We start from the raw sequence: 115,343 nt of genomic DNA on the forward strand, positions 1-115,343 counted from the left end.
GCCGGAATGCTGCTCGCGTTCGTCATTAGTTTCGGCGAGTTCACGGCGACCCAGTTCTGGGTCCAGCCCCAGACAACGACGGCTCCGATCGAGATCTACACCATGGTCCGAACGAGCCTGACGCCGATGATCAACGCGATGGCGACCGTCCTCATCCTGATTACGGTCGTCGTCCCGCTGATACTCGACGCCGTTCTCGGGAAGAACCTGATCATCAAATCGGCGTGACCGTTCCCCACGTCGTGACTTCGAACGCAGTGGATTGGAACCCGTCTAAAAATCCACCCGCTTTTCGAAGGCTGTAACAAGCTATATAGTCGTCCTCTCCCCGTGTTCGAGTATGGTAGAACTCAATCTTGACGAGAACGACCTCGAGATTCTGCGCTGGCTGGACCGAGAGGGAGAGATCGACGTCGACCAGTTGAGCGAGGAACTCGGAATCAGCACCTCGACGATCTACTATCGTCTGGATAACTACCGCGAGAAGGGAATTCTCCAGGGGAACGTGGCGGATATCGACCACCAGAAACTCGGCTTCGAACTCACTGCGATCACGGAGATCAAAAGCGAGTACGGGCCCGGATACGACGACATCGGCGACCGACTCACGGAACTGTCCGGCGTCCAGTCGGTGTACTTCATGCTCGGGGAGATGTCGTTCACCCTGGTCTCGCGCCTTCGCGATCACGAACACCTCCAGGCGCTGATCGACGATATCATTCATACAGACGGCGTCGAACACTCCTCGACGCACATCGTTCTCAAGACGTTCAAGGACGAGTCCCGACTCCTGGTCAACTACGACGACGACGACCTCGAGAAACTGCTGGACGACGGAACGCTCGAGAAGTAAGCCGACTACCGGGGCACACCGCGTAGCGGACTTGAAAGAGGATTTTCCGTTATTTGTTTTCGACGAGCACAGCGACGGGCGTCGATGAACCCGGCCCGGGTAGTAATTATTACAATCATTATCTTTATATCTGACTCCGAATATAGAAATTATGGACAATAACTAATACGAGCCGGATGAGATTGGTGGACATGGCTCAGCACACGAATACCGGATCGAAAGAATCCACCCGTTCGGTCGAGACGAGCGGCTGGTTCTACCTCGATCCAGTGTCGAAAGTCATGGCTGTATCGTGCATAATCGGAATCCTCGTGGTCTACCTGCCGGTTCTGTACTCGCCGGAGTTGACCGTCGGTGGACTCTCGTGGATGTTCGTCTCTAAACCGATCGTTGGCCTCGTTCTCAGCGGGAGCTTCGTTGCCACGACCTACTACGTCGACTTCGTCCTCGAGGGGGGTGAGTGACGATGGTACGCGTCGGTGAAACCGCCATCGTCCTCTGTTATTTCATCCTCGTCCTCGCGATCGGCCTCTACTTCCGAAACCGTCGGTCGGCCGACGAGTACTGGTCGGCAAACGGATCGATCGGAACGTTCGTCAACTCGATGGCGATCTTCGCCGCTTTCGCGAGCGGCGGGACATTTCTGGGAGCGATCGGAATCGTCTACGACCTCGGTGTCCCACTGTGGTGGTCAGCAGCGGTCGGTTCAGTCGCCGGATTCCTCATCGCCGCAATCTTCGTGGCGAAACCGTTGCGTCGCCTCGAGATGCACACGCTCCCGGACATTTTCGACTACCTGTACACCGACTCGCGGATTAACGTGCTCGCTCCGGTGATCATCCTCGTTGGCTACTTCATGTATATGGTTGCCCAGCTTCGAGCCGGCGGACTCGTCTCCGATTACTTGCTGGGGGTCGGTTATATCCCGGCAGTGACGGCAATCGGGATCGTCTTCATCGCCTACGTCGCTCTCGGTGGAATGTGGGCGATCACCGTGACCGACTTTCTGCAGGGCGTCCTGATGTGGGGCCTTCTCGCGGTAATCTGGGCTATCAGCTTCGGCTACTTCGGCTACTCGATGTCTGCACCGATCTCCGAGACGCCTCGAGTCACTGGAACGGGAGCGCTCGAGATCCAGACGTACATTGGATTCGCACTAATCTGGGCGTTCGCTATCGCTGTGTTGCCCCACATCGCGATGCGGGCCTTCTCCGCGAAGAGCCCAGAGTCAGCGAAGCGAGCGTACGCGTGGGTCGCGTTGATGTACATTATCGTGACGCTCCCGTTCGTCCACATCGCGGGTGCGGCCATCGCGATCGACCCCGAACTCGCCGAAGCCGACTACGCACTGCTGCTCGTCATGGAATCGATCCTGCCTGAGCTCGTCGCCGGCTTCGCCGCGGCGACGATTCTCGCGGCGGTAATGTCGTCGACGGACGCACTGCTGCTCGCGATGGCAGCTGCCCTCTCGAACGACCTGTACGGAAACGCAGTCAGCGACGTCTCCGAGGAGCGAATCGTCAATCTAGGCACGGTCTCAGTCGTCGTGATCGGCCTCCTTGGGATCGTCGCCGCGTGGAGTCCGCCGGCGTACCTCGTCGAACTCTACACAGACGGCACCGGACTGATGGCGGCCGCCTTCTTCTTCCCGTTACTTCTCGGCATCTGGTGGAAGCCGATGAACCACTACGGGGCGATGGCCGGAATGCTCGGGGGTTCCCTTGCGTACGCCATCGCGTACTTCTACACACCGATGTTCGGCGCAATCATCTACGCGGTTCCGGTGTCGCTGCTGTGCTGTCTCGTCGCCACGTGGGTGACTGACTCCCGGAGCGCCGAACAGATCGAAAAACTGTCCGAGGAACTCGGGCACGGTCGCCTCGGCTGGTAAGCCGCTACTCACCGAATTCACCACATTCACAGTTCCACACCAATGATACCCCGTTCCATACTCGGACGACTGATCGGACGCACCTGGCGGACGTTCGTGGGCACCTCCCACGACGAACTCAGCGATACTGTCGAGCGGACGCTCACCGACCTCGGCTGGGCGTACGATCGCGAGTCGACGGAGCCCGCCAGCGGCGAGCGATCGATCTTCGGTGCCGAAGATGCGACTCGCTTCGAACTCGCTGACGAAGAGTGGGCCTTGACGGTCACGTCGGTCTCGTACGATCCACTCTTGCGCGGGTTGCTCTCGCTCAGCGCCTCGGGAGACACGAAATCGAAGTACACGACTACCGCGTGTCTAATCGACGTCCGTCCCCTCTCGAAAGGGGCCGAACCACGCGTCGAGGTACTTCTCCAGGAAATCGCGGCGGCCCTCGAGACGGACCCGTGGTCCATCGATCATCCGCGATTTAACTACTCGCCGCTGCTTCGGTACAAAGTCAAGCTGCTGTGGCAGTACTGGTTATCGCCGGCTGACCGAGCGAACGGACGCTAGCGGCCGGCGCGTCTCGCAGTTCGGTTTCGCGGGAAGGAGACGCGGTATAGTAACAACTTGAACAGTTTACACACCGATGGCATAGTCGTCCTCCGATCGGGTGTGCACTGATTTCCAGTGGCTACGATAGTACGTTCAGTCCCGAACCGACTTACCGGCCGATAGTCCCCTGACGGGTGACCGGTGCGTCGGGATCGACGAGAAACGCGACGAGTGTCGTCTCGGTTTCCGCGGTAACCGTCATCCCACCACCGTCGACGAGCAGACCGCTCTCCGTCTCGTCGAATTGCATGCCGTCAGCCGTGACTGCCCCCTCGAACACGTAGAAGTAGGCGTCCCAGCCGGTCTTCGTTGGCAGGTCGACGCTGACACCCTCCTCGAGGCGAACGTCGTAGAAATGGACGTCGTTGCGCACGGACAGCGGCGCGTCAGAGCCCTCGGGACCGAAGAGGTGGCGCCACTCGTTGGCAACCGGATCAGCAATCGGTTCGTGCTGGATGGTCGGTGGGAGATCCAGGCTGTGCGGGCGGACGAAAATCTGCAGCATTCGCAGCGGTGGATCGTCCGCAAGCGTGCGCTCTTCGTGCCAGAAGCCGCTGCCGGCGTTCATCACCAGCAGGTGGTCAGAATCGGTGACCAGCTCGTTTCCCTGTCGGTCGTCGTGGCGCATCACGCCCGACGGAACCCACGAGATGATCTCCTCGTTCTGGTGGGGATGCATCGAGATCAGCGTCTCGGGGTCCATGAACGACTCGACGACGGTCGCGAGCGGGCCGTAGCCGTGATCGTCGTGCTCCGGGTGATTGTGCCCGGGGAAGTTGAAGTGAATTCGAAACCGTCCCTGATTCTGGGAGATGTCCGTCCGCGGAGCTTTGTAGAGTTTCGTCGTGGACTCGGGATTCATCGTACCGAATCGTCGGGGCCGGAGCCCCATATGCGCGCGGTGACAACTATGTAACCGGGTCTACGCGTCTACGCACCTGAAATTACTCTTTCGCGAACTCGTTCCGGATCCGTGATCAGTCGCCGGAAGAACTGAGAGTCCGAATCCTGTGACGGTCGACGATCAGGATCTGTGAGCGCGTCGACTCGAGCCCGTATAGATCAGGCCGTAGACAAAAGACGGCGGGGAGCAACAGTCGATCCCGATGGATCTGTCGAAACTGAACCGTCGGACCTACCTCCGCGCTACAACGGCAGCGGTGGGTCTTACAGGCCATACCGCCGCTGCAAACGGTCCGTCGGAGTCGGAGGTCGAGGACGGAGCGAACGACTCGAGCGACCATCCGGACGCTACGGGAACCGACGACGATTTCGAGGAACTGGATCGCTGGGATGTCTCCGGCGGAACGCTGACGGCCGACGAGGATCGGTCAGTCGTCGGCTCGCAGAGCGCTCGGCTCGAGACCGACGAGGAACCGGCCACGCTCGCGAAATCGTTCTCGGAGTCGCGCGAACTGACGGACGTCGTTCCCGGCGTCGCGGTCGCGTCGGAGGAGATGGTGATTCCGTGGCTACGGTTGATCGACAGCGACGGCGAGACGATCGAGTACCGTCGCACCGTGACCGGCGACCTGCCGCTCGAGCGATACAACTTCGGCGTGACCGACGTCGACGACGGCTTCGACGCGACGAGCGTCGATGAGGTACACCTACGGATCCCCGGAGGGGACGACGAGGAACGGACGATCTGGTTCGACGACTTCCACTTCACCCCTCGCCCGGAGACGGGAAAGGTGATGATCCAATTCGACGACACCCACGTCACAGATTACACGGAGGCGCTGCCGCTACTCGAAGAGTACGACTATCCCGCGGTGACGTTCGTCAACCCCGACTACGTCGACGGCGGCGACGTTGGCGGTGACCCGCGAATGACGATCGATCAGTTGCACGAACTCCACGACGCCGGCTGGTGTATCGCGAACCACACCGCAAGCCATCCGGAACTCCCGGAACTCGACGCCGAGGAGCAGGAGGCCGAGATCCGCGAGGGCAAGGAATGGCTCGAGGGCCACGGCTTCGAGGAGGGAGCCCGATACTTCGCCTACCCGTTCGGCGAGTACGACGAGACGACGCTCGAACTCGTCGACGAGTACCACGCGATCGGCTTCGGCGGCGGCCAACCGGTACAGGGGTACACCACGAATACGCGGCTGGCCTCCCGAATCGCCGAACCGGACGCCGAGCGCATCGAGACGGAACTCGAGCGAACGGCCGAGATTCGCGGGATCACGTCGATGTTTTATCATCGCCTCGAGGACGACGACCTCGAGGCGTTCGAAACACTGGTCGAAACGATTCGCGAGTACGAATTGCGGGGCGAACTCGAGGTGATTCTGCCGCAGGATCTCGAGCGGGAGTTCCTCTTTTGAGACGGAAGCGGGTGTATTCAGGACGCTATTTGTGAATTGTCACTGATGGTCGATAGCCGGACCGGGAGCCATTTCTCTCTGACTGAACGGTACCTACAGATGCGTACTTTCTGTGAGTTTCAAAACGATCGCTGAATACAATCGCAAGTAGTTTGTAACAGCCATGAAATAACTTTACCATGGTGTCAGACGGGCAACTAAACTCTGTGCAACTAGGCCTCACTGATTTCATTGGCGTCGTTACGAAGCGTCAGACCTACCGAAATCTCCTCTATCTCTTCGTTACGAGCTTCGTCGGCGGCCTCTATTTCGTCGGTATATTTTTCGGGTTCTTCGTTGCGCTTGTTCTCACCCTCGCTCTCGTTGGCATACCCCTCTTTCTCGTTCTGCTCGCTGGAACTCGCGGTGCAGCAGAGCTTGAACGGCGATTGACGAATCGCTTACTCGGAACGGATATCCACTCACCCCCGTCTGGAGTGAATCCGTTCACGTACGGCTGGGTCTCCGCACTTCGGGAGCTTGTCGTCTCTGACACGACGTGGAAAGGAATCGGATTTCTTGCCATCAAAGGTGTAATAGCCTTTTTGCTCCCGCTGTTTGTGTTACTCGCTGGCGTCACCTCGCTTGCGCTGATTCTCTCGCCATTCGGCGAAACTGTCGTCTGGGAACTCTGGACGATTGACACGTGGATCGAGTCGCTGATCGCCGTTCCACTTGGGGTACTGACAGGCCTCGCGACGCTCCACGCTCTTAACGGACTTGCTCGTGTTACTGGATCCATCGCGGAAAGCCTTCTCTGAGACAGAGGCTCTGTTGAAATCTTCGAAGAGATATATTCGTCCTGTAAATTGATGGGGGAATCCCGAGCTGAGGCTACCCTTCAAGGTCCGTGTCAACCAAGAATCGTCAATGTCAGACCACGAGATCACCCTCACCATCGACGGAGATCAAGAGCGGTTGGCGAGTGAGGGACGAACGCGGCTCATCCACATGCTTCAGGAGGAACTCGGCGTTACCGCCCCAAAAGTCGACTGTGAGACCAGCAAGTGTGTGGCCTGTACGGCCGAATTCGACGAAGCGGCCACTGTAGCTGCGGACGGCGTGGATACCGTGAGTGCTGACGAATTTGTACCGGAGGGAGAGAACTGATGTACCAGCCACCGTTCGATTATCGTCACGCCTCAAACGGGTATCGTGTGAGCGTCCTTTCGACCGACACCGAACAGGCAGTTCTGGCGGCCGTCGACGACGCGACGGACGACTCTACTGCCGACAGCTTGGTCGGCCACCGATTTACCGGTCGAAGAGGTACGCACCGATGAGCGACGCGGAATCTTCGGATGCAGAGCAGGGAGTCAAACTGGACGCTGACGACGCCGATGGTGACACAGGTGAGACGTACACAGGGTCTCGAGAAATGCGCCGGGAGGACGCCGCGTTGCTGACCGGCCGTGCCGAGTACACCGACGATCACGAGCCGCCGGGAACGGTCTCCCTCGCGTTCGTCCGGAGCGAGTACGGCCACGCCGACCTGAAAGAAATCGACACGTCCGCCGCCGAGGCGATTGACGGCGTGCTCGGAGCGTACACGTGGAACGATATCGAGGCGTCGCCGTCGCCGGGCCGACTTCCGCTTTCGGGACTCGAAGAGGATATCCCGGCCCATCCGGTGCTCGCGACGGATCGTGTACGGTACCACGGCCAGCCCGTCGCCGCCGTCGTCGCCGAAGACCGGTATCGCGCACGCGACGGTGTCGCGGCAGTCGACATCGAATACAAACCGCTCGAGGCGGTGGTCGACCCACAGGAAGCGGCGACCGATCCGAACGCGCCCCAACTATTCGCGGAAGCGCCGGACAACGTCGCGACAGCCGCCGAGTTGGGTGACGCTGATGCGACCGACGAGGCGTTCGCCGCAGCCGATCGGACCGTGGAGATCGAGCTGACGAACAACCGACTGATCCCCTCTGCGCTCGAGCCACGGGCGGCCGTCGCGGAGTTCGACTCCGACGAGGGATTCACCGTCACGATGACCAGCCAGTCGCCACACGGCCACCGCCGGAAGCTAGCCCACTCGCTCGGCGTTCGCGAAGGAGAGATTCGGGTCGTCTCGCCCCACGTCGGTGGCGGGTTCGGTCACAAGGGACACCACCATCCCGGCGAGGCGATGGCGGCGTGGTGTGCCCGCGAACTCGAGCGGCCGGTCAAGTGGACCGCAACGCGGAGCGAAAACTATCTCGAGGGTGCACACGGGCGCGATCACCGCACCACCGCGACGCTGGCGATCGACGACGACGGAACAATTCGCGGGCTCAGCGCGGAGACGTACGCCAACGTCGGTGGCTACGGGCTCGGCAGCGGCGCAGCGATGCCCGCCAGGTACGGACGACTGCTGTCCAGTCAGTACGCGATCAATGCCATCCACTGTGAGACTCACACCGTCTTCACCAACACGGCGCCGATCCACTCCTACCGCGGTGCCGGCCGTCCCGAGGCGATATACGTCATCGAGCGGCTGGTCGACGTCGCCGCAGACGAACTGGGGATGGATCCCGCCGAACTCCGCCGACGGAACCTCATCCCGTCCGGAGCGTTCCCCTACGAGACGCCTGTCGGGGCGACGTACGACTCGGGCGACTACGAGCCCGCGATGGCGAAAGCACTCGACGCGATCGGGTATGACGACCTTCGCGATCGGTTTGGGACAAATTGGAATCGCTCGAGCGAAGCGATCGAGAACGGAGAGATGGACGACGGCCGGCTTCGCGGCGTCGGGATCGCCAACTACGTCGAGTCCACCGGCGGCGGCTTCGAGAGCGGGCTCGTCCGCGTCCTCCCTGACGGCGACGTGAACGTCTACGCGGGGACTCACTCGCACGGACAGGGCCACGAGACGACCTACGCCCAGCTCGTCGCGGACGCGCTCTCCCTCCCGCTCGATCGGATCCACGTCTCCGAGGGCGACACGGACGCGATCCCCACCGGGACGGGCACCTTCGGGAGCCGGTCGACTATCGTCGGCGGCAACGCGGTCGTCACGAGCGCCGAGACGGTGCTCTCGAAGGCGCGTCGGATCGCCGCCGCCGAACTTGAGGCCGATCCGGAGCGAGTCGCGTACGACGACGGAACGTTTACCGTGTCCGGAACAGACGGTCCCGGAGCGGGCGAATCCGGCGCACGCGGTGACGAAACGGTTTCGTTCGCGGCCGTCGCCGGGACGGCGTACAGTAGGGGGCTTCCCAACGGCCTCGAGCCGGGGCTGGAAGCGACGACGTTCTACGAACTGGACGGAACGGCGTACACCTTCGGCACGCACGCCTGCATCGTCGCCGTCGATCCCGCCACCGGCGACGTGGAACTCGAGCGCTATCTCGCCGTCGACGACTGCGGCGAACGGGTCAACCCGACCATCGTCGAAGGCCAGGTACACGGCGGTGTCGCACAAGGGATCGCACAGGCGCGCTACGAGCAGGTCGCCTACGACGAGGACGGCACGCTCCTGACCGACGCGATGGACAGCTACGGCGTCCCGCGCGCCGCCGACCTTCCGCCAATCGAGACCGACGCGACGGTAACGCCAAGCCCCCTGAACGCACTCGGAGTCAAAGGAATCGGCGAGGCCGGCACCATCGCAGCGCCACCGGCCGTCGTAAACGCCGTGTGTGACGCGCTCGACGTCGTTCACATCGACATGCCGCTTACTGAAGAGCGCGTCTGGCAGGCTGTTTCGGACGAGCGAGGCGATGTGATTGAATAGATGAATGTTGGGAGCGTAAGCGGACGGTGACGCCCGTCAGGGCGTTCGCTGTCCGTCCCCACTCGACCGGTTATTCTCTTCGAGAGAGACAAGTGATACTTCGCTTAATCGGTGTGTACCCTCTCATAAAGCGATTTAGACTAGGTACATCGGCTAGCTGATAGCGTTCCAGATCCGCCGATGGCTTCGCCGTCGCGGTCCACTATTGATGAAATTCTGTTACGATTAACGGCGACTAATCTTGGGCATAGATTGCAAGATATCTATACTCAAAACTACTTCTCGATGTCGCAGTGTTCGGACATCGAGGCACGAATCCAGCTGCTGCGTTTCTGCACCGACTGACCGAGAAACACGTCTATCCAAAACCGATTTTCTCGCTGACAGCTATGTATATCTAACTGCCCTCTTTTGATTAGGATTGAGCGATCAACTCGGCTACGTTGATCGAAACCTGATCGAAAAGTGGTTTCACACCTCGAACGTGAGAGCAGACCGCTCCCATAACTCTTGGTGGACAGCTACGCGAGCGTCAGATAATGCATTGACCATTTTGTACACTGCTATAATACGCCATGACCGAACCAGTCACTCATCTGATAGAAGCCAGCGGAGGTGCTAAATTAGAGAGTGGCCGAAGCGGGCCATCTCCATGAAAGCTAACGATTGGTAGTTATTGTATCAATTCCGAGAGTCGTTCACGAGGGATGGTGGAGAGCGATAGTAACCGTTAGAATTTTTTACTCAGGAGTTGTCGATGACACAGTGGACCATCTCGACGAAATCTCTGTCGAGGAATTACAAGATGCCCTCGACAACGTGGAGGGAAAGAAGCCGACACAACGGCTATTAGCTGCAATAGCGTACAAAAATGGCCTCACACAGACTGAACTAGCCGAATGGTACGGCGTTCAGCGACGGACGATCTATAGCTGGCTCAAGCGACTTGACACCGATGAGTCGCTCGAACTGGCTGTTACTGATGCTCACCGGTCTGGGAGAAAGCGGAAAATCTCAGAAAGCGAGCAAAAAGAATTCGAAGAAGCTGTCCACGAATCTCCTGTGAAAGTTGGATTTGACGCGCAGGCGTGGACGCCGGCGCTCGTCCAGCAGTATCTTAACGAGACATACGAAGTCGACTACTCAATCCCAAGTTGCCGGCGGTTGCTCAAAGAAGCGGGATTGAATTATCAAAAACCACGCCATACAGCCGCTGAGTCCAATTCTGGCGAGCAAGAAACGTTCCGCGATGAACTCAAAAAAAGTGGCGGAAAATGGACGTCACAGTAGTCTGTATCGATCAAACGAAGGAATCTGTCCACGTCAAGCCGCGTGTCGCATGGTTTCGGCGCGGTATGCGGCAGGCTGTTGAACTCTCTGGACAACGCGACTGGACGTGTCTGCTGGGCGATAACGGTAATCGCTATTTCTCTCGAACTAAATCCGGTCGAGGAGTGCTGGCGACAGCTGCAAACGTCTCTCATCAATCGGCTCTTTGATTCACTGAATGAGTTACCAACGGTGCTCGATACCCCTCTTGGTAAACTCTCTGTACCAAAAGTGAGTAACTATTTCTAATTCTGTTATAGCGAAGATAGCCCTCCCGACCGGCGAACCACGTCGGGTTCGATTCCAGTCTCCTCGAGGGGGTCGCAAACAGTCATAACCGAATCCAGAGATGGATCGGGATCGTAGAGTTCGTCCGACGAGATCTTGCTTCCTTCGTCGACGGCTCAAAATTCCTCGAAAACGTTGAGAACGGTGACACCAAGGTCCTTCGGGCCCGCGACGGGGTCCTTGTGAGCAGCGATTTGATGAACTCGACGACCTGCATTCCCTGCTCCTGTTGGGTGTCGGCTGGGACGACGATTCGGTATATGATCGATATAGGGCGTGGAATTTACCTAATTCTACATTCTCTGACTTAGCGGAGCCACCACGGCAGTTTCCGCCGACTCGCTCACCACTAAGCACCCAGTCCGGTATCGGAACCGCTTTTCCAACCCCCGAGAAACGGTACTCTAGTGAACTGGTCGTACAGAAATACGGTCCTCATCCTGTGTACGTCCGCCTTCTTTGCGACGGTTACCGCCCGGCTAGTGATCAGTCCAGTTGTCCCAGATATTGTCGACAGCTTCGGCGTAAGTACGGGGGCCGTGGGTCTCGCGCTGTCGGGGATGTGGGCTGCCTACGCCCTTTCACAGTTTCCCAGCGGCCTGCTTGGGGATCGATACGGCGAACGACGGATCATCGTAACAGCAATCGGGGGCACGGCCGTCGCCAGCGCGTTGCTGGCCCTCTCGCCGACCTACTTCAGCTTTCTGTTGTTTGCTGTCGTCCTGGGTGCGGCAGCCGGTCTCCACTACAGCGTCGCGACGACGCTGCTGACCGGACTGTACGATCGGACCGGACGCGCAATCGGGATTCACGTCACTGGCGCACCGCTGGCCGGGCTCCTTGCTCCGATACTTGCTGCCCTCGCTGCGAGTCGGTACGGCTGGCGCGCAGCGGTGGCCGTCGGCGTTGCTGTCGCGGTCCCCATCGTGATCGTCCTCGTATGGCGTATTCGCCCGACAGAACCTCGACATCCGGATCGACGGATGCGCGATCAGATCGATCCCGGGCTGCTCGCCGAACTGCTCTCCCGCCCCGCCGTCGCGTACACGACCGTTCTCAGTGCGCTGGGTGCTTTCACCTGGCAGGCGACGGCCTCGTTTCTCCCCGCATTTCTTGAGGTTGGCTACGGGCTCTCCCGGACGGACGCAGGGCTCCTGTTTTCATGGTACTTCCTCGTCAACGGTGGCGTCCAGCCGGTAATAGGCGCGCTGTCGGACCGGTACTCGCGAGATGCCGCGGCGGGACTAACGATGACGGCGGGCCTGATCGGCTTCGGCGTGTTGGTCACGGGTAACGGACTGCCGGCGGCGATCGGCGGCGTCACCTGTGTCGGGGTCGCGATGACCTGGGGCGCGCCGCTGCAGTCACGGTTCATGGATGCACTTGATTCGTCGGAGCGCGGACTCGGATTCGGACTCGTCCGGACCGTCTACATGACCCTCGGTGCGACCGGCAGTGTCGCTATTGGTGCCACCGCGGACGTCTTCGGCTGGATGGTCGCGTTTAGCCTCCTCTCGGCGGTAATGGGAGTCGCACTGGTGACGATCGCCGCGAACACCGTTCTCTCGCTGGGGTACTGACCCACATCCAAGGAATCTCGGGCCCGGTTCACCGATATCCGCTACTCGCTCATCCAGTCGCTGGTCTGTGGCTCGCCCTGGTCGGTCGGTGCCTCGAGCAACACCAGTTCGTCGGCGACGATGCCGACGGCCGGCTCGTATCCGGTGCCGAGGTCGTCGTCGAGTATGACGTGGACAAGTGTCTCCGGAATGTCGACCAACCAGGCGCGGATGGCGATGGCGTCGAAGTCGGTCCCGATCGCCAGTGCAGCGTCGGCGTCGGAAAGCAAGTCGGCGGCCGCCGCGACGATTTCGTCCGGAACGCTCGAGACGTAGTCCGATCGTCGTCACCGGCCGACGCGAGCGGGACGTCCATCCCGAAGAAGTTCTTCGAGATACCGACACGGACGGGCCCCTTCGGCGGCGTCTTCGCGACCGCTTCCTCGAGGACTGCGGCGGTGCCCGTTAGCTGCTCGACGAGCAGGTTCGCCTTGACAATGCTGTCATAGGCATCGGATGGCGTCCCATGGATGGCATCGCCGCCGCGGAGTTCTGGCTCGGTCTCGACAGCGAGGTGGATCAGTACCGTACAATCGTGGCGCGCATTCTTCTGGCCGTCCATCGCGTTCATATCGCCCAGGTCAGGAACGACAGCTGTCGCCGCGAGGGAGCCGCTGATTTTTGTATACCCCCACGCCTAATGAGTAACGGCAGTCTCGTGGCGGGCCACAACCAACTGGATGGTCGTTTCGGATAGTGAAACGGTGGTGGTGGAGAGTAGCAACTGTAGTGCCAGACAAACCGCCATCCAATTTCAGTTATACCGGTCAATAACCTCGTTTGGGCCCATATGTTGGTTTACTCCGTTTTGTAAACCGCAATTCTGTGGAAATCCGTTGTCGGATCTGGCAACGCAAAAATTGCTACAGGCACCTACTCGTTTCACCCTCCGAAACACCGGAGTTTTTTGTTGGGTGTCAATAAAGAAAAAAGAGATTGTGTTGACCGAGCACCTCTGAGTCCGGCGTGGCGTCATTTAATTACAAGGGTACGCTTGTAAAGCACTGGTCGGATCTACTCGCCGAGAGTCTTGCTACGGACCGTATTTCTCCGTCTTACCGGCATTCACCGGCCTTTCAACACGAAACGGGCGTCTATTTGATCGTGTGTATTTTGTCGGTCTACAGGTCGCGCTTCAATCAGCTACCGTTGCGATTGAATACGGTAGCACCCACAATGAAGGTTAGCCATTCACACGGTTTCGAGTCGAATTGGCGAAATTGCTGCCGTTCGAGCCACAGTAATTTCTCTCTATGAAACGATCTTAGATATACGTTCCTAAGACGAAACAGACATTTCGAGTTGCAGTATCGGAGTCGATGCCTGGCTACGCCGGGACCGTGTTACTCACCAGTTGACCAGACGGTCGGCGAGTTGGCAGACGGCGAGTCAGTTCTCGGTCCTTTTGAGCGGGCGGCGATCAGATGACTTCGTCGTCCTCGAGGCTCTCGATTTCGTCGTCGGAGTAGCCCAGTTCCCCGAGGACCTCCGCGGAGTGTTGGCCGAGATTCGGCGGTGCGCGTTCGTGGGTGGTCTCGAGGGAGGAGAAGTTCACCGGGTTCGCCGGGGATTTGAGTGTCCCATGTTCGGGGTGTTCCATCTCCGCGATCATGTCCCGCCCCTGGATGTGTGGATCGTTGACCACGTCCTCAACGTCGTTGACGGGCGAACAGGGGACGTCGAACTCGCGAAGGTGGTCGATCCACTCGTCGGTGGTGAGTTCGGCGAAGATCGTATCGAGTCGAGCGTCGAGTTCCTCGCGGTGTTCGATCCGGTCTTTGAACGTCGCGAATCGGTCGTCATCGATCCACTCCTCGTGGTCGAGGGCCCGACAGAGGTTCGGCCAGATGCCTTCGCTGATGACGCCGACGATAATGTAGGAGTCGGCCGTCTCGACCGCCTGATACGGGGTGAGACTAGGGTGTTTCGTTCCCATCCGTTCGGGGACTTCGCCAGAGACGAAGTAGTTGGTGACGTGATAGAGCAGCCACTGAAAGCTGGTGTCGTACAGGGAGAGTTCGATGTGCTGGCCCTCGCCGGTCTGTTCGCGGTGGTACAGCGAGGTCAGAATGGCGTACGTCGCGGTCATCGCGCCGGAGACATCACAGATCGAGACGCCGACTCGAGCTGGCTGATCGCTACTCCCCGTGATACTCATCATCCCGGACTGACCCTGCAGGACGATGTCAAAGGACTTGCGGTCGCTGTAGGGGCTGTCCGAGCCGTAGCCGGAGACATCACAGTAGATGAGGTCATCGTTCAGCGCCGAGAGCGTCTCGTGATCCGCATCGAACTCCTCGGCCTTGCCGGGGCTAAAGTTCTGCATAAAGATGTCGGCCTCCTCGATCAGTTCGTGGAGAACCTCCTGTCCCTCCTCGCTGGTTAGATCCAGAGAGAGACTCCGTTTGTTCCGGTTCAGGCTGACGAAGTACGCCGAGAGTCCCTTGTCGTACTCCGGCTGATACGTCCGGGTCAGATCCCCGTAACCGGGTCGCTCGATCTTGATCACGTCGGCACCGAGGTCACCGAAGGTCTGGGTCGCCATCGGACCGACCAGCGCCTGCGTCGCATCGATAACGGTAATGTCCGCTAACGGTTGCATACATCAATCCTCTGTCCCACCCGAGTATATACGCACCGATACTGTTTCCATGTCGCTACTATCCGAACCGACGGGTTCGTCATACTGCTGGACAGAACGACGTGAAAGTGGTCACATTCCCGGCCCGTCTCTGCGGGCGACGGCCGTAAAACGTGTGCGCTCTGTTGGGCATCCAACCCACTTGATTGCCTAACAGCCGCGGATTCGCGACCGGCGTCGTACTATACTATCCACTGAACGTCAATACACACCTAATCGCACGACTGCTGTACGATTAGTGTGTGAGTCGTTTCAGTTGTTGCGATAATTGATACCTGCCGGTAGCAGTCTCGACCGATCTTTTGCCAACTGGGGACCGATTACCGACACGATCGGCGGTGACACCGGCGACAGACGAGTCATGCGGTCTACCGTTCGTCGGTACCGGCATATCTGGGACCCGGTCGGTGTGCTGGTGCAGAGTTACAACAGTCCGTATCACTGCAGTCAGCATCGACAGGTTCCCGACCGGCGAATAATGTAACCAGTCTAAGGCATGCCAATTGCCGATAATAGTAATATTTATCTATTGGATTCTCCCACCATGTGGTATGACGCCAAGTCAGATCGATAGACGTAGCTTTCTGAAAGTATCGGGCGGTGCCGGTATCGCCGCACTGGCAGGCTGTCTCGGCGGAGATGTCGAGGCGGTTTCGATCGGGATTCCGGGTGGGTCGTCCACGACGGGTCAGTCCGCACAGGCCCTGCAGTCGGTCGTTCAGGATCAGTCCGATAGCATCCGGTTCGACACCGAAGATTCTGGGGGCGACCCGGCGAGCATTCGACTCTTCAATGATGACGAACTCGACGGCTACACGGCTAGCAACTTCATTTCGACAGCCGCGATGAACGACGACGAGCCGTTCGCCGAGGACCCTGTCGACGGAATTGCCTACCAAGGCTTCCAGATCGGCGTCCTCGAACTGCACTGGGTCGCACTCGACGGTTCGGGCGTCGAAACGACCGACGACCTGCTTGACGACGACATCACCGTCTGGATGCTCCCGCCAGGATGGGGACTGCGCCAACTCAGCGATACCGTTCACGAGAGTATCGGCATCCTCGATGAACTCGAGGAGAACGAGGTCGACGCCGACACGAGCGACATCGCCGGCCGCGTCGACGAGGGCGATGTCGACGCACTAATCTCCTACGGGGCGAACGGCGTCAACCTCCCCGGGTGGGCGACCGAGGTCGACGCCCGGGCGGATCTCTACGCAGTCGAACACACTGAAGAGTTCCAGGAGGGCGCGGCAGCTACCGAGGGTGTCAACACCGACACGATCGAAATCTACGGCTACGACCAGGACATGGGCGCCGACGAGGTCTTTACCTGGCAGGAGACGTTCCAGTTCTTCTTCGCAGAGGAAATGTCCGACGATGTTGCCTACGAGGTCGCCGAAATCAGCCACAACCACTGGGAGAGCGCACGCGAAGCACAGGAGGCCTACCTCGACCATTCCGACTTCGCGAACATGGTCGGTGGCTACATGGACGGCGTTCCCATCCACCCCGGCGTCGCCGACTTCCTCGAGGACGAGGGCGAGTGGGACGACTCCTGGGAACGCGGCGAATAACTGACCCAATACCAATCATTACTATTTGACCAGTTATGGACCTGAAACCATCACGACTGGCGGTGACGCTCATGGCGGTCGTCCTGTGGGTTTGGGTGATCTCGTACGCGTGGTTCTCGTGGCTACCGCGTGCGCAGTACACGGTCGCCTTTGTTGGGTTGTCCGTGTTCGTCTACCTGTTCCACGAATATCTCGAACTCGGAGACGACGATAATCGGCTGCTACAGAGCGCAGTTCTCGGAGCGAGCGGCCTCATCACAGCCGTCGCGACCGTCTACATCTACGTGAACTACAGCACCCTCGTCACGACTCGGGTCGGCTACGCCCTGCAACACGAGATCTGGTTGGCCGCCGTCTTTACGGGAGCCATGATCTACCTGACCTACCGGGCGTTCGGGCTTGCGTTCGTCGGCGTGCTCCTCTTTGCCATCTTCTACGGCTACTTCGGGGAGTACTTCCCAGGCGTGTTGGTTCACTCCGGGTTCTCGGGGACCCGTATCCTCAACATCATGGTCCTCGAGGCGAACGGCTTCTTTGGCAACCTCTCACAGATCGTTGCTGCGTGGGTCGCCCTGTTCCTGTTGTATGCAGGACTGCTGAAGTCCTACGGGGCGTTCGATCTTGTCATCCGCGTCGCGTTCAGGGCGGCGACGGTCGTCCGATCGGGTGTCGCTCAGTCGGCAGTCGTCGCGAGTCTCGTCATCGGGTCGATCAACGGCTCGCAGACGGCAAACGCCGCGATGACCGGTTCGTTCACCATCCCGCTAATGAAAAACAGCGGCCTGAAGTCCGAGACGGCTGGCGGCGTCGAATCGGTCGCTTCGACTGGCGGCCAGATCATGCCGCCGGTCATGGGCGCGGCGGCGTTCGTCATGGCCTCGTTGCTCGGGATCCAATACATCGATGTCGTGATCGCCGGACTCATTCCGGCCGCGATCTTTTTCCTGTCGGTTGCCGCAGGTGTCCACTACACGTGGATCGCACAGAGCGGAAAGGCGGAACTCGACGTCAACGACCACATCGACGAGGTCAAGTCGAAACAGCAGCTGATAATCGAAGGCGTGACGTTCGCCGTTCCGCTCGTAATCTTGATCTTCCTGCTCGGTATCCTGCAGTGGACCGTCATGACGTCTGCACTCTATACCGTCATCTCGATGGTCCTGCTCGGCATCGGCGTCCCCGTCACCCAGTCGATCCTGAAACAGGACGAACTGCCGGGGACCGTGTTGAAAACGAAGTTGCTCGAGACGATCGACGGCTTCCGTGAGGGTGCGGTCATCCTTGCACCGATCGTGATCATCATCGCCGCGGTCAACGGGATCGTCGACGTACTGGTCTCGACGGGGGTTCCCGGGATCCTCTCGCTGATCCTCATCGATCTCTCGGGTGGCTCTATGCTGCTGGCCGTCATCATCGCGATGGCCATCTGTATCCTGCTCGGCCTCGGGATGCCAACCGTGGCGGCCTACTCCCTGGTCGCGTTGCTGATCGCACCGGCGCTGATCAACGACTTCGCGATCCCCGAACTCGCAGCCCACTACTTCGTGCTGTACGCGGCGATACTCTCGGGGATCACGCCGCCGATCGCGATAGCAGTCGTGGTGGCTGCCGGAATCGCGGAGGCCAACTTCTGGCGGACGTGCCTCGAGTCGGTGAAACTGGCGGCGCCGCTGTACGTGCTGCCGTTCGCGTTCGTCTACAACCCAGAGATTATCATCGGTGGGTTCACCACGATGACGTTCGTCTCGGGCGGCCTGGCGCTGCTCGGTGCGATCGCTATCATCCACGGCCTGAACTTCTATGAGCGGCCGTTCGGCGCCGGACGCGCGGCCAACGTCGGTATCCGGAGCATCTACTTCGTTCTCGGTGTGGCCATCATGGCCGCGCCGTCGCTGACGATTCGTATCGGCGCGCTCGTTGTCGCGATCGGGCTGTACGCACTGCAGTTGCGTAACCCGCTCGAGGCCGCACCATCCGCGTCCGCCCAGGAAAACTAAGCGGCATCTTCAATCTCGTTTTCCGATTACTCTGCTGTGCGTCTCGTCGGGTCGAGATCCCCCTCACGACCACCAACGGCCGGATGTGATCGGTACGCGACGTTCGACGAGTCGATCGGCGTCCCCTGTCGGACTCGCGGCGGTGGCCAAAAAATAGGTCCAGAGACACGTTCAATCCGATCACGAGGCTTACTCGAGGTAGACGCCGTCGGGGCCGAGTTCCTCATCGGTCGGTGCGCGCGTCTCGGCGACCTCGTCGGCAAACTGCACGTCCCAGCCGGTCGCCTCGCGGATATCGTCCACGATGACATCGGGATGGAGACTCTCAACGATCATCTCGCCGTCGTCGAACGGGCTCTCAGCCGTTCATCGACACCGACGGGTTGATCACCATGTGAAACGAACGCGGTTTCCGTTTCCCTTGCGGGAACCTTTTTATTCGAGCGACCCAATATCAACTCAGTATGCCTCGCAACAATCCCGGGGACGGCAATCGCAAACCTGGTTCTCCGACGATCAAAAGCGTCGAGACCTCGCTCGAAATTGTCGACGAGTTGCAACGGCGTGAGAACGCCCAGGTTACAGAATTGGCCAACGCGACCGGGAAATCCAAGGGTACTGTCCACAAACATCTGATCACGCTCCTGAAACACGATTACGTCGTCAAAGACGGCAACACCTACCGGATCGGGCTTCGATTCCTCGACATCGGCGGCTACGCACTTCACCAGATCGACGGTCTCCAATACATCGAACCGAAAATCGACGAGCTAGCCGAGGTCACCGGCGAAACGGTGCAATTCTCAGTCGAACAGCGAGGCCGTTCCGTCGTTCTCGATCGAAAAGCGGGCAAAAAGGGCGTGTTTAGCCGGGCGCGCATCGGTAAGCGGTTTTATATGCACCAGATCGCCGGCGGCAAAGCCGTTCTGGCGAACCTCCCGGACGAGCGAGTCCGCGATATCATCGACCGACACGGACTGCCCCCTACGACTGACGAGACGATCACCTCTGAAGCTGCTCTGTTCGAGGAACTTAAGGAAGTTCGCGAACGAGGGTACGCGTTCAACATCGACGAGAGTACGCAGGGACTCCGCGCGGTCGGCGTTCCCCTGATGGGTCCGAGCGGAACGGTAATCGGTGCCTTTGCCGTGGCCGGACCGAGCCACCGGATGCGCGGCGAACGCTTCGAGTCCGAAATCCCTGATGTGATCAGGAGCGTTATCAACGAACTCGAGTTGAACCTCGCTCACTCCTGACGGCCGGTGATGATCCCCGTCCCCAGGGAATAGACAGAATAGTGTTAATACCCGGGAAGATTTATATATAAATTTTTATTTTTCTAACCAACAACAGGATATACCGTTTTGAGGCCCCATCCTGGTCAATGGTTGCCGATGAATGAGATGTCTGAGAATCAAGAGCAATTTCGTGATCACAATTCAGAACAGTTGGTAGACACACCGCTTCAGACGCTGAAAGTCGAATAGCTGTTGTCGACCTGAATTCGAGTGCTATCGGTGTACTTCTGACAATATTTGAGTATAATGCCAGAGTTGTCTGAGTTATAACAATAGGACCGTCCCGAGCCGCCGAGCTGATGGACGACGATCACCGGTCTACCCGACTGACGACGAGCCGCTGGGACCAGTGTCAACGTTCGGTCTCAACGGTGTCAACGTTCGGTCTCAACGGTGTCAACGTTCGGTCTCAACGGTGTCAACGTTCGGTCTCAACGAGCCGATCGTCTTCGGCGGTGCCAATACAACCGTATCTGGAGGATGTTTTCATTTCTGGAGTGACCGTCTGGTTCGAGGGAAGCGGAACTCGTACCTACGATTGTCAAACTGAGAATTGTGACAGTCCAAAATATGATAAGTACAGCAACTATGCCGGATTACGCCAACTGCCTCGAGGTCAAGCCCCGTGACATTCGCCTTGAGAACCCTGCAAATCCGCAGCAATTTAGATTCAAGCAGCATCATGCCGTGTCCATATATTGGGATGGCTACTTGTCACCTCCATCAGAATTCTGGCAGTAATCGAACCGTTCGCCGATGTGCCATTCAGCATCGCGTTCCTGTAGTCGCTGAAGCGTGGTCGACATCTCTTTTCGGAAGTGTTTCGCACGCTTGCCACTCCAGAGAATGGGTCTTGTCGGTGTACCGTGCTTAAGACCACAGGTCGTGATCAGCGCAGTCTCACCGATACGTTCTGCGTTTTCCTCGGTGAGGATGGTCGCACGGCACTTCGTGACGGTCACAAAGTGATGTTGAATCGCCTAGACCGTGTGCGACTGACGTAGAGTATTCAGTGGACTGTAGCTCGCAGTTAGTGTAGTCGACCGACGCGATCCACGCCCGTTGAGCAACCCGAAGGTCTGCGATGCATATCAGAACGCAAAACGTTCTAAGGACGTCCCCAGAAGCCGTCAGCTTCTGGTGTGCGAATGAGACGCATATTCCTCTCATCAACGCGGTAAACGGCGGGATTCTCTCGCTGCTTCAAAATAGCGGTGGCATCGATGAAGGTGGGAGCCCCTGCGTTCACGCTGGACGAAAATATCATTCGGCGGTAATTTGGGGTGAGAGAATCGAGAAGAATTGGAGCTGAAAGCATTCAGTCTACGCGGAAAATTTGAACAAGCTACTCTGCGATCGGGTGTGGGTAATCTGCGATCGGTGTGTAAACAGTTTCAGTTGTTACTATGGTACATCCCTGCCTGACTTAAGTCCCCATGAGTACGACATCGCCGTTTCGCATCGGCCTTTTGGAGCTTCGGTGAGATACCAGGAACTGTTTTCTCGAGTTCACTGATACGGATTGCTGTAACGATTTGCCGGCGCAACCGCCGCACGGGTCGCAGTTGCGCCGGAAATGACTTACAGTAAATCGTATGAATCGGAGCGACCGTGATTCCAGAAGAGCGATTAGTACAACCGGATCCCATTTGTTCGAGACCAATGAGAGCGCATCGAGAGCAGCCCGATTGTTTGGTGGTACGATAACGTCATCTTTGCCCATACACCCTACATGGTAGCAATACGATATTCTTGCAACGACTGATTCACAGAAATACAAGGTCGAAGTTGACGACTTCAGTCGTGGATCACTGACACCGGCGAAAGCGTCGGTCGTACTGGTCCACTTTCACTCCGGTTGGATCACCTATATACAGAAAGCCGTAGAATCAACCTACTAACGTAGTGGATACCGGAGTCCACCCTCGCAATACGGACAATCACCTCAATCACCTCGTGGAAAGATCTGTTGCCACATCACCGATCGATACAAGACTACCGCTCTGTTACCGAATCCTCTCCCTCCACATGTCATTCACCCAATATTCTGTGGCATTGTACACCTGCATCTCACACCGCACTCTAAATCCACGGCCAGTGAACACAACTTCTGAACGGGTATCTCGCCATGATTAAACTGAGACAAATATTCGCGCGCAATTCGGAACAGGTCCTGTTCGAATGCCGGCGATGCGGGACGAATGTAGAGCCGGACACCGAGAGATGCCCCGAATGCGATTCGACCGACATTACACGGTACGAACTATGATACGGCGATACGAACTGTGTCGAGGATACCAAAACGGACTATTCGGAGTGACGTGGCGCTAACGAACGGAGAACCGCGGCCTGTCGGGTACATCGGATAGTTCGGGAGTAGCTGCTCGTGTTGTATTCAAGCTACTCGAGTATCCTCTCGAGAGCGTCTCGAAAACTAAAATAAGGCGAGAAGCTATCATACTGCAACGCGAACTGCGGAGTAATGAGTACGGCTGTCGACATCACCCAACAGTACTCGTTTCCGTCACCAATCGACGTGACAGCAGTGCTGGAGCGACTGGGAATCCAGTTCCTGGACGTCAACGAACGTCGCGCGATCGTGATCTTCGACCGCGCCATTCTCAATCTCGAGGCACGGAACGGGAGACTGACTGCTCTCGAGCGGGTAGCGATTACGGTCTACGATATCCCGCTGGACGATGACCGGGAGATCGAAAGCGAAAGCGAGGCCGCAATCGAACTGGTCGAAGACTTCCGTGAGCAATTATCGAGTACCGTGGGCACGAGTACGGAGAACCTCGCGTGAGGAGCGCTGGTGTTGTGAGTATCGCGAACATGCCGAAAAGATATAGTTAGGGATCAAGAACGAACGTAGAGGTCAAGAAAGAACGGCGAGAACGAAGACACCCACACCCCACGTTTCCGTCGTATTGTTGTGAGAGGTGGGGGGGCCGTTTTCTCAGGAGTGGATGGGGCACCCCCCACGTTTCCGTCGTTTCTCCAGGAAAGTGCGGAGGAAAGCACGGTTAGAAAGACGTCAGAAGGACGCTGACGTGCGGTTAGAGTTTATAGACGAATATGGACCCAACGTCAAAGGGCCGTACAGTTAGCGTTGTATAGCTAGATATAGATACTAACACCTCATAGACACTAACACCTAGATTGAAGTGCCTAGGCTGAGAATAGTTCACTAACTTAACTTCGTTAGTTGATACAAGAAGTGTAACTTCGTTGTATCGGTCGAAACAAGGGTGCTACCTCGATATCTACTTCAGTCGGTGATCCGCGGTTGACCGGCGTTCTATTAGGTATCCACCTCTCCGACCCTCGCTTCATCACCCCTCCCCCCTTCTTCGCCGAGTTACGACGGAAACGTGGGGTGTGGGGGTAGGAAAAACAATCCCCCAACACTCCGCTTTAGACTTCTTCTCGGCATACGTCGGAAACTCGGTTGTACTATCAATTCTCTTATCCGACCGCTAGATCCCCTCACTAGCCTATATTATCGATAATTACGTCGGAAATGTGGGGTGGGGCCGTCCGCTAGTTTTATACACCTCCCGCGCACACCGTGTGATACCGAATGACATCAGACTCCTCGTCCAACTCCGTGGACGATCCGCTGTTCGAATCGGGGCATCGGATTTTCTCGAACAAGGATCTCCTGAAAATCGGCCACGTGCCGGAGGCCGACCGGATCGTCGGTCGCGACGAAGAGATCTCGAAATTAGCGAAGCGACTGAACGGGGCCGTTCACGGCTACTCCCCGGAGAACGTGATGATCTACGGAAAGACGGGGACGGGAAAGTCCTTGGTCTCGATGCACGTCTCTCAACGCGCCCGAAACGCCGCACAGGACGGAGTCGCGATCGGAACCGCGTACATCGATTGTGCAGAAGACAACACGGAAACGCAGGCGATCTCTTCTCTAGCCGCGAAGTTGAACGACGAATCAGTCACCGGTATCACCGTTCCACACACCGGTCTGAGCACGTCGAAATATTACAAACTCCTCTGGCAGACGCTCGACGCACAGTTCGACTCCGTCATCATCATCCTCGACGAGATCGATCTGATGAACGACGATAGTCTGTTGATGAAGCTCTCTCGAGCCGAGGAAGCGGGGAAGATCGACTGTAGCATCGGCATCATCGCGATCAGTAACAAGATCCAGTACGTCGATAATACGAACGAACGCGTGAAGAGTAGCTTCCAGCACAAGGAGCTGTTCTTCAAGCCCTACGACGCGAATCAGCTCCGAGAAATCATGCTCAACCGGGCAGACGCATTCCAGGACGGTGTTCTTTCCGACGACGTCGTTCCGCTCTCTGCGGCGTTCGCCGCGCAAGAACACGGTGACGCCCGAAAGGCGATCGATATCCTCCGTCACGCCGGCGAGGTCGCGTATGAGGAGGGCGCCGAGAAAGTTCGGGAAGAACACGTACGACAGGCCCAACAGCACGCCGAAAAGGATCGGTTTCGAGAACTCGTCAACGGTGCACCCACGCAGGCGAAAGCTGCCCTCCTCGCGTTGACCGAACTCAGCGTCAACTCCGACGACGACGCGTTCCTCACCAGCCGCGTCTACGATCAGTACGAACAGATCTGCGAGTATCTTGACATGGATATTCTCTCGGTCCGCCGATTCCGGGACATCTTGAAAGAACAGGCGTTTCTCGGCGTCGTCGAGATCGAGAAGATCAATAAAGGGAGCGCAGGCGGAATCCATCTGCAGAATCGACTTATCGAGGACCCGCAGGTCGTTCGCGAGACCATCCTGGAGGATTCTCGGATGCAGAACTGGAATGCCGAGTAAGGAATTTGATATTTATGCGGGATTCCACGACAGAAGTCCCGGATGAGGCGTAAAGAACCGACAGAAGTTTGATGTGGGTCATGCGGAAACGACGGAAACCTGGGGAGGGGTGTACGGAAACGACGGAAACGAGGGGTGTCGAAGTGAACGACGGAACTGAGGGGTCCGATGACGGTATCGGCAAACCGGTGCCCATTCGTATCCGTGGATACCCGTACGTCGGAAACGAGGGGTGCGTCCAAACTATCGTGAAGTCAACGTACGTCAGAAACGACGGAAATGCGGGGTGGGGCGTGCGGAAACGACGGAAACGAGGGGGGTCAAAACGTCGACGGGAACACGGGGGTCACAGCTGGTGGACTATAGCTATCGCTCGACTCTTTTCAAAAAAATGTTGTGCTCGAGATTCGTGCCATCTCCGTCGACGATGGCGTTGTCTATTCCTGACTACCGTTGTGTTAGTCGAGATCGACGTACTGACTCTCCCAATCTCGGCGGGCTTCGAGCTCTCGCGTTCCGCGACGGGTAACCGAGTAGACGTTGGTCCGTCGGTCCTTGGTGCCCTTCTCGACGAGACCCTTGTCGACGAGCGTATCTAGATTCGGGTAGAGACGGCCGTGATGGATCTCTTTCTCGTAGTAATCCTCGAGTTCTTCTTTGATCGCCAGTCCGTGTGGATCATCCTGTCCGGCAATGACGTACAACAGGTCTCGCTGAAACCCTGTAAGATCGTACATATGGTATCATGCTCGCTCCTATTATATAAAATACCAGTTACGTTCACGTCGCGGAAAACCGACAAGAATATTTCACATCGGCTTTCAGGCACGCTCGGACAGATTCGAACGGGTCGGAATCAGCCACGACAGTGGTGTGCAGTCCGATCTCGTTACAACGTTTCGCCTACGGCATCGGTTCACGCATCGATCCGATGTCCGCAGATCTCGTCCGCAGAACCGCTGACAGGAAACGAGTTCTTCGCCTGTCGAAGACGTTACAAACCTCACGCCACCCGCTCACGTAGTTCCGCCTTCGAGAGCGGATCGATCGCTACGCGCTCGTCATCCGCAGTGTAGAAGATCGAGATCGTTACCTCTCGATTGCTGAACCACTCCTCGAGAACGTGGTAGTAGACGCTGAGCTGGACGCGATACTCCGATTCGGCGCGACGGCTACGATCCGTTTTGAAGTCGATGATCTCGGCCGTCTCGTCGGTCAGATGCACCAGATCGACGATCCCCGACAGCGTGACTCGTTCGCCGCCGACCTCGAGCGGCAGATACGCTCGTTCTTCGACCGTAAGCTCTCCCGACAGCCCATCGAGAAACGATGCGACGTGTCTCTCGTCGTCACTGTCGGGTGTCACGTTCCTCCCGAGGACGTAGTCCTCGGCAAACTCGTGAACTCGGGAACCGAAGTCCATCCCTCTCCCCCCTCCACCGCCACCCGATTCGTAGACGCTGTCGTCCATGAGCGAGTGCGGCGAATACCCCGTTGGTCCGTCGGGCTGTGGGATATCGACGCTGAGTCGCGTTTGGCTCGTCTCGACTCCGTCCACCGTCGAGACGGCCGGTTCGAGCGATTCGATCTCGACCGGTAACGCCTCGAGGAACGAGTTCGGTTCTGTTCCCGCGCCGAACAGGAGGTGATCCTTCGCTCGAGTCATCGCGACGTAGAGAAGTCGGCGCTCCTCGTCGTACTCCGTCGGCTGGCAGTTCCGCAGAACGTCGGTGCGCCAGTTGTCGTAGACGTGTGGCTTACCGTGCGCGTCGGCATAGCATTTCTTCTGACGAATTCCGGTGATCTCCGAGTAGGTGATCGACCCGCCACGGCCGCCGGAGGGCGGGAACGCACCGCTGTTCATGTTTCCGAGAATCACGATGGGATGCTCGAGGCCCTTGACGGAGTGAATCGTCTGGACGGTGACCGCGTCGATACCAGCCGGGGCCTGTACCTCTTGGGTGTAGCCGTTCTCGATTCCGCGTTCGACGATCCGGATCAGATCTCCCCGCGTCATCGTGGTCGTGCTGTGGATCGACTGGATCGTCGTGAGGACCACGTCGGCCGTCGCTCCATCGTAGCCGTAGCGGTCAAACACGCGCCGACCGACTGCGGTGTGGGTCTCGAGTGCCGATAGTTCGGATCGGAACGACTCCATCTCCTCGGGATACGCCTCGTGCTCGAGGATGTGATCGATCTCGTCGAGCGTGTAGCCAGCACGCTCCAGCACGACCGCCCACCCCCGCTCGGCCGTCGAGCCGTCCTCGAGAATTCGCAACCAGGCCAGCAGTAGTTTCGCCTGGTCGGTTCGGAAGAGTTCGATCCCCCCTTCGTAGGCTATCGGGAACTCGTACGCCTCCGCAGTGGCCAACAGTTCGCGACCGAAATCACGGGTTCGCGTGAGCACGGCGATGTCGTCGTACGTGGGAGTTCGAAGTTCGCCCTCGTCCTCGACGGCGTACTCGTCGTTGCCGACGACGTCCTGTATCTTCGTGAGGATCGCCTCGTGTTCCTCGGCATGGTGAAACGCCTCGATTCGCGAGTGATCGCGGTCGGTGTTCGAGAACAGTGAGACGACTCGCTCCAGAATCGCCTCTCGGTCGATCGACTCGCGACTGGTTCCGGGTGCCACGAGCGCGTGCTCGGAGAAGTCGAGAATCGACTGCGTCGACCGATAGTTCCGCTCGAGTTCGATCGTCGTGACGGGTTCGAGTGGGAACGACACCCGCTCGGCGTCGTCGTTCAGTTCCGCGGCGAAACGTTCGAGCCGCGACTCGAACTCGGTGATGTTCTCGATCTCGGCGTCCTGGAACGAGTAGATGCTCTGTTTCCAGTCGCCGACGACGCAGAGATTGCCCGTCCCCGAGAGGAGCAGGGCGAGCTTGAACTGGATCTCGCTCGAGTCCTGGAACTCGTCGATCATCACGTACTCGGACGCCAGCGACTCCCGGAGCGCGCCGTCCTCACAGCACAGCACGAACGCAAACAGCTGCAGGAACGAGAAGTTTAGATAGTTTCGCGAGAGTGCGAACTCGAGGTAGCCGAAGTAGACATCGTGGACGAACTCGATGAGGTGGTCGCGGTCCTCGACGAAGGCCCGTTCGGCGACGTCCTCGGGGACGGTCTTCGAGCCGTACTCGCCTCGCAGTTCGTTCCGGTCGGGTGCCTCCGGAAGATAGCACTTGTTCGATCCGTATCGGCCGAGACTCGAACGGAGTTTCGACTGCTTCGACCCGTCGTTTCGCGGCTGATTCAGTTCGTCGAACGCCGCCTCGAACGCGTCGAAGTCCCCCTCGAGGTCATCTTTGGAGTCGCGATACCACCCGTCGGCCGTCGGAAAGATCCCCTTCGACGCGAGGGTGTTGACGAGATCGAGTAGCTCCGTCGGCTCGGAAAGACAGCGAAGCAGGTTGGCGTACTCGTCGTGGTCGTCGCTGAACCGATCGACGAACTCGCGGAAGTGCTCTCGTTCGATGGTCTCGTTCTCGAGGACCCGCGTTGAGCCGGTGATCGAATCGTCGATACCGAGATAGGTGGGTGCGTGGAAGCCGTGCTGATCCAGAATGTCGTTACACAGGCTGTGAAACGTTTGAATCGGAGCGTCGTGTAGCGCCCGCATGTCGTAGTCGCAGTTGGCGACGATGCGATCTTTCATCTCCGTCGCCGCATTGCGCGTGAACGTGATCAGCAACACGTCGTCGGGTTCGACGTCGTCCTGGGCGACGATGTTCGCGTACCGTCGGGTCACCGTGAACGTCTTCCCGGTCCCGGCGCCGGCGTCGACGAGGCAGAGGCCGTCCGTCCGATCGATGAGTTCTTGTTGGCTCTCGTTCGGCGATGTCATCGACTCACCTCCGCACCCTCGTTTCCTTCAGACGGTTCGGTTCGTTCGGGATCTTCGGTTTCAAGAGCCTCTTCGGTGACTACCGGCGGCGAATCCTCTCTCGAGCGGTCTCGAGCCGACCGCGGCTCGGTCAACAGCAGATCGCGGTTGTCCACGTAGCGGTAGTTCGGCTCGCCCGCACGGCCGTCGATCGGGAATCGGCTCTCGCCGCGTCGATAGCGGTTCAACGCCGCGAGTTGGTCGTCGACGAAGCGTTCGAACTCGTCGAGGTCTGCCACGAAGTAGCCCTCCGTTCGGTAGCCACACAGGTGTCTGAATGCCTGCAGACACCCGTTTTTGACGTATTTGTAGTCGCCGACGTCGTCGACCATCCGTTCAACGAGCGCCTCGCCGAACGGTGAATCTGCCATCTCGTCTGCATCCCGTGTTCGGGGAACGTCGTGGGCGTCGAACGCCGTCAGATACGCTTCGTAGCTGCTCTTCGAGAACGTCTTGTTGCAGTCGTTTGCGGCGTCTTCTCGGAGTTCGTCGAAGACGGCGCGGGATTGCACGAACTCGTCGAACGCGACGGGGTTGTACGTCACCGTCGTCAGGCAGTCCTCGAGGGAGGCGTCTCCGGCGACGACGTCGTCGATCGTCTCGAGGAAGTGAAAGAACGTGAACTCGAGGCGCTCGTCGGGCCGCTGGCGTCGCCAGTAGGCGAGATAACACAGCGCCTGAAAATTCGGCTTGTCGCTCGGCTCGTCGATCGAGGCGTGTTTCGTCACCCGCGAGGCGGAGTTCTTGTTCCCGCTCTTGAAATCGACCAGTGTCGTCGGCGACTGGATCATGTCGATCTTCCCCTTGAGTCGGATCTCCTCGTCCTCGAACCAGCGTTCGGTCACCGGCGAGTCAACCGCTCGATCGAAGTACTCGGCGAAGAAGTTCGTTCCCCGGCCGCTCGAGGGAGTCAGGAACGTCGGCTCCGACGGGGGGTTTTCCTCGAGATACTCGCGAATCGTCTCGAGACCGATTCGGTATCGCGTTCGCCGCGTTGGGAGGTCGACGCGCCGGTGGAACGCGCGGGTTTCCTCGATCATGACGTCGACGACCTCCGAAATGCGCTCGTCGTCGACGAATTCCGGATGGTTGACGACGAACTCGGCGAAGTCGTGGAAGAGATTCCCTTCGGCGAAGTAGTCCCTGTCCGCAGTCTCGACGAGTCGCCCGAAGAAGTAGTCTCGCGGGGAGTTTGCGTACGCGTTAAGACTGGACTGGCTGATCGTCCCGACATGTTCGGGTTCGACCGCATCGCTCAGCGGCTCCGTCCCGAACCCGTCACCGGTCGTCCGCCTCGCCCGCGTATGGCGGATCGACTCGAGATCGCTGAATCGCTCGAACTCGTCCTCGAGCAGCGCTTCGAAGTACAGACACGGCGTGACAGGCGAGCCACCGGCGGTATCCTGCACGAGATAATACTGCTCGACGCCGCTCTGCAGGAGCGACTGAAAACCGTCGATGTTTCGGTCGTACTCCTCGTCGCGGTCGACCCACGGCCGCTTCGGCGAGTCGTGCGTCCAGCTTTCGTCGAGCCCCAGATAGAAGACGACCGGTCGGTCGACGAACGAGGCCGATTTCGCGTCGGCCAGCAGGACGCCCTCGTTCTCCCGGTCGATCGGCACCTCGTAGGTCTCGAGATAGAAGGCGAGCCGATCGGTCGCCGCTGCAGTGATCGGCTCCTCGAGGAGACCCAACGCCTGGAGTTCATCGCGGAACGCCTCGAGCGTCCGTCCCGTCCGGTCTTCGTACGCGCACAGCGCGTCCGCGAACGTGAGCGAGTCCGCTCGAGCGATAAACTCGCGGAGCCAGTCGGTTTCGGGATCGTCGATCTCGGCGAGACGCTTCTCGTCGTGTTCGACGGGTACCGTCGCCCCGAGACACGACAGTAACGGTTTCACGGACCGAACACGAGTGTCGGAGCCGGCGGTCGTACAGCGAAGCAGTTGCACGAACGCCCGATGATCCCGGTCGTCCGTGAAGCCCGGACCGCCGTAGTACGGAATATCGGCAGCTTCGAGGGCTGATTCGACGAGCGGCGAGTACTCGCTGCTCCCGTCGAGAACGATCCCGATCTCCTCGGCGTTGTCGTGCGTAACGGTGTCGAGAACGGCGTCGACGATCGCCGCGGACGACTCGAAGATTCGAAACGGCGATATCTCGAAGGCGTCCCCGGTGAACCGGTCGATCGAGTCGTACTCGTCGGGGAGAATCGATCGCTCGAGGTTCGTCAGTTGGCGTTCGCCGACGACCGCGACCGACTCGGCTGTCCGGTCGTCGATCCGGTACTCCGTCAGGAGACGCGAGGACGTTTGCAGCGAGTCGACGATTTCGACGACGGCTCTGGTCGCCGGCGTCTCGAACGTCTCGTACTCGAGGATCGCGTCGGCGCTTCCCCGATACTCCCAGCACTGAAGCACGTTCCCGACCGTATAGGAGGTTTCCTTCCAGCGCAGATCTGTTTCGTCGATCACCTCGAGAAATGCGGTCCGGTCCTCTGCGGTCTCCCGCCGTCGTGTCGCGAGTCGTCGCGGCGTGATCGCAAACGGGCCGAAGTGTGGTCGCTCGAGACGACGATTGAGCGCGTCCGCGAGCGGCGAATCGGGGACGACCACGAGGTCGTATGCGGCGACCTCGCGATACAGTCGATCGATAGATTTCGACTGTGTGACTGTCATACGAACTTGCTCGGATCCAATGACAAGAAGATTGTGTATCAACCCGTCTGGTAGATTCGCAGTCCGCTCGGCGAACAGGTCGTTACTCGCCTCCGGTGGTTTCGTCGTCCTCGAGCGGTCGCAGCGCCTGGCGGATCGCAGCAACCCGCTCGTCTCGCCGTCCCGTGATCTCGTCTGGATCGTGATCGTACTCGAAGAACCCGGCACCGGCTTCGATCCCCGTCCGCCCCTCGTCGATCCGCCGATCGTACAGCGGATTCGCCTCGTCCCGATCCGTGAGGTCCGGATAGATGTCGTTCGCACTCGTCTGAAACAGCTCTAATCCGGCAATGTCGACGGTCTCGAGCGGTCCGATTGCGGCGGTCCGGGTCGCGTATCCATCACGAATCGCGCGGTTGACGTCCTCGGCGGACGCGATGCCCTCTTCGACGATGTGGAGACACTCTCGGATGACGGCGTGTTGGACTCGGTTCCAGACGAATCCCGGAACGTCGCGGTCGACGGTGACTGGATCGCGGTCGACGGTTTCGAGAAACGCTCGGAGCCGGTCGACCGTTCGATCGCTCGTCTCTGCGCCGGCGATGACCTCGACCGGACGAAGGAGATACGGCGGATACCACCAGTGACAGCCGATGATGCGGTCCGCTGCCTCCGGGGCCCCGGCGGCGATTTTCGTGATCGGCAATCCGGACGTGTTCGAGGCCAGCACTGCGTTCGAATCGGCCTCATCAGCGAGCGCCCCGAATAGCTCCTGTTTGGCCTCCAGATCCTCCGAAATCGTCTCGAGAACGATATCGACGTCTTCGACTGCGGCCGCACGGTCGGTCGTATAGGTCACGTCCGTCTCGACCGCCGCCGGATCGATCTCCGCGAGATCTCGTTCGGCGAGGAAGGCTGCGGCGGACTGGGCTCGGTCTTGTGCTCGCTCGAGATTCGAGTCGCGGTGGTCGACGAGGGTGACGTGGTGCCCGGATCGGAGAAACTGGACGACGAAGCCGGTTCCCATCGAACCGGCACCGATGATCGTGACCGTTTTGGGGGGTTCCATGGCTGTCACTCTGTCCCAATCAATAAAAGTTCACGGTGGGACATGCGGCAGTGTTTGACGTGAGGTGGTGGGTAGTAACGGTATCTGACTCGTAATGGAGTTTCGGCTCATATTCAGCTTGAAATCTCCCTCAGGGTGTTGAAAATATACACTTAATATACTGTATATCTATCTGAAGTATTCCTCTCCAAACGGACCCGATCAGCGGAACGCCCACTACTATACTCAACTTTGTTCGAATAACTGCCATTCTCACTGGATCAAGTCCGATCAATCATCGAATAATTCGTCTGCTGTGCTCTGACTTAGTAATCGTTATCACGGTGGGTGCCAGTTTGTAAATCATATATGAGTACGGAGCAGTCAACTGGACTGAACGACAACGACAAATCTATCACGGGGTTCGTGATGATCTCGCACGCTGTCGTCCACACGTACGAGCTCTCGATTCCGATCTTGATGGTCATTTGGCTCGCTGATTTCGGTCTGAGTACGGCGATTCTCGGGACGGCCGTCGCGGTCGGGTACGGGTTGTACGGTATCGGTGCCCTCCCGGCCGGGGTGCTCGTCGACAAGTTCGGGTCTCGAGAACTGGTCTTGGTCTGTCTCGCTGGTATGGGCGGCTCGTTCCTCCTCTTGAGCGCGGCTCAGGGAATCGTCACGATCACGATTGCTATCTGCGTCTGGGGAATCGCAGCGAGCGTCTACCATCCGGCGGGACTGTCCCTGATCTCGACGGGCGTCGAACAGCGCGGCACCGGCTTCGCCTATCACGGGATGGCTGGGAACTTCGGCATCGCGTTCGGTCCGCTGCTAACCGCAGTGCTACTGTTGTTCTTCGACTGGCGTTACGTCACCGCCCTCCTAGTCGTTCCGGCCGTCATCGCTATCCTCTACGCGATGTCTGCTAGCTTCGACGAAACGGCCGCCGTACAGACGAAAACTGACGGCGGCGAGCCGACGGACGACGAGTCGATGTCGTTGTCGAAGTTCGTCACGGACAGTCGAGCGCTGTTTACGCTCGGGTTCAGTATCGCAATCGTCGTCGTCATGATGAACGGGCTCTTCTATCGAGGGACGCTGACGTTCCTTCCGGACGTCCTGAGCGACTTCGTTCCGAACGTCGCCGACCAACTCCAACTGTTCGATCCGGACAGTCCGATGGCCGAAGAGTTCAATCCGGCGTCCTACCTCTACGCCGGATTGCTGATGATCGGGATGGGCGGCCAGTACGTCGGCGGCAAGCTGACCGACCGAATCCGCACCGAAACCGGTCTCGCGGTCATCTTCGGCTCACTGGCCGTCGTCGCAGTCCTGTTCGTTCCGGCGGCCCAGGCCGGCGTCGTGCCGCTGCTCATCATCAGCGCACTGCTCGGATTTCTCCTGTTCTCGCTACAGCCGATGTATCAGGCGACGATCGCCGAGTACAGTCCTCCTGGCGATCGCGGGCTCTCGTACGGCTACACCTACCTCGGCGTCTTCGGCGTCGGTGCCACCGGTGCGGCCATCGCCGGCTACCTCCTCTCGGTCGTTACCGTCGGAATGACGTTCGTCGCGCTCGCAGTGTTCCCCGCGACGGGTGCCGTGCTGGCGATTCTGCTCTCGCGAACCGGCGATCGACGAGCGTAATCTGCCGAATAATTTTCTCAGATCTCCGAGGTCGAAACGTACTCGAAGGACGTGTCGATGCGCTCAAACCGGTCCGCGGCGAACGGCTCGATCGGAAATCCTGCGTCTGTACCGGTCAGTCGCTGGCGCACCGTTGGCCCCACTACGGGCGATGTCATGATCCCCAGCCCGTTGAATCCGGTCGCCACGAGTACCCCCGTCGGCGCGTTCTCGGGTGCATCGACGATCGGGCGCGTGTCCGGTGACGCGGCGTCGATCCCCGCCCAGCCGTTGACGAACCCGGCATCGCCGAAGCCGTCGATGAATTCGGGGACGGAATCCGCGATCTCGAGCCGAAACGACTCGTCCGCGTCTTTCGAGGCCGAAGCCGGAGTCTCGAGCGGGTGATGCCCGCCGCCGACCAACAAATCACCGTTGTGTTCCGGGCGGAAGTAGAGATGTTCGCTCTTGATACGGCCGAGTGGGAACTGCTCTGTGAGCGGTTCGTCGGGTTCGAGGACGATGACCTGCGTCCGATACGGCCGAATCGGAACGTCGACGCCGTCCGGCAACAGGTCCCGGGTACGCCAGCCGGCGGCGATCACGACGGCGTCCGCGTCGACGCGACCCATATCTGTTTCGACACTGACGACCGTTCCGTTCTCGACGTCGATATCCGTCACCTCGCTATCGAGTCGGAACTCGGCGCCGCGATCCTCCGCTGCCGACTGCAGAGCAGTTGCATAGGTGTACGGATCGACCCATCCGGTGTCCTCGTACAGAACCGCACCAGCGAACTCGTCGAAGTCGAACTCGGAATATCGCTCGGTCACCTCCTCAGTCCCGAGGAAGCTGACCGGGAACCCTTCGTCGGCGAGCCGTTGGGCGAGGGCTCGAGCGTCCGCGACTTCGTCGTCCGTCATAACGTCGATCCGATCACGCCTCGTAAATTCGAATCCGTGGGTGCCGTCGAACTCCCGAAAAAACGCGTTCGCGTGGCGTGCGATGTCCGGAACGTCGCTGTAGAACAGTGTTGGCGCGACGATCCCAGCGGAAAGGCCGGTCGCCTCAGCAGCCACCCCGGTCCGGTCGATAACTGTCACCTCGTGGTCTGCGGCGAGATTTCTGGCAGTGTGGCAGCCAGCGATGCCAGCGCCGACGATTACGACGTGCTCGAGTTCCCCGTCAGTCGTGCTCATGGAACATGATTATTCGAACGGCTACATACGCGTTTCGTCGGTCGAAAAGTATCGTCTCACGACCATTTGTCCGTCCTCCCGACGCTCCCACTGCCACCTTCGCTATCGGGAACACGACTGCCTACCGGTCGCCCTGACCTGCCCAACGGTCACCCACCGAACCGACGGTCCGACCATTTATCGGGGTGTGTGCGGTTATCGCTAGCATGTATTCCCGGACAGCAGTGACTGCTACGGGCCGGATGAACGCCTCGCCCCGAATCATCGACGCATTCGCGATCGAATCGAACCGCAGCCGTGGGACCCCAATCTCGCACGGGGAATCGTGACGATGGCGAAACGAGTCGGCATCGTCGGCGGCGGTGTGTACGGACTCTCGATCGCGTACTACTTGAGCGAGTTCGGCGACGACGATCTCGAGATCACGGCCTTCGAACGCGGTGCCCTCGCGAGCGAGACGACCGGCTACTCGGCCGGGATCGTTCGTCACCACTATACGAATCGGGTGCAGATCGAGACGGCGATTCGCGGCCGGGAACTGCTCGAGGGGTTCGAATCGGTCGCCGGCGGCGACGGCGGCTTCCGACAGAATGGCTATCTCGTCCTTACCGACGCCGATGGCGTAGACGAGTTCCGAGCGCTGGTCGACCGACAGCGACGCGCCGGCCTCGAGGTCGACCTCGTGGAGGCGACCGACCTCGAGTCGTTTCTCCCCGGAATCGATCCGGCGGGTGTCGCACTCGGCGCGTACGAGCCCCAGGCAGGCTTCGCCGACCCATATCTCGTCGCAACCGACTACGCGACTGGCGCTCGCGAGAACGGGGTCGAAATCCGCACCGCGACTCCGGTTACGGATCTTGTTACGGATGGAACGGCGGTAACAGCGGTCGAGACGTCCGAGGGGCGTGAGCCCGTCGACATCGTGGTCAACGCCGCGGGACCGTGGGGCCGGGAGATCGCGTCGATGGCCGGCGTCGACGTGCCGCTCGAGTGGTACGAGTCGAAAGTCGCCGTCCTGCGCGGCGACGAACCGTACGGCGTCGAAACCCCGACGCTCTCCGATCACTCGGAGTCGCCGGATATGTATCTCAAGCCCGAACCCGGCGGCGACGTCCTCGTCGGGGGGATCGATCGCCCGCCCGTCGATCGAGCGGCGGGTCTCCAGGGCGTCGACGAGTCGTTCCTCCGGGCGGTCGGCGACCGACTCGACTCTCGCCTTCCGACGTTCGCCGACGCGGCGGTCGTCGACTCCTGGTCAGGCGTGATCTCAGTGACGCCGGACTCTCACCAGATCGTCGGCGTTCCAACCGGCGTCGACAACCTCTACAACGCGCTCGGCGGCAGCGGCCACGGGTTCAAGGAGGCGCCGGCGTTCGGCGAGTCGATCGCGCTGTCAATTCTGGGTGAGGACCCGCGAATCGACCTCGAGGCGTACCGTCTCGAGCGCTTCGCGGACGGGGACGCGCTCTCGGGTGTGAGCGAGAAGTCCTATGGGGGCGACGAGTAGCCTCGTACACGGATTCCACTACATTCTTGACCCTCTCGCGTGAGTCGCAACTGAGACTGCCGGACTCGAGTGCCCCATCGACCGTGGCGTCGAGTCCGAGGGTCACCTCACCCGAACGATGATTCGCTGGCGCTACCGAGACACCGTCCTCGCACTCTGTACCCTCGCCTTTTTCGTGACCATGTTCGGCCGGCTGGCGATCAGCCCGGTCGTCCCGGCGATCACCGACGAGTTCGGCGTCTCGAACGCGGTCATCGGAGCGTCCCTGACGGGAATGTGGCTCGCGTACGGACTGGCGCAGTTCCCGAGCGGTGTGCTCGGTGATCGATACGGCGAACGGGGTATCATCCTCGTCGCACTCGGCGGGACTGCGGTCGCGTGTCTGCTCATCGCCGTCGCACCGCTGTTCTCGCTGTTCGTCCTCGCGACGGTGGTACTCGGCGCCGTCGCGGGGTTACACTACAGCGTCGCGACGACGCTGCTGTCGCGAATCCACGACAACGTCGGGATCGCGATCGGCATCCACAACTCCGGAGCGACCGTCGCGGGACTGATCGCCCCCGTCGCCGTCGCCTGGGTCGGCGTCACGTACGGCTGGCGGCCGGCCGTCGCCGTCACCGCCGCCGTCGGGATCCCGGCGTTCGTCCTCTTCGCCCTGTCGGTTCGACCGACCGAACCCCGCCGATCCGATCTGCCGCTGCGCGAACGCTTCAAACTCCGGTCGCTGCTCGAACTCCTCTCGCGTCCGGTGATCGCGTTCACCCTGTTCGTCGCCATCGTCGGCGAGTTCGTCTGGCAGGGGTCGGCCTCGTTCCTGCCGGTCTTTCTCATTGAGCACCGTGGCTACTCGACGACGGTCGCGGCGACGGGGTTCTCCGCGTACTTCGTCGCGCAGGGGATCGCACAGGTCGGCGTCGGTGCGGCCTCCGATCGGTTCGGCCGCGACCGAGCGACGGCCAGCTGTCTGCTCGTCGGTGCCGTCGGCCTCGTCGTACTCGTTTCCGGTCCCGGACTCGTCGGTGCCGCACTCGGCGTGATCCTCCTCGGAATCGGGATGAGCTTCGAGGCCGCGCTGTTACCGCGGTTCCTCGAGGAGTTAGGCGCCGCCGAGCGCGGTGCCGGGTTCGGACTCGTCCGGACCGTCTACGTCATTACGGCGTCGCTCGGCTCGGTCGTCGTTGGACTCGTCGCTGACCTCTTCGGTTGGGGCGTCTCGTTTGCCTTCCTCGCGGGGCTGTTGACCCTCGCGGTCGCCGCGTTCGTTGTGAACTGGACGCTGGGACTCGATCTGTAACTGTGGAACTCGGTCCTGATTCGCCGAGGCCCACTCGGTTCCGCCCGTTCTCGAGTGGAACTCCCTCGCAAACACCTAGACGTATTACGGACCGGACTGTACGGTGCGTTACCATATGACAGCAGCTCGCAAAGCAGCCGTAGCGGGAGTCGGACTGCTCCCGAACGGAACGTACTCGCTCACGGAACGGGAACTGGCGGTGGACGTCATCCACGAGGCGCTCGAGGACGCCGCCGTGTCGCTGGCGGACGTCGACGGGCTCTACATGCCCTCGCCGCGACCGTGGACGGAACAGAAGTTCTTCTCGACGAATCTGTTACACCTGCTCGGGCTCGAGGTCGATCGGACGATCGAGGTCTCGACCGGCGGAACCAGCGGCGGGAAAGCGTTTCAGACGGCCGTTTCGGACGTCCGAAGCGGCGCGGTTGACACCGCTCTCGTGTTCGCGGTCGAACGTAACTCGACGATCGACACGACCGGTCCGTACTTCGATTACATTCTCAGCACCTTCGATGCCGAGTTCGAGTCACCGATCGGAATGTCGATCCCGGGTGTCTACGCCCAGAGCATGCAGCGGTACTGCCACGAGTACGACGTCGACCGCGAGGACCTCGCCGAAATCGTCGTCAAGAATCGCGACAACGCGGCGGCCGATCCCGACACGCTCTTCGACGACTCCGTGACCCGGGAGGCGGTCCTCGGCTCGCGTCCGATCGCCGACCCCATCAGGATGTACGAGTGTCCGGCTCCCTGTGATGGCGGCGCGGCGTTGGTCGTGACGAGCGCAGACGCCAGCGGAGACGGCGACGGAGACGATGCCAGCGAGACGAGTAGCGAAACTGAGGAAACGGTCGAAGTAGCCGGATTGGGGAGCCACCACGCCGCAAGCCACCAGCTGATGACCCGCGATGAGTCGATCACCGAACTCCCGGCCGTCCGAAAGGCGGCGCGGGAGGCGAGCCAGGACGCGGGTCATGCTCCCGACGAGATCGACGTCTACGAGCCGTATGCCCCATTCCCTCACATCGAGGCGATCATCACCGAAGAGTTGGGACTGGTCGACCGAGGTGCGGGCCTCGAGGCCTGCCTCGACGGGCGAACTGCGGCCGATGGCGAGTTTCCGATCAGTCCGTCGGGCGGCTGTCTCGGTCGCGGCCATCCGCCGATGGTGACGCCACTGTACAACTACGTGGAAGCGGTTCGACAGCTCAGGGGAACCGCATCGACGCCGGTTTCGAACGCGGACCACGTCCTGACGACCTCGGAGCACGGCCACGTCAACGGAGCGACCGCGACGGTCTTCGCGAGGGGTGAGTGACGATGCGCGAGACGCCTTACACCGAGCGATTCTGGGAGGCGCTCTCCGACGGCCGGTTCCTGATCCACGCCTGCGAGGACTGCGAGGAGCGGTTCTTCCCGCCAGCACCGGTCTGTCCGAGCTGTCACTCACGGTCCGTCGAGTGGGTCGAGTCGAACGGGACCGGAGAACTCTACTCGTTCACCCGACAGCACGCGACGGCCGACGGCTTTCCCGACGAGATCGTCGCGGGCGTCGTCGAACTCGACGAGGGGCCGCGGCTACTGACCGCGATCGACGAGGCGTACGCGGATCTTGCACTCGGCGATCGCGTACGCGTCGAACCGTGCGAGTACACACACGACTACGATCGGGGTCGCCACGCTGAGCAGCCGTTCTTCGCGGCGACGACGATCGATGGCGACGAGTGACGCCCGTCGCCGTTGCAGGTCCGCTGAATCTCACTGTCTGCCCTTCTCCACTGGGCAGCCGAACGGAATCCTCGCGAATCGCCGTCGTCACCTGCAGTAAAGCTTTGTCCTCGGCGGGGAAACCACGCCTCTATGTCACACGAAACGAGCCGACAGTCAGACGAGGTGCACCGATCGTGAGCGAGCCGGACCCCGAAACTGCCCTCAAGCGCCACGACGAGACGTTTTTCGCGGATCTCGAGGCGCTGCTGGCCCAGCCCTCGATCAGCGCGACCGGCGACGGGATAGCCGAGTGTTCGTCGATGGTCAAGGACCTGTGTCTCGAGTACGGCTGCGACGAGGCGGAGATCGTCGAGACTCCGGGTCGGCCGGCCGTCGTCGCACACGCGAGAGCGGACCGTGGTGATGAATCCGACGGGACCACCGCCAACGGCGAGAGCAGGCCGACCGTTCTGCTCTACGGCCACTACGATGTCCAGCCGGCGACGCCGTCGGAGTGGACCTCGCCGCCGTTCGATCCAACCGTCCGGGACGGTCCCGACGGCGAGCAACGACTCTACGCCCGCGGCGCGGGCGACAACAAGGGCCAGTGGTTCGCACACCTCTGTGCGATTCGGGCGCTGCGCGAGACGACCGGGCTACCGGCCGACGTCGTCCTCCTGATCGAAGGGGAAGAGGAGAGCGGGAGCGAGAATCTCGAGTGGCTCGTCCGCGAGCACAGCGACGAGTTCGACTCGGACGTCGCCATCGTCGCCGACGGACCGATCGACTCGTCGGGTCGGCCGCACGTCCTCCTCGGCGCGCGCGGATTGCTGTACGTCGACATCGAGGCTCGAGGGGCGAATCGAGACCTGCACTCCGGGAATTTCGGCGGTCCCGTACCCAACCCGGCGACTGCGATCGCAACCCTCTTGGCGTCACTGACGGACGAGGACGGACGCAGTACGCTCGCGGGGTTCTACGACGACGTCCGACCCCTGACCGAGCGAGACCGGGAGGTCCTCGACGCGATCCCGGTCGACGAGGAAGACATCCTGTCGGACCTCGGTCTTGACGCCCTCGCGACCGATCCCGACGAGGGATACGTCGAGCGGTTGCTCACCCGCCCGAACCTGAACGTGGCGGGACTCGACGCGGGGTATCACGGCGAGGGAATGAAGACCGTTCTCCCGTCTCGAGCGCGCGCGAAAATCGACTACCGACTGGTCGCAGATCAGGATCCCGACGCCGTCTACGACGCGCTCGAGCGACACGCCCGGGAGCACGCGCCGGCGGGAATCGATGTCGAACTCAGCCGCGTCGCGGCGATGGCGCCACAGCGGACGTCGGCGGACAGCCCGGTCGTCGAGCCGGCGATGCGGGCGGTCCGCAACGGCTGGGACACTGACCCGATCCTGAAACCCGCACTGGGCGGCTCGGTGCCGACGTACGTCTTCGCCGACGCCCTCGACGTTCCGTGTCTCGTGATTCCGTACGCAAACGAAGACGAGAACAACCACGCACCGGACGAAAACATCAAGCTCTCCTGCGTTCGCGCCGGGGCGCGAACGACGGTAGCACTCCTCTCGGAACTCGCCGACGCGGACCTCGAGTCGGTATCGACGCACTCCTGAGACGGGAGAACTCGGTTCGTCAACGGTGGCGAATTTTTGGACTCCGTTCCATACTATTCTTGAATTTTCGGACAATAATGTTTTTGCCCCCGTCTATCCACACCCTTCGTATGGACGGACAGCAATCGCCAGATCTCGATCAGTTCACTTCGCGCCGATCGACCGTGTACGCACCGAACGGAATCGTCGCGACTAGCCAACCGCTCGCCGCCGAAGCCGGAGCGGCGATCCTTCGCGAAGGCGGTAACGCGTTCGACGCAGCGGTATCGACCGCTGCAGCCCTGAACGTCGTCGAACCGACCAGCACCGGGCTCGGCGGCGACGTCTTCGCGCTCTACAAGACCGCCGACGGCGAGGTTGGCGCGCTTCGAAGCTGCGGCGGCGCGCCTGGCAATGCGACGCTCGAGCGCGTTCGCGACCGGATCGCCGCCGATCAGGGCGTCGAACCCGACGCGGCGGAGATGCCAACCTACGGTCCGTACACAATCACCGTTCCGGGAACCGCTCGCGGCTGGGAACGCACCGTCGAGGATCTCGGCACGCTCTCTCTCGAGCGAGTGCTCGAGCCGGCGATCGAGTACGCGACCGAGGGGTTCCCAGTCTCGGAGATCATCGCCAATCAGTGGGCGGAGGCGTCGTCGGTGCTCCGAGACGACAACGCTCGCGACGCGTATCTGCCGGACGGTCGCGCACCCGAGGTCGGCGAACACGTCCGTCTCCCGGCGCTCGGCGAGACGATGCGACGGATCGCCGAGGACGGGGCCGACGTCTTCTACGAGGGCGAGATCGCCGAGGAGATCGTGTCGGCGGTCCAATCGCGCGACGGCTTCCTGACGCTCGAGGATCTGGCGTCGTTCGAACCGGAGTACGTCGACCCGATCAGTACGACCTACGGCGGCGCCGAAATATTCCAGTTGCCGCCGAACAACCAGGGAATCGTCGCGCTCGAGGCCCTGAACATCGCCGAGGCGCTCGGCGCGGGCGATCACCCGCCTGACTCGCCGGAACGAATCCACCTCGCGGTCGAAGCAGCGAAACGCGCGCTGACCGACGGGCTCTTTCACGTCACCGATTCCGACTTCGAGGACGTCCCGGAGCTCGGCTCCAAGGCGTACGCGGCCGAGCGAGCCGATGAAATCGGGGCCGAAGCGACGCAGGATGTCGATATCGGACACCCGAGCGCAAACGGGAGCGCCGAGGACGCCGACACCGTGCTCCTGACCGTCGCCGACGAGGAGGGGAACGTCGTCTCGTACATCAACTCCCGCTTCAAGGACTTCGGCAGCGGCGTCGTCGCGGGCGATACCGGCGTCGCCCTGCAGAACCGCGGCAGTTCGTTCTCGCTGGACCCGGATCATCCGAATCGGATCGAGCCCGGGAAGCGACCGTTCCACACCCTCATCCCCGGACTGGCGCGGTTCGACGACTCCGACTGGGCCGCATTCGGCGTCATGGGTGGCTACATGCAACCGCAGGGGCATCTTCAGGTTCTCCTGAACCTTCTCGAGGATGGGATGTCGCTGCAGGAGGCGATGGATTACCCTCGATGGCGCTATCAGGTCGACGGCCAGCTCGCCGTCGAAGGACGCTACGACGGGACCGTGCTGACGAAACTCGCCCGACGCGGTCACGAGGTGCGGGTCCGACCGCCGGGACACTTCGGCGGCAGTCAGATCGCCCGCAACGACGACGGGACGCTCTCGGGTGCCACCGATCCGCGTAAAGACGGCTCAGTCGTCGGATTCTGACTGCCCTATCGGCAAAACGGCGGGAGCGCAGTTTACCGCGTCACCCGGTCTGTGGGTCTCGAGACGAATTTTGCAGTACCTATCGCTCCCGTCGCTCGAGGTGGTGACGACCGATTCAAGTCTACTCCGACCAGTTTTCCTCGATCTCGTCGTACGGCGGCGACGGCGGCCACTCGTCGGCGACCCAGGCGTAGTCGATGGTCAGTTCGTCCCCGATCAGAAACACCGCCGGACGGGGCTCCGACACTCCCGACATCCCGTCGAGATCGTGAACGACGCCGTAGCGTTCCGCGACGCCGTTTCCGGGATCGGAGTAGAGCGAGTGCTCGAGACCCCGGTGCTCGATGAACCGCTGGTGGTCGAACGGTTGTGAGATCCCGACGCCGACGACCGTCAGCTTGTCTCCCCATCCTCGTTCCTGAATCTCTTTCCACCAGTACACCGACTTTCCACCCCAGTTCAGCGGATAGAACACCAGCAACACGCATCCATCTCTCGCAATCAGATCGGATAACGACGTATCCTCCCAGTACTCCTCGGACACGAGCGGACGGATGAAATCCGGCGCTTCATCTCCTTCAGTCGGATGATCTGACGGAGCAAACTCGACCAGATCGAACCCGTCCGAAGTCGATTCCTCGTCCGTGACTCCGTTGCCGTACGTCCGATCGAGGTACTCGAGGATGTGGCCGCTCTCGGGCATCGTCACCCCGTGTTCGTGATCCACCACGACGGGCACCGATCGCGTCCCCGACGCGCGCGCGACCGCGTCTCGGCGACTGTGTTCACCCGCGACGAATCGGGAGCGATACGGAACGTCGTATCGCTCGAGCCGCCGGACGACGAGTTCGCAGTAGGGACAGCCGTGGAGTCGGTACAGCGTCATCGTCGCGTCGTCACCGTGTGGATTGATGTCTGTGGACATTCGGAGCTACGGTTCGTTCGGGTCGGGTCGTCTAAAACGTCACTGCCGAAATGAACCGCAATCAGGCGTGCTGATCGGTCGGACTCTCCGAAAGCGGACCCGTTAGCTAATAAGCGTGGGTATAGATACCACAGAACGAGTATGGCAATTGAGCAAATAGATGATGAACTCGAGACCGCGGCGAAAACGATCCCCCACTGGTACTCGGCGGACGACGACGTTCCGACGCTCGTCGACGGTGACGGTGTCGAGGTGTTCGACGCCGACGGAACGGCCTATCTGGACTTTCAATCCCAGCTGTACTGCGTCAACGCGGGCCACAGCAACCAACGGATTATCGATGCGATCGCGGACCAACTGGCCCGAATTCCGTACGTCTCCTCCGGAAAGCACAACGACACCCGAAACGAGCTCGTCACGCGACTGCTCGAGGTCGCGCCGGAATCGATGTCGCAGACGCTCTTTTCGATTTCGGGAAGCGAAGCGAACGAAGCGGCGGTGATGCTCGCACGGGAGTACGCCGACGCGCCGAAGGTACTCACCAGGTGGCGGTCCTACCACGGGTCGACCTACGGAACGGCCAGTCTGACGGGCGACACCGATACGCGTGCCTTCGTCGAATCGCGCGCTGCGATGACGGGAAGCGAGAAGTTCCTGCCGCCGATTCCAGCGGCGTTCGATGCGGAATCGCCCGAAGAACTCGCCGAACAGGCGGCAAACCACCTCGAGTTCGTCATCCGCAACGAGGGACCCGACTCGATCGCCGCGATCCTTACCGAAATCGTCGCGGGGTCGAGCGGCGGCTTCACCGCGCCGCCGGGCTATTTCGACCGCGTCCGCGAACTCTGCGACGAGTACGATATCCTGATGATCGCGGACGAAGTGATCACCGGCTTCGGTCGAACCGGCGAGTGGTTCGGTGCCCAGAGCGAGGGCGTACAACCCGACCTGATGACGTTCGCGAAGGGGGTCACGAGTTCGTACGTCCCGCTGGCGGGCGTGATGATGAACGAGGAAATCGCCGACTACGTCGTGGAAGAGGGGTTCGATATCGGCCAGACGTTCGCTGGTCATCCGGTCGGGTGTGCTGCTGGACTGGCCGCGATGGACGTCTACGAGGACGAACTGATCGAGAACACGCGATCGGTTTCGCCCCACCTCGAGTCCCGACTCGGCGCACTGGAGGACCGATTCGATGTCGTCTCGTCGGTTCACGGCCGCGGCCTCCTCTGGGGCGTCGAGTTCGCCGATTCCGAGACGGGCGAGCCGTTCGTGGATCCGCGGGTGAGCGACGCCGACAATCCGGTCAAAACGGTACTTTCGGCGGCCGGCGAAAACGGTGCGATATTCGGCATGGGTCGCCCCGGTATCCAGCTCCTCGTCTCACCGCCGCTCTGTGTGACCGAAACCGAGATCGACGAGGCGGTCGACATCCTCGAGAACGCGATCGAAACCGCGTTCTAGACCCCCGAATCAATCGCTTCGACCTACTGCTGAGGGCGCACGACGAGCTTTCCGACCATCTCCCGAGATTGCATGTCGGCCATCATCCGTGCCGTGTTTGAAAGCGGGTACTCCCTGGCGATGACCGGGTCCAATCGCCCACGTTCGACGAAGTCGACGAGTTTCTCGAGATCGACCTGCGTTCCGAGCGTGCTTCCGAAGAGACGCTTGTGACCGAAGTACAGATTTCGAGCGTCGAATTCGGGGAACTGACCCGCTGTCCGTCCGCAGACGACCATCGCCCCGTTCGTTCGCAACACCTCGAGTCCGACGCGGGTAAACGGTCCGCCGAGGTGGTTGATCGTCACGTCGACGTCACCGATCGCGGCGACCGCTGTGCGCATCTCGTCGGGGTCGCCGGTGTGAATCGGGTGATCGAGGCCGAGCGACTCGACCGTGCGGAGTTTCGCTTCGTCGGTCGACGTCCCGATGGTTTCGGCACCCAGAATCGTCGCAAGCTGAATCGCTGCCACGCCGACGCCGCCGGTCGCACCCGGAACGAAGACGAGATCCCCGGCCGTCGTTCCGGCGCGCTCGAGCATCCTGAACGCGGTTACGTACGCGATCGGAAGCGCCGCAGCGTCGACGATGTCGACGGATTCAGGGAGTTCGACGAGTCTGTTCGCGTCGACGACTGCTAGTTCGGCGAACGCGCCGTCGTAGCTGCTGTAGTTCTCGCACATGTTCTCGGGACCCTCGCGACAGAACCGGCAGGTCCCGCAGGTCTCGAGCGGACAGAGGACGACGCGGTCTCCCTCAGAGACGCCCGAAACGTCGGCGGCCGTCTCCTCGACGATACCCGCCAGATCGCCGCCGGGTACGAACGGGAGGTCATCGGCGGTGAGCCGGTCATCGTCCTCGAGTTTCCAGAGGTCGCGGTGGTTGAGTGCGGCGGCTTCGACGCGAACGATCGCTTCGCCGGGACCCGGGCTCGGCGTTGACCGGTCCTGGATTTCGACTTCGGGGGGCGTCTCGTGACTGGTGAGTGCGGCGACGCGCATAGTGTAGACTGAGACCACACCTCGTACCATCTTACCTCCTGCGTTCTCACCAAATGATCACAGCGTTGCAGTCGTCTCGAGAGCAGTACGGACGTCTCAATCGAGCCCTCTCGTCCTCACGCGAGTTTCTTACTCACGTCTTCCGTAGCTGATTACCGAACCGGTGGACGCCGATCGGATTGTCGGTGTCGCCGTCGGTCGCAAAATCCGCCAGCACCTCACCGACGACGCTGGCGAATTTGAACCCGTGGCCGGTGAATCCCGCGGCGATCGAGACGTGGGGATACTCCGGGTGCGTATCGAGATAGAAGTGGCCGTCGAGCGAGCGAGTCACGATGCAGGTTGTGAGGCGCAGCGTCGGCCCAGACGCGGCGGGAAAGTGGTTTTCGGGGAGCCGTCTGAGTCGTTTTTCGTCCTCGAGCGTCGCCTCGTCGTTCCAGTCGTCCGGATCGATGGAGTCGGCTCCGGAGGGCGTGTAGCCGAACTTGAACCCGGGCCGTTCGGCCACCGGAAAGCCGTAGAACTCTCCCTCGGGAACGTCGACGTTGAATACCGGAAACGTATCCGGCGTGAACTTCGCGGGCTCCGTCGGCTGAAGCCAGGCCATTACCCGTCGCTGCGGCGAGAGCGCGTTCTCGAGCAGCGGCATGTGTTTGCCCGCCCACGCGCCGGCGGTAACGACGAGGCGGTCCGCCTCGTACGTCTCGCGATTCGTCCGAACCTCGACGCCCCGTTCTCGAGGCGTCCACCCGAGCACCCGCTCGCGAGCGTGGACGGTTCCGCCGTGTTCGTGAGCGAGATTCACGTGCGTCGAGATGGCCCGCTCACAGGCGAGAAAGCCGCCGTTCGGCTGATAGACGCATCTGTGGTCGTCGGGAAGCTCGTAGCCCGGAAATCGCTCCCGAAGCTCCTCTCCTGACAGTACCTCGTGCGGTAGGTCGTTCGACGCACAGGATTCGATCGCGGCCGAAACGTGCGCTGCGTCGGCAGGGCCGGCGCGGATCGATCCCGTTTCCGTGAGGAGACGCTCGCCCGATTCGGCCTCGAGGTCGCGCCAAAGCGTCCGCGCTCGCTCGGCGAGCGGAACGTACGACGGATGTTCGGGCTGTGTCAGCCGGAAGATTCGGGTATCTCCGTGGGAGGATCCCCGTCCGTGCGGAACGTCGTACTGCTCGATTCCCAGCACATCGACGCCTCGCTTGGCCAGGTGGTAGACGGCCGAACTCCCCATCCCACCGACGCCGAGGACGATTACGTCGTACGAATCTCGCGTCATCGATACGACCATTGGTGTGTGGTAGCAAAGCCTTTGATCTTCCGTCGCCGAAATCGGCCGCTGAGTGTCAGCCGTTTTTGGTTGCGTCGTGAATCGTCGCGTGTAGTCACTGAGACCAGGAAAAACGGCGGTGAGTGAGTGACAAATGAGACGATCAGTCCTCGCGATGTCTGCGGTGGACATCGATCGGCTATCTCGTTGTGACGGTACTTCGCGTGAGACAGGGGGAACCGCGGCCCGATTCAGTCGTCGAGTGTCTCGAGTCGATTTTCGACCGACCCTCGAGTTTAGCTTTAAGATGATGGGCCCGGTAGGTCCGGTATGGAACAACGGGAGCTTGCGAGTCTTGCCATCCTCGGTATCTTGGCCGAGAAAGAGCGTGCAACAGTCAAAACTGTCCACGAGAAACTTCGCCACAATTTCGGTCGCTACTGGGGTGCGAGCACCGGAATACTCGTTCCGACGGTCAACCAGCTCAACGACGACGGGTACGTCAAAACGACCGATAGCACCACACAAGCCGCGACGTACAAAATCACCGACGAAGGTCGTAACCACCTACAATCGTTGCTCACGAAGCCGATCGAAGACGTCTCTCACCCCTCTTTCCGGGCCCACCTGATGATGAAACTGGGCTTTCTCCACCATCTCTCGATCGACGGCCAACAGGCGGAAATTCGGGCCCTGAAAGATCAACTGAAGACCGCTCGTGAGGAACTGCGGACGATCGACGCCGCTCACGAGTCGGAAGTCGACGACCGAGAGCGAGTCGGGTACCGACAGGAACTCATCGACCTCCGGGTCCGAATCCTCGATACGTTCCTCGAGTGGCTCGACGCTATCGAACCATCACAGCCGCTCGAGCAGTGAGGTGACGATGTCGTGGTCGGCCGATGATCTCGACACCCGAGCGCTAACACTGGAGAGCCCCGTCAGGCGTAGTATTCGTTCACGTATTCTGTGCTGTCCTCGCTCTCGCAAATCGACTCGCCGCGTGCGGTATCGACCAGGGAGGAACCTAATCCGCTCCACCGAACTCGAGCAATTCGGCGAACACCTGTGCGTACCGCTGGCCGAGGACGTCAGTAACCGAGATCCAGGAGCCAGTTGACGGCCAGCGCGACGGCGACGAGGAGCAAGAGGGCCATGAGCATCCCGAACGACGCCGCCCAGCCGAAAACGTCCGCAAACAGCCCGACTGCGACGGAGCCAAAGGAGCCGACGATGAGGTACACCGTCCGGACGAGTCCGAAGCCGGCGCCTCGCTCTTCGTCGGTCATGTTGTCCATGAACCGCGGCTCCACGGCGACGGCCCAGCTCAATCCGTTACCGATCAGTATGAGGCCGCCGGCGACACCGAGGACCCCGGGGACCGCGACGAACAGCCCTAACCCCGCTGCACTGGTGACCATGCAACCGAAGGTCGTCACGTCGCGACCGAAGCGGTCCGAAATCGCACCGATGCCGGGCTTGACGATCGACTGGATGACGAAGTACGCGGAGAAGACGATGCCGGCGAGCGTCGCCGACTGACCGCGATGCTCGACGAGGAACGTCGGGAGGAACGATGCCGTCCCTTGCCAGACGAACGCGCCGACCGACGCGATAGCGACGGTGAACACGATCTCCGGCTTGCTGAGGATGTTCGTGACCTCCTCGAATTGAAACCGCTGTCGGAGCGGTTGCTTGGGCCGATGGGGTTCGACGGGGTGAATTCGCCAGACGAACAGCGCGAATATCGGGGCGGCGACGATCGCTCCGAACGCGACGGCCGGCCGCCAGCCGTACTGGATGCTGATCCAGGCCGCGGCGATCGGAGCAACCAGTCCCGCCGCCGACGAGCCGATCGTGTGGACGCCGATTGCGAACCCCAGATTATCGTACGTCCGATCGAGAAGCGTCGTCGCTGCGCTGTAGTGGAGTCCGGCGACTGCGCCGAGCACGACCATGGAGAGCACGAACACGGCGTAAACCGGGGAGAGTGCCAGCAGCAGGCTCATCACGGTCGTACCTCCTATCGACACCAGAATAATCGATCGCTCTCCGTACCGATCGGCGAGAATCCCACTCGGAAACTGCATGATCGCGTAGGACAACCACATCCCGGTCAGTGCGATCCCGATGACGGTGTTTCCGATCTGAAAATCGTCGGTGATGGCGGGCACGACGGGGCTGATCGCGAGGCGTGCGACCATCGTCGCAAAGAACGCGAGTGTACACAGCGTGAGTACCGTGTATTTGTACTGCCATCTCATCGTTCCTCACGCATCGACGCGGTCATGAACGGCTACTCACAACGGGCCCCAATCAGTGTGAATTTTCCGGCAAACGACACCGTTCTCGGCGACGACCGAGCGCCACGGCCTCAGTAGGATTTCGGGAGCCCGAGGACGTGTTCGGCGATGTAGTTTTTGACCATCTCGTTCGATATCGGTGCGATGACGTTGATCATCGTCTCGCGCCAGTAGCGCTCGACGTCGTACTCGCTCGCGTAGCCCATCCCGCCGTGTGCGCGGATCGCGCGTTCGCAGGCTTCGAGCGAATCCTCGCTGGCCCGGAGTTTGACGGCGTTTGCCTCAGCCCCACAGTCGCGGTCGGTGTCGTAGAGCCACGCCGCTTTCCGGATCATGAGTTCGTCCTGCTCGAGCTTCGCCCACGAATCCGCGAGCGGATGCTGGACCGCTTGATACGAGCCGATGGGGTTGCCGAAGACGACTCGCTCCCCGGCGTACGCGGCTGCTTTTTCGATCGCGGCTTGCCCGACGCCGACCGCGTTCGAGGCGATCGCGATCCGTTCGGTGTTGGCGAACCGAAGGAGATACCGGAACCCGCTCCCCTCCTCACCGATCCGGTCGGCGGCGGGGATGCGAACGTCGTTGAACCAGACCTCGTTCGAGTCCGATGCACCCCGTCCCGCTTTCGGGATTTCAGAGACTTCGACGCCGTCCATGTCCCGGCTAAACTCGGTGAAAAAGAGCGTGAGCCCGCCGAAGCGGTCGGATTCCGCTCGAGGTTCGGTCCGAGTAAGCAGCATGATCACGTCCGCCTCCTGGGCCTTCGAGGTCCAGATTTTCTGTCCGTTGATCACGTACTCGTCGCCCTCGCGCTCGGCGACCGTCTCGATTCGAGAGGTGTCCGTCCCGGCGTTCGGTTCGGTCACGCCCGTACAGACCTGTACCGACCCGTCGGCGATATCCGGCAGGTAGCGTTCCTTGTGCTCCTCGTCGGCGAACGCGACGAGCGGTTCGGTGCTGAATGTGTGGTGGGCGGTGATCGACGTGCCCGCCATTCCGGCACCCGATCGGGCGATCTCCTGCTGGACCAGTGACGCCTCCTGAACGCCGTAACCCTGCCCGCCGTAGGACTCGGGGATCGTAATTCCGCACCAGCCGCCATCGGCGAACGCCTCGAAGAACGCGGTCGGATACTCGTGTTTCAGGTCTTTCTCGCGCCAGTACTCGTCGCCGAACTCGTCGCAGAGATCGCGTACCTGTGATCGGATCAGCCGCTGTTCGTCGGACAGCTCGAAGTCCATGACCGGTATTTCCCCCATGCTGGCTAAACAGTTTCCCCCGTGCCGGACGCCCAGCCTCGGGACTCGTCGACCGCTCTCGGACTCAGACGACCCGGTTGGTGAGGTCTTCGCCCCGTCTGCTCCGTTCGACGTTCTCGCGGACGATACCGCCCACGTCGCGGACGTAATCGCGGGTGTATGCCGCCGCGTGCGGGGTGACGATGACCTCGTCCAGCTCCCACAGCGGGGACGTCTCGGGTAATGGCTCGGTCTCGAACACGTCGAGTGCTGCGCCCGCAAGGTCGCCGGCCTCGAGGGCGTCGATCAACGCTCGTTCGTCGACGACTGCGCCGCGGGCGACGTTGACGAAGTACGCGTCCGATCGCATGGCGTCGAACTCCGAGGCGGCGAACAGGCCGCGGGTGGCCTCGGTCAACGGCACGGTGACGATAACGAAGTCGGCCGTTGCGATGGGTTCGTGGAGGGCTTCGATGGCGTACATCTCGTCGAACTCGGGGAGGGGGTCGTCGGACCGCCGGACGCCAACCGTTTCGACGCCGAGCGAGCCGAGGACGTCGGCGACGCCGCGGCCGAGCGTCCCCGTGCCGACGACGCAGGCGGTGGTACCCGGCAGCGTGAACGCCTCGTCCCACGCCGGTCGCTCCCAGCGCCGCTCCGTCGCGCTCGCGATCTGGTCGTGGAGCCGACGAGCGAACGCGAGCAGGTAGCCCGCGACGGTTTCGCCGACCGTTCGCCCGTGGATTCCGGTGCTGTTGGTGAGTGCGACGCCCTCCTCGGCGAGCGCCTCGAGCGGGAATCGATCGACGCCCGCCTGCGTCGAGTGGATCCAGTCGACCTCGAACAGCGCGTCGAAGTGGTTTCGCGTGACGACCGCGTCACAGTCGGCGATTCCCGCCTCGTCGACTACGGAGACGTCGACCGGGAGGTCGGAGAGGAATGCCGCGAGTTCCGACGGCGGAAAGATGGCTTCGACGGATTCCTGAACGCCGAGTCGCTCGAGTTTGCCAGTCATACTCCCCCGGAGGTGTAGTCGTCGTATCAATCTTCGCACGGAGTAGTGGTACAGGGGACAGTGTAGAAGATTCTCCCGCGGCGGTCGACGCGCAACCGGGTGGGTGTGTCGTCAGTTGTCCGTCACCATTCGTGCGGCCGCTTGGAATCGGGAAGACACTCAGTCCGGTTTCGTTCGTATTGGTTCGACGTAGCTCGGATCTCGCCGCACCTCGTTCAGCCGTAGCAGAATATTTATCATTAGTACCAGAGTACCACTCTCCTGTGGGAAACAACCCTTTCGAGAGCCTCTCCGACCTCAGGAACGGAGTGGCCGACCTCTGGAGCGGCGGCCGCGGGAGGATACTCACCGCAGTCGCCGCCGGTTGGTTTCTCTCCATCGGCGTTCGGATGATCTATCCCGTAATGCTGCCCTATCTCAGGACCGCTTACGGGCTCGACCTGACGACCGCCGGCCTCCTGCTAACGGTGTTGTTCCTCGCCTACGCGCTGGGCCAGTTTCCGGGCGGGGTGCTCGCGGACCGGTTCGGAGAGCGGTTCACGCTCACGGCGAGCGCGGTGATCTCCGCGGTAACGTTGACGCTCGTTGTCACCGCCAACTCCTCGATTGTTCTCTTCGCCGCTACGGCGCTGTTCGGGTTCGGAACGGCGCTGTACGCGGTCGGGCGATACACCGTCCTGCCGCGACTGTACACGGACCGCCTCGGCGCTGCGAACGGCGTGACGGCCGCCTCGCAGGACGCCGGACAGTCGCTTCTGCCGCCGGTCGGCAGCGTGATCGCGGCGACGTTTCTGTGGCAGCTCGGATTCGGTTTCGCGATTCCGTTGTTCCTGCTCGCAGCCGTCGCCCTTTGGGCCGTCGTTCCGCCCCGTTCGTCGAGCGCTTCGGACGGCGACTCCGGGTTTAGCCGCGACGATTTTCACGTTCTCACGTCGGTGTTCCGCCAGCCGTCGGTCGTGTACGCGACGGCGGTGTTGATCCTCGGACTCTTCGTCTGGCAGGCGTTTACGAGCTTCTATCCGACGTACCTGGTCGAAATAAAGGGACTCTCGACGACGGTCGCCAGCTTTCTCTTCGGGATCTTCTTTGCACTCGGCATTCTTATCAAACCACTTGCAGGCGGCGCGTACGATCGATTCGGCATCCGCCGCTCGCTCACGATCGTCGCGAGCGGACCGACGATCGGCCTCGTCGCGCTCCCGTACGTCGACGCCCTCTGGATCCTTATCGTGGTCACCGCTCTCGTGAGCACCCTGCTCGGCTTCGCGACGGTCGTCGAACCGTCGTTGCTCCACTCTCTCCCCGAGGAAATCCGCGGGACGGGGTTCGGAATCCTTCGATCCGTCGGCTTCACGATCGGTGCGACCAGTCCGGTGCTGTTCGGTGCCGCGGCCGATCGAGGATTTTTCGACGAGATGTTTATTGCTCTGGCCGTGTTCGCCGCCGGCATGATTCTCCTGGCGTTTCGGATCCCCGAGAACTAACGGTCGGGGAGTCGGTGAGATGCTACGAACTTGAGAAGACCGCGTCGCGTTCGTGAAACCGCTCGATTTCGTCGTCGGAGTACGACAGGGCCTCGAGAATGTGATCGGTGTGTTCGCCCTTCTTCGGCGGTCGCGAGGAGAACTGCCCGTCGTGAATGTTCGAACTGAAGCGGAACGGAAGTGATGCTGCCAGGACCTGTTCGTCGACCTCCGGATTGTAGCTGTCGACGATCATCGACCGAGCCTCGACGTGCTCGTCGTTCTCCACGAGATCTCGGACCGTCTGGACGGCCCCCGCCGGGACCCCCGCATCGAGTAGTTTTCGCTCGAGCTCCGCGGACGTGAATTCCGTGAACTCCGGAATGAGTTCGTCCCGGAGCGCTTCCCGGTGGTCCATGCGGTCGTCGATCGTCTGGAACCGGTCCTCCTCGAGCAGATCGCCTCGGTCGAGAACCGTACAGAGCCGCTCGTACATCGCCTCCGAGAGCGCCGCGACGTAGATGTGTCCATCGGCCGTCGGGAAGACCCCGTTCGGCGCGCTGCCGATTCCCTTGCCGCCTGCGCGTTCGGGGAGCGATCCCGACTGGTCGTAGTTCGTGATCCAGTAGGACATCCAGGAGATCGCGACGTCGAACAGCGAGATGTCGATGTGAGTCCCGTCCCCCCCGCGGTCGCGGTGGCGCACGGCGGCGAGAATCGCGAACGCGGCGTTCGCACCCGTCCCGCAGTCGATGAGGCTCGCCCGGATTCGGACCGGCGGCCGATCGCTGTAACCGGTGGTCGCCATGAGCCCCGAGACGGCCTGAATGCAGGGATCGTAGCCGGGATACGACTGATACGGGCCGGTTCGGCCGAAGCCCGACAACGAACAGTAGATGACGTCCTCGTTTCTCGTCGTGACCGACTCGTAGTCGAGATCGTACTTCTCTAAGACGCCGGGCCGAAAGCTCTCCACGATCACGTCGGCTTCGTCGACGAGTTCCGTGACGATCGAGAGCCCTCCGTCGGTTTTCATATCGACACACAGGCTCTGCTTGCCGTGGTTGAACGGGGTGAACATATTTCCGTTCATCAGGTTCCGAAACGAGTCCCCCGACGGCGGTTCGACCTTCAGAACGGTCGCCCCCATCTCTGCGAGCAACTGCGTGCAGACCGGGCCCGCTATCGATTGTGTCAAATCAACGACGGTAAGGTCGTCTAACGGCTTCATACTACCTTCGATATCACCGTCGGAGAAAGTTCTTTGGAATGAGTTAACACACATATGCACACGGAACGGCCCCCACACCTCTCGATGTCTGCCGCCGTCGGGAAGAGCCGTCCCTGAAACCGCGCGTGTCACTCCAACCCACAGGCTTTTGCTACTCGCATCGAAATCGAGGGCACGATGACAACTGACGCGGACGGAGAGCGCTTCGTGTCTCGATTTACCGACGGCAACGTTCTCGGGACGTGGGTTTCGATTGGCCACCCGGCCATAGTCGAAGCGGCCGCGAGAGCGGGATTCGACTTCGTTCTCATCGACACGGAACACACCACGATGAGTCTCGAGACCGTCGCCGAACTCGCCCGTGCGGCCGCTGCGTCGCCCGGAGAACTCGGGGTAATCGTCCGCCCCGCCTGGAACGACCCGGTCCGAATCAAACGGATCCTCGACATCGGGGTCGACGGGATTATGGTTCCGATGGTCGACACGCCGGACGCTGCCACCGAACTCGTCCGGGCGACGCGGTATCCGCCCGACGGTGATCGCGGAATCGCGTCGGGTCGGGCGGCCGGCTACGGCCAGAATTTCGTCGACTACGTCGCGGAGGAGCACCGATCGTTGCTCACGATCGCACAGATCGAAACGCCCACCGGCGTCGAACACGCCAGCGACATCGCGGCGGTAGACGGGATCGACGCGCTCTTCGTCGGACCCGCCGACCTCTCGGCGTCGCTCGGCGTCTTCGCCGAGTGGGACGGACCCGAACTCACTGACGCGATGGCGCGCACTATCGAAGCCGGAGCGAGCGCTGGGACGCCCGTCGGCACGCTCACAGTTCGCGAAGCCGACGTCGAGGACCGCGTCGAACGAGGGTTCGACTTCCAAATCGCGGGAAAAGACATGACGACGCTCATCGAAACCGGCGAACGAATCCGCGAAACGTACGAGGAGAGCGTCTCCCGACGCGAGTAAACCAGCACAGATCCCACCGACGGTACGGAAAGCCCCGGCGTCGTCGGGCGTAGCCCGACTGCTCGAGGGAGCAAAGCTCCCTCTCTGTTCACGCCGGGGAGGATGTCACACTGTTCTCTTACTCGTTCATCCAGACGCCGGACTGCGGCTCGTAGGGGTCAGTCGGAATCTCGACGAGCGTCGGACCGTCGCTCGCGATGGCATCGGCGACGGTCGCTTCGATTTCGTCCGGCGTCTCCGCCCGTTCGACGTCGATTCCGAGTCCGTCGGCGACGGTCGTGTACGAGACCGGATTCTCTTCCCAGCCGTACTCGCCCTCGTCCATCCGGTAGCTCCGCCCGGCTTCCTCGCTGATGATGGCGTAGTCGCTGTTGTTGAGGACGACGACGGTGACGTCGATCTCCTCGTCGGCCAGCGTGTGTAGTTCGTGAAGACACATCAGGAGTCCCCCGTCCCCGGTGAGCGCCACGACGTCCTGCTCCGGGTTGGCGACCTTCGCCCCGATCGCGGAGGGAACTCCCGACCCCATCGTCGCCCACGAGCCCGGATTGACGTAATCCCGGGGCTCGTACGTCGGGAACATCACGAGCGTCCACAGTCGAAACCCGCCCGCGTCGACGGCGACGACCGCATCGCGGGGCGTTCCTTCACGGATCGCGTCCAGCGCCTTGACCGACGTAAGCGGCGCGTCCGACACCGCTCGTAACTCCTCGAGACGCTCGTCGATCGCGTCTCTGGTCGCCTGCGCGCGCTCCGCCCCGTTTGCGCCGGAAATCGATCGTTCCGAAAGCGCGCCGTCGAGTTCGTCGAGCGTTCTGGCGGCGTCGGCGACGATTCCGACCGCTGGCTCGTAGCCGGTTCCGATGTCGTCGGCGCCGAGCGTCACGTGGACCAGTTCGTCCGGGACTTCGATCGACCAGTTCTGCATGGTAACCGCGTCGAAGTCCGTCCCCACGCCGAGCGCTGCGTCCGAGTCGGCGATAAGTTCCTTCACGGCGGTTCCCGTCCCACCGCACAGCACCCCGCCCATGAGTTCGTGCTCGTCGGGAAAGACCGCTTTCCCCTTATACGTGAGCACGACCGGCGCTTCAAGGCGTTCGGCGACCGCTCTCAATTCGTCGCTCGCGTCGGCCGCTCTCGTTCCGCCACCGGCGATGATGACCGGACTCGAGGCTTCCGCGAGGAGGTCCGCCGCAGCGTCGACCTTCGCGTCGGGAACGCCGCTGAACGACTGACGTTCGACCTCGCCCCGTTCGGCGAGCGGGACATCCATCTTGAGGAAGTTTTTCGGGATGCCGATCCGGACGGGGCCTTTCGGGGCCGTCTGTGCGGCGTCGATCGCCGTCTGCAGTTCGGCGACGGTGCTCTGTGGCGTCTCGACGGTGATGTTCTCCTTGACGACGTTGTCGTAGGTGTCCGGCGGCGTCTCGTGGATTCCGTCTCCGCCGCGAATCTCCGGTTCGGTCTCGACGGCGATGTGCAGGAGCGGCGTGCAGTCGTTCAGTGCGTTTTTCAGCCCGTTCATCGCGTTCATATCGCCCGGTCCGGGGATGACCACTGTGGCGGCCATTCCGCCGCTGGTCTCCGCGTACCCCCACGCCTGATGCGAGACGGCGGTTTCGTGGCGAGCCATGACGAACTGAATATCGTCGCGTTCGCTGATACTCTCGTTTAGCGGGAGCGACTGTTTGCCCGGAATGCCAAACAGCGTGTCGACATCGTTCTCAGTCAGACAATCGATGATTGCTTCGTTGACCTTCATAGCGGTAGTGAGACCGAAGACAGTGTAAAGGTATAGGATCTCTCCTGAAAGACAGTTCAATTTCCAGCGGTGGTCGTTGTGTGGGTCGCAACGCAGCCGTTGCTGAATCGTACGGTCGCGAAACTGGCGTCGCTGACGATATGCTTTTGTATCGGGCCTTGATGGGAGATATCATGGACGTCCTACACACGGCCATCTGGGTCGACGACATCGATGCACAGCTGGCGTTTTACTGCGACGGACTCGGACTCGAGCAGACGCGCGAGTTCGACCTCGACGGCGTGACCAACACCTACGTCGCCGGGGAGAGCGATGCGGAGATCCAGTTCAAACACGACGACACCGAGCGAAACCCCGAGCCGGCCGGTATCGACCACCTTGCCGTCGAAGTCACCGATATGGCCGAAACGATCGAGACGGTCGTCGAACGGTACGAAAGCGAGGTCGTCGACGAGCCACGGACCATCGAAGAGAAGGGGATTCAGATCGCGTTCGTCACCGACCCGGAAGGATACATCGTCGAACTTATCGAAACCCTCGAGGCGTAACCGAACGTGGAATCTTCCGCATGAGCAACGAGAACCAAGGCCTGATCGAATCGCTGCTCGAAGCTGAAGCCCAGTTTCACGAGCTGATGCCGATCAAAGCCACCTATAGCAAGCTCTTCTTTCGCTCACTCTTCTGGTTCGCACTCTTCAGTGTGGTTTACACTGTCGTCACCAGCCTGTGAGCGGGCGACGAGTCCACCGACTCTGACCCGAAGTATATGATCTCTCCTCGCGTCACCGCAGATGTGACGTCGAACACAGCGGATCGAATGACTGTGCTACTGAAGACGCGACCCGAACCGGGAATGGCACTCGAGTCCGTTCCGGTCCCCGAACCGGGGCCCGGCGAGGTCCGAATTCGCGTCGAGTCGGTCGGCATCGACGGCGGTGCGGAGGCGCTGATCTACGACTGGCACGAGAGCAAACGCCACTACGCCGACCAGCTCCCGCAGCTGTTCGGCCACGAGTTCGCCGGTACGATCGACGCGACCGGTCCGGATGTCGAGGGGTTCGAGGAAGGGACCCGCGTCGCGGTGGAGCCGGTCCTCGGCTGTGGCCGTTGTCGGCTCTGTCGCTCGGGCTCGTTCGGTATCTGTCCCGATCGGCGAATCGTCGGACTCCATCCGGACCTCGAGGGCGCACTCGCGGAGTACGCTGTGGTACCGGAGGAGACGCTCTATCCTATCGGCTCCCTGAGTGCCGACGAGGGCGTCTTTCTCGAGTTGCTCGGACTGGCCGTCCACGGCATCGAACGCTCCGATTTCGAACCCGGCGATAGCGTCGCGATCGCCGGCCCCGGATCGGTCGGGATCGGCGCGCTCGTCGCGGCGGTCGCCGGCGGAGCGAGTTCGGTCACGGTTATCGGGACGGCGGACGACCGCGAGGATCGACTGCCGCTCGCGCGCGAGCTCGGTGCGACGCGCACGGTTGTGGCCGAGAACGGCGAGGCGGAACTCGACGAGGAGGTCGACGTCTTCGTCGAGGCCTCCGGCCACCCCGACGCGGTATCGCTCGCGTCGTCGGCGACGCGTCGCGACGGCGAAATCATCCAGATCGGCATCTTCCACGGCTCGGAGACGGTTCCCGTCGATCTCACCCGACTCGTTCGGCGGGGGGTCTCAATCACGACGGTCTACGGCCGGCGGGACTCGAGCTGGCGACGGGCGATTGCGATCGCGGAGAACACCGACCTCTCACCGGCACTCGGTCCGTCGTTTCCGCTCGCCGAGTACGAGCGCGCCTTCGACGCGACCCGGCGGCGAGAAGGGATCAAAATCATGCTACACCCCTAGCGTAAACGATGCGCTCGAGGAGTTCTCACTCGGCCTGGTCGGTGTACATCTCGTCCGGGTCGAGATCCTCGCGGATCAGGCGTAGCTCCTCCTCGTACGGCTCCGGCGTCGTCCCGAGATCGTCGGCGAACTCGATCTCCCAGCCGGTCTCGGCGCGCACCTCTTCCCGCGAGGCGTTCGGGTGAAGCGAGTCGACGTACATCTCCCCGCGCTCGTCGAACCGGCAGACGGCGAGGTCGGTGATGACCGCTTCCGGACCGCCGTCGAGTCCGAGTACTTCCCGACCCTCGCGCCCGTCGACGAAGCCGGGGCTCGTGATGAAATCGACTTCTTCGGGGAACCGTCGCTCCGAGTGGGGCGTGACCATCAGCGTTCGATCGACGTGGCCCGCGATCTCGCAGGCTCCGCCGCTGCCCGGCAGCCGAACCGTCGGATCGTCGTAGTCGCCGATGACCGTCGAGTTGATGTTGCCGTACTTATCAATTTGTGCGCCGCCGAGAAAGCCCACGTCGAGGCGACCGGCCTGAAGGTAGTAGTTGAACCCGTTGCGCATCGGTTCGATCGAGACGGCTCCCGACGCGAGCACCGGATCGCCGATCGAAAGCGGCGGCGAGGACGGATTCGATCCGATCGTCCCCGACTCGTAGACCATCTTCAGATCCGGAGCGTGCGTTCGCTTGGCGACGTTACACGCCAGGTTCGGCTTGCCGATTCCGACGAGCACCGAGTCGTCGTTCTCGAGTTCTCTCGCGGCCGCTACCACCATCAGTTCGCTCTTCGTGTAGTTCATTGGATTACCTCCGCAGATTCGGTCGACCGATCTGTTCCGCTATCCTCGCGCCCGCTCGAGCGAGGGCCGGTCATCGGTACGCCCCCATATCGATGGGCGTCGCGTACGAGTGCTCCGGTTGCAGGTCGAGCAGTCGCTCGGCGCCGAGTTTCTCGACGTACTCTCGGCGGTTTTCGACGCCGTAGACCCACTCGTCGAGCCACTCCTCGACGCGGTCGACGTCGCTCGCGATCTCGGCCCACTCGATGTAGGCCTCGTTGTCCCGACCGTAGTAGCCCTGGGCGTACGACGGATGGGAGCCGTAGGGGTCGTGGACGACGTGATCGACGTCGTCGCTCGTAATGACGGTCCGGTTCGGATCGCTGCGGATCGTCTCCTCGGAACAGCGTTCCTCAACCGAGAGGATTACCGTGTCGGCGGCCAGCCCCGCGATTTTCACTTCGCCCTGGATCCCCCAGAGGTGAGCGTTCCCCGCGTCGTCGGCGCGTTGGGCGCGGATGACCGCCACGTCCGGTTGGATCGGCGCGACGGCGTAGACGTAGTCGTCGTCGAACGGACTCTCGACGCGAGCGATGTTGTCGTTGTGTTCGGGCAGATCCGAACCGATGAACCCGCGAAGCGGGGCGAACGGCAGGTTCGACGCTCCGGCGTCGAGCGCGGCGATCAGTCCGAAGTGGGTGTACTCCTCGAGTTCCAGTTCGGTCGGGATTCCGTCCTCGGCCGCGCGGCGAAACGCCGGCAGGCTGCCGACGCCCGGGTTCCCCGCCCACGAAAACGTCGCCTTCCGCGCACAGCCGGCGGCGATCAGCTGATCATAGATCAGATCCGGCGTGGCTCGGATCAACTCGAGGTCGCGTTTTTCTTGTCTGATGATCTCGTGTCCCGCGGCGAACGGGATGAGGTGCGTAAACCCTGCGAGATAGATACTATCGCCGTCGGAGACGCCGGTGCTGATGGCGTCGTGCATGGACGTGACCTTGCTCATAGCTGTGTTGGACTACCGTACGAATGGCGTAATTCGCACATAAGAATTGCCTTTGGGGCCACTTCGAGGCGATTTCGCCATCTGAACCGCTTAGCCACGGCCGGAGATCCGGTTACAGTACATTGATGCCAGTAGCTACGATACCAACACACATGCTATCGCTCAGCCCGGAGCAGGAGTTACTGGTCTCGTCAGTCGCGGACATCGCGGAGCGCGAGTTCGCCGACCGAGCGTTCGAGTGGGACGGTGAGCCGCCGTGGGAGAACGCGCAACTGTTGGCCGACCGGGGATTTCTCGGCGTCAACTTCGCCGAGGAGTACGGCGGCGGCGGAATGACTGAACTGGATGCGATCCTCACCATCGAGGCCGTCGGCCGTGTCTGTCCCGATACCGCGGAGTTCCTCTACAATCAGCAACTGGTCGCGCCGCGAGCGATCGAGTTGTTCGGAACCGAGGACGCAAAGGAACGATATCTGCCGCCGGTTCTCGCCGCCGAAGACAGCATCGCGATCGGCATTTCGGAGCCGGAAGCGGGCTCGGACGTGGGCGCAATGGGAACGCGAATCGAGGAAGACGGGGACGATCTGGTGCTCAACGGCGAGAAAACGTGGGTGAGCAACGTCGAGCACTCGAGTGCGGCGCTCGTCTGGACGCGGTTTCCCGACGGGCTCGGCTCGGTCGTCGTCGAGTTCGACTGGGACGGCGTCGAGATCGTACAACACTACGCCAACATGGCCGGCCATCATCAGACGCACTTCGTCATGGAGGACGTCGTCGTTCCGGAGGAAAACGTCGTTACGAGCGGTCCCGAGGGATTCAAAAACCAGCTCCGGGCGCTCAACTGGGAGCGGGTGGGAAGCGCCACGCTGGCGAACGCGCTCGCGAGCTGTGCGCTGGAGAAGGCCCTCGAGTACGCCGAGCAGCGAACGCAGTTTGATCAATCGATCGGCGAGTTCCAGGGCATCGAGTGGAAACTCGCGGACGCGGTGACCGAACTTGAGGCCTCGCGGGCGCTCACCCATCGGACGGCGGCCCGCGCACACGAGCAGGGACGCATTCCCGCCCGTCTCGACGCGTCGATGGCCAAACTCCGCGCGAGCGAGATGGTCGAGCACGTGGTCAGCGAAGCCCTCCAGATCCACGGCGCGAACGGCTATCAGCAGGGCCACCCCCTCGAGTACCTTTACCGGCTGGCTCGAGGACGCCGGCTCGCGGCCGGCACCGACGAGATACAAAAGAATCAGATCGCGGCCGTGCTCAAGCGGGACGGACTGCCGAACCTTGCGTGATTCGTGGACCCCTCCGTCACGAGTAGTCGCGATCGAATTCCGGATCTCGATTTTCGCTGAAGGCGTTGATCGCCTCTCGGTGTTCGGGATCGGTCACGCACTCCCACTGGTACGCGATGGCCCGTTCGCAGTACTCTTCGAACGATTGCTCCGGATCGACGAGCCGGTTCGTCCGTCGAACCGCCAGCGCGGGTAGCTCGAGCAATTCGGCCGCCAGTTCGCGTGCGCGTTCGACGGGTTCGTCCGCGCTGTCGACCGCGAGACCGAGGTCGACGGCGGCCTCGGCGGTGATGTCTTTGCCGGTGAGGAGGTACTCCTTCGCTTTCGCCTCCCCGATAAGCCGCGGTAACAGCCAGCCGCCGCCGTCGCCGGGGACGAGGCCGACGCGGACGAACCCCTCCCGGAGGATCGCGTCCGGGCCGACGATACGCAGATCACAGGCCAGCGCGAAGTCACAGCCCGCACCGACCGCGGGCCCGCCGACCGCCGCGATCGACGGCTTCTCCATTCGGCGGAGCTGTCGAACGACGTTCTGGACCGACCAGAGGTAGCCCGCGTACTCCTCCTCGGTCATCTCCTCGCGCCAGTTCGGCATCTCCGTGATGTCGGCTCCCGCACAGAACCCGCCGTCCGCGCCGGTCAGGACGACGACGTAGACGCCATCGTCGCCGGCGGCCTCGCGCAGCGCCTCGTTGAGTTCGAGGATCGTCTGCCGTCGAAAGGCGTTGTGTACCTCGGGACGGTCGATCGTAATCGCGGCGATTCCCCCGTCGGTCTCGTATCGGATGTCGTCGGCCATTTTCCATCACTCGTAGACTCGCCGCCCGATCTCTCTGGCTTCGATCTCGTCCCAGTCGTACTCGACGCCGAGTCCCGGCCCGTCCGGGACGTGGACGTGTCCGTCCGCGTCGACGGTATCCAGCATGTCGGAGTAGTCGTCCGCGTACACCGGCGGCTGGGTGTTCGGACAGATCGGGTGGACGAGCGCTACTTCGTAGTAGTTGCTGTTGCGCGTCGCCGCCAGACAGTGGCGCTGTGCCGGACCGGGCGCGTGGTACTCCACGTCGAGTCCGAACCCTTCCGCCATGTGGGCGATCTTCATCGCGCCGGTGATGCCGCCGTCGTACTCGGGATCCGCGCGCACGAAGTCGGTCGATTCCGTCGCGACGAAATCGGTGTGGGCCTCGAGGCCGCGTACGTGTTCGGTCTGGAGCAGCGGCGTGTCGAGCATCTCGCGGAGCTTTCGGTGGGAGTGCTGGGAGACGCCGCCGTCGCGGTAGGGATCCTCGTACCAGAGGAAGTCGGCGTCGTCGCAGGCCTTTCCGATCTTCAACGCGTCGGCGAACGTGGCCGGATTGCAGGCCGGGTCGAGCATGAGATCCATCTCGTCGCCGACGCGCCGACCGACCTCGCGGACGACCGCGGCCGTCTCGTCGGGATCCGTCCAGTCGCCGCCCCAGTCGTGGATCTTGAACCCCTGATACCCCATCTCGAGACAGTCCTCGGCGAAGTCGGCGTACGCGTCGGGCGAGTCGAGGCCGCCGTTCCTGTCGCCCTGGTAGGTCGAGGCGTAGGCCGGGAAGGAGCTACGATAGCTCCCGAGCAGTTCGTGAATCGGCGCACCGCGGTACTTCCCGGCGAAGTCCCACAGTGCGATGTCGATCGGTCCCATCCCCATCCAGTCGTACTTCCGCAGGGCGCGCTTGAACGCACTCCAGTGGCGCTCGCGCTCGAGCGGGTTCTTGCCGACGAGGTAATCGGCGATCATGTTGAGTTGTGCGGCACCGGGCGAGTTGCCGCCAACGTACTCGCCGGTCGTTCCGTCGTCGGTGTGTACGCGGAGGGCGAACAGTTTCCGTTCGGTCGTCGTGCCGGGTTCGTAGACGATGCTGAACCCGTTCGGTGCGTAACCGACGTCGGGAAGCTCGTAGCCGAACTCGACCGACTCAATGCGCGTGATCGTAGGTACCATCGGTACGCTATCACATGGCGAAGTGTTCTATATGATTTTGCATCGCGGTGATGTGTAGGCCGAGCGCAAACAGTTAGGACGCTCGGTCGAAACGATGTGGTATGGTATCCCACGGCTACGTACTGCCGACTCGCGGTGTCGTTCTCTCCGCCGATGACTCCCTCGAGCAGGCCGCTCGCGTGCAATCGGAGGTAATCGGGCTCGCTCGCCGGGCCGAATCACTGGGGTTCGACGGCGTGTGGGCCGGAGACAGCGTGCTGGCGAAACCGCGCCTCGAACCGTTATCAACCCTCGCCGCGGTCGCCGGGGCGACGGAATCGGTCACCCTCGGCACTGCGGTCTATCTGCCCCAGCTTCGACACCCGGTTCACGTCGCCCATCAGACGGCGACCGTCGATCTGGTCAGTGGCGGCCGGCTCGCTCTCGGCGTCGGAGTCGGTGTCGGTGACGGTGTCGAGGCCGAACACGACCAGCTCGACGTTCCCTACGAGCGTCGGGGCGCGTTGCTCGACGACGGGCTCGAGATCCTCGAGGGGCTCTGGAGCGACGAGCCCGTCACGGTCGACGACGAGTTCTTCGAACTGGGCGACGCCGATATCGGCATCCGTCCGTGCGGGAGCCCGCCGCCCATCTACATCGCCTCGGCGACGTTCGATCCGCGGGACGGCTTCCCGCGACAGATACGGGACCGCATCGCCACTCGTGGCGGCGGCTGGCTCCCGATCGGCATGTCCCCCGAAATGTACGAGGGCGGACTTGACCGGGCGCGCGAAATCGTCGACGACGCCGGTCGCGACCCAGCGGGCTTCGACGCGGCCTACTATCACGACGTGGTGATCGCGGAAACCGAAGCGGAGGCGATCGACCAGGCTCGCGACTTCCTCGATCGATACTACCCCTCCTGGGGTGCGCTGAGCGACGACGACATTCGGAAGCGGGGAGCGTTCGGCCCGCCGTCGGTCGTCGCGGACCACCTCGAGCGGTACGCCGACGCCGGCGTGGAAACGTTCGTCACCCGGTTCACCGCGGCCGATCAGCGCGAGCAGTTGCGACGCTTCGCCGATATCGTCGACTGAGACGCGTCAGTTCGGTTTCCCGACTCGAGCGTTCGGTCGTCGACGTACGAGAACTGATCGTCGTTGATTTTCCCTACTTCACCGCTGGTCCGGACTGGCGGTCACTGCGACGCTGGACCGTTTCCTCCCTCTTTTGGCTCAAAGAGAGCCCTCCGACAGGTGATAGACGAACGAGGTGCAGTACTCCTCGTAGCCCATCCGCTCCGTATAAAACCGATGGGCGTCCTCGCGCCACTGGCCCGACTCGAGTTCGACCGCGTCGCAGTCGCGCTCGGCGGCCCAGTCGTGAACGAACGAGAGGAGTCGTTCGCCGTGTCCCTTCGACCGCTCGCCCTCAGCCGTCACGAGGTCGTAGACGTAGACGTGCCGGCCGAGGTAGAAGTTCGTCGCGATCTTCACGCCGGCGGCCGCGACCGCTTCGTCGCCGTCGTAGCGCGCGAACAGTCGGTACCCCTCCTCGCGCATCTCCTCGAACAGCTCGAGATACGTCTCGAGATCGAGGTGATCGCGCAGTTCCGTAACGAGCGGGAACAGTTCGCGCCGGCCGGACTCGGTGGTGATCTCTCGGATATTGGTTGTCGTCATCGCTCGCAGTTAGGTATCGCTACGACGTAAATTCCGGGGATAGAACGAATCGCCCCGCCCTTCTGTGGCGGTTCGGCCGTCGGAGCGGTCGTCGTCCACCCGTTCGACTGGTCGACGAGAGGGCGTCCACGCCTTCGCACACCCGTATGAAGTGCCCCGAAAATCGTGCGGATATGGTCGTGAATATCGACGACATCGAGACCGTCGCAGTGGTCGGTGCGGGACAGATAGGGCGCGGGATCGGTGCCGTCGCCGTGCTGACCGGGTACGGGACGACGATCACTTCGTCCATCTCCCACAGCGGCGACGCGGACTTCGTCACCGAAGCGGCGGTCGAACAGCAGGCGGTCAAGCAGTACATCTTCGCGGACCTCGCGAAGAACCGGCCTGAAGGGTCTATCGGGGGATGATGACGAACGTCGACGACTGATGGATCGTTCGCGTTCTTCGGTTAGAAAATCGAACCGTACTGGTCTGGATACTGCGCGCGGTTATTCCGACGGGAGCCGGCCGGTCAGCGCCTCGCTGGCGGGGGCGATCGGAAGTTCGGTTCCCAGCCCCTCCTCGAGAGCCTTCTCGTAGAGCATGTAGCCGGCGGCGACCGTCTCGATCCCCGTTCCGCCGCTGTCGAACACCGTGATTTCGCCGTCGCCCGTTCGACCGGGAGCGGTCCCTGCGACGACTTCACCGAGTTCCGCGTGGACGTGATCCTCGTCGACGACGCCCTCTTCGAGCGCCGCGAGGAACGATCCCGCGTCCTGTGTCACGCGGTCGCGGAGGTCGGGGACGTACGTCGCGCGCTCGATGGTCGTCGTGTCGAGTTCGCGGCGGCCGGGGGTGTACTGACCCATCGCCGTCACGTGCGTCCCGGGCTCGAGGTCGTCGCCGTCGAAGACCGGATCGGCCGCCTTCGTCGCCGTAATGACGACGTCGGCACCGGTTACGGCGGCCTCGCTCGAGTCGACGGCCTCGACGGACGCGTCGAGGTGGTCGTCGAACTCCGCGGCGAATGTCTCTCGATTCTCCGGCGTCGGTGAGAAGACGCGGACCGACTCGAAGTCGCGGACGGTCGTCGTCGCGTGGAGTTGGCCGCGGGCCTGTGCGCCACTACCGATGACGGCGAGGGTGCTCGCGTCATCCCGCGAGAGCGCGTCGACGGCGACCGCACCGGCGGCGCCCGTCTTGAACGGATTCATGCTCGCACCGTCGATCAGCGCGATGGGTTCGCCGCTTTCGGCGTCGAACAGCGGCGTCACGAACCAGGCGTTGGGTCCGCTAAAGCCCGACGTGTACATGTAGCCACCCATCGCACCCGTCTCGGGGAGGATCGTCGAGTAGTTCGTGAGCTTTCCGTCCGGGTTCTCGTTGCGGAACGTCTGTCGCGGCAGGGCCGGGGCACCCTCTCCTCGTTGGCGGTAGCCCTCTCGGACGACGTCGACGTATTCGGCCGGCGTTGCGAGTCCGTCGACTTCGTCGCTGGTGAGAAACAGCGTGTCTGTCATACTCGATCCATCACAGGCAGGGTAGAAAAAGGCAACCGTTAGGCGAGAGTTCTCACGCGCGGAGTGCTCGCGGCGCGTGCGGATCGCTTACTCGGTCTCGAGGACGTTGCCGATCATCTCGTCGGACATGTTCTCCAGTATCCTGTTTTCGTTCTTGAGTTCGCGCATGACGAATCGGGACGACGTTTCGTTGACGCCGTCGATGGCGACGATATCGTCGACGACCTCGTTCATCTGATCGTGGTTTTGGACGCGGGAGATGACGACGAAGTCGACGTCTCCCATGGTGTAGTAGACCTGCTGTACGCCCTCGACATTGACCAATCCGTCACCGATCTCGTCGGCGTAGCCGCGCTCGTGCGAGACGTTCACTTCGGTGATAACGACCATCGCGAGCCCCAGCGACTGGGGATTGATATCGGCGGAGATGTCGGTTATCACGCCGTTCTCCTTGAGCCGATTCAGTCGGTAGTGGATCGTCGACTTCGAGAGATCGAGTTCAGCCGCGAGCTCCTCGAGGTTCTTCTCGTCGTTTTGCTCGAGTTCTCTGATGATCTCGAGATCGTTTTCGTCCAGATCCGGAAGCGATTTTGTTGGTTTCATACTGTTTGCTACGAGTCTCCGTAGTAATAAGGCTCGATACTTCGCGACGAACTCCTTGGGTTCAATACGCCGCGTTGATCGCAGCGTCAGGAGCCGTCACAGCGCCGTCGGTCCCATATCCGTGGGAGGTTCACCGATCCATTGCTGCGTCGGACACTTCGAGCGCGTCGTCGAGAACCGCGACGGCCTCGTCGATGTCGTCCTCCGTGATGGGCAGCGGTGGCGCGATGATGAGCGTGTTGATCATGTTGGCAACGTAGACGCCGTCGTCGGAGGCGGCTGCGGCGACCTCGTCGACGACCGTCGATCCCGTCGAGATCTTGTCCTCGCGTTCCCCGAACGGGACGCGCTCGTCGGGGTCTTTCGTCAGTTCGATCCCGCGGAAGAGACCGACACCCCGCGTCTGTCCGACGCTGGGATGATCTTCGGCGAGTTCCTCGAGGCGGTCGCCGAGGTAGTCGCCGACCTCGCTCGCGTGTTCGATGAGGTTCTCCTCCTGATAGGTCTCGACGGCGGCGAGCCCGGCGGCACAGGCGACGGGATGTCCCGCGTAGGTGTGGCCGTGACAGAACATCTCGTCCTCGAAGTGGTCGGCGATCTCGTCGGTCACTATTGTCGCACCGAGTGGTGCGTAGGCACCCGAGAGTCCCTTTGCCATCGTCATAATATCTGGCGTGACGCCGAAGACATCGCTGCCGAACCACTCGCCCGTGCGGCCGAAGCCGGCCATCACTTCGTCACAGATCAAGAGTGCGCCGTGGTCGTGAGCGATCTCCTTGAGCCGAGGGAGGTACTCTTCGGGCGGAACGAGGATTCCGTTCGAGCCGACGACCGGTTCGACGAGGATTCCCGCAACCGTATCGCCCTCGAGCATCAGCATCTCGTCGATGTACTCGAGGCTCTCCATCGGCTCGAGGGTGGAGCCGTAGGCGTAGGGATCGGGGGCTTTGATCGTCCCCGGGACGCCGGGTTCTGCCATCAGTCGTCGCGGGTCGCCGGTGACGCTGATCGAACCCGCGGTAGCGCCGTGGTAGGAACGGTACCGCGAGATGATCTTTTGTTTCCCGGTGTACATGCGGGCGATCTTGATTGCGGCCTCGACGGCTTCGGTACCGCTGGTCGAGAAGAACGTCTTCGAGAGGTTCCCCGGCGTCACCTCCGCGAGTTTTTCGCCGAGGCGGGCGCGGGCCTCCGTCGCGAAGCCGGGCGCGAAGTACGCTCCTTCCCGGGCCTGTTCGGCGATCGCATCGGCGACCGCGTCGGCGGAGTGTCCGAGGTTCGAACACATGAGTTGGCCCGAAAAGTCGATATACTCGCTTCCCGCGGCGTCCGTGAATCTGACGCCCTCGCCGCCGACGACCTCGGTCGGGTCGACCTCGCTCTGGAACGACCACGTTCCGAACACGTACTCCTTGTCGAGGCGTTCTATCTCGGTTCGATCGTCCGACAACGCTGTCTCGTTTGCCATCCTTTCGCAGGGGTTTGCAGTCCGACTACATTAATCTTTCTGACGGTCTCATCATTCCACAACTGTTATTCTGAAATAATCAACTCAATTAGAATCAAGTGTTGTATATCGCCCATCTATTCGAACATCCTCCTGATCTACCGAAGATTTTATTTCATCACTTACGGTAATCCCCCTATGGTCGAACTAGAGTCGATCGGTCAGAGCAGCATAGTCCGCAACTACGTAGACGGTGACTGGCGGGACGCCGCAGGCACAGACGAGTTGACGAGCGTGAACCCGGCAACGGGAGAGGAGTTGGCAACGGTTCCGTTCAGTTCGTCCGACGACGTCGACGAAATCGTCCGAACCGGCAACGAAGCGTTCGAGGAGTGGTCGGCCCGTCCGGTCGAAGAACGGATTCAACCACTGTTCGAACTGAAGCAACTGCTCGAGGACCACCAGGACGAGCTCGCGGAACTGCTCGTTCAGGATCACGGGAAGACCCTCGCGGAGGCCCGGGGTGAACTTCGCCGCGGCATCGAGAACGTCGAAGTCGCCTGCGGTATCCCGTCGATGATGCAGAGCGGCTCCCTGCTGAACGCCGCTCCAGAAATCGATGAGAGCGCCGTTCGCAAGCCGCTGGGCGTCTTCACCGCGATTACCCCCTTCAATTTCCCCGGCATGATTCCGCTGTGGTTCCTGCCGTACGCCGTCGCGACCGGTAACAGTTTCATCCTCAAGCCCAGCGAGCAGAACCCGCTCGTCGCACAGCGACTGTTCGAACTCGTCGACGAGGCGGGCTTCCCCGACGGCGTCCTCCAACTCGTCAACGGCGGCCCCGATACCGTCAACGCGCTCCTCGACCACGAGGGCGTCGAGGGTGCGTCCTTCGTCGGCAGCACCCCCATCGCGAAGCTCGTCTACGAACGCGCGGCGAAAAACGGTAAGCGCGCCCAGGCCCAGGGTGGGGCGAAAAACCACATCATCGTCACGGAAACCGCTGATCTCGAGTTCGCAGCGGAGAAGACCGTTTCCTCCGCCTTCGCGTGCGGCGGCGAACGCTGTCTCGCCAACGACATCGCCCTGATCGAAGAGTCGGTGTACGAGGAGTTCACCGATCTCGTCGTCGACGAGGCCGCCTCACAGGTCGTGGGGTACGGCCTCGACGAGGAGACCGATATCGGGGCGCTCATCAGCCCCGAACACGAGCAGACGGTTCGAAACTACATCCAGACCGGTATCGAAGAAGGCGCGGAGCTCCTCCTCGACGGTCGCGACGTCACCGTCGAGGGCTACGAGGACGGCAACTTCCTCGCCCCGACGGTCTTCGGCGATGTCACCGAGGACATGGTAATCTCTCAGGAGGAGATCTTCGGTCCGGTGCTCGGTCTCGCAGCCGTCTCGGACGTCGACGAGGCGATCGAACGGATGAACCAGAGTCGGTTCGGCAACGCGGCGAGTCTGTTCACCGGCAGCGGTGCAGACGCACGAAAATTCCGCCACGAGGGCGAAATTGGTAACCTCGGCGTCAACGTTGGCACCTCGGCTCCGATGGCCTTTTTCCACTTCGGCGGCTGGAAGGATTCGTTCTTCGGCGACCTCCACGCCCAGGGCGAGGATATGATCCACTTCTACACCGACAAAGCCGTCTACATCGAGCGCTGGCCGGACGCCTAACTCGATGACTAACCCAACAGACCCGACGGATGAGACGGTCGTTTCGGCCGAGGTCCGGGAGTCGTACGAACGCGCGACGCCGCAGTCTAGAGCCCTGGCCGAGCGGGCTCGGTCGGTGATGCCCGGCGGCGACACGCGATCGGTCACCTACCACCGGCCGTATCCCTCGTTCGTCGACTCTGCGAGCGGCGCGTCCCTGCGGATGGTCGACGGCGAGACGTTGCTCGACGTCCTCAACAACTACACCCAGAGCGTCCTCGGGCACGCGCCCGATCCGGTTGTTGAGGCAGTCTGTGACCGATTTCGCGCGGGAAACGGGGTTGCCGCTCCGACCGAACCCGCCGTCGAACTGGCCGAACTGCTCGTTGACCGTGTCGATTCGATCGATCGGGTTCGCTTCTGCAACTCCGGAACCGAGGCGACGATGAACGCGATTCGAGCAGCGATGGCCTGGACCGGAGAGGAGCGAATCTGCAAGATCGACGGCGGCTATCACGGCACCCACGATATCGTCGAAATCGGCGTTTCGGGCGACGGTCGAGCGCACAAGGGGATCCCGCGCTCCGCCGAACGTCGGGTCCAAACGGTGAGCTACAACGACACCGAGCAGCTCAAGGCGACGTTCGAGGCCGTCGGCGACGAGATGGCGTGTCTCATTCTCGAGCCGATACTCGGGGCCGGCGGCATGATTCCGGCGACGGACGAATTCCTGCGGACGGCTCGCGACGTGACGACGGACGCCGATGTACCGCTGATCTTCGACGAGGTGATGTCGTTCCGGCTCGCTCCCGGTGGCGCACAAGAGCGACGCGACGTCGAACCGGACTTGACGGCGCTCGGCAAACTGATCGGCGGCGGATTGCCGGTCGGCGCCGTCGCCGGACGCGAGCAGTTGATGGCACAGTTTCACCCCGAAACCGGCTCGATCGATCACTCGGGGACGTTCAACGCGAACCCTGCGACGATGATCGGTGGCGTAGCGACACTCGAGGAACTCGACGAGGACGCTATCGTCGAACTGAACCGCCGCGGCAACGAACTGCGAGAGCGTCTTCAGCAGGTCGGCGACGCCTCGAGCCAGCAGATCACGATCACCGGTGAGGGATCGCTATTCCAGATTCACTTCACGGACGGTCCGGTTCGAGACTGGCGTTCGTCCGGTGCGGGTGGCTCCCTCTCCGAACCGCTCTTTCACGCGATGCGGCGCGAAGGTATCTTCCTCGCACCGCGCGGGATGGGCAACCTCTCGACGGCGATGGACGACGAGGACATCGTAACGATCTCGGCGGCCTTCGAACGGGCACTCGAATCGCTCTAAGACGAGGTGCCCGGTTCGAGGGTAACACTATTGGTGCGTTCCTGCGATCGTACGTGTATGCCTGCAGCACTCGTTACGGGAGCGTCTCGAGGCATCGGCCGCGCAATCGCGGAACAGTTCGCCGCCGACGGCTACGACGTCGCGGTAAACTACCGGAGCAGCGAATCGGCCGCACGCGAGGTCGTCGAAACGATCGAGAGCGAAACCGACCAGTCCGCCCTCGCGGTACAGGCCGATGTCGCCGATCCGGACGCTGTCGAGGCGTGTGTCGACGACGCGGTCGACGCGTTCGGCTCTCTCGACCACGTGATCAACAACGCCGGAATCAACCAGCACCGATACACCCCCGAGCTCTCGCCCGAAGACTTCCAGCGACTGCTGAACATCAACGTCGCCGGGACGTTCGCAGTGACGAAGGCCGCACTCCCGCATCTCGAGGAGTCGACCGTCTCCGAGGGGCCCTCGGTGATCAACCTCTCGTCGCGACTCGCGTACAGCGGCGCGGACTACGAACCGCACTACGCGACGTCGAAGGTCGGCATCATCGGGCTCACGAAGAGCCACGCGCTCGAGTTCGGGCCGACGATTCGCGTGAACGCCATCGCGCCGGGGTTCATCGAGACGGATATGACCGACGCGACGACCTCGGAAGAAGAGAAGGAGCGCAAGCGCCAGGAGGTGATTCCGGTCGGCCGATTGGGGAAGCCCGAGGATATCGGACAGGCGGCCGCGTACCTTCGGGACGCTTCCTTTGTCACCGGCGAAACGCTGAACATCAACGGCGGTCAGCGGATGCAGTAGTTGGTTCCGTCGGCCGGTCGCTTCCGTTAGTCGATCGGTCGCTTCCGTCAGTCCGTCGTCACCGACTCGAGGAGTGCCCGACGGTCGATTTTGTCGCTGCTCGTCTTCGGCAACTCCTGTTCGAAGACGTACTGACGGGGACGTTTGAACGACTCGAGTTCGTCGGACGCAACGAAGAAGGCCTCGAGGTCGTCGCTCGATAGGTCCTCGGTCGCCGGAACGACGAACGCGGTGACGACTTCTCCCCACTCGTCGTCGGGGACGCCGACGACCGCACCCGAGACGACGTCCGGATGGCCGTGGAGGAGGTCCTCGACTTCCGCCGGATAGATGTTCTCGCCGCCGCTGACGATCATGTCGTCCTTTCGGTCGACGAAGTAGAGGAAGCCGTCCTCGTCTCTACGCCCGAGGTCTCCGGTTCGATACCAGCCGTCGACGATCGCCACGTCAGTCGCCTCCGGGTCTCGCCAGTACTCGAGCATACAGGTGGACGCGTTCACGAGGAGTTCGCCCACCTCGTCGGTGTCGACGACGGCGTTCGGAACGGGGTTCTCCGAATCGACGACCCGAACGGCCGCGTTCGGGGCGGCCTGTCCGATACTTCCCAACTTGTCGTCGTGGAACTCCGGGTAGATCAGCGTCCCGAAGACGATCTCCGTCGTTCCGTACGCGTTCACGAACTCGCAGTCCGACACGTGGTCCCGCGCTCGCTTCGCGACGGCGGCGGGCATCGCCGCGCCGGAGTACTGGATCATTCGCACGTGTTCGATGTCGCGATCCTCGATCGAGGGCTCGTCGACCAGCGCTCGCACGTGCGTCGGCACTCCCCACATGGTCGTGATTCCCTCCGATTCGATCCGCTCGAGCGTCGTCGCCGGATCGAACTCGTGCTGGACGACGTTGCACGCGCCGACGTTCAGCGCCGGCAGGACGTTACAGAGCAGCGGCCCGACGTGATAGAGCGGGCCGAGCGCGACGTTGACGTCCGTCGGCCGGAGCCGATTGTACGGGAGCGAGACGAGCGCGGCGTTCACGACGGTCCGGTGGGAGTGGAGGACGCCTTTCGGACGCCCGGTCGTCCCCGAGGTGTAGAGGAGTAGCGCGGGGTCGGACTCGTCGACGGTGACGTCGACCTCGTCGGCGTCTCGCATCCGGTCCGTGTCAGCATCATCGCCTTCCTCGAGTTGCCCGTACGACACGTCGACCGATTCGGCGTCGACACCGACTCCGACGACCAGGTTCGGCAACTCTTCGGCCTCGAGCGCATCGACGGTCTCCAGACACTCCTTGTCGAAGACGAGTCCGGCCGATTCGGCGTGCTCGAGGACGTACGACAGCCGCTTCGGTGGGACTCGGTAACTGATCGGGTTGAATACGAGTCCGGCGTACGCCGACGCGAACAGGAGTTCGACGAACTCGATCGAATCGGTCAACAGGGCCGAGAGGTGCGCTCCGGGTTCGAAGCCGGCCTCGAGCAGTCCGCTTGCGATATCCCGCGCACGCTCGTCCAGTTCCGCGAAGGATACCGTCTCGTCGCGTGCCGGCTCTCGGAGCGCGGCTCGATCCGGAAACCGGGCCGCGGCCTGTCCCAGAAGGTCGGCAGTGGTTGGCTGTGTCACACACGACGATATCGAAGTACACCGTAATAATGCTGCTGTCCGTCGCTCGGACTGAGCGTGTGGTGGCGGGCCATCCCACGGAATTATGTGGGATCCCACCAAGGTACGACTGCGATCGTCCCGGTCGCACGTGATACCATGATAACAACGCTCGAGCTCTCGGAGTCCCACCAGGAACACCGAGAGTCAGTACGCCAGTTCTGCAAAGCGGAGGTCGAACCGCACGTCGACGAGTACGAATCGTCCGGCACGTTTCCGACGGACGTCGTCGAACGGGTCGCCGAGGCCGGATTCCACGGGGTCCAGTACGGGACGGAGTACGACGGGCTCGGCCTCGATTACCGCTCTTACGCCATCACCATCGAGGAGCTCTCCCGAAGCTGGAAGCTCCTCGCCGGAACCGCCTCGGTCGCCGGCAGTCTCGTCGGCTATCCGATCCACGAGTTCGGCGCGGAGTGGCAACGCGAGGAGTGGCTCGGAAACATCTGCTCGGGAGCGTGGATTCCGGCGCTCTCGCTGACCGAACCGAACGCCGGCAGCGACGCCGGCTCGCTCGAGACCACGGCGACTCGAGACGGCGACGAGTACGTCCTCGACGGCGAGAAGGTATGGACGACGAACGGAAGCATCGCGAATTTCCTGGTCGTCGGCGTCCGAACGGACGAGGGAGTCAGCCTGATCGGCGTCCCAAAGCCGGCCGAGCGAGACGGCCTCGAGTTCGTTCGCGACATCCCGTGTATGGAAGGCGACGCCTCGATCGAGACCGAAATACGGTTCGACGACGTTCGGGTTCCGGCGGAGAACGTCATTGGGGAATCGGGGAAGGGCCTCCGATACGTCCTCGAGGGGCTGGACATCGGTCGAATCGGAACGGCCGCGCAAGGCGTCGGCGTGGCGCAGGGATCGTTCGAGGACAGCGTGGCGTTCGCCGACGAGCGCGAGCAGTTCGGACAGCCGATCCGGGAGTTTCAGGGGATCTCGTTCAAGCTCGCGGATATGGCGATCGAGATCGAAGCGTCGCGGCTGCTCACCCTCTCCGCCGCGGCGAAGCGGGACCGCGGCGAGCGAGTCACCTCCGAGGCGGCGATGGCGAAGACGAAGGCGACGGATGTCGCGATGGACGTGACGACCGAAGCCGTCCAGGTTCACGGCTCCCGGGGCTACTCGAAGGGCTACCCACTCGAACGGCGTATGCGCGTCGCGAAGGGGATGCAGATCTACGAGGGAACGAACGAAATCAACCGGATCGTGGTCGCGAACGGGCTCTATGACTGATCGTGAGAACAGTTATTAGCTGACCGGTCACACGTGTTATCGTGTCTCAACTGATCGACCTGACTGCAGAGATCACGGAAGAGATGGCGAACCATCCGAATCACGGGCGAAGCCCGCTGTTCCTCTCCGGCACTCGAATGAACCACGAGCAGGCCGAAGACACCTGGCGCGGAAAGGGGGTCGACGACCTGTCGCTGGTCAACGGCTTCGTCTACATCGCCGAACACAACGGGACGCACATCGACGCGCCGTTTCACCTCCATCCGGACGGCAAAACGATCGACGAGATCGGTCTCGAGGAGTGTCACGGCCCGGCCGTCTGGCTCGACGTCTCCGACGTTGGACCGAAGGGGGAGATCGGCCCCGAAGTGCTCGAAGACGCTGCATCCGATGCCGGCATCGAGGTCGAACGCGGTGACTCGGTGTTGTTGTACACCGGCTGGGACGACTACCTGCCGGACGACGAAGCGACGTACCTCGGGGAGCACCCGGGGCTTTCGGAAGCTGGCGCGGAGTGGCTCTACGAGCGTGACGTGAGCGTCGTCGGCATCGACTGCGGGAACGTCGACATCGCCGGCGACGTCTCAATGCCGGCTCACCGCGTCCTCCTCAGAGAAGGGGCCCCGGACTCCTACACGCTCATCGTCGAAAACCTCCGGAATATCGACGAGATTCCGTCCCACCGATTCGTCTTCAGCGCGACGCCCCTTCCGCTCAGCGGGGCGACGGCGAGTCCGATCCGCGCGTTCGCTATCGTCGACGACTGAACGGGACGCGTTACGCACCGGTATCGGGCAATAGTATCGGAGTCTTCACGAACCAACGGACGGCCGATTTCGGATTCGATTCTCACTCGCCGACCATCGCAGACGACGGGGGGAGCGTCCGCGCCGTCCGGGCCCCCTCGCTACTGCTTTCGGTGTTCCTCGACGACGTCCCAATCGAGTTCGATCCCGAGCCCCGGCTCGTCGGGAACCTCGATACGACCGTCCTGGATGAGCGGTTCGTCGGCGGCGACGAGGTCGTCCCACCACGGGACGTCTCGAGCGTGGAACTCGAGCGCGAGGAAGTTCGGGACCGTCGCCCCGACGTGAACGCCGGCCATCGTCGCGACGGGACTGCCGATATTGTGGGGACACATCGTCAGGTAGTAGGTGTCGGCCAGTTCGGCGATCTTCTTCGTCTCCGCGATGCCGCCGGTCTTCGGCACGTCGGGTGCGACGAAGGAGACGGCTTCCTCCTCGACGAGGTCGCGAAAGCCGTGGCGGCCGTATCGGTTCTCCCCGGTGAGCAGCGGCTGCTCGACGCTTCGGTTGAGCGTCGCCAGCGCGTCGGCGTTTTCCGGCGGCAGCGGGTCCTCGATCCACGCGAGGTCGTACGGCTCGAGGGCCGCACACAGCTTTTCGGTCGCCTCGACGCTGAAGTTCCAGTGGAGGTCGACTGCGACTTCCGCTTCGTCGCCGACTTCCTCCGTCACGGCTTCGACCAGCCCGCGCTTGTGTTCGATCTCGGGACCGTCGAAGTGGCGCGCGAGCGTGTCGATATCGCGGCCCGACGGGACGTCGAGGTCGAACTTGATGATCTCGTAGCCGTCGTCGACCGCCGCCCGTGCCGCCCGGGCGTAGGCCTGCGCCTCGTACGTTTCTTCCGGCTGTTCGTTGAGGGCCGACTCGACCATCCCCTCGCCGGCGTGGCAGTCCGCGTACATCCGGACCTCTTCGCGCATCTTGCCGCCCAGCAGTTGGTACACCGGCTGTTCGAGGATCTTCCCGGCGGCGTCCCAGAGCGCGAGTTCGATCCCGCTGATCGCGATCGTGCCGATCCCCTGCTGCGAGCCGCGGCCCGAGAGGCTCTCGCGCATGAGATGGTAGAGTCGCTCGACGTCCAGCGGGTTCTCGCCGACGAGTACGGGTTCGAAGTAGTCGGTGATCACCTCGTGGACGCCCGGCGAGGGATAGGACTCGCCGATACCGACGACGCCGGCGTCGGTCTCGAGCCGAACGATCGTCCACGGGAAGTTTCCGTCGACGACGATCGTCTCGAGACCGGTGATCTCGGGTGTCTCGGTCGAGCGACCTGGCGTTTGACCGAAGTCGGGCCAGATGCTCGAGGCTAACCGCGACGCGAAGTCTGCATACATGGTACCACAAAACACATTCCCGGTCGGTCATATTAATCTATGGGCGCACTGACTGAGGGGCAACTCGCGGTTCGTGTTACCGCTCGTCGGTCGGCAGTTCGGGGAGGACCTTTCCGGGGTTCAAGATTCCGTTCGGGTCGAACGTGTCCTTTATCGAACGCATGAGATCGATCGCCGGGCCGTGTTCCTCGTCCATGAACTTGCGCTTCCCGATGCCGACCCCGTGTTCGCCGGTCGCGCTGCCGCCGAGCGCGATCGCTTTTCTGACGACGCGCTCGTTCAGTTCGTTCGCTCGTGCGACCATCTCCTCGTCCTCGGGATCGACGAGCGAGGTGAAGTGAAGATTTCCGTCGCCCGCGTGACCGACACAGGAGGTCAGCAGATCGAGTTCCTCGCTGGCTTGGGAGACCTCCTCGACGATTTCCGGATACCGGGAGATCGGGACGACCACGTCACCAACGAGCGCGACCTCCCACCCCTCGCGGTAGGACTGGGTCGCCGGGTACTTGTCCCGGCGAGCCTGCCAGATATCGCCCAGGTTCTCCTCGGCCGCGGCCTCCCACGAGAGCATCCCGTGGTCCTCACAGATGGCCTTCGCGAACTCGAGGTCCTCCTCGATCCCGGCGTTGTTCGCGTGTAGCTCGATGATCAGCGTCGGCCGTTCCTCGAAGGAGACATCGTCGTGGTAGGCGTTCAGCATCTTCATCGCCGTCGTGTCGATGAACTCGATCGCACCGGGGACCAGCGCCGATCCGATGGCGTCCGCGACGGCCCGCGATGCGGCGGCGCGCGACGGGAACGTCACCAGTGCCGCCCGGCGATACTCGGGGATGCCGACCAGCCCGAGCGTTACTTCGGTGACGACGCCGAGGGTGCCCTCGCTCCCGACGAAGAGGTCCTTCAGACTGTACCCCGCGGACGTCTTGACGACGTCTCTGCCGCACTCCACGATGCGTCCGTCGGCGGTGACGACCTCGAGCCGCCGAACGTGGTCGCGCGTTTCGCCGTAGCGGACCGCGTTGAACCCGCTCGCGTTCGTCGCGACCATTCCCCCGATCGTTGCCACCTCCCCGCTCGAGATACCGGGCGCGAACCGCAGTCCGTTCGAAGCCAGTTTGTCGTTCAAGTCGTCGTAGACGACGCCCGCGCCGACCGTCGCCTGCAAGTCAGCCGGCGACACCTCGACGTGTTCGATCTCGGCCGTGCTGAGGACGATGCCGCCGGCGGACGGAATCGCGTTTCCCTCGAGACCCGAACCGCCCGACCGCGGCGTCACGGGGATGTCGCGATCGTTGGCTTCCGCGAGGACGGCTGCGACCTCGTCGGCCGACGCCGGCCAGACGACGGCGTCCGGCGTGCGGCCGGCGTGCGGGCTCTCGTCGGTCGCGTACTGTTCGCGCACGCTCTCGGTGTGGGCGACCCGTCCGTCGGTGACTGCGTCGTCCAGAAACGCGCAGTCGGAGCTCGAATCGGGGTTCCGTTGCATGATACCGCATGGTACGCGAACTGGCATAAAATCTCTCCGGTCCCCACACTACCAGTAGCTATTCGTAGATCGGCCGTCTGGGTGGAACCATGGCCTGTCCGTACCTCTCGTACCGACGATCCGACGGTGACCTGGAGTTCGATACCGAACGCGCCTACTGCGGCGTCGTCGAGGAGTTCGTCTCGCCGATGCGAGCGGACGTCTGCAACGACCGCCACGAACTGGACCACGAGCGAGACTGCGAGTTTTACCTCGACGCCGAATCCGATTAACTCGCCCGAAAATCGACGGCGACCGTCGTTCACCGAACGGAGCCCACGATTACTCCGACGACATGCCGAGGAGTTCACGCGCTTCCGCGGGGCTCGCGAGGTCCCGATCGAGCTGGTCGGCGATTCGCACCGTTCGTTCGACGAGTTGTGCGTTGCTTTCGGCGGGTTCTCCGCGGCGGTAGTAGAGGTTGTCTTCCATCCCGATGCGGACGTGACCGCCCATCACGATCCCCATCGTCGTCAGCGGGAGCTGGTGTGGGCCGATCGCGAGCACGTTGAAAATCGAGTTCTCCGGGAGGTTGTTCACCATGTTGACCATGTTCTCCGGCGTCGGCGGCGTGAGCGTCCCCGGTCCGAAGATGAGATTGATGTAGTACGGTTCGTCCAGCAACCCCTTCTCGATGAGGCGGTGTACTTCGTTGAGGTGACCGTTGTTGAACACCTCCATCTCCGGCTTTATCCCCTTCTCCTGCATCTCCTCGGCCAGCGAGTCGATCATGTGGCGGGTGTTCTCCGAGGTGATGTGCTGGTACCGATTCATCGGCCCCATATCGAGCGACGCCATCTCCGGGAGCGGATCGGTTCGGATTCCGGTCACTCGCTCCTCGAGCGGGATCCCCGTCCCGCCGGTCGTGTTCTGGATGATGATATCGTCGCAGCGATCTCGAACGGCCTCGTTGACCGCCTGGAGCCGACCGGCGTCTCGCTCGCCGTGTTCGTCACGCCCGTGGAGGTGGACGATAGCCGCACCGAGTTGCTCGCACTCGGAGGCCGCTTCGGCGATCTCCTCGGGCTGTTCCGGGAGGTTCGGGTTCGCTTCCTTTCCTTGGACGCCGCCCGTCGTCGGGACGGTCAGGATCAACTTCCCGCCCTCGAGGTAGTTCTGGTAACTCATCTACCACCTTCCAGACGGGCCACCACGAAAGCATTAATGGACGCCCCCGAAACGGTCGACCATGGAAGGACACTCTTCCGGCGACAGCGAGGCCGTTTCCCGTCCTGCGATCATCGGCGCTGGTACGATGGGCCGTAATATCGCCGTCGCCAGCGCGGTCGGCGGCCAACCCGTGACGTTGTTCGACATCGACGACGAGGCACTGAGCGACGCGGAGTCGGAGGTTCGATCGACCGTTCGGACCCTCACCGACCGCGGGGTCGCGGACGTGACCGACGTCTCCGAGGTCCGCGAGCGCGTGACGTACGTGAGTAATCTCGAGACTGCCGTGGCGGACGCGCCGCTGATCATCGAAGCGGTCACCGAGGATCGCGAGACGAAAGCGGCCGTCTACGAACGGATCGAACGCCACGCATCGCCGTCCGCGACGCTGGCGACGAACACCTCTTCGCTGTCGATCACCGAACTCGCCGCGTCGCTCACCCACCCGGAGCGATTCTGCGGCATGCACTGGTTCCACCCGGCGCACATCGTTCCGGTCGTCGAAGTCGTCTACGGCGAGCACACCACGGACGAACCCGTCGCCGTCGCCACGGCGTTTCTCGAGGCAATCGGGAAGGACCCCGTCGTCGTCGAAGAAGACATTCCCGGGTTCATCGCCAACCGGATCCAGTCGGCGATGGCCCGCGAGGCGTGGGCGCTGCTCGGGGCGGGCGTCGCGAGCGCCGAGGACATCGATCGCGCGGTAAAAGGCACGTTCGGCTTTCGCCTGCCGACGCTCGGCGTTCTCGAGAAGGGGGATCACTCCGGTCTCGACGTTCATCATACGGTCCTCTCGGAACTGCTCGAGGAGATCGACCGGCAGACGACGCCGCCGTCGGTGCTGTCCGATCTCGTCGCCGAGGGACGGCTCGGCGTGAAGACCGACCGCGGCGTCTACGACTGGTCCGAGGCCGACCTCGAGCGAACGATGGCCGAACGTGATCAACGACTCCTCGATCAACTCGAGGTCTACCGGGCCGCCCGCGGGCCGCCCGAGTCCCCCGACGAGTTCGAGCCCGGTTCCTGAGGCGGGTTTGCCGGTCGGTACTCGGGGAAATCGCGAGTACGGTTATATAGCTGGAATCCAAACATACGTTGAAACCATGTACCAGTTCGTCATCCCGGTGGACGAAGACGAGACGCGAGCGAAGAACGCAGCCGAGTACGTCACGGAACTGATCGGCGAATCGGGGCTCGACGTGGGCCCGGAGAGTCTCTCGGTATCGGTGGTGAACGTCTTCAAGGAGTTCAAAGCGATCGACGACGGGGGCAACGTCAAGTCGAAGGACCTCTACGACGAAGACGCACTTCCGGAATCGATGGTGACCGTTCGGGATTTGCTCACCGCGGCCGGCGTGTCGGTCGACCTGGAGCGCCGTCACGGCGATCCTGCGGACGAAATCGTCGAATACGCCGACTCGGTCGACGCCGATACCATCATCGTCCCCGGTCGGAAGCGGTCTCCGGTCGGCAAGGCGGTGTTCGGAAGCGTCACGCAGGACGTTATTCTCGACTCCGATCGGCCCGTTACAATCGTCTAGCTGTTGCAGTCGGTTAGAACGATCAGAGGATTTCTCGTTTCTCGACCCGGAGTCGCCGATTAACGTTAGACGAGCCCGTCCGACGGAAGTCGGTCGCGCTCGGACTCGTCGAACCCGAGTTCCGCAAGTACCTCCTCAGTGTGTTCGCCGAGACGAGGTGGTTGGCCGTTCGCGTCGGTCTCGAGCGAGGAGAAGTTGACCGGGTTAGCCGGCGACTTGAACTCTCGAGCTCCGGGTGTTCCATCTCCGCGACCATGCCGCGCGTCTCGATGTGCGGATGGTCGACCAGCGTTTCGACGTCCCGTACCGGCGTGCAGGGAGCGTTTTCGTCCTGGAGGATCGTCATCCACTCGTCGGTCGCTCCGAGAACACGTCGTCGAGGACGGGGTCGAGTGCCTCGAAACGACAACGGCCTCTCGTCATCACGTGACCGTGAAGCGATCGCGGACAGCGAGGGATCTTTGATCCCTCGAACAGCTACTCGCGTCCAGCTATCCGGGTGGCGGTACCCGTTCACACTCATTACTCAGCTACCGGTGTTCGTAGAGTTATTCCATTCAGCTGATCGTATATGGTTCATACATATTGGACGCTTTCACAACTATGTTCGACTAGTATCTCGGAATATTGCTATCTGTCCGCCCCACTTTTAATAGGGGGCGAAGTAAGCGTAGTCTTCGGGGAAAGTTTTAAATAAGGTTGGCTATATCATCTATTACAATGGTTGAGAATGGTAATCAGTCACGAAGGGATGTGTTAAAGGGTACCGCTGGAATCGGGACGATCGCTCTCGCAGGGTGTCTGGGTGGGGACGACGATTCGATCGACATGACCGTCGGCTCCTCGTCCTCAGGGTCGTCGACGTACGGGAACTCACAGGCGATTCAGCGGGTAGTTAGCCAAGAGTCCGATACCGTCAATTTCATCACGCAAGACGCGGGTGGTGACCCACAGTCGATTCGACTGTTCGCCGACGGCGAACTGAACTCCTACTCGGCGGGGAACTACATCTTGAACCAGGCCCTCGAACAGACGGGTCCGTTCGAAGAGCCGGACGATGTTTCGGAGTTCCCACAGCACGGCTTCGGTCACCTCTCGCTCAACCTCTACTGGATGGCCCTCGAGGACAGCGATATCGAGACGACCGACGACCTCCCCGGACAGGATATCTACGCACTCCCCGCAGGATGGGGACTGCGTGCGATGACCGAGGAGATGTACGGTAATGCCGGCCTCTGGGAGGATCTGGAGGAGGGTGTCGTTAACTTCGAAACCAGCGAGGCAGCGAGTGCACTCGAGGAGGGCCGAGTCGATGCGTTTGTCACCTACAGTTCGAACTACGACCAGTTACCGTCGTGGGCGGTCGAAATCGACTCGCGTGCCGATGTCAGGGCGATCGAGATGACCGACGACTACATCGAGGCGGCCGAAGATTTCGCCGGCGCAGGTTACGAGGAAGTCGACGAAATCGGCGGGTGGGATCAGGACGTTCAGGGAGGCGACTTCCCGAAACATACCTGGACGGAGACCTACCCGTATCTCTTCAGCTCCGAGATTCCAGCAGATGCAGTGTACGAGCTAATGGAAATCTGTCATGAGCACTACCAGTCGATGCAGGATGCGAATCCGACGATCCTCGACTGGGACGATCCGGATAACTTCACGTTCGCGCTGACGCACACGGACGAAATTCCGATTCATCCCGGCGCTGCAGACTGGTACGAAGACAACGGCGTTTGGGACGATAGCTGGACTCGCGGCGACGAATAGCTCACGGCCACATCCGCTACGGGCAACAAACTATGGTTTACTCAATTTCAAACAAAGACCGATTAGAGGTCGCCAACGACCTAGTAACGGCATTAGCAATTATAACGTGGGTCTGGGTCCTGTACTATGCGTTCACGCAACGAATGGATCGCATCCTGTTCACGGTGATTTTCCTCGGGGCCATCATCGTCGTCTACCTCGGTAGCGAAATGATCGAGGCGTACAGGGACGAAAGAATGCTGGAGGTCGCGGGTCTCGGTGTCTCCGCGGTCGTCACCATTGTGACGACTGTCTACATGACGGCGTTCTATAACACGCTGTTATCGGTCCGTGTTGGCACCGCGCTACCTCGAGAGTACGCATTAGCTGCAGCGTTCGTCCTCGTCATCCTCTATCTCTCGTATCGTGCCTACGGTTTCACGTTCCTGGCCGTGATCGTTGCCGCGTTGCTTTACGGACTCTACGGCGATCTCGCTCCGGGTATCCTCCGCCACGGTGGGTTCAGTCTCAACCGTACGGCAAACATCATGGTCCTCGACTTTCAGGGGGTATACGGATCGATATCGAGGATTATCGCGACGTGGGTCGCGTTATTCCTGCTGTACGCCGGATTAATGCGCGGCTTCGGGGCGTTCGATCTCATCATGCGCGTCGCGTTTCGGATGGCGACGTACGTCCGCTCCGGAATTGCGCTGTCCGCGGTGACCTCGAGCATCATCATCGGTTCGATTACCGGAAGTCAAGCGGCAAACACGGCTATCACTGGATCGTTCACCATTCCGCTGATGAAAGAGAGCGGAATGAAGAGCGAAACAGCTGGCGGTATCGAATCCGTCGCATCGACCGGCGGGCAGATCATGCCCCCTATCATGGGAGCGGCCGCATTCGTGATGGCCTCGCTGCTCGGCATTACCTACGTGGAAGTCATGGTCGCAGGTATCGTTCCTGCCCTCATTTTCTATGGCTCCGTCGTTATCGCCGTTCACTACAAGGGCGTCGGCGAACTTCAGGGCAAATCGATCGAACTCGATGCTGCAGATAAGTTCGACGAAACGATGTCGACGAAAGAGTTTGCGGTCCAGTGTCTCCGATTCGGCATTCCGTTCGCCGTCCTGATCTATATGCTCGGCGTGCTCCAGTACACCGTGCTTACGTCCGCACTCTACACCATCATCGTGATGTTCATCACCGGCTTCGGGTTCCCGTTAGCGACGGCGGCTTCGGAAGGAGACGACGTCAAGGAGGAGTTCGTTTCCCTCCTTCACGATACGGCATTCGGCTTCAGAGAGGGCGCGATGATTCTCGCACCGATCGCGATCATCATTGCGGCGATTAACGGCGTCGTCGACGTCTTCGAGGCCTCGGGTATTCCGGGCGTTCTCTCACTCGCCCTCCTCGATATTTCTGGCGGCGTCATGCTGTACGCAGTGATCCTCGCGATGGTTATCTCGATCATTCTGGGACTCGGAATGCCGACCGTCGCGGCGTACGTCATCGTCGCGTCGTTGATTGCCCCCGCGCTGGTCCAGCAGTTCTTCGTTCCGGATCTGGCAGCCCACTTCTTCGTGCTGTACGCGGCGATCCTGTCAGGGCTGACGCCCCCAATCGCGATCGCAGTCGTGGTTGCGACAGGGATTGCGGGAAGCAATTTCTGGCGGACGGTCCACGAGGCGCTGAAGATCTCTGCGCCGATCTACGTCTTGCCGTTCGCGTTCATCTACAATCCAGAAATCGTCGTCGGTGGCTGGGGAATGGAGACGTTCTTCTCGGGACTCATCGCCCTGCTTGGCGCGCTCGGCATCGCTCACGGTCTCAACTATTACGGGAAGTTCTTCCACGAGAGCCCGTTCGTCAAGTTCCCTGTCAAGGGTGTCTTCTTCGTGCTCGGTGTGCTCGCGATGGTCTATCCTGACATGCTGGTCCGTCTCGTCTGCATTGCAGTCATCTTGACGATGATGGCAGTGCAACTTCGGAGCCACATCTGGAAACGATTCGGTCAAAAATCCACGACGGAGAGCGTCCAAACGGCCGAAGATTGAGAACGGATCGGTTGGACTTCGACCGGTTTGCGCTCGTTCGCGGTTTCTTTTCGCGTTTCGGTAGGATACTGGTCACGGTAACGGAGTAGTCGATTCGGATTCAGCTATCCGTTTGGCCTCTCGAAGTTCTTCCGACGGTCCCATCGGAGCAATCGTTATGTACACTGAGGATAGTTACCTATGAGCATGTCATCGTCCCTATCCGAGAAAACGGCCGTAGTTACCGGTGCAAGCGCCGGTATCGGCGAAGCGACTGCAGAGATACTGGCCAAGTGCGGAGCAAACGTCGCGATGGTCGCTCGTCGAGAAGCAAAATTACAGACGATAGCTGACCGTATCGAGGCAGAAACGGAGGGTTCAGCCCTCGTCCTTCCCGCGGATGTCAGCAACGAGGACGAAGTTCAGGCCGCAGTAGAACACACCGTCGAGGCCTTCGATGGAATCGACGTGCTGGTCAACAACGCCGGAATAGCGACCGGCCACGAGACGGTAGCGAACACGCCCACCGAACAGTATCGGACCGTGATGGGTGTAAACGTGGACGGGGTCTTTTTCATGACTCGAGCTACACTTCCGTACCTTCGCGAGACGGCCGGGAATGCGATCTTCCTCGGCAGCTTTGCCGGACAGTATCCGCGACCAGGTGCACCAGTGTACGCCGCGTCGAAGTGGTGGGTACGGGGGTTTGCACTTAGTTTGGCTGGAGCGGTTGGTAGCGACGGGATCGGTGTCAGCATCATCAATCCGACCGAAGTACGAACGGAATTCGGGAAGGAGTACAGGGACGAGATATCCCAGGAACGGTTCGATCCGGACGAAGTCACTAATCCGAAAGCGATAGCGGAAGCGATCGCTTTTGCAGCCGAACAGGAACCGCCGAACGTCGTCAACGAACTCGACCTGTATCGGCGGGATAAATTCACTCCCTTTTAGCGGATCGAATCCGACCGTTGCGGCCGGGAAAACCCGCTTTTTCCGGGAACGACACCGACTCGTTCAGCTTCGGTTGTGGTGGTATGGAGTCCGGAGTGTACGCTATCTATTGCGGGCCGTCATCGTCTCACGTCCTCTCTCAGAGAACGCAGACTAGAACTTTCCTCTCACAGCGAACAGACTTAGATTCGGCCTGTGAAAAAACTGGCAGACATAGCGGACCTCTTGGATAACTGTGCGAATGATTAATTAACGCGGAAATCGTCAACACGCTGTATGACTGATAACACAGGGGCGAGCGAGTTCGTGAAGTCCGATCAAACGATGTTCTCTATCATCGAATGCATTCATCAGCACGACGAGATGGGGGTTACGGAGTTGGCGGAAGCAGTTGACTTTTCGAAAAGTGCCGTTCATAAACACCTAAAAACGCTGGAAGAACACGGGTACGTCGTCAACAACGGCGGGCGATATCAACTCGGACTGAAGCTGCTAACGCTCGGGGGTCATATCCGTGACCGGAACTCGTTCTGTCGATGCGCACGCTCTACGGTTGAGGATCTGGCCGAAGAGAGTAATCAAATGGCGTCGTTCATTCTCCGTGACCGGACACACGGCGTCTTCGTTTTCATCGAAAACGATCGCTATGGCCTCCGAAAACCGGTTCCACTCGGGAACCGGTACGTTATTCACCAGAACGCCGCAGGAAAAGCGATCCTCGCCGAACTCCCCGACGAGACGGTTCAGGAAATCATCGAAGAAACGCAACTCCCGCGTGAGACGGACAACACTGTTACCGATGCAACCGAGCTATGGAACGAACTCGAGGAGATACGCGATCAGCGATACGCGACGAGCACGGGGGAGCGAATCGAGGATATTCAGTCGATCGCTGCTGCGGTCAAGAGTCCCGATACGGATCAGATCGGTGCGATCAGTATTACTGGCCCAGCCGATCATCTATCGCAAGATACTGTACACACCGAGTGCGCGGAACTGGTACGGGAGGCAGCGAACGAACTCGAACTGCGAATGCGGTACGTCGAATAGCGACCGCGAACAGTCTCCGTGACCTCTTTCATAGAGTGATTACAAAGGTACCTCTGTAAATTAATGATAGGCTATTCGCCGACCGCTACTGAGTCTCATCCGAAGAAAATTACAAAGATCCTTCTGTAAACAATGATGACTAACTCATCGTCCTATTCGGAGGTACCCTGCCGTAGCTGTCGATCACTCGCGTGGCGATGGCTATCCGTGTCACACGCCGTTGAAACCGGGATATCTACGTCTGCTTCGGCCGGGCGTGGTACTCTCGACGGGATAGATCTTTTTAGCACATGAGTCAGTTCCTGGTTGACACACCTACCGTTTTAGTGGCGTGTTACGTAGTGGCAGTGACTGAGTACTACGTTCTCTGTGAGCGAACAGCGGGGGCGATTCGAGGTCCGATAGCGGCTGATTCGGACTCCCGGATCGGTGAGATCGGCGCTTCGGAGTGGATTCGGATTCGAACTGAGATCCAATCCGAAACTGCTGGTTCTCGTCGGGCCCGGGGCTGGCAAACTCTGGGAGGGTCACCCGGTGACGGAGTCGTACTTGGGCTGCAGCGGATCACTGTCCGCTCATCGGAGGGACTCGTTCTGGTTGCTCTCGTCGACAGGGCGTATGCTCGAGTCGATGGGACGGACCTACGACACACGGAAACCGACCGGCGGAAGCGATCTCGAGATTGGGGAACATATAAGAACGCATCGGACGACGTCAGCGTATGGAACCGGTCAGATCCGCGCTGTTCGTCCCGGGGAACCGCGAAGAGTGGGTCGCGAACGCCCACACGAACGACGCCGACGTCGTGATCCTCGATCTCGAGGACTCGGTCCCGCCGGGGGAGAAAGAGGCCGCGAGGGAGATCGTCGCCGACAACGTCTCGGCGCTCGCCGACGAGGGACAGCGCATCCACGTGCGCGTCAACGCACACCCGAACGCGAGCCAGGGATTCGCCGAACACGACTACGAAGCGGTCGTCCGCGCTGGCGTCGAGGCGATCACCGTCCCGAAGGTCAGGAACCCAGAAGATCTCGAGCGACTCGATTCGGTGTTGACCCACATCGAGCGCCGCGAGGGACTGCCCGAAAACAGCGTCGAACTGCTGGTCAACATCGAGACGGCACAGGCGATGCGGCAGGTGTACGATATCTGCACTGCCGCGGAGCGAGTCGCGACGATCGGCTGTGGCGCCGTGAAGGGGACCGATACCAATCGAGCGCTCGGCTTCGAGTGGACCGGACCCGGACGGGAGGGGTTAGAAACGATTCACCTCCGCCAACAGGCGCTAATGGACGCTCGAGCGGCGGGTATCGAACACCCGCTCGCCGGCCCGTACGTCGACGTCGGCGACATCGAGGGACTCAGAGAGGACATGCAGTTCTCGCGGGAGATGGGCTATACGGGCTACATCGTGATCCACCCTTCCCACGTCGAACACGCGAACGAACTGTTCCTCCCCGATGCCGAGACCGTCGAGTACTGGATCGGCGCGCTCGAGGCGCTCCAGGAGGCCGAACGGGAGAACAAGAGCGCGATCACCTACAAAGGGGAGATGATCGATATCGCGAACATTTCGACGGCGGAACGCTACCTCGAGTACGCGAAAGCGTTCGAGGACGACCTCGAGATCGAGACCGATCTCGACGCGTACTGACGAGAGCCCCGACGGATTATGACTCACTCACTCGCGTTCATGCCATCTCCACGAGTTCCGAGAATGGGGTGGCGGCCGCTTTGTGGAGTCTGTACCGAATCGCTCTTCGTCCATCTCCTGTCACGACCTCTTCAGTAGTGAGAACGCTTAATAACGCTTGTCAGTTGAGTATAGACAATGACTGGGATCTCAAACGTCCTTCTGGATCAAGAACACCAACTGTTTCGAGACGAGACGAAACGGTTCGTCGAGAACGAGGTGCTGCCGGAGGCGAGCGAACGGGACCCGAACCGAGAAGAGATGTCGGCCGAACTCGTCGACAATCTCCGCGAGATGGGTTTTTTCGGCATTCTCATCGACGAGGAGTACGACGGTCTCGGGCTGGATCTCAAAGCCTACGCGGTGATCGCTGAGGAACTCTCTCGAGGCTGGCTCAGCGTCGGCAGCATCATCGCTCGCGGCCAGAGTCTCGCGGGGGCGACCGAGGAACAAAAACGGGAGTATCTCCCGAAGATGGCGAGGGGAGAACTGCTCAAGAGCATCGCGATCAGCGAACCCGACGCCGGAAGCGACGTCTCAAACATGCGACTGCAGGCGGAGCGAGACGGCGACGAGTACGTCCTCAACGGCCAGAAGATGTGGTGTACGTTCGCGAAGGGGTCGGATTTCATCCTGACGTACGCCGTCACCGACTCCGATGCGGAGCCGTCCTATCGCGGCATCTCGGGATTCATCGTCGAAAAACCGGCTGGAACGTTCGACCGAGAGGGGCTGAGCGGAACTGCGATCGACAAGATCGGTTACCACGGCTGGAAGACCTGGGAAGTCAACTTCGACGACGTCCGGGTCGACGCGGACAAACTCGTCGGCGGCGAGGAGGGGCAAGGGTTCTACCAGATTATGGAGTTCTTCGAGGAAGGCCGGGTTCACACGGCGGCCAGAGCGGTCGGACTGGCTCGCGGCGCGCTCGAGGACTCCCTGGGATACGCGGAGGAACGAGTGCAGTTCGACGAACCCATCTCGGAGTTCCAGGCGATCCGGTTCAAACTGGCCGATATGGCGACCGAGGTCGAAGCCGCTCGAGCGTTGACGCTCCTCGTCGCCGACGCCGTGGACCAAGGCGAGGGCGCGGACGCCGAGGCCGCGATGGCGAAACTGTTCGCGAGCGAAGTCGCGGAGCGCGTCACGAGTGAGGGCATTCAGATCCACGGCGGCTACGGATACACCACTGACTTCGACGTCGAGCGCTACTGGCGAGACGCCCGACTCACCCGAATCTTCGAGGGGACGAGCGAGATTCAGAAACGGATCATCGCCGATAAACTGCTCTCGTCGTAGTTCTCGCCCGAACTTTCTCGCCGTTATCGCTCGACGGGCACTGCCCGCAACGATCAGGCCTCTGAACAAGTCCGAAAATCACCATTTTAGCGGAGCGTGTTCGGTTAGTCAACAACCCACCGGCTCGTACTGTAATTTCGATCACAGAAACGATGATAACGTGTACCATAGAATGAGTACGTACTCAATGACTACCGCGACCGCCTCTCCTGACGGTGCACCTCGCCCTCGAACCGTGCACAACGAAGCGACGCAGACGATCGAATTCGGAGTCGTCACGATGGGACTGCTCGTCGTCTGGCTCGTCTGGGTGTCCGACGGCCACTCGCCGATGCCCGGCCTGGGTGCCGATTTCTCTCCCGTCGAACTCGGGACCCTCGTCGCCAGTAGCTCCATCCCTGCGGCGAGAACCGCCGTCGATCGGGAGCGCGAGCAACTGATTCAGGAGCGCGACGGCTTCCACCAGTTCACGACGGAGGTCGACTCGATTCCCGTCTCAGCCGACGGTGGCGCGGGTCTCCCGCCGGTCGGCGTGAGGCAAGCGAACGCGGTCGTGGGCGAACTCGATAGCGTTCGGGCCGCCTACCGCGAGTGCATCATGGAACTCGAGCATTTCGATCAGTTGTACGGCGAACAACTGTACGACAACATGGCGTCCGAACTCTCGGAAGACGTCGCGATGGCCGTCGTCCACGGCGACCGGTTCTCGCTTCCGGTAAAACGAGCGACGATCCAGCGGGCGACCGAGGCCAGTCTCCGCCGCGAGCGACTGTTACAGACGGTCGACGCCGAACGTGATTCGCTCGACCGCGCGGAACGCGAGCTCCGTGCGCTCGCATCTGATCTCGAGGCCGAACCGTCGCTGTCCGAGTTCACGCTCACCGAACTCTTCGAACACGAGCGACGGTTGTCCCGGTGGAAAGTTCGGTGCGAACGATCGCTGCGACGTCGCCAACAGCACATTCACGCCGAGAGCACGTTCCGATCGAACCCCGACCTGCTGTTCGTTCAGCCCTATCTGTACGCCGAACTCGAGACTCACTTTCCGGTGTTAGACGCCTGTCTTCGACTGCACTCGCGACTCGAAACGCGCCAGCAGGCGGTCCACCGCGCGATCACGTATCGGTGATCCGGTTACCCACTTACAGCGGCGTCCCCGCACGGGTTGGCGAAGCTCGGTGTCCTGTACTGCGGTGGTTACCTATCTCCGCCGAATACTACTCGATAACCCGCTATTTTCGCGACACTCGAAATCAGATCGAGATCAACTTGGAATTTGTAGAGCGAAAAGCAACATCACGGCAGTTGATAACGCCCTGTATTCAGGTTCAACGCGCTCGACTCTCGCTTTCAAATACTGTTCGGAATCCCGAGACATCTGGCGTTTTTCGGGCTCGGTCAACGGTCTATAATTGAGTTCACAAGGCCAATCTACAGTTGAAAACGGGTGCAACCCGAATCACTTACGGTTACCGAGACTGTGATACAACTCAATTATAACCAGGACTGGTTGTACGCTGCTATTGATCTTGGGTCAAACAAATCGCTTCATACAACGCTTGAAACGCGTATAACGAAGCTTATAGCGAATGCATTGGTTCGGGAACTACGCGAGAAGCACGATCTCTTTGACATCGTGTTTCTTACTGGTGACAATCACTCACCGAACTATGCATGTGAACGTCACTATCTTGATTTCAGATACGAACGAGACGGAACCATAAATCGCGTTGAATGTCTATTTAGAGAGGTAACACGACGCACCTAACTGTTTTCAAACTGCTTTACCAGCGCTAAAGAAACAACTGTTGACCAGTGGCTCTACTTATTCTTGGTCATTCGGAATCTGGTAATCTGAACACGATCCAAATTATCGTAGCCATTGAACGTCATTGTACACCTGATCGTACGAGGGCTGTGCGGTTCGGAGCGTGCGCGGTTCGGAGCGAGCGCGGTTCAGAGCGAACGGGAGAGACGACCCGCGAACTGTACGATCGGTGTGTCAATCGCTTCATCTGTCACTATTGGAAGCAGGAGGTTTTAGGCCCAAATGGATATACTGTTCACACATCATGCAAAATTCATATCGAGGATGTAGTTATTTTACAAAATCGCATTTCACCACCACGTGGACGGGTATTGTTACAACCATACTACCGTAAATCGGCCGGCAATCCGAACGCTTTTTGCGTGGCGGTCTGTAAAACGGGATAATGACTGAACGCAGACAGCCGGCCGATTCGAACGACTCCTGTGGATGTAAGCTCGGACGCGTCGCCGGAGAGTACGGGCTCCAGCGCCTCGACGACCAACTGGTCGAATACTGGACCGGCGAGCGGGACGAAAAGATGAGCACGCGCCAGCTCGCGACCTATGTGAACCAGCGGGTGCTCGAGACCGCACTCGAGGACGCGAATATCCTCCTCAAAGACGGGGAGATCGAGAACACCTACCGGCTGTTGACCGACGACGACGTCAGTAGCGGGACACAGGTCCAGACGCGAAACGAACTCGAGCGTGACGGCGTCGCGATCGACGATGTCGAATCGAACTTCGTCTCACACCAGACGGTCTACAACCACCTGACGGACTGTCTCGAAGCGACGCTCGAGACGCCGAGCGACGATGAACGAGTGGAACGAAGCGCCGACAAACTCGGGGCGCTGCAGAACAGAACTGAGGCAGTGACATCGGACACGGTCGCCCAACTCAAGCGAAACGATATCCTCGACGTCGGCGAATTTAACGTGACCGTCTCCGTAACCGTGACCTGTGAGGACTGCCTCCAAGAGTATCCGATTCGGACGCTGTTGGACGAACGGTCCTGTGACTGTCAGGACGCGGCCGCGGAGGATACGTCATAACAGGGGTCCAAATCGACGATTTCGCAACCAGTTCGCCGCGTACCGAAGGGGCAAAATATTTTTGATGGGAGCGAGAACGCGGTGATATGGAAAGTGAACTGGATAGGGCGGAACGTGATACTCCAGAGCGAGCGACGCTCTTCGTCGACAATATCGGCGGGATCGACGAGACGGAGGTCTCGTTTCAGCCAGGGGCGACAGTGCTTTCGGGACGAAACGCAACCAATCGGACATCGCTGTTGCAGGCGATTATGGCCGCACTGGGGAGCGATCAAGTCAGTCTCAAAGCCGACGCCGAGGAGGGGCGGGCGGAGCTCGAGCTCGGCGACGAAACCTACCGACGGACGCTGCAGCGTCGAAACGGCACTATCGTTACCGACGGCGAGCCCTATCTCGACGATCCCGAACTCGCGGACCTCTTTGCGTTCCTGCTCGAATCCAACGAGGCGCGACGCGCCGTCGCTCGCGGCGACGATCTCCGCGAACTGATCATGCGTCCGGTCGACACCGACGCGATTAAGGCCGAAATCGAACAGTGTCAGCGACGGAAACAGGAGATCGACGACCAGCTTGCGGAGTTGGACGAGCTCGAAGGCAAGCTCCCCGACCTCGAGGCAAAGCGGACGCGAGTGACCGACGAGATCGAAGAGCTCGAAGAAGAGCTCGAGGACGCACAGGCGGAACTCGAGGAGACCAATGTCGACGTCGACGAACGGCGGGAAGAGCAGTCCGAACTCGAGGCGAAACTCGAGGAACTCCGTGATACCCGCTCCGATCTCGAACGCGTCCGCGATCGCATCGAAACCGAACGCGAAAGCATCGACGCGCTCGAGGAAGAGCGCGAGGAGGTCGAGGAGCGCCTCGACTCGCTCTCGTCCGGCGACGAGTCGGAGGTTAGCCGACTCGAGGCCGAGATCGAGACGCTTCAGGACGAGAAGGCGGCGCTCTCCGACGAGATCTCACAGCTCCAGAGCACGATCCAGTTCAACGAACAGCTCTTGGACGAGCAGGAGTCGGTGCTTCCGGACGCCGACGGGGGCACCGGTGGGGACGGCGAACCGGTGACGGACCAGCTTTTGGCTGACTCGGAGACGGTCACCTGCTGGACCTGCGGTTCGTCGGTCGCACGCGATCAGATCGAAACGACGATCGAACAGCTTCGAACCGCGCGCCAGGAGCGACTCGAGGAGCGATCGGGGATCAGCGCCGAACTCGACGAGAAACGGGAGACGCTGTCCACGATCAACGAGAACCGCACCGAGTACCGCCAGACGCAGCGACGCCTCGACTCGGTCGACGACGAGATCGAGCGCCGACGCGAGCGTATCGAGGCGTCGACTGCCGACCGCGAAGAGCTCACCGACGAGGTCGACGACCTCGAGGCTACGATCGACGACCTCGAGGCCGACGACTACAGCGGGGTTCTCGACCAGCACAAGGAGGTCAATCAGCTCGAGTTCAAACTGGAGCGAAAGGAACGCGAACGAGACGATCTCGACGATCGAATGGCATCGATCGAGGAGCGCCTCGACGAGCGCGAGACGCTCGAGGCCCGTCGCGACGATATCACCGACGAACTGACCGATCTGCGCACGCGGATCGACCAGATCGAGGGCGACGCCGTCGAGGCCTTCAACGAGCACATGGAGAACCTCCTCGAGGTGCTCGAGTACGGCAACCTCGATCGGATCTGGATCGATCGGACCACCCGCGAGGTCCGCGAAGGTCGTCGGAAGGTCTCGCGCTCGTCGTTCGATCTCAAGATCGTACGCAGCACCGACGACGGCGCGGCGTACGAAGACACGATCGACCACCTGAGCGAAAGTGAGCGGGAGGTGACGGGGCTCGTCTTCGCCCTCGCAGGCTACCTCGTCCACGACGTCTACGAGACGGTGCCGTTCATGCTTCTGGACTCGCTCGAGGCGATCGACTCCGAACGGATCGCGATGCTCGTCGAGTACTTCGAGTCCTACGTGCCGTATCTCGTCGTGGCGCTGCTCGACGAGGACGCACAGGCCGTCGAAGTGGACCACGGCGTGATCACGGAAATCGACTCGGCGTCGGCGGCCCAGTAACGGGGTTCGGTCCCGGGCTGGCTTTTTTTGCGCCTCAGCGGTCGGTTGGCGGCAGTGGAAACCGGAACCGTCTGTCCCGTTGCCGGTGCGGCGAACCGTGTGTGGCGGGTGGATTTTTCAACAGGTTAACTGGGCCCAATAGATACAATAGGTCCAGTAGGTGCAATAGCTACAATAGAAACACTGTTCACCGAGTATACGATTCCACGATGGACACTACTGTGAATTTGAATGGTTCGGGTACTGGGCTTTCTCCTATACTAGTTTCACAATGATAGGTTCTAACTTTCCAGTACTGATCTCGGATCGAACTGGTGCCGGCGTCCACGAATACCGACGAGATGGAACTCTGTCCGCGAATGAAACGCATTTTTGACCGTGCTATCCGTATCAACCGATACAGCCGACAGAAGACTCACGTCCACGGGTAAAGCGCCTGAAAATGCCGTAATCGTGCGTTATACTTGATATGAGTGATAGGTCGTTTCGCTTGAGACCGTATCACTAACCGACGAGCAGAACGACGGCATCGTCACGTTCGACACGAACTGGAAATCATATCGTTGATCGACTGTCACGCTCGCAGACCCGTCCGAAAGCGAGTATTTTAATGTTTTCGACGCCGGAAGTGACTGACTCCAGAGTAGTACTTGAAACCGGTACGATACCGAGCCGAAAATCGAATACGGAGTACAACGGGAGTCACCCGACGGCTGCCCGAACCGTGTAACGTCGGTTCGTCGAGGGTGACAGATCCCGACTCAATCGTACATCTCAACCCGGTTTCGACCGCAGTCGCTCGACTCGAGCGAACCGTCATCGACGAGAGCGGTCCAGAAGTCCTTCATGATCGCTCTCTCGCCCGACCCGCTCGAGGGGGTAGAGCTAAATGCTCGCTACACACAGTGTGCAGTGATGACGGCTACCGCAATAGCGATCGAGTCAGTGACCAAATCGTTCCGCAGCGAGACGGTGCTCCGCGATATCGAACTGGAGGTCGAGGACGGCGAGTTCTGCGTCGTGCTCGGCCCGAGCGGTTGTGGGAAGAGTACGCTTCTCAAGTGCATCGCCGGATTGATCGAGTCCGACGACGGGACGATCACGCTCGATGGTCGTGACGCGGCCGAGCTGTCCGTCCAGGAACGGAACCTCGGCTACGTGTTCCAGGAGTTCGAAGAGACGTTGTTCCCCCACAAGAGCGTCGCGGAGAACATCGCGTTCGGTCTCGAGCAACGGGACGACCCGCCCACTCAGTCGGAGATCGACGAGACGATCGACGAGATGTTGACCTTGTTAGCGATCGAGGAGACGCGGGACGATCTCCCGGGAGCGCTCTCGGGCGGGCAACAACAGCGCGTGGAGTTGGCACGACAGCTGTGTCGCAACTGCGAGGTGATGCTCTTCGACGATCCCTTGGCCGACCTCGACTACAAGCTACAGAAACGCATGGAACTCGAGATGCGGAGCCTCCATGCAGACCTCGGGAGTACGTTCCTCTACATCACACACAATCAGGATCAGGCACTCAAACTCGCCGACAAGCTGGTCGTGATGAACCGCGGCATGATCGAACAGATCGGCACTCCGGAATCGGTGTATCACGATCCTCAGAACGCGTTCGTCTGCCGATTCGTCGGCGACTCGAACGCGCTCGTGACGAACGGGAAGCCGACCGAGGTCGGCGACGGCGTCGTGGACGTCCAGACCGAGGCCGGTCCGATGCGGGCGACCGCACAGAACGGTGCCGAAAAGGAGACGGGGATGGTGATCGTCCGACCCGAAGCCGTATCGCTCGAGACGGACGACTGTGACGTGACAGTCACGGGCGTTCTCGAAGGTCGAACGTACACTGGCGAAACCACCGAGTTCGCGGTGTCGCTCGATGGAACCGACCGCGAGTTCTACGTCGTCGTTCCGGACAGCCCCGAGATCGGTGCGATCGGTGATTCGATCGAGCTCGGCTGGAACGTCGACGACGCGCTCTACTTCGACGAACTCAGCGTAACCGACACCGTTACCATCACGGATCTCATTGAAGAATGACAATGTCTGACATAGAATCCACCGAGGCGGACGTATCGCCGCCCGAACCAACGGCCGACGAATCGCAATCGGTCGCGCTCGAAGTCGACGAACTGACGAAGATCTACCCCGACGGAACCGTCGCCGTCGAAGATATCAGCTTCAGTATCAGGGAGGGAGATTTCTGCGTGCTGATCGGCCCCAGCGGCTGTGGGAAGTCGACGACGCTGCACTCGCTCGTCGGTAAAATCCCGGTGACTAAGGGAGCAATACGGCTCGGGGGCGAAGACATCACCGACGAGCCGACCTACGAGCGCGACATCGGACTCGTCTTCCAGGACTTCCAGCTGTTTCCACACCTGACGGTCGAGGAGAACATCGGCTACGGACTGGAACGTCTGCAGGTCGACGCAGACGACCGCACGGCTCGTGTCGACGACATGATCGAGATGATGCGCCTCGAGGAGCTGGTCGATCGCCACCCCGAGGAGCTCTCGGCCGGGCAGAAACAGCGCGTCGCACTCGCCCGGAGCATGGTCCTCAAGCCGAAACTTCTCTTGCTGGACGAACCGCTGGGAGATATGGACTACAAGCTTCAGAAACACATGGAGCGAGAGTTGCTCCGGCTCCACCGCCAGCTCGACACGACGTTCGTCTACGTCACGCACGACCAGACGCAAGCGATGCGGCTGGCCGATCAGATCGTCGTCATGAACGACGGCAAAATCGAGCAATCCGACTCCGTCGAGCGCGTCTACAACGATCCGGCGACGGCGTTCGTCTCGGCGTTCGTCGGTGACTCGAACATCCTCACGGGCGAGCTGACCGAGGTCAGCAACAACGGCAGCTACGCGCACATCGAAACGCCGCTCGGAACGTTCCTCGTAACCACGGAAAACCTTCGATCCGAACCGACATCCCTCGTGGGGGAACGGATCCCCTTCTCGGTCCGGCCGCAGTATCTCGAGGTCACCGACGACCTCGATAACAGCGTCAGTTGTCGGGTCGAAGACGTTATTCACCAGCCCGGATCGGGGACGCAGGTAATCCTCGAGGCGACCACGTCCGAGGGGACGGCCCACGAACTCCAGTTGAAGTCGTTCGACCGCATCGACCCGTCAGACACCGTCACTGTCGGCTGGAGCGCGGATCACGCGACGCTGCTCGAGCAAACGAGTATCGTCGACGGGATCGATCTCGAGACCGATATTCTCGGCGAATGAGCGTGCGACCGCGGGGTCGTGACCGACCCTCCCGCTGCGATCTTCCCATTACGATCGATCTTCGTCCGACCCCCGGATTCGTACGGTAACCGGCTGAACCCCGTCTCTGAGCGTCAGTTCTTCCAGTGCGGTGAGTTCCTCTCGCGTCGCCTCGAGCGTGCCGACGTGGTTTCCGGCGAGTTCGCCGGCCGGGCTCTTGAAACAGGTCGGGCCACAGGCGACCAGGATTTCCTGTTCGTTCCTGTAGCCGGGGTACAGCAGAATATCGCCTCGAGACGGGTAGACGGTGTGGTTCTCTCGGGGGAGCTCCGGGAGGTCGATCTCGTCGATGTTGATCCACGTCGCGTGGCCGCTCCACCGGACGTGCATCAGCTCCGAGGTCAGCGGGAGGAATTCTTGCAGCGCACGAACCGACTCGGGGGCCTCCGACTCGAGCAGCGGTGCCACGTACGTGTTCTCGCCGACGGTGAGGTGGAGTTCGCTCACGACGTTCACCTCGCCGTCCAGCCGCCGTCGACGCGCAGGACGTGGCCGGTGACGAACTCGCTTTCTTCGCCCGCCAGAAACAGCGCGGCGTCCGCGACGTCATCGGGGGTCCCGAACCGGGGCCACGGCGTCGACGCCTGCCAGTCGGCGAGAAGTTCCTCGTCCGTCTCTCGCCACTCGACGTTTTGTGCGGTCTCGATGATGCCCGGCGCCAGCGCGTTGACGTTAATCTCGTCCGCCGCGTAGTCGAGGGCCATCTGACGCGTCAAATTGGAGACGCCCCCTTTCGACGCGCAGTAGGCCGCACTGTTTTCCCCGCCGACCAGCCCGTAGATCGACGAGAGGTTGATAATTTTCCCGTGATCGCTCTCTTTCAGGAGCGGGAGCGCGTGTTTGCTCGCGAGGAACACCCCCCGGAGGTTGACGTCCATGATGGCGTCGTACTCGTCGGCGGGCGTCTCGTGGGCCTGATTCTGGAAGTAGATCCCCGCGTTGTTCACGAGGATATCGAGTCCGCCGAACTCGGTCGCCGCCGTCTCGAGCGCCGCTTCGATGTCGTCCTCGTCGGTCACGTCCAGTTCGACGTACTCGTAGTCGGCGTCGACCGCGTCGAGACGGTCGAAGACGGACTCCTCGTCCTCGAGTTTCGGCTCGCGTCTGACGTCGGTGACGACGACGCTCGCGCCTTCGGCGCCGAACGTTGCTGCGATCGCGTTTCCGATGCCCGAACTCGCACCCGTAACGATTGCGACACGGCCGTCTAGGCGTCCTTCTGTCATACGTCAACAGCATCCACGGCCGGGGAGAAATAGCTACCGCTCGGCTCGCTCGCCGGCGAACAGTCGCCGTCGCTCCTCTACGTCGTCGGCGACCGAACAGACGACGGCCAGTTTGATTCGCGCCTTGTGAGCCGGCAGGTCGTCGCCGTGGATCGCCCCGTGTGAACGCAGGGTGCTCCCGCCGCCGTCGCCGCCGTACACCGGGGCCGTCGTCCCAGCCTGACAGCGCGACGTGACGACGACGGGGGTGTCGTCGGCGACCGCATCGGCGATCGCATCGCCGAGGGCGCTCGTCGTGTTACCGAGTCCCGTTCCGTCGACGACGAGTCCGTCGACGCCGCCCTCGAGCGCTCGTTCGACCGGGCGACGCCCGACGCCGGCGCCGCTGGGAACGATCGCGATGTCGCTCGTCACCTCCCCCACGTCGAACGTCGCCGAGTAACTCCTCGGCTCGCGGACGATTCGAATCTCCGACCGCGTCACGGTGGCGACCGGTGCCGTACTCGGCGAGTCGAAGGTCTCGAGTGCGCTAGTGTGGGTCTTCGTCACGTCGCGTGCGGCGTGAATTTCGTCGTTGGTGACTACGTAGACGCCGTCGTCGAACCGTTCGTGAGTAACGGCCCTGACCGCTGCCAGCAGATTCGCCGGTCCGTCCGGACTGACCTCGTCGGGTCGTCGCTGTGCACCCGTGAACGCGACCGGAATCTCGCCGTCGAGGACGAGATCGAGAAAGTACGCTGACTCCTCGATCGTATCGGTTCCGTGGGTGACGACGACGCCGTCCGCGCCGTCGGCCGCGACGCGCCGGACGGCCGCCGTCAACTCAGCCATCGTCTCGAACCCCATATCGTAGCTCGGAATCTGGGCGACCTCCTCGACCTCGATCTCGGCGTGGCTCTCGGGTTCCGGGACGGCCTCGACCAGTTCCGCCCCGCGTTTGCTGGGCGTTGCACCGCCGGTCGCACTCGTGCTCGCGATGGTCCCGCCCGTGCTGAAGACGACGACAGTTGGTGGCATACACCATGATCGTCCGGGGATTGGTTATCTCTTTCGCACGACTGATTACCGTTACGGAATGTTCAACTGAATGCGGCCTTATGGTGTAACATCTCTTCTTCTGATGCCCCTAAGAGGAACGTTTAATACGGCTGGGTGTGTGTGACAGCCTGTAATGCCAGACGGTATCAGTAGACGAAACTTTGTTGCGTACGGTGGAGCAGCAGCGGGTGCCGCGCTCGCGGGATGTGTGGGTGGCGACGACGGACCGGCACGACCGCTCGAATGGATCGGCCCGGACTGGGCAGTCAGCGACGAACAGGCCGCGAAGATGGAGGAGATGTCCGACGTCGAAGTAAACACGACGATCGCGACGATCGGTGACACGCAGGCAAACCTCCTCGGCGGCGGCTCCCAGAACACGGACGTGTTCACCTCGGACACGACCGGCTCCGGGGCGCTCACTCGAGACAACCCGGTGACGATTCCGATGCCGGTCGAGGACCTGGACAACTGGGACGAAGAGCAGATTTCCGACCTGTTCACGAACCCTCAAGAGCGGCTGAGCCACCTCGGCGAGCAGGTCGAGACGGTCAATCGTGAGCTGTGGGTCGACGGGGACAGCCGCGACGAGATCCTGTTCTCGCCGTACGCCTACAACTTCGACGCGATGGGGTACAACCCGTCGTTCGTCGACGATGTCTCCCTGTGGAGTGCACAGTTCGACGAACAGTACGAGGGGGAGGTGATCGTCGGCGAGACGGCGGCGATCACCATTCCGCAGGCAATCATGCACCTGCTCGACAACGACATGATCGACGGGGAGATCGGCGAGTTGAACGACCCGACTGAAGACCAGCTCGATACGGCGATCGACTTCCTTATCGAACAGAAAGAGGCCGGACAGTTCCGCTCGACCTGGGAAGCGTACGGAGAGTCCGTGACGCTTATGGCCGGCGAGGAAGCGGTCATCGGCGACATCTGGCAGCCGGCGGCGATGGACGTTCGCCGGGAGGGAACGCCGTGTACCTACGCGACGATGAGCGAGGGCATTCAGGGCTACCGGTACTGGTACGGCGGGATGGCGACGCTCGAGGGCGCACGGGAGCGCCAGAACGTCGATCAGGTCACATTCCTGTACGACAAGGTTCACCTCGGCGCGTGGTTCCCCGGCTTCGTGCAGGGTCGCGGCTACTCGGTTCCCCACTACGAGAACGAGGAACTCGTCCGCGACGGCTCGGACGACTCCGGCGAAGGGATGGGGCCGGAGTACTACGATTGGGCGTACCGCGGCGAGGCCACCTACGAGGAGATCGACGAACCGGCACTGTTCGATCCGCTCGACTACGATTGGTCGATGGAGGAGGGCGACCCCGACTCGGACGGCGGCACCCGCGACAGCGGACCGATCGAGGAACGGATCGACCGCATCGGGTTCTTCCAGATCTGGCCCAGTGAGGCGGACTACATGGTCTCGCGTTGGGAAGACTTCCAGGCCGCCTGAACAGACTATGCTTTCGACACTTTCGACACAACCAGCGAGACGAATCAAATGAGTTCAGAACCGAAAACCGGAGTTTTGAGTCGGCTACGAATCGATAAAGACGATCTGAACAACGAGGTAACCGGCCTGGTAGCACCGACGGTCATCTGGTTTACCGTCTTCTTGCTCCTGCCATTGCTGGTTATCTTCTACTACAGCTTCCTCACCTACTCGTCGTTCAACGTGATCCACGAGTTCACGCTCTCGGCCTGGATCGATGACGTGTTCGCCTCCGGAGCAGTCCGCGGCGCGTTCGTCCGAACGATCGGGGTCGGAGTCGTCGTCACCTTCATCACGCTCGTGTTCGGCTACCCGCTCGCGTACTATCTTCGATTCCACACCACGCCCATGGTCGGGCTCGTCCTGCTGTTGTTCCTCGTCATCCCGTTCTGGACGTCGGAACTGATCCGGACGTTCGGCTGGTTCCCGATTCTCGGTCGAAACGGAGTCATCAACGGGCTGTTGATGAACCTCGGGATCATCGACGGGGCGATCGGCTGGCTCCTGTTCTCGTCGTTCTCGCAGGCGGTCGGCTACCTGCAGAACTACGTGGTGTTCATGGCCGCACCGATCTACATCTCGCTCTCGCAGATCGACGAGGGGCTGCTCAACGCGTCTGAAACGCTTCGGGGCAATCCCATCGAAACGTTCCGGAACGTCACGTGGCCGCTGAGCCTGCCAGGGGTCGCGATCGGCTGTATGTTCACGTTCGTCCTCACGATCGGGAACTTCACCGTTCCGTCGTTCCTCAGCGGCGGTGCCAACACCGTTCCCACCCTGATCTACAGCCGCTACAGCCAGGGGCTGAACTACCCATCGGCCGCCGCGCTCTCGATCACGCTACTCGTCGTGATCTTCGCGTTCGTGTTCCTTCTGTTCCGCGTCGTCGACATCACCGAGATCGCGAGCCAGGAGTAACTCGAGCCCCACGACTTTTGCTGTCGGGTCAAAATTCCGCCCGGTAGTCGACAACTCGAACGCTACGTCGTCCTCCCCGCAAAACCGCTCACTCGTGCCAGATCGTATCGTCTTGCTCGTCGAGATACGCCTGGTGGTTCTCCGCGTGTTCGTCATAGATCGCCTCACCCGGTTGCGTCGGCTCCTCGCTGAAGGTCGCATCGAGCGCGTCGTCGACGCGGAGCACGAGCGACGCGACATCGACCGCGTGCTGATAACACCGGAGCCGGACCGCCGTCGGATCGAGCAGGCCGGCCTCGAGCACGTCGTCGATCTCACCGGCCGGGAAGACGAGCCCCGGCGCGGTGCCGTTCGTCGCGTTCGTCGTCGCCTCTCGAAGCGAGGTGAGCGTCGTCAGGGTATCCATCCCCGCGTTCCGGGCGAGCGTCGACACGAATCGGTCCGTTGCGTCGGCGAACGCTTGGACGGCGAGCTGTTCCCGTCCGTCCGCCTCGAGGGCGGCGTCGCGGAGCGAGTCCGCGAGTTCGAGCTCCGTCGCCCCGCCGCCGGGGAGAACCCCCGCCGGACCGGTCGTCTCACCCATCGCCGTCGCGACCGCGGCGACGGCCTTCCGTATCTCCGTCGCGGCCTGCGCGCCGAGCTGGCCGTGAACGCCGCGGAGGAGGAAGGTGACCGACGCTGGGTCGGAACACTCATCGAACACAACCATCCGTCGGCGCTTTCGCCGACCCTGTCGCTTGTCGATCGTCTGCTGTTCGACCAGCCCCGCGTGGCCGAGATCCGCCGGCGTCACGTCGGTCGGGTCGACGACCGGCGTCGCGCCGGTTGCACTCGCCAGCTGCGCGAGTTTGAGGCGGTTGACGCCGCGGATCCCGACGATCCCGTGTTCGACGAGGAGCTCCTGATACGCGTCGTTGATGCCGGTTCTGGTCACGACGACGTCGACGCCGGCCTCGACGAGACCCGCGACGACTTCCTCGCGGCGGGTCGCGAATACGTCGTCGAACGCGTCGATCTCGTCGGGCGATTCGATGACGAGTCGCTCGCCGTCCTGCTGGAAGTCCGGGTCCTGCAAGCCGCCGGTCTTGCCGTCGTTGGCCTTCCCGCGCTTGAACCCGCTGATGACGAGGACGTTCGCGTCCGTCACCCGGTGTGGCATCCGCTCGTCACAGATATCGTTTCGATCGAGCACCGTACCGAAGACGAGTCGCGAGTCGTCGATCGAGCCCGAGCGAATCTGCCGGATGGCGAGCGTCTCCTCGTCCGGCATCCCGATCTGTCTTGCGGCCTCGACGGCACCGCTCGCCCACGTCTCCCGTGCGTTTCCGACGTCGTTGCCCGTCATCGCCGATCGCGCGACCATCTCCGCGGCGGCCGTCGGATCGTCGAACGACTCGAGCGGCCGCGAGAGCGTCTCCATCGTTTGTTCGACACAGTCGAGTGCGGCGCTGTAGCCGTCCTCGATGGTCGTCGGATGGACACCCATCTCGAGCAGGCGTTCCCCCTCGTCCAGCAGCGCGCCGAGCAGTACTACGGTGGTCGCGATTCCGTCGGGGACCAGTTCACCCTCGACGTCCGTCGTTCCCGGGCGTTCCGGGGCGACGAGCCGTCGGATAATCGGGCCCATCGGGTGTTCGACCGGAAGCTCCTCGAGGATCGTTGCCCCGTCGCTGCTGACCGTATCGACCCGCGTTTCGGGCTCCCCGGGTTCCCGTTCGGTCTTCCCCGCGCGGCTCTCGATCAGCGTGTCGTGGGAGAGCGGCCCCAGCGAGCTCTCGAGGACGCCGCGGATCGCTCGAGCGGCGACGATATTTGCGTGTGGAAACTGTAATTCCGCCTCCGAATCGGTTGTCTCTCCCATCTTCGATACTGTCATTCCGTCGGGCAGCAGGTAAAAACCTATCCCGCATAGCCGTCGTCGGAGATCTCGCGCAGTCGCGTCCCACGGTCTCCGCGCAGCATCTTTATATAATATGCCACCAGTACTCAAGGTAGATGGCGACAAAGCACACTTCGGTCGACAAGCAGATGGATCGATCTGCGCTCACGCGTGTCGTGCAGTGGGTCGATATGAAACGCCTGTTGGCAGCGTACTTTATCCTGATTTCACTGTATATCTACGCGCCGATGCTCGCGCTGATCGTCTTTTCGTTCAACTCGGGCGGAATCTCGCCGCCGTATCAGGGGTTCACGCTGGCGTGGTACAGCGAGCTAGCGGCGAATCAAGGGATCATCAACTCGGTGATGCGGTCGATTCAGCTCGCACTCGTTGTGACGGTGATCACGACGGTACTGGGGACCGCTGCGGCGCTCGCGTATCGCTTTGATTTCCGCGGCCGGAAGCTGTTCCTCTACCTGATCGTGCTCGGGATCATCACCCCCGGGATCGCGTTCAGCGTCGGTTCGACGCTGTTGCTCAACGAGGTACTCGGTCTGTCGCGGTCGATGTGGGTCGCCCTGCCGGCACACGTCGTCTGGACGCTCCCGTTTGCGGTGATCGTGCTGCTCGCCGGCTTCCCGCCGAATCTGGCCCAGAACGAGGAGGCCGCGCGAGTGATGGGGGCGAGTCGAGTGACCACGTTCCGCGAGATCGTGTTGCCACAGATCGCCCCGACCGTTCTCGGTGCGGCCGTCTTCGCGTTCACGCTCTCGTACAACGAGGCCGAACGCGGGCTGCTCCTCGTCGGTCGTGACCGAACGATGCCCATGGAGGTATTCAGTATCGCGTCCGCCGAGCGGGCGACTCCGGAGTTGTTCGCCCTCGGGAGCGTGACCACCATCTTCTCGACGATCCTCCTCCTCGTCGCGGGGGGTCTCGTCGTCTACGGCGCCAGGCAGTCCTGACGGCGTGCTCTCGGAGCCACGCTCCTGCGGTCCGAGAATGCGTGTTACTATCAACCAACCACAAGAAAAGGCTTTTTAGATACCCATCTAACCACAATTCGCAATGACGTCCAAAGTTTGCCTTACGTACGACTTCGACGCAGTATCGACGTGGCTCTGGTCATACGACTCCTGGGACATGCCGACCAGACACTCCCGCGGCGTGTACGGTGCGAACGTCGGCGCCCCGCGCTTGCTCGACCTCCACGACAAACACGACATCCCGGCGACGTGGTTCGTTCCCGGCCACACGATCGACAGCTTCCCGGAGATCAGCGCCGAGGTCTGGGACCGCGGCTACGACATTCAACATCACGGTTGGAGTCACACCGGACCCGCAACTTATGAGACGAAAGAGGACGAGAAGGCCGACGTCGACCGAGCGATCGACTCGATCGTCGACCTCACTGGGCGCAAGCCGACCGGCTATCGCTCTCCCGCCTGGGATTACTCCGAGAACACCCTCGACATCTTAGACGAGGTCGGCATCGAGTGGGACTCGAGCAAGATGGCCTCCGACTTCGAACCCCACTGGCTCTACGGCGGCTGGAGCGCCCCCGAGGACGGTGCGTACGACCGCGGAGAGCCGACCGATATCGTCGAACTCCCCGTCTCCTGGCAGCGCGACGACTGGCCCGCGCTGACGTTCACCTGGGCACGGCCACACCGCATGGGCTACGTGAGCGAGGACTCGCTGTTCCAGCGCTACTACGACCAGTTCGACTGGATGCACGAGAACGTCGACGACGGCGTGTTCATTCTGACCCTCCACCCGCAAGTCATCGGCCAGGCCCACCGCATCTCGCGACTCGAGGAACTGATCGAGCACATGAACAGCAAGGATGACGTCGAGTTCGAAGAGATGGACGCCGTCGCGACCGAGTTCCGCGAGAACAACTGATACGGATTACTGTACCGATTTACCGGCGCAACCGCCGCCCGGATCGCGGTTGCACCGGAAATGACTTACAGTGAACCGTATGAGACGGCGGTTCCGTACCGGGTTTTCGAACCGCCTGCCGATCCCTCTACTCCAGCAACTCCCGTTTCATCGTCTCGAACTCGCGTTCCGTGAGATGGCCCTGCTCGAATAAGGCCTCGAGTCGCTCGAGCGAATCGAAGGAGTCGTCGTCCGATTCGGTCTCTATCTGTTGGCGAATCGTCGAGCAGGCTGCGGTTGTGTCGTCGGTGGAGGTTCGCCCGACGTCGATATAGTACCGTTTCGGTCCACGGAGCACGAGTCGTTGGTTACCGTTCGCCGTCTCCAGCTTCGCCCCCCTCAGTTCGTCGTAGGATATCGATCGGTACTCGTGATCGGCGGGTGCCTCGCGCTGAATCACGACCAACAGCCGTCGGTCCGTGACGAGCGTCAGCAGGTCGCGACCGCGACTCGCCATCTTGCGGGTTCGGCTCTCCTCGCGACGGTCGCGGTCGTCATCGTTCGTCTCGTAATCCATGATCCGCCCGCGGAGCGCGTACTGAACCCGTTCGTCGCTGTCCAGTCGCTCACGGAGTCGCCGACGTTCCGGCCCTTTGATCTCGAGCCCGTCCATCTCCTCGGCAGCCGACTCGGATCCTTTGTCAGTAGCCGACTCGGAACCACCGTCGGCAGCCGGCCTAGAGCCCTCGTTGTCGGTCGCTGAAGCATCGCCCCGTCGGCCCGTTTGCTCGTCGAATGGCATACGAATCGATGATCGCGAACACGTATATACGTTCTCGAGCGACCACCCGACACTGGGGTAGTCGCCGCCGCCGGGACGCCACGTTGCAGTTCGTAGCGATAACAGCTATGGCGATTCGCCGAGAACGAGTATTACTCTCAGAACTCGGCGTCCGGCCGCCGGCAATACCGTCGGAACGGTCAGGATCGCCGTCGTACACCGCCTCGAGAGGACCCTATGACAACAGACGACCAAACGGACGGAGAGACACGCATCGTCGAGGGATGGCACGGCCGATACTACGAGGAGTTCGAGGTCGGCGATATCTACAAGCATCCCTTCGGACGCACCGTCACCGAGACGGACAACGTTTGGCTGACGAACGTCACGATGAATCTCAACCCGATGCACTTCAATGAAGCGTACGCCGCCGAGACGGAGTTCGGCGAACGGCTCGTCGACGGCACGTTCGTCATCGCGCTGGTCGTCGGGATGAGCGTGATCGACGTCTCCGTGAACGCGACTGCAAACCTCGGCTACGACGATATCCGCCACCACGCTCCCGTCTATCACGGCGATACGCTCTTCGCCGAGAGCGAAGTGATCGACAAACGCGAGAGCGGTTCCCGAGATCACGTCGGGATCGTGACGACCGAACTGCGCGGCTACAATCAGGACGGCGACCTCGTGATCTCCCTCGAGCGCACGCCGATGGTGCTCAAACGCGAGCACGCCCAGCCCAGCCCGGCGAAGCCACCCGGCTGGCCGGAGGGGATCGGAACGCAGCCGGAGAACGACTCATGAGCGGCGGACTCGAGAAGACGGATGCGCCGGTCGACGCCGCGTCGGCCGCCACCTACGTCGATCCCGAGGCGGTCGTCGCCGTGAGCGGGTTCGGCGCGGTCGGCTACCCGAAGGCTCTCCCGCTGGCCCTCGCGGCCGACGACCGCGACCTCGCGCTGACGGTCATCAGCGGGGGCAGCGTCGGTAAGGAGATCGATACGGCGCTCGTCGAAGCGGACGCGATCGCCCGTCGCTATCCCTACCAGGCGAGAGCTGCGGCGCGAGAGGCGGTCAACGACGAAACGATCGCGTTTCAGGACCGATTTATTTCCAAACTGGGCGACGAGGTCGAACTCGGGCACGTTCCGACGCCCGACGTCGCGATCGTCGAGGCGGTAGCCGTCGGCGACGGCTGGTTTGTCCCCTCGCTCTCGATCGGTCACACCGTTGCGTACGTTAGGGCCGCGGAGAAGTTGATCATCGAGGTGAACGACTCGATCCCTCGCGATATCGGTCGGTTTCACGATGTCTACGAGCGGTCGCTGCCCCCGGATCGGGGGCCGATTCCGCTCGAGGAGCCGGCGGACCGAATCGGTGGGTCGCGGATCGAGTTCGATCCGGCGGCTCTCCTCGCCGTCGTCGAGACCGAGGCGGCCGACGATCCGTACGACTTCCGCGAGCCGTCGGCGACCGACCGGGAGATCGCCGCGAACCTCGCGACGTTCCTCGAGGCCGAACTCGACCGTTGCTCGATGTTCGACGACCGGATCGCCCTTCAGTTCGGCGTCGGAAGCCTTGGCAACGCGCTCATGGGCGCGCTGTCGTCGATCGACTTCGGCGACCGGGACGTCTACTACTTCGGCGAGGTGTTCCAGGACGGTCTGCTCGAGATGATCGAGAACGGGACGCTCGCGGGTGCCAGCGCGACGGCGTTCGCCCTCTCCGCGGCGGGCCAGCAGCGGCTGTTCGACGACATCGACGGTTACAGCGAGTCAATCGTCCTCCGCCCGGCGGACCTCTCGAACAGCCCGGCGTTGATCGACCGCTTCGGCGTCGTCGGGATCAACAGTGCCATCGAGGTCGATCTCTACGGCCACGCGAACTCGACGCACGTCGACGGCTCGCGCGTGCTGAACGGGGTCGGCGGCAGCGGCGACTTCAACCGCAATGGCGTGCTCTCGATCACTACGCTTCCCTCGAGACACGGCGCGGAGACATCGTGTATCGTGCCGATGTGTCCCCACGTCGATCACTCGGAACATGATATCTCGGTCGTGATCACCGAACGGGGCGTCGCCGACCTCCGCGGGCGCTCCCCTCGCGAGCGCAGCCGACTGCTCATCGAACACTGTGCCCATCCGGAGGTCGTCGACGACCTCGAGGCGTACGTCGCTCGCGGCGAGACAGCGGGCGGCCACATCCCCCACCACCTCGAGTCGGCGTTCTCCTGGCGGTCCTGACGCCGGGCTGCCGATACTGACGGCACAGCGCCGATACGGTGCCGGTGCGGCGCGGTTCGATCGCAGAAACAGCTTTGGCCGTCCCCGCCGACTTCCTCTCGTGGCGCGAGACTATGAAAATCAAAGCCATCAATCCGAACACCACCCTCGAGATGACCGAGAACATCGGCGCAGTCGCGAACGAGTACACGGCTGACGATACCGAGGTCGTCGCCGTCTCCCCCGACCGTGGGCCGATCAGTATCGAATCCTACTACGACGACTACCTCGCCGTCCCCGGCATCCTCGACGAAATCCTCAAAGACGAGGATGACGAGTTCGATGCGTTCGTCAACTCGTGCTGGGGCGATCCGGGTCTCGACGCCTGCCGCGAAGTCACCGACAAGCCAGTCGTCGGCATCGCCGAAGGCTCGATGTACGTCGCGAACATGCTGGGGGCGAACTTCTCGGTCGTCACGATCCTCCCTCGAGCGCGCGACTTCATCGAGGAAGCGGTCAGAAAGACGGGGTTGGACGGCCACTGTGCGTCAGTCCGCTGTACCGACCTGACCGTCGTCGAAACCGAAAACACGCGTGACGCGGCGGCAAAGGCGCTCCTCGAGGCGAGCTGGGAGGCTGTCGAGGAGGACGACGCCGAAGTGATCTGTCTCGGCTGTGCCGGGATGGGGGGTCTCGACGAACCCCTCGAGGCCGAACTTCCCGTCCCCGTTATCGACAGCGTTGGTGCGGGTGCCGTGCTCGCCGAAAGTCTCGTCCAACTCGGTAAACGCACGAGCACAGTCAGGACCTACAAACGGCCGGAGTCGAAGGAAATCGTCGGCTACCCCGAGCGCTACCAGCTGTAGGCACGGTCTCGAGCGACCGAACCTCTCTCGTTCTCGATTCGACGCAGCGTGTCGAGCGCCCGCCCTCGAGAACATTCGAGCGTCCAACGTGTGGAACGAAGGCCGACACAATTGACCAATCGTTCGTCATCGCCGAACGTTATATGTGATCAGGCAGCACTCATTGGATGTATCGTGGCTCGAGAACGTTTCCGACCTACTGCCTGGTAATTTACAAAAGTACTGCTGTAAAAACTTGGATCACGATCGTCGTCGAAGCGGTTCGTTTGCATGTGCGGTATCGCTGTAATCTACTCATTACACGAGTACTACTGTAAATATCTGCGGAGAACTACCCTTCAGCGGGGAGACACGACTGACGGCGCGATCGGGCGTTTCGGTGATCTACAGCGCCACAGTACTGCAGTTTTCAACCTAGTCGGTGGTGGAACGGCCGTTCGATAACGCCGTCTTTTATATACTACTATTCGGAAAGCTGATAGGCTTTCGAGAATTGTTCCTATCGTAACTATATCCATTATATCGATCTATGTTCGCCTGTTTATCTACTTATGCGCGTTTGATATTCTGATACAACAACCAATCGCGAAAATCCTATCGTAGTTTGACTATTCGGACAGTGATTATTGGAGAGTAACATCCCTGGTAGGTAAACACACCCACGATTTCGAAGCCAGGAATCGACTGCCCGAATGGGTTCGTGGCAAACACCTCACAGAAAAACACTGTCGTTCGGTGACAGCGAACCTTTTATACTCCGGCAACGATTATCGCTGTCGATTCGTCTCTGAAAAGCCGACGGCGTCGATCGCAGCACGAAGATCGAAAAGGGATTGATCGCTCGAGCGATTCGTCGGTCAGTACGACCGCGGCAGTCCGAGCACGTTCTCTCCTACGTAGTTGAGTACGAGTTCCTGGGTAATCGGCACGAGTCGAGTGAGTCGCGCTTCCCTGAGGTACCGTTCGACATCGTACTCCCGTGCGACGCCGAACCCGCCGTGGGCCTGGACGGCGGCGTCCGCGGCCGCGAAAGCGGCTTCGGCGGCCAGATACTTCGCCATGTTCGCCTGCGCGCCGACGGCCCGTCCCGACTCCTCGTCGACCGCGCTCGCGGCGCTGTAGGTCAGTTGCTTTGCGGCCTGTAGCTCCGCATAAGCTTTGGCTAACGGGTGCTGGATGGCCTGGTTCATCCCGATCGGGCGATCGAACACCACGCGCTCGTTCGCGTAGTCGACGCCCGTCTGAATCGCCAGTTCGCCGAGCCCGAGACACTCGGCTGCAATCACCAGTCGCTCCTCGTTGAGTCCGTCCAGCAGCTGATAGAAGCCGTTCCCGCGCTCGCCGACGAGATTGTCGGCGGGGGCGCGCAGGTCGTCGAACCAGAGTTCGTAGGCGTGGACGGCGTTGCTGGCGGTCTTCGGAATCGACCGCATCGTCAGCGTTCCGGCGTCGACGGCGTCGTCGATATCGACGAGGAACATCGAAATCCCCTTCGTTCGCTTTTCGGCCGCCGATTTCGGCGTCGTCCGGGCCACGACCAGCAGGTAGTCGCTCGCGTCGACCCGTGAGATCCAGATCTTCTGTCCGTTGATCACGTACTCCCCTTCCTGCTCTTCAGCGACCGTTTCGATGGAGGTCGAATCCGAACCCGCGTTCGGTTCGGTGAGTCCGAGCGACTGGATCGCGACGTCACCCTCCGCGACGGCCGGAAGCAGCCGTTCTTTGAGTTCCTCGCTCCCGTGACGGACGATCGGCACGGAGTTGTAGATCCCGCCGTGGATCGCCTGCGCCGCGGCGAACCCGCCGCCGCTGGCCGCGATCTCTTCCATCATTACGACGACCTCCGCCGTTCCCATTCCCGCGCCGCCGTACGCCTCGGGGACGAGGATCCCTAGCCACCCGTGGTCGGCCAGTTCCGTCACGAACTCCGTCGGGTATTCGGCCGCGCGGTCTTTCTCCCGCCAGTACTCCTCGTCGAACTCGCTACAAATATCGCGGATGCTCTCCCTGACGAGTTCTTGCTGCGCAGTCAGCGCTACGGTATCCGTCGCTACTGTGGCCATCACTATTCCTTGTGTGGTCGGCGAGATAAACCTACGCCTGCCCGGCGTTTGCTGGTCGACAGATCGCAAATTGAAACCGGCGAGAGTGACTTATCATCGAATCGATAAGACCTGACTCGGCCACCGAGGGAAACGGTTAACTCCTCCAGCAGAGAGCTATTGGTTGTGCATGGCTAGCAAGAGTAGTACCAGCGGCAGCGAGATCCGCGTCGGCGTCGACGTTGGTGGGACGAACACCGACGTGATCCTCGTCACCGACGAAGACGAGTTTACCTTCAAAACGCCGTCGACGGCGGATCCGTCGGAGTCGACGATCACCGGGATCGTGGAGGTGTGTCGCCACGCCGGTATCGACCCCGGGGCGGTCGACCAGATCCTCCACGGGACGACGGTGGCGACGAACGCCCTCATCGAACACGAGGGGGCGCGAACGGGACTCCTCACGACAGAGGGCTTTCGGGACGTGCTCCACATCGGTCGCCACCGGAAGCCCCACAGCTTCTCCCTCCAGCAGACGATTCCCTGGCAGGAACACCCGATCGTCGAGCGACGACACCGAAAGGAGGTCACGGAGCGCGTCTACCCGCCGGGTGACGTCATCACGCCGCTGGACGAGGACGAGGTGCTGGCACAAGCCGGCGAACTCGTCGACGACGGCGTCGAGTCGATCGCAGTCTGTTATCTTCACTCCTATCTGAACCGTGATCACGAGGATCGGACGAAAGAACTCCTCACAGAGGAGTTCCCCGACGTCAGCGTCTCGACCTCGAGCGACGTCGTCGCCCAGTTCCGGGAGTTCGAACGGTTCACGACGACGGCGATCA

At 61.4% G+C, this 115,343-nt stretch carries 94 protein-coding genes and 4 pseudogenes (2 of these 98 cut by a window edge); 62 read left to right on the forward strand and 36 right to left on the reverse strand.

Annotation, left to right across the window (positions count from 1 at the left end):
• From NATTI_RS0122250 to NATTI_RS0122270, 5 genes are all read left to right on the forward strand, one after another.
• Nucleotides 1-228 carry the 3' portion of an ABC transporter permease gene (locus tag NATTI_RS0122250; protein WP_006091170.1) on the forward strand. It extends 570 nt beyond the left edge of the window, so 228 of the gene's 798 nt are visible here — the last part of the coding sequence; the start codon falls outside the window, past its left edge; it ends in the stop codon at nt 226-228.
• A 112-nt stretch (nt 229-340) separates the two neighbouring features.
• Nucleotides 341-853 (forward strand): Lrp/AsnC family transcriptional regulator, encoded by a 513-nt coding sequence (locus NATTI_RS0122255; RefSeq protein WP_006091171.1) that lies wholly within the window; start codon nt 341-343, stop codon nt 851-853.
• A 191-nt stretch (nt 854-1,044) separates the two neighbouring features.
• The gene (locus NATTI_RS0122260) at nt 1,045-1,317 is read left to right on the forward strand and encodes a hypothetical protein (RefSeq protein ID WP_006091172.1); all 273 of its coding nucleotides are present in this window, start codon (nt 1,045-1,047) and stop codon (nt 1,315-1,317) included.
• Nucleotides 1,318-1,319: 2 nt separating this feature from the next.
• The gene (locus tag NATTI_RS0122265) at nt 1,320-2,744 is read left to right on the forward strand and encodes a sodium:solute symporter family protein (protein ID WP_006091173.1); all 1,425 of its coding nucleotides are present in this window, start codon (nt 1,320-1,322) and stop codon (nt 2,742-2,744) included.
• Nucleotides 2,745-2,786: 42 nt separating this feature from the next.
• Nucleotides 2,787-3,299: a hypothetical protein gene (locus tag NATTI_RS0122270; RefSeq protein WP_006091174.1), complete on the forward strand. Its 513-nt coding sequence runs from the start codon at nt 2,787-2,789 to the stop codon at nt 3,297-3,299.
• Nucleotides 3,300-3,450: 151 nt separating this feature from the next.
• On the opposite strand, the gene NATTI_RS0122275 is transcribed toward NATTI_RS0122270, so the two are convergent.
• Nucleotides 3,451-4,203 carry a pirin family protein gene (locus NATTI_RS0122275; RefSeq protein ID WP_006091175.1) on the reverse strand — a complete coding sequence of 251 codons (753 nt, stop codon included), beginning with the start codon at nt 4,201-4,203 and terminating at the stop codon, nt 3,451-3,453.
• Nucleotides 4,204-4,447: 244 nt separating this feature from the next.
• On the opposite strand from NATTI_RS0122275, the gene NATTI_RS0122280 reads away from it, so the two are divergent.
• The 7 genes and pseudogenes from NATTI_RS0122280 to NATTI_RS0122310 all read left to right on the forward strand — a co-directional run bounded on the left by NATTI_RS0122280 (nt 4,448) and on the right by NATTI_RS0122310 (nt 12,628).
• Entirely contained in the window at nt 4,448-5,674 is a 1,227-nt protein-coding gene (locus NATTI_RS0122280) for a polysaccharide deacetylase family protein (protein WP_006091176.1), read from the forward strand.
• Nucleotides 5,675-5,880: 206 nt separating this feature from the next.
• Nucleotides 5,881-6,474: a sensor domain-containing protein gene (locus NATTI_RS0122285; RefSeq protein WP_241434365.1), complete on the forward strand. Its 594-nt coding sequence runs from the start codon at nt 5,881-5,883 to the stop codon at nt 6,472-6,474.
• Nucleotides 6,475-6,583: 109 nt separating this feature from the next.
• Nucleotides 6,584-6,823 carry a (2Fe-2S)-binding protein gene (locus NATTI_RS0122290; protein WP_006091178.1) on the forward strand — a complete coding sequence of 80 codons (240 nt, stop codon included), beginning with the start codon at nt 6,584-6,586 and terminating at the stop codon, nt 6,821-6,823.
• 169 nt (nt 6,824-6,992) lie between these two features.
• A complete protein-coding gene (locus tag NATTI_RS0122300) occupies nt 6,993-9,431 on the forward strand; it encodes a xanthine dehydrogenase family protein molybdopterin-binding subunit (RefSeq protein WP_006091179.1) in 2,439 nt (812 codons plus the stop codon).
• Nucleotides 9,428-9,968 (forward strand): annotated as a pseudogene (locus NATTI_RS25790) (IS6 family transposase); the annotation flags it as partial. The gene NATTI_RS0122300 and the pseudogene NATTI_RS25790, both read left to right, overlap by 4 nt.
• Nucleotides 9,969-10,196: 228 nt before the next feature.
• Nucleotides 10,197-11,009, forward strand: a pseudogene (locus NATTI_RS25795) (IS630 family transposase).
• Nucleotides 11,010-11,455: 446 nt separating this feature from the next.
• Nucleotides 11,456-12,628, forward strand: coding sequence for an MFS transporter (locus NATTI_RS0122310; RefSeq protein WP_027119269.1), 1,173 nt, complete (start codon nt 11,456-11,458; stop codon nt 12,626-12,628).
• A gap of 95 nt (nt 12,629-12,723) precedes the next feature.
• Here the strand turns inward: NATTI_RS0122310 and NATTI_RS27185 are convergent.
• A pseudogene (locus NATTI_RS27185) lies at nt 12,724-13,415 on the reverse strand (thiamine pyrophosphate-binding protein); the annotation flags it as partial.
• Between the two features lie 672 nt (nt 13,416-14,087).
• On the reverse strand, nt 14,088-15,269 hold the full coding sequence (locus NATTI_RS0122325) for a CaiB/BaiF CoA transferase family protein (protein WP_006091184.1): 1,182 nt from the start codon (nt 15,267-15,269) through the stop codon (nt 14,088-14,090).
• Between the two features lie 590 nt (nt 15,270-15,859).
• Here NATTI_RS0122325 and NATTI_RS0122330 point away from each other — a divergent pair.
• Complete coding sequence (locus tag NATTI_RS0122330) at nt 15,860-16,885, forward strand: TAXI family TRAP transporter solute-binding subunit (protein ID WP_006091185.1); 1,026 nt, start codon at nt 15,860-15,862, stop codon at nt 16,883-16,885.
• Between the two features lie 35 nt (nt 16,886-16,920).
• A complete protein-coding gene (locus tag NATTI_RS0122335) occupies nt 16,921-18,882 on the forward strand; it encodes a TRAP transporter permease (protein ID WP_394296416.1) in 1,962 nt (653 codons plus the stop codon).
• 189 nt (nt 18,883-19,071) lie between these two features.
• On the opposite strand, the gene NATTI_RS0122340 is transcribed toward NATTI_RS0122335, so the two are convergent.
• Nucleotides 19,072-19,218: a hypothetical protein gene (locus NATTI_RS0122340; protein ID WP_006091187.1), complete on the reverse strand. Its 147-nt coding sequence runs from the start codon at nt 19,216-19,218 to the stop codon at nt 19,072-19,074.
• Between the two features lie 128 nt (nt 19,219-19,346).
• Between NATTI_RS0122340 and NATTI_RS0122345 the strand changes: the two genes are divergently transcribed.
• From NATTI_RS0122345 to NATTI_RS0122355, 3 genes are all read left to right on the forward strand, one after another.
• Entirely contained in the window at nt 19,347-20,138 is a 792-nt protein-coding gene (locus tag NATTI_RS0122345; protein WP_006091188.1) for an IclR family transcriptional regulator, read from the forward strand.
• 2,524 nt (nt 20,139-22,662) lie between these two features.
• Nucleotides 22,663-22,986: a hypothetical protein gene (locus NATTI_RS0122350; protein WP_006091189.1), complete on the forward strand. Its 324-nt coding sequence runs from the start codon at nt 22,663-22,665 to the stop codon at nt 22,984-22,986.
• Between the two features lie 777 nt (nt 22,987-23,763).
• Nucleotides 23,764-24,996 (forward strand): orc1/cdc6 family replication initiation protein, encoded by a 1,233-nt coding sequence (locus NATTI_RS0122355; protein ID WP_006091190.1) that lies wholly within the window; start codon nt 23,764-23,766, stop codon nt 24,994-24,996.
• Nucleotides 24,997-25,454: 458 nt separating this feature from the next.
• Here the strand turns inward: NATTI_RS0122355 and NATTI_RS0122360 are convergent, their stop codons facing one another.
• From NATTI_RS0122360 to NATTI_RS0122375, 4 genes are all read right to left on the reverse strand, one after another.
• Nucleotides 25,455-25,733, reverse strand: a complete 279-nt coding sequence (locus NATTI_RS0122360) for a PadR family transcriptional regulator (protein ID WP_006091191.1) — start codon at nt 25,731-25,733, stop codon at nt 25,455-25,457.
• A gap of 266 nt (nt 25,734-25,999) precedes the next feature.
• The gene (locus NATTI_RS0122365) at nt 26,000-28,840 is read right to left on the reverse strand and encodes a UvrD-helicase domain-containing protein (protein WP_006091192.1); all 2,841 of its coding nucleotides are present in this window, start codon (nt 28,838-28,840) and stop codon (nt 26,000-26,002) included.
• On the reverse strand, nt 28,837-31,554 hold the full coding sequence (locus NATTI_RS0122370) for a PD-(D/E)XK nuclease family protein (RefSeq protein ID WP_006091193.1): 2,718 nt from the start codon (nt 31,552-31,554) through the stop codon (nt 28,837-28,839). Before NATTI_RS0122370 ends, NATTI_RS0122365 begins: the two co-directional genes overlap by 4 nt.
• An 82-nt stretch (nt 31,555-31,636) precedes the next feature.
• A complete protein-coding gene (locus NATTI_RS0122375; RefSeq protein ID WP_006091194.1) occupies nt 31,637-32,602 on the reverse strand; it encodes a 3-hydroxyacyl-CoA dehydrogenase family protein in 966 nt (321 codons plus the stop codon).
• 348 nt (nt 32,603-32,950) lie between these two features.
• Between NATTI_RS0122375 and NATTI_RS0122380 the strand changes: the two genes are divergently transcribed.
• Nucleotides 32,951-34,231 (forward strand): MFS transporter, encoded by a 1,281-nt coding sequence (locus tag NATTI_RS0122380; protein WP_006091195.1) that lies wholly within the window; start codon nt 32,951-32,953, stop codon nt 34,229-34,231.
• Nucleotides 34,232-34,248: 17 nt separating this feature from the next.
• Here NATTI_RS0122380 and NATTI_RS0122385 read toward each other — a convergent pair whose 3' ends face one another.
• Nucleotides 34,249-35,409 carry an NAD(P)/FAD-dependent oxidoreductase gene (locus tag NATTI_RS0122385; protein ID WP_006091196.1) on the reverse strand — a complete coding sequence of 387 codons (1,161 nt, stop codon included), beginning with the start codon at nt 35,407-35,409 and terminating at the stop codon, nt 34,249-34,251.
• A gap of 331 nt (nt 35,410-35,740) precedes the next feature.
• Between NATTI_RS0122385 and NATTI_RS0122390 the strand changes: the two genes are divergently transcribed.
• The 6 genes from NATTI_RS0122390 to ggt all read left to right on the forward strand — a co-directional run bounded on the left by NATTI_RS0122390 (nt 35,741) and on the right by ggt (nt 43,299).
• Nucleotides 35,741-36,916 carry an NAD(P)/FAD-dependent oxidoreductase gene (locus NATTI_RS0122390; RefSeq protein ID WP_006091197.1) on the forward strand — a complete coding sequence of 392 codons (1,176 nt, stop codon included), beginning with the start codon at nt 35,741-35,743 and terminating at the stop codon, nt 36,914-36,916.
• A 118-nt stretch (nt 36,917-37,034) separates the two neighbouring features.
• Nucleotides 37,035-38,210 (forward strand): MFS transporter, encoded by a 1,176-nt coding sequence (locus NATTI_RS0122395; RefSeq protein ID WP_006091198.1) that lies wholly within the window; start codon nt 37,035-37,037, stop codon nt 38,208-38,210.
• Between the two features lie 115 nt (nt 38,211-38,325).
• Nucleotides 38,326-39,528, forward strand: coding sequence for a thiolase family protein (locus NATTI_RS0122400; protein WP_006091199.1), 1,203 nt, complete (start codon nt 38,326-38,328; stop codon nt 39,526-39,528).
• A gap of 2 nt (nt 39,529-39,530) precedes the next feature.
• Nucleotides 39,531-39,938 carry a Zn-ribbon domain-containing OB-fold protein gene (locus tag NATTI_RS0122405; protein ID WP_006091200.1) on the forward strand — a complete coding sequence of 136 codons (408 nt, stop codon included), beginning with the start codon at nt 39,531-39,533 and terminating at the stop codon, nt 39,936-39,938.
• 176 nt (nt 39,939-40,114) lie between these two features.
• Nucleotides 40,115-41,551: a M20/M25/M40 family metallo-hydrolase gene (locus NATTI_RS0122410; protein WP_006091201.1), complete on the forward strand. Its 1,437-nt coding sequence runs from the start codon at nt 40,115-40,117 to the stop codon at nt 41,549-41,551.
• Nucleotides 41,552-41,661: 110 nt separating this feature from the next.
• Nucleotides 41,662-43,299, forward strand: a complete 1,638-nt coding sequence (gene ggt / locus NATTI_RS0122415; protein WP_006091202.1) for a gamma-glutamyltransferase — start codon at nt 41,662-41,664, stop codon at nt 43,297-43,299.
• Nucleotides 43,300-43,420: 121 nt separating this feature from the next.
• Here ggt and NATTI_RS25810 read toward each other — a convergent pair whose 3' ends face one another.
• Entirely contained in the window at nt 43,421-44,224 is an 804-nt protein-coding gene (locus NATTI_RS25810) for a redoxin domain-containing protein (protein WP_006091203.1), read from the reverse strand.
• Nucleotides 44,225-44,365: 141 nt separating this feature from the next.
• Between NATTI_RS25810 and NATTI_RS0122425 the strand changes: the two genes are divergently transcribed.
• On the forward strand, nt 44,366-45,688 hold the full coding sequence (locus NATTI_RS0122425; protein ID WP_006091204.1) for an aminotransferase family protein: 1,323 nt from the start codon (nt 44,366-44,368) through the stop codon (nt 45,686-45,688).
• A 23-nt stretch (nt 45,689-45,711) separates the two neighbouring features.
• Here the strand turns inward: NATTI_RS0122425 and NATTI_RS0122430 are convergent, their stop codons facing one another.
• Both NATTI_RS0122430 and solA read right to left on the reverse strand, forming a co-directional pair.
• The gene (locus NATTI_RS0122430) at nt 45,712-46,728 is read right to left on the reverse strand and encodes an alcohol dehydrogenase catalytic domain-containing protein (RefSeq protein ID WP_006091205.1); all 1,017 of its coding nucleotides are present in this window, start codon (nt 46,726-46,728) and stop codon (nt 45,712-45,714) included.
• A gap of 133 nt (nt 46,729-46,861) precedes the next feature.
• Nucleotides 46,862-48,004 carry an N-methyl-L-tryptophan oxidase gene (gene solA, locus NATTI_RS0122435; RefSeq protein WP_027119273.1) on the reverse strand — a complete coding sequence of 381 codons (1,143 nt, stop codon included), beginning with the start codon at nt 48,002-48,004 and terminating at the stop codon, nt 46,862-46,864.
• 321 nt (nt 48,005-48,325) lie between these two features.
• On the opposite strand from solA, the gene NATTI_RS0122440 reads away from it, so the two are divergent.
• Nucleotides 48,326-48,874, forward strand: a complete 549-nt coding sequence (locus NATTI_RS0122440; protein WP_006091207.1) for a PadR family transcriptional regulator — start codon at nt 48,326-48,328, stop codon at nt 48,872-48,874.
• A 212-nt stretch (nt 48,875-49,086) separates the two neighbouring features.
• Here the strand turns inward: NATTI_RS0122440 and NATTI_RS0122445 are convergent, their stop codons facing one another.
• The 3 genes from NATTI_RS0122445 to ddh form a co-directional block, all read right to left on the reverse strand.
• Nucleotides 49,087-50,259 (reverse strand): MFS transporter, encoded by a 1,173-nt coding sequence (locus NATTI_RS0122445; RefSeq protein ID WP_006091209.1) that lies wholly within the window; start codon nt 50,257-50,259, stop codon nt 49,087-49,089.
• A gap of 110 nt (nt 50,260-50,369) precedes the next feature.
• A complete protein-coding gene (locus tag NATTI_RS0122450; RefSeq protein ID WP_019992178.1) occupies nt 50,370-51,539 on the reverse strand; it encodes an acyl-CoA dehydrogenase family protein in 1,170 nt (389 codons plus the stop codon).
• A gap of 82 nt (nt 51,540-51,621) precedes the next feature.
• Nucleotides 51,622-52,551 carry a D-2-hydroxyacid dehydrogenase gene (gene ddh / locus NATTI_RS0122455; RefSeq protein WP_006091213.1) on the reverse strand — a complete coding sequence of 310 codons (930 nt, stop codon included), beginning with the start codon at nt 52,549-52,551 and terminating at the stop codon, nt 51,622-51,624.
• Nucleotides 52,552-52,859: 308 nt separating this feature from the next.
• Here ddh and NATTI_RS0122460 point away from each other — a divergent pair, with 308 nt between their 5' ends.
• Entirely contained in the window at nt 52,860-54,035 is a 1,176-nt protein-coding gene (locus NATTI_RS0122460; RefSeq protein ID WP_006091215.1) for an MFS transporter, read from the forward strand.
• Between the two features lie 22 nt (nt 54,036-54,057).
• Here NATTI_RS0122460 and NATTI_RS0122465 read toward each other — a convergent pair whose 3' ends face one another.
• Complete coding sequence (locus NATTI_RS0122465; RefSeq protein ID WP_006091217.1) at nt 54,058-55,245, reverse strand: CaiB/BaiF CoA transferase family protein; 1,188 nt, start codon at nt 55,243-55,245, stop codon at nt 54,058-54,060.
• Nucleotides 55,246-55,422: 177 nt separating this feature from the next.
• On the opposite strand from NATTI_RS0122465, the gene NATTI_RS0122470 reads away from it, so the two are divergent.
• Complete coding sequence (locus NATTI_RS0122470; protein WP_006091219.1) at nt 55,423-56,214, forward strand: HpcH/HpaI aldolase family protein; 792 nt, start codon at nt 55,423-55,425, stop codon at nt 56,212-56,214.
• A 118-nt stretch (nt 56,215-56,332) separates the two neighbouring features.
• Here NATTI_RS0122470 and NATTI_RS0122475 read toward each other — a convergent pair whose 3' ends face one another.
• The gene (locus NATTI_RS0122475; RefSeq protein WP_006091221.1) at nt 56,333-57,976 is read right to left on the reverse strand and encodes a thiamine pyrophosphate-binding protein; all 1,644 of its coding nucleotides are present in this window, start codon (nt 57,974-57,976) and stop codon (nt 56,333-56,335) included.
• Nucleotides 57,977-58,149: 173 nt separating this feature from the next.
• Between NATTI_RS0122475 and NATTI_RS0122480 the strand changes: the two genes are divergently transcribed.
• The 3 genes from NATTI_RS0122480 to NATTI_RS0122490 all read left to right on the forward strand — a co-directional run bounded on the left by NATTI_RS0122480 (nt 58,150) and on the right by NATTI_RS0122490 (nt 59,816).
• Complete coding sequence (locus NATTI_RS0122480) at nt 58,150-58,524, forward strand: VOC family protein (protein WP_019992180.1); 375 nt, start codon at nt 58,150-58,152, stop codon at nt 58,522-58,524.
• Nucleotides 58,525-58,544: 20 nt separating this feature from the next.
• A complete protein-coding gene (locus tag NATTI_RS26685; protein ID WP_006091224.1) occupies nt 58,545-58,706 on the forward strand; it encodes a hypothetical protein in 162 nt (53 codons plus the stop codon).
• A gap of 63 nt (nt 58,707-58,769) precedes the next feature.
• Nucleotides 58,770-59,816, forward strand: coding sequence for a zinc-dependent alcohol dehydrogenase (locus NATTI_RS0122490; RefSeq protein WP_241434366.1), 1,047 nt, complete (start codon nt 58,770-58,772; stop codon nt 59,814-59,816).
• Between the two features lie 25 nt (nt 59,817-59,841).
• Here the strand turns inward: NATTI_RS0122490 and NATTI_RS0122495 are convergent, their stop codons facing one another.
• A complete protein-coding gene (locus NATTI_RS0122495) occupies nt 59,842-60,606 on the reverse strand; it encodes a CoA-transferase subunit beta (RefSeq protein ID WP_006091228.1) in 765 nt (254 codons plus the stop codon).
• A 70-nt stretch (nt 60,607-60,676) separates the two neighbouring features.
• Entirely contained in the window at nt 60,677-61,591 is a 915-nt protein-coding gene (locus tag NATTI_RS0122500; protein WP_006091229.1) for a CoA transferase subunit A, read from the reverse strand.
• A gap of 152 nt (nt 61,592-61,743) precedes the next feature.
• Between NATTI_RS0122500 and NATTI_RS0122505 the strand changes: the two genes are divergently transcribed.
• Entirely contained in the window at nt 61,744-62,880 is a 1,137-nt protein-coding gene (locus NATTI_RS0122505) for an acyl-CoA dehydrogenase family protein (protein WP_006091231.1), read from the forward strand.
• A gap of 16 nt (nt 62,881-62,896) precedes the next feature.
• Here NATTI_RS0122505 and NATTI_RS0122510 read toward each other — a convergent pair whose 3' ends face one another.
• Together NATTI_RS0122510 and NATTI_RS0122515 are read right to left on the reverse strand one after the other, a co-directional pair.
• Nucleotides 62,897-63,679 carry an enoyl-CoA hydratase/isomerase family protein gene (locus NATTI_RS0122510; protein WP_006091232.1) on the reverse strand — a complete coding sequence of 261 codons (783 nt, stop codon included), beginning with the start codon at nt 63,677-63,679 and terminating at the stop codon, nt 62,897-62,899.
• A 6-nt stretch (nt 63,680-63,685) separates the two neighbouring features.
• Nucleotides 63,686-64,852 carry an enolase C-terminal domain-like protein gene (locus NATTI_RS0122515; protein WP_006091233.1) on the reverse strand — a complete coding sequence of 389 codons (1,167 nt, stop codon included), beginning with the start codon at nt 64,850-64,852 and terminating at the stop codon, nt 63,686-63,688.
• Nucleotides 64,853-64,953: 101 nt separating this feature from the next.
• Between NATTI_RS0122515 and NATTI_RS0122520 the strand changes: the two genes are divergently transcribed.
• Nucleotides 64,954-65,928, forward strand: coding sequence for an LLM class flavin-dependent oxidoreductase (locus tag NATTI_RS0122520; protein WP_006091234.1), 975 nt, complete (start codon nt 64,954-64,956; stop codon nt 65,926-65,928).
• A gap of 138 nt (nt 65,929-66,066) precedes the next feature.
• On the opposite strand, the gene NATTI_RS0122525 is transcribed toward NATTI_RS0122520, so the two are convergent.
• Nucleotides 66,067-66,513 carry a GNAT family N-acetyltransferase gene (locus NATTI_RS0122525; RefSeq protein WP_006091236.1) on the reverse strand — a complete coding sequence of 149 codons (447 nt, stop codon included), beginning with the start codon at nt 66,511-66,513 and terminating at the stop codon, nt 66,067-66,069.
• 173 nt (nt 66,514-66,686) lie between these two features.
• On the opposite strand from NATTI_RS0122525, the gene NATTI_RS0122530 reads away from it, so the two are divergent.
• Complete coding sequence (locus tag NATTI_RS0122530; protein ID WP_006091238.1) at nt 66,687-66,923, forward strand: 3-hydroxyacyl-CoA dehydrogenase NAD-binding domain-containing protein; 237 nt, start codon at nt 66,687-66,689, stop codon at nt 66,921-66,923.
• Nucleotides 66,924-67,004: 81 nt separating this feature from the next.
• Here the strand turns inward: NATTI_RS0122530 and NATTI_RS0122535 are convergent, their stop codons facing one another.
• The 3 genes from NATTI_RS0122535 to NATTI_RS0122545 form a co-directional block, all read right to left on the reverse strand.
• Nucleotides 67,005-68,015, reverse strand: coding sequence for an ornithine cyclodeaminase family protein (locus tag NATTI_RS0122535; protein ID WP_006091240.1), 1,011 nt, complete (start codon nt 68,013-68,015; stop codon nt 67,005-67,007).
• An 87-nt stretch (nt 68,016-68,102) separates the two neighbouring features.
• Entirely contained in the window at nt 68,103-68,618 is a 516-nt protein-coding gene (locus NATTI_RS0122540; RefSeq protein WP_006091242.1) for an Lrp/AsnC family transcriptional regulator, read from the reverse strand.
• 130 nt (nt 68,619-68,748) lie between these two features.
• Nucleotides 68,749-70,086 carry an aminotransferase family protein gene (locus tag NATTI_RS0122545; RefSeq protein WP_006091244.1) on the reverse strand — a complete coding sequence of 446 codons (1,338 nt, stop codon included), beginning with the start codon at nt 70,084-70,086 and terminating at the stop codon, nt 68,749-68,751.
• A gap of 177 nt (nt 70,087-70,263) precedes the next feature.
• Here NATTI_RS0122545 and NATTI_RS0122550 point away from each other — a divergent pair, with 177 nt between their 5' ends.
• The 3 genes from NATTI_RS0122550 to NATTI_RS0122560 are packed head-to-tail and all read left to right on the forward strand — an operon-like array spanning nt 70,264 to nt 73,864.
• The gene (locus NATTI_RS0122550) at nt 70,264-71,745 is read left to right on the forward strand and encodes a CoA-acylating methylmalonate-semialdehyde dehydrogenase (RefSeq protein WP_006091245.1); all 1,482 of its coding nucleotides are present in this window, start codon (nt 70,264-70,266) and stop codon (nt 71,743-71,745) included.
• Nucleotides 71,746-71,749: 4 nt separating this feature from the next.
• On the forward strand, nt 71,750-73,063 hold the full coding sequence (locus NATTI_RS0122555) for an aspartate aminotransferase family protein (protein ID WP_006091247.1): 1,314 nt from the start codon (nt 71,750-71,752) through the stop codon (nt 73,061-73,063).
• 57 nt (nt 73,064-73,120) lie between these two features.
• Entirely contained in the window at nt 73,121-73,864 is a 744-nt protein-coding gene (locus NATTI_RS0122560) for an SDR family NAD(P)-dependent oxidoreductase (protein WP_006091248.1), read from the forward strand.
• Nucleotides 73,865-73,911: 47 nt separating this feature from the next.
• Here the strand turns inward: NATTI_RS0122560 and NATTI_RS0122565 are convergent, their stop codons facing one another.
• A complete protein-coding gene (locus tag NATTI_RS0122565) occupies nt 73,912-75,483 on the reverse strand; it encodes a class I adenylate-forming enzyme family protein (protein WP_006091250.1) in 1,572 nt (523 codons plus the stop codon).
• Nucleotides 75,484-75,621: 138 nt separating this feature from the next.
• Here NATTI_RS0122565 and NATTI_RS0122570 point away from each other — a divergent pair, with 138 nt between their 5' ends.
• Together NATTI_RS0122570 and NATTI_RS0122575 are read left to right on the forward strand one after the other, a co-directional pair.
• Entirely contained in the window at nt 75,622-76,758 is a 1,137-nt protein-coding gene (locus NATTI_RS0122570) for an acyl-CoA dehydrogenase family protein (protein WP_006091252.1), read from the forward strand.
• A 41-nt stretch (nt 76,759-76,799) separates the two neighbouring features.
• The gene (locus NATTI_RS0122575; RefSeq protein WP_006091254.1) at nt 76,800-77,525 is read left to right on the forward strand and encodes a cyclase family protein; all 726 of its coding nucleotides are present in this window, start codon (nt 76,800-76,802) and stop codon (nt 77,523-77,525) included.
• 140 nt (nt 77,526-77,665) lie between these two features.
• On the opposite strand, the gene NATTI_RS0122580 is transcribed toward NATTI_RS0122575, so the two are convergent.
• On the reverse strand, nt 77,666-78,898 hold the full coding sequence (locus tag NATTI_RS0122580) for a mandelate racemase/muconate lactonizing enzyme family protein (RefSeq protein ID WP_006091256.1): 1,233 nt from the start codon (nt 78,896-78,898) through the stop codon (nt 77,666-77,668).
• Nucleotides 78,899-78,974: 76 nt separating this feature from the next.
• A complete protein-coding gene (locus tag NATTI_RS0122585; RefSeq protein ID WP_006091258.1) occupies nt 78,975-80,384 on the reverse strand; it encodes an FAD-binding oxidoreductase in 1,410 nt (469 codons plus the stop codon).
• A gap of 89 nt (nt 80,385-80,473) precedes the next feature.
• On the opposite strand from NATTI_RS0122585, the gene NATTI_RS0122590 reads away from it, so the two are divergent.
• Complete coding sequence (locus NATTI_RS0122590) at nt 80,474-80,656, forward strand: hypothetical protein (protein ID WP_006091260.1); 183 nt, start codon at nt 80,474-80,476, stop codon at nt 80,654-80,656.
• 49 nt (nt 80,657-80,705) lie between these two features.
• Here the strand turns inward: NATTI_RS0122590 and NATTI_RS0122595 are convergent, their stop codons facing one another.
• Nucleotides 80,706-81,551: a BKACE family enzyme gene (locus NATTI_RS0122595; RefSeq protein WP_006091262.1), complete on the reverse strand. Its 846-nt coding sequence runs from the start codon at nt 81,549-81,551 to the stop codon at nt 80,706-80,708.
• A gap of 61 nt (nt 81,552-81,612) precedes the next feature.
• On the opposite strand from NATTI_RS0122595, the gene NATTI_RS0122600 reads away from it, so the two are divergent.
• Together NATTI_RS0122600 and NATTI_RS0122605 are read left to right on the forward strand one after the other, a co-directional pair.
• Complete coding sequence (locus NATTI_RS0122600) at nt 81,613-82,620, forward strand: 3-hydroxyacyl-CoA dehydrogenase family protein (RefSeq protein ID WP_006091263.1); 1,008 nt, start codon at nt 81,613-81,615, stop codon at nt 82,618-82,620.
• A gap of 76 nt (nt 82,621-82,696) precedes the next feature.
• On the forward strand, nt 82,697-83,134 hold the full coding sequence (locus tag NATTI_RS0122605) for a universal stress protein (protein WP_006091265.1): 438 nt from the start codon (nt 82,697-82,699) through the stop codon (nt 83,132-83,134).
• Between the two features lie 22 nt (nt 83,135-83,156).
• Here the strand turns inward: NATTI_RS0122605 and NATTI_RS27450 are convergent, their stop codons facing one another.
• Nucleotides 83,157-83,657 carry a CoA transferase gene (locus tag NATTI_RS27450; RefSeq protein ID WP_338045772.1) on the reverse strand — a complete coding sequence of 167 codons (501 nt, stop codon included), beginning with the start codon at nt 83,655-83,657 and terminating at the stop codon, nt 83,157-83,159.
• A 230-nt stretch (nt 83,658-83,887) separates the two neighbouring features.
• On the opposite strand from NATTI_RS27450, the gene NATTI_RS0122620 reads away from it, so the two are divergent.
• The 12 genes and pseudogenes from NATTI_RS0122620 to NATTI_RS0122675 all read left to right on the forward strand — a co-directional run bounded on the left by NATTI_RS0122620 (nt 83,888) and on the right by NATTI_RS0122675 (nt 100,102).
• Nucleotides 83,888-84,904: a TAXI family TRAP transporter solute-binding subunit gene (locus NATTI_RS0122620; protein WP_006091268.1), complete on the forward strand. Its 1,017-nt coding sequence runs from the start codon at nt 83,888-83,890 to the stop codon at nt 84,902-84,904.
• 32 nt (nt 84,905-84,936) lie between these two features.
• Nucleotides 84,937-86,943, forward strand: coding sequence for a TRAP transporter permease (locus NATTI_RS0122625; RefSeq protein ID WP_027119274.1), 2,007 nt, complete (start codon nt 84,937-84,939; stop codon nt 86,941-86,943).
• 180 nt (nt 86,944-87,123) lie between these two features.
• On the forward strand, nt 87,124-87,876 hold the full coding sequence (locus tag NATTI_RS0122630; RefSeq protein ID WP_020657255.1) for an SDR family oxidoreductase: 753 nt from the start codon (nt 87,124-87,126) through the stop codon (nt 87,874-87,876).
• Between the two features lie 276 nt (nt 87,877-88,152).
• Nucleotides 88,153-88,926, forward strand: coding sequence for an IclR family transcriptional regulator (locus NATTI_RS0122635; protein WP_006091274.1), 774 nt, complete (start codon nt 88,153-88,155; stop codon nt 88,924-88,926).
• 721 nt (nt 88,927-89,647) lie between these two features.
• Nucleotides 89,648-90,580: an HpcH/HpaI aldolase/citrate lyase family protein gene (locus tag NATTI_RS0122640; RefSeq protein ID WP_006091275.1), complete on the forward strand. Its 933-nt coding sequence runs from the start codon at nt 89,648-89,650 to the stop codon at nt 90,578-90,580.
• A 177-nt stretch (nt 90,581-90,757) separates the two neighbouring features.
• On the forward strand, nt 90,758-91,918 hold the full coding sequence (locus NATTI_RS0122645; RefSeq protein ID WP_006091277.1) for an acyl-CoA dehydrogenase family protein: 1,161 nt from the start codon (nt 90,758-90,760) through the stop codon (nt 91,916-91,918).
• A 187-nt stretch (nt 91,919-92,105) separates the two neighbouring features.
• Entirely contained in the window at nt 92,106-93,047 is a 942-nt protein-coding gene (locus NATTI_RS0122650) for a DUF7260 family protein (protein ID WP_241434367.1), read from the forward strand.
• Between the two features lie 95 nt (nt 93,048-93,142).
• A pseudogene (locus NATTI_RS27195) lies at nt 93,143-93,776 on the forward strand (IS6 family transposase).
• A 355-nt stretch (nt 93,777-94,131) separates the two neighbouring features.
• Entirely contained in the window at nt 94,132-94,782 is a 651-nt protein-coding gene (gene rdfA / locus NATTI_RS0122655; RefSeq protein ID WP_006091283.1) for a rod-determining factor RdfA, read from the forward strand.
• An 86-nt stretch (nt 94,783-94,868) separates the two neighbouring features.
• Nucleotides 94,869-96,857 carry an archaea-specific SMC-related protein gene (locus NATTI_RS0122660; RefSeq protein WP_006091284.1) on the forward strand — a complete coding sequence of 663 codons (1,989 nt, stop codon included), beginning with the start codon at nt 94,869-94,871 and terminating at the stop codon, nt 96,855-96,857.
• An 846-nt stretch (nt 96,858-97,703) separates the two neighbouring features.
• Nucleotides 97,704-98,900, forward strand: a complete 1,197-nt coding sequence (locus tag NATTI_RS0122670; RefSeq protein ID WP_006091286.1) for an ABC transporter ATP-binding protein — start codon at nt 97,704-97,706, stop codon at nt 98,898-98,900.
• 2 nt (nt 98,901-98,902) lie between these two features.
• Nucleotides 98,903-100,102 carry an ABC transporter ATP-binding protein gene (locus tag NATTI_RS0122675; protein WP_006091288.1) on the forward strand — a complete coding sequence of 400 codons (1,200 nt, stop codon included), beginning with the start codon at nt 98,903-98,905 and terminating at the stop codon, nt 100,100-100,102.
• 48 nt (nt 100,103-100,150) lie between these two features.
• Here NATTI_RS0122675 and NATTI_RS0122680 read toward each other — a convergent pair whose 3' ends face one another.
• From NATTI_RS0122680 to NATTI_RS0122690, 3 genes are read right to left on the reverse strand one after another with little or no spacing between them, the layout of a single operon-like run.
• Nucleotides 100,151-100,597 carry a DUF3830 family protein gene (locus NATTI_RS0122680; protein WP_006091289.1) on the reverse strand — a complete coding sequence of 149 codons (447 nt, stop codon included), beginning with the start codon at nt 100,595-100,597 and terminating at the stop codon, nt 100,151-100,153.
• Complete coding sequence (locus tag NATTI_RS0122685) at nt 100,594-101,367, reverse strand: SDR family NAD(P)-dependent oxidoreductase (protein WP_006091291.1); 774 nt, start codon at nt 101,365-101,367, stop codon at nt 100,594-100,596. The genes NATTI_RS0122680 and NATTI_RS0122685 overlap by 4 nt, the downstream gene beginning before the upstream one ends.
• Before the next feature lie 33 nt (nt 101,368-101,400).
• Nucleotides 101,401-102,384, reverse strand: a complete 984-nt coding sequence (locus NATTI_RS0122690; RefSeq protein ID WP_006091293.1) for an asparaginase — start codon at nt 102,382-102,384, stop codon at nt 101,401-101,403.
• Nucleotides 102,385-102,538: 154 nt separating this feature from the next.
• Between NATTI_RS0122690 and NATTI_RS0122695 the strand changes: the two genes are divergently transcribed.
• Together NATTI_RS0122695 and NATTI_RS0122700 are read left to right on the forward strand one after the other, a co-directional pair.
• The gene (locus tag NATTI_RS0122695; RefSeq protein WP_193787793.1) at nt 102,539-103,867 is read left to right on the forward strand and encodes an extracellular solute-binding protein; all 1,329 of its coding nucleotides are present in this window, start codon (nt 102,539-102,541) and stop codon (nt 103,865-103,867) included.
• A gap of 48 nt (nt 103,868-103,915) precedes the next feature.
• Entirely contained in the window at nt 103,916-104,824 is a 909-nt protein-coding gene (locus NATTI_RS0122700) for an ABC transporter permease (RefSeq protein WP_006091295.1), read from the forward strand.
• A gap of 88 nt (nt 104,825-104,912) precedes the next feature.
• Here the strand turns inward: NATTI_RS0122700 and NATTI_RS0122705 are convergent, their stop codons facing one another.
• Complete coding sequence (locus NATTI_RS0122705; RefSeq protein WP_006091297.1) at nt 104,913-106,685, reverse strand: TCP-1/cpn60 chaperonin family protein; 1,773 nt, start codon at nt 106,683-106,685, stop codon at nt 104,913-104,915.
• Nucleotides 106,686-106,852: 167 nt separating this feature from the next.
• Here NATTI_RS0122705 and NATTI_RS0122710 point away from each other — a divergent pair, with 167 nt between their 5' ends.
• Complete coding sequence (locus NATTI_RS0122710) at nt 106,853-107,668, forward strand: ABC transporter permease (RefSeq protein ID WP_006091299.1); 816 nt, start codon at nt 106,853-106,855, stop codon at nt 107,666-107,668.
• A 178-nt stretch (nt 107,669-107,846) separates the two neighbouring features.
• Nucleotides 107,847-108,608: a polysaccharide deacetylase family protein gene (locus NATTI_RS0122715; protein WP_006091300.1), complete on the forward strand. Its 762-nt coding sequence runs from the start codon at nt 107,847-107,849 to the stop codon at nt 108,606-108,608.
• A 127-nt stretch (nt 108,609-108,735) separates the two neighbouring features.
• Here the strand turns inward: NATTI_RS0122715 and NATTI_RS0122720 are convergent, their stop codons facing one another.
• Nucleotides 108,736-109,389, reverse strand: coding sequence for an SHOCT domain-containing protein (locus NATTI_RS0122720; protein ID WP_006091302.1), 654 nt, complete (start codon nt 109,387-109,389; stop codon nt 108,736-108,738).
• A 216-nt stretch (nt 109,390-109,605) separates the two neighbouring features.
• Here NATTI_RS0122720 and NATTI_RS0122725 point away from each other — a divergent pair, with 216 nt between their 5' ends.
• The 3 genes from NATTI_RS0122725 (at nt 109,606) to NATTI_RS0122735 (ending at nt 112,456) form a co-directional block, all read left to right on the forward strand.
• Nucleotides 109,606-110,172 (forward strand): MaoC family dehydratase, encoded by a 567-nt coding sequence (locus NATTI_RS0122725; RefSeq protein WP_019992184.1) that lies wholly within the window; start codon nt 109,606-109,608, stop codon nt 110,170-110,172.
• On the forward strand, nt 110,169-111,611 hold the full coding sequence (locus NATTI_RS0122730) for an acetyl-CoA hydrolase/transferase C-terminal domain-containing protein (RefSeq protein ID WP_019992185.1): 1,443 nt from the start codon (nt 110,169-110,171) through the stop codon (nt 111,609-111,611). Before NATTI_RS0122725 ends, NATTI_RS0122730 begins: the two co-directional genes overlap by 4 nt.
• Nucleotides 111,612-111,724: 113 nt before the next feature.
• Nucleotides 111,725-112,456 (forward strand): aspartate/glutamate racemase family protein, encoded by a 732-nt coding sequence (locus NATTI_RS0122735; protein WP_027119279.1) that lies wholly within the window; start codon nt 111,725-111,727, stop codon nt 112,454-112,456.
• 857 nt (nt 112,457-113,313) lie between these two features.
• Here NATTI_RS0122735 and NATTI_RS0122740 read toward each other — a convergent pair.
• Nucleotides 113,314-114,519: an acyl-CoA dehydrogenase family protein gene (locus NATTI_RS0122740; RefSeq protein ID WP_006091306.1), complete on the reverse strand. Its 1,206-nt coding sequence runs from the start codon at nt 114,517-114,519 to the stop codon at nt 113,314-113,316.
• Between the two features lie 169 nt (nt 114,520-114,688).
• Here NATTI_RS0122740 and NATTI_RS0122745 point away from each other — a divergent pair, with 169 nt between their 5' ends.
• On the forward strand, nt 114,689-115,343 hold the start of the coding sequence (locus NATTI_RS0122745; protein WP_006091307.1) for a hydantoinase/oxoprolinase family protein. Its footprint extends 1,439 nt past the window's final position; only the first 655 of its 2,094 coding nucleotides appear in the window; its start codon is at nt 114,689-114,691; the stop codon falls past the right edge of the window.

It is taken from the genome of Natronorubrum tibetense GA33 (assembly GCF_000383975.1).
Lineage (GTDB): Archaea > Halobacteriota > Halobacteria > Halobacteriales > Natrialbaceae > Natronorubrum > Natronorubrum tibetense.

What these genes read in the sequence shown, in the direction of transcription:
- NATTI_RS0122515 (WP_006091233.1), bottom strand. Translation starts at nt 64,852, where the DNA reads ATGGTACCTACGATCACGCGCATTGAGTCGGTCGAGTTCGGCTACGAG.
- NATTI_RS0122540 (WP_006091242.1), bottom strand. Translation starts at nt 68,618, where the DNA reads ATGAAACCAACAAAATCGCTTCCGGATCTGGACGAAAACGATCTCGAG.
- NATTI_RS0122645 (WP_006091277.1), top strand. Translation starts at nt 90,758, where the DNA reads ATGACTGGGATCTCAAACGTCCTTCTGGATCAAGAACACCAACTGTTT.
- NATTI_RS0122710 (WP_006091299.1), top strand. Translation starts at nt 106,853, where the DNA reads ATGGATCGATCTGCGCTCACGCGTGTCGTGCAGTGGGTCGATATGAAA.
- NATTI_RS0122740 (WP_006091306.1), bottom strand. Translation starts at nt 114,519, where the DNA reads ATGGCCACAGTAGCGACGGATACCGTAGCGCTGACTGCGCAGCAAGAA.
- NATTI_RS0122470 (WP_006091219.1), top strand. Translation starts at nt 55,423, where the DNA reads ATGACAACTGACGCGGACGGAGAGCGCTTCGTGTCTCGATTTACCGAC.
- NATTI_RS0122400 (WP_006091199.1), top strand. Translation starts at nt 38,326, where the DNA reads ATGACAGCAGCTCGCAAAGCAGCCGTAGCGGGAGTCGGACTGCTCCCG.
- NATTI_RS0122730 (WP_019992185.1), top strand. Translation starts at nt 110,169, where the DNA reads ATGAGCGGCGGACTCGAGAAGACGGATGCGCCGGTCGACGCCGCGTCG.
- NATTI_RS0122390 (WP_006091197.1), top strand. Translation starts at nt 35,741, where the DNA reads ATGGCGAAACGAGTCGGCATCGTCGGCGGCGGTGTGTACGGACTCTCG.
- NATTI_RS27450 (WP_338045772.1), bottom strand. Translation starts at nt 83,657, where the DNA reads ATGAGTGTGAACGGGTACCGCCACCCGGATAGCTGGACGCGAGTAGCT.
- NATTI_RS0122650 (WP_241434367.1), top strand. Translation starts at nt 92,106, where the DNA reads ATGACTACCGCGACCGCCTCTCCTGACGGTGCACCTCGCCCTCGAACC.
- NATTI_RS0122505 (WP_006091231.1), top strand. Translation starts at nt 61,744, where the DNA reads ATGCTATCGCTCAGCCCGGAGCAGGAGTTACTGGTCTCGTCAGTCGCG.
- NATTI_RS0122280 (WP_006091176.1), top strand. Translation starts at nt 4,448, where the DNA reads ATGGATCTGTCGAAACTGAACCGTCGGACCTACCTCCGCGCTACAACG.
- NATTI_RS0122550 (WP_006091245.1), top strand. Translation starts at nt 70,264, where the DNA reads ATGGTCGAACTAGAGTCGATCGGTCAGAGCAGCATAGTCCGCAACTAC.
- NATTI_RS0122590 (WP_006091260.1), top strand. Translation starts at nt 80,474, where the DNA reads ATGGCCTGTCCGTACCTCTCGTACCGACGATCCGACGGTGACCTGGAG.
- NATTI_RS0122705 (WP_006091297.1), bottom strand. Translation starts at nt 106,685, where the DNA reads ATGGGAGAGACAACCGATTCGGAGGCGGAATTACAGTTTCCACACGCA.
- NATTI_RS0122405 (WP_006091200.1), top strand. Translation starts at nt 39,531, where the DNA reads ATGCGCGAGACGCCTTACACCGAGCGATTCTGGGAGGCGCTCTCCGAC.
- NATTI_RS0122300 (WP_006091179.1), top strand. Translation starts at nt 6,993, where the DNA reads ATGAGCGACGCGGAATCTTCGGATGCAGAGCAGGGAGTCAAACTGGAC.
- rdfA (WP_006091283.1), top strand. Translation starts at nt 94,132, where the DNA reads ATGACTGAACGCAGACAGCCGGCCGATTCGAACGACTCCTGTGGATGT.
- NATTI_RS0122265 (WP_006091173.1), top strand. Translation starts at nt 1,320, where the DNA reads ATGGTACGCGTCGGTGAAACCGCCATCGTCCTCTGTTATTTCATCCTC.
- ggt (WP_006091202.1), top strand. Translation starts at nt 41,662, where the DNA reads ATGGACGGACAGCAATCGCCAGATCTCGATCAGTTCACTTCGCGCCGA.
- solA (WP_027119273.1), bottom strand. Translation starts at nt 48,004, where the DNA reads ATGACGCGAGATTCGTACGACGTAATCGTCCTCGGCGTCGGTGGGATG.
- NATTI_RS0122660 (WP_006091284.1), top strand. Translation starts at nt 94,869, where the DNA reads ATGGAAAGTGAACTGGATAGGGCGGAACGTGATACTCCAGAGCGAGCG.
- NATTI_RS0122625 (WP_027119274.1), top strand. Translation starts at nt 84,937, where the DNA reads ATGGTTTACTCAATTTCAAACAAAGACCGATTAGAGGTCGCCAACGAC.
- NATTI_RS0122255 (WP_006091171.1), top strand. Translation starts at nt 341, where the DNA reads ATGGTAGAACTCAATCTTGACGAGAACGACCTCGAGATTCTGCGCTGG.
- NATTI_RS0122275 (WP_006091175.1), bottom strand. Translation starts at nt 4,203, where the DNA reads ATGAATCCCGAGTCCACGACGAAACTCTACAAAGCTCCGCGGACGGAC.
- NATTI_RS0122585 (WP_006091258.1), bottom strand. Translation starts at nt 80,384, where the DNA reads ATGCAACGGAACCCCGATTCGAGCTCCGACTGCGCGTTTCTGGACGAC.
- NATTI_RS0122475 (WP_006091221.1), bottom strand. Translation starts at nt 57,976, where the DNA reads ATGAAGGTCAACGAAGCAATCATCGATTGTCTGACTGAGAACGATGTC.
- NATTI_RS0122445 (WP_006091209.1), bottom strand. Translation starts at nt 50,259, where the DNA reads ATGAGATGGCAGTACAAATACACGGTACTCACGCTGTGTACACTCGCG.
- NATTI_RS0122430 (WP_006091205.1), bottom strand. Translation starts at nt 46,728, where the DNA reads ATGCGCGTCGCCGCACTCACCAGTCACGAGACGCCCCCCGAAGTCGAA.
- NATTI_RS0122725 (WP_019992184.1), top strand. Translation starts at nt 109,606, where the DNA reads ATGACAACAGACGACCAAACGGACGGAGAGACACGCATCGTCGAGGGA.
- NATTI_RS0122535 (WP_006091240.1), bottom strand. Translation starts at nt 68,015, where the DNA reads ATGACAGACACGCTGTTTCTCACCAGCGACGAAGTCGACGGACTCGCA.
- NATTI_RS0122720 (WP_006091302.1), bottom strand. Translation starts at nt 109,389, where the DNA reads ATGCCATTCGACGAGCAAACGGGCCGACGGGGCGATGCTTCAGCGACC.
- NATTI_RS0122450 (WP_019992178.1), bottom strand. Translation starts at nt 51,539, where the DNA reads ATGGACTTCGAGCTGTCCGACGAACAGCGGCTGATCCGATCACAGGTA.
- NATTI_RS0122425 (WP_006091204.1), top strand. Translation starts at nt 44,366, where the DNA reads ATGGCAATTGAGCAAATAGATGATGAACTCGAGACCGCGGCGAAAACG.
- NATTI_RS0122685 (WP_006091291.1), bottom strand. Translation starts at nt 101,367, where the DNA reads ATGACAGAAGGACGCCTAGACGGCCGTGTCGCAATCGTTACGGGTGCG.
- NATTI_RS0122440 (WP_006091207.1), top strand. Translation starts at nt 48,326, where the DNA reads ATGGAACAACGGGAGCTTGCGAGTCTTGCCATCCTCGGTATCTTGGCC.
- NATTI_RS0122335 (WP_394296416.1), top strand. Translation starts at nt 16,921, where the DNA reads ATGGACCTGAAACCATCACGACTGGCGGTGACGCTCATGGCGGTCGTC.
- NATTI_RS0122570 (WP_006091252.1), top strand. Translation starts at nt 75,622, where the DNA reads ATGATAACAACGCTCGAGCTCTCGGAGTCCCACCAGGAACACCGAGAG.
- NATTI_RS0122635 (WP_006091274.1), top strand. Translation starts at nt 88,153, where the DNA reads ATGACTGATAACACAGGGGCGAGCGAGTTCGTGAAGTCCGATCAAACG.
- NATTI_RS0122270 (WP_006091174.1), top strand. Translation starts at nt 2,787, where the DNA reads ATGATACCCCGTTCCATACTCGGACGACTGATCGGACGCACCTGGCGG.
- NATTI_RS0122560 (WP_006091248.1), top strand. Translation starts at nt 73,121, where the DNA reads ATGCCTGCAGCACTCGTTACGGGAGCGTCTCGAGGCATCGGCCGCGCA.
- NATTI_RS25810 (WP_006091203.1), bottom strand. Translation starts at nt 44,224, where the DNA reads ATGTCCACAGACATCAATCCACACGGTGACGACGCGACGATGACGCTG.
- ddh (WP_006091213.1), bottom strand. Translation starts at nt 52,551, where the DNA reads ATGACTGGCAAACTCGAGCGACTCGGCGTTCAGGAATCCGTCGAAGCC.
- NATTI_RS0122525 (WP_006091236.1), bottom strand. Translation starts at nt 66,513, where the DNA reads ATGACGACAACCAATATCCGAGAGATCACCACCGAGTCCGGCCGGCGC.
- NATTI_RS0122395 (WP_006091198.1), top strand. Translation starts at nt 37,035, where the DNA reads ATGATTCGCTGGCGCTACCGAGACACCGTCCTCGCACTCTGTACCCTC.
- NATTI_RS0122630 (WP_020657255.1), top strand. Translation starts at nt 87,124, where the DNA reads ATGAGCATGTCATCGTCCCTATCCGAGAAAACGGCCGTAGTTACCGGT.
- NATTI_RS0122605 (WP_006091265.1), top strand. Translation starts at nt 82,697, where the DNA reads ATGTACCAGTTCGTCATCCCGGTGGACGAAGACGAGACGCGAGCGAAG.
- NATTI_RS0122495 (WP_006091228.1), bottom strand. Translation starts at nt 60,606, where the DNA reads ATGAACTACACGAAGAGCGAACTGATGGTGGTAGCGGCCGCGAGAGAA.
- NATTI_RS0122580 (WP_006091256.1), bottom strand. Translation starts at nt 78,898, where the DNA reads ATGTATGCAGACTTCGCGTCGCGGTTAGCCTCGAGCATCTGGCCCGAC.
- NATTI_RS0122555 (WP_006091247.1), top strand. Translation starts at nt 71,750, where the DNA reads ATGACTAACCCAACAGACCCGACGGATGAGACGGTCGTTTCGGCCGAG.
- NATTI_RS0122340 (WP_006091187.1), bottom strand. Translation starts at nt 19,218, where the DNA reads ATGATCGTTGAGAGTCTCCATCCCGATGTCATCGTGGACGATATCCGC.
- NATTI_RS0122325 (WP_006091184.1), bottom strand. Translation starts at nt 15,269, where the DNA reads ATGCAACCGTTAGCGGACATTACCGTTATCGATGCGACGCAGGCGCTG.
- NATTI_RS0122350 (WP_006091189.1), top strand. Translation starts at nt 22,663, where the DNA reads ATGAGTACGGCTGTCGACATCACCCAACAGTACTCGTTTCCGTCACCA.
- NATTI_RS26685 (WP_006091224.1), top strand. Translation starts at nt 58,545, where the DNA reads ATGAGCAACGAGAACCAAGGCCTGATCGAATCGCTGCTCGAAGCTGAA.
- NATTI_RS0122640 (WP_006091275.1), top strand. Translation starts at nt 89,648, where the DNA reads ATGGAACCGGTCAGATCCGCGCTGTTCGTCCCGGGGAACCGCGAAGAG.
- NATTI_RS0122260 (WP_006091172.1), top strand. Translation starts at nt 1,045, where the DNA reads ATGGCTCAGCACACGAATACCGGATCGAAAGAATCCACCCGTTCGGTC.
- NATTI_RS0122715 (WP_006091300.1), top strand. Translation starts at nt 107,847, where the DNA reads ATGCCGACCAGACACTCCCGCGGCGTGTACGGTGCGAACGTCGGCGCC.
- NATTI_RS0122375 (WP_006091194.1), bottom strand. Translation starts at nt 32,602, where the DNA reads ATGGAACCCCCCAAAACGGTCACGATCATCGGTGCCGGTTCGATGGGA.
- NATTI_RS0122700 (WP_006091295.1), top strand. Translation starts at nt 103,916, where the DNA reads ATGAGTTCAGAACCGAAAACCGGAGTTTTGAGTCGGCTACGAATCGAT.
- NATTI_RS0122600 (WP_006091263.1), top strand. Translation starts at nt 81,613, where the DNA reads ATGGAAGGACACTCTTCCGGCGACAGCGAGGCCGTTTCCCGTCCTGCG.
- NATTI_RS0122520 (WP_006091234.1), top strand. Translation starts at nt 64,954, where the DNA reads ATGGTATCCCACGGCTACGTACTGCCGACTCGCGGTGTCGTTCTCTCC.
- NATTI_RS0122480 (WP_019992180.1), top strand. Translation starts at nt 58,150, where the DNA reads ATGGACGTCCTACACACGGCCATCTGGGTCGACGACATCGATGCACAG.
- NATTI_RS0122510 (WP_006091232.1), bottom strand. Translation starts at nt 63,679, where the DNA reads ATGGCCGACGACATCCGATACGAGACCGACGGGGGAATCGCCGCGATT.
- NATTI_RS0122370 (WP_006091193.1), bottom strand. Translation starts at nt 31,554, where the DNA reads ATGACAGTCACACAGTCGAAATCTATCGATCGACTGTATCGCGAGGTC.
- NATTI_RS0122675 (WP_006091288.1), top strand. Translation starts at nt 98,903, where the DNA reads ATGTCTGACATAGAATCCACCGAGGCGGACGTATCGCCGCCCGAACCA.
- NATTI_RS0122365 (WP_006091192.1), bottom strand. Translation starts at nt 28,840, where the DNA reads ATGACATCGCCGAACGAGAGCCAACAAGAACTCATCGATCGGACGGAC.
- NATTI_RS0122360 (WP_006091191.1), bottom strand. Translation starts at nt 25,733, where the DNA reads ATGTACGATCTTACAGGGTTTCAGCGAGACCTGTTGTACGTCATTGCC.
- NATTI_RS0122345 (WP_006091188.1), top strand. Translation starts at nt 19,347, where the DNA reads ATGCCTCGCAACAATCCCGGGGACGGCAATCGCAAACCTGGTTCTCCG.
- NATTI_RS0122695 (WP_193787793.1), top strand. Translation starts at nt 102,539, where the DNA reads ATGCCAGACGGTATCAGTAGACGAAACTTTGTTGCGTACGGTGGAGCA.
- NATTI_RS0122380 (WP_006091195.1), top strand. Translation starts at nt 32,951, where the DNA reads ATGAGTACGGAGCAGTCAACTGGACTGAACGACAACGACAAATCTATC.
- NATTI_RS0122385 (WP_006091196.1), bottom strand. Translation starts at nt 35,409, where the DNA reads ATGAGCACGACTGACGGGGAACTCGAGCACGTCGTAATCGTCGGCGCT.
- NATTI_RS0122670 (WP_006091286.1), top strand. Translation starts at nt 97,704, where the DNA reads ATGATCGCTCTCTCGCCCGACCCGCTCGAGGGGGTAGAGCTAAATGCT.
- NATTI_RS0122530 (WP_006091238.1), top strand. Translation starts at nt 66,687, where the DNA reads ATGGTCGTGAATATCGACGACATCGAGACCGTCGCAGTGGTCGGTGCG.
- NATTI_RS0122290 (WP_006091178.1), top strand. Translation starts at nt 6,584, where the DNA reads ATGTCAGACCACGAGATCACCCTCACCATCGACGGAGATCAAGAGCGG.
- NATTI_RS0122545 (WP_006091244.1), bottom strand. Translation starts at nt 70,086, where the DNA reads ATGGCAAACGAGACAGCGTTGTCGGACGATCGAACCGAGATAGAACGC.
- NATTI_RS0122330 (WP_006091185.1), top strand. Translation starts at nt 15,860, where the DNA reads ATGACGCCAAGTCAGATCGATAGACGTAGCTTTCTGAAAGTATCGGGC.
- NATTI_RS0122735 (WP_027119279.1), top strand. Translation starts at nt 111,725, where the DNA reads ATGAAAATCAAAGCCATCAATCCGAACACCACCCTCGAGATGACCGAG.
- NATTI_RS0122465 (WP_006091217.1), bottom strand. Translation starts at nt 55,245, where the DNA reads ATGAAGCCGTTAGACGACCTTACCGTCGTTGATTTGACACAATCGATA.
- NATTI_RS0122355 (WP_006091190.1), top strand. Translation starts at nt 23,764, where the DNA reads ATGACATCAGACTCCTCGTCCAACTCCGTGGACGATCCGCTGTTCGAA.
- NATTI_RS0122690 (WP_006091293.1), bottom strand. Translation starts at nt 102,384, where the DNA reads ATGCCACCAACTGTCGTCGTCTTCAGCACGGGCGGGACCATCGCGAGC.
- NATTI_RS0122595 (WP_006091262.1), bottom strand. Translation starts at nt 81,551, where the DNA reads ATGAGTTACCAGAACTACCTCGAGGGCGGGAAGTTGATCCTGACCGTC.
- NATTI_RS0122500 (WP_006091229.1), bottom strand. Translation starts at nt 61,591, where the DNA reads ATGAGCAAGGTCACGTCCATGCACGACGCCATCAGCACCGGCGTCTCC.